Raw genomic sequence first — 115,343 nt, forward strand, 5'->3', positions numbered from 1 at the left:
CCGGGCGTAGGCCAGCGCGACTGCGCGCCCGATGCCGGAGTCTCCCCCCGTCACCAGGGCTTTGCGGTCGGTGAGGAGACCGTGACCTCGGTAGGACTCCTCACCGTGGTCCGGAGGCGGGTCCATCGCTCCGGTCCAGCCGGGAACCGCCTGCTCCTGCTGGGGGAACTCCGGTCGGGGGTGCTTGGTCACCGGGTCGTGCGGCGCCTGCTCGCCGTTCGTCATCGTCCGCCTCCTGCGTCGGGAAAAGAGGCCTTACCTGTTCCCGGAACGGAGCGACCGAATCCGGCGGGTCCTCCCCGTGTGGGCCATCCAGGGAGGTCGAAGTGGAACTGCGCGGCGGTCGTGACCATGTGCGCGGTGCCGGTCCGCCGGGGGCGATACGAGGCTGGTCACGGGGCCTGTACACCCGGCCGGGTGCCCGGCGGGCTGCGGCCTCCCCGGATGCTTGCGAGAGTGGGTGTGCCGGCAAGGGCCGGGTACCGGAGCACTCGCCACCGGGGAGACGGACCCGGGGAGCGTGCACCGGCCGGCCGCAGATCGCTGCGGAGTCGCGCAGGGCAGGGCAGCGCGGCCGGGCGACCCCGGGGCGGCGAGAACACGTGGAGGTAGTGATGCCGGACGCGGTGGTGATCGGCGCGGGGCCCAACGGTCTCGTCGCAGCGAACCTCCTTGCCGCCGAGGGGTGGAGCGTGGAGGTGCTGGAGGCACAGCCGGAGCCGGGTGGGGCGGTCCGCAGCGACCGCGGCGTCCATCCCGACTACGTGAGCGACCTCTTCAGCGCCTTCTACCCGCTGGCAGCGGCCTCGCCGGTCTTCGGCGGGCTGGAGCTCCAGCAGGAGGGGCTCACATGGAGCCGCGCCCCGCGTGTACTGGCGCATCCGCTGCCCGACGGCCGGTGTGCGGTCCTCGAACAGGGGGCGGAGGACACCGCGGCGGGACTGGACACGTTCGCGGCGGGCGACGGGGCCGCGTGGCTCGATCTGTGCGGCACGTGGAACCGGCTGGGCCCCGACATCCTGCGCGCCCTGTTCACCCCCTTCCCGCCGGTGCGCTCCGTCGTGCGACTCGCCGCCAGGCTCCGGACATCCGGCGGTCTTCGGCTGGCGCGGACGATGGTGCTGCCCGTGCGTCGCCTGGGCGAGGAGGATTTCCGCGGCGAGGCAGCCGGGCTCCTGCTGGCGGGCAACGCGCTGCACGCGGACCTCGGCCCCGAAGCGGCGGGGAGCGGGGGCTACGGATGGCTCATGTCCATGCTCGCGCAGACCTACGGCTTCCCGGTGCCGGTGGGCGGAGCCGGTGCGCTCACGGCGGCCCTGGTGCGCCGGCTGGAACGGTACGGTGGCGCGGTCCGCTGCGGAGAGCGTGTGACGGAGATCGTCGTACGCGGCGGACGCGCCGTCGGCGTACGGACCGCGGGGGGCGAGGCCGTACCCGCCGCCCGTGCCGTGCTCGCCGACGTGTCGGCGCCCGCCCTGTACGGCGATCTGGTCGACGCACAGCACCTCCCCGACCAGCTGCTGAGCGACCTGCGCCGCTTCCAGTGGGACTTCGCCACGTTCAAGGTCGACTGGGCACTGAGCGGGGCAGTGCCATGGACCGCCGAGGAGGCGTCCACGGCGGGGACGGTCCACCTGGCCGACGGCGTCGACGGTCTCACCCGGTTCGCCGCGCAGATCGCGACGGGCCTGGTCCCCGACCGCCCCTTCCTCCTCGTCGGACAGATGACGACCGCGGACGCCTCGCGCTCACCGGCCGGTACGGAGTCGGCTTGGGCGTACACCCACGTCCCGCACCGGATCAAGGGGGACGGAGGCGAGGACGGCCTGACAGGACGATGGGACCGTCGGGAGCAGGAAGCCATGGCCGACCGCGTGGAGAACGAGGTCGAACGCTGGGCGCCGGGCTTCCGCTCCCGCATCATCTCCCGCCGCCTTCTCGCACCGCCCACCATCGAATCCATGGACGCCAACCTGTTCGGCGGCGCGATCAACGGCGGAACCGCAGCCGCCCACCAGCAACTCGTGTTCCGTCCGACTCCGGGCACCGGGCGGCCCGAAACGCCGGTGAAGGGCCTGTACCTCGCCTCGTCCTCCGCGCACCCCGGCGGCGGCGTGCACGGAGCCCCCGGCGCCAACGCCGCCCGCGCCGCGCTGCGCGGCGGGGGCGTGCACCGGCTGCGTGCGCCATGCATGCCGTGGGCCGTCCGTGCAGGCCGCAACACCGAGTGAGTGGCCCCGACCACCGGGGGCGTCCCGGGGCGAAGCCGTCGTCGCGCCCCGCTCGGCCGGGAACGATCAGGACGACGGCACCCGCCCCGCGGGCACTCCAGGCCCAGCAGCGCCACGCGCACACCCCGGGCGGCCAACTCCTCGGCGACGGCTCTCCCGAGGCCGCGCGCGGCGCCCGTCACCACGGCCGTACGGCCGTTCAGAATCCGCTTCCGGTCGGTCATGCGACTCCTCGAGGGCCGGGGTGAATGTGGACGACGGGATGCTCGGGAATTCCTGCAGGGGGCCGGAATACACATCGGGAGCGGAACGGGGAATGAGGAGCTCCGCGTCCGGGAGTTCGTCCGTGGCATCACATCCATCAGAAGAAAGAAGGATTTCCTCCTCCTGATGGGTGTGATCCCACCGCACGGAGAACGTGCACGTCGTCGTTGCACGGTGCGGTGCGAAGGGTCCTCCTGCGGCGCGCCGTGGGGCGCCGGAGTGAATGCGTGAAGAGGGCCGGACAGGCCCGGGCCGGCGGCTTTCGCGATATCCGGCGGTGTTGCAGCGCCGGATGGCGCAGCACATGTGTCGCGTGTCGGGGCGGAGGGTACGCGTGGTCAGTCCGCATCGTGCCGAGTGCTGAACGCTCCGCGCCCGGCCCCGCCCGCCCATGGATCGGAATTCAGTGAGCGAGAAGAAGAAGAACCCGGTGTCGGCTGCCGCCGAGAAGGTCGCGGAGAAGGTTCAGGACGCTGTACTCCCGGCACCTGAGATCCCCGGTGCCCCGGGTCCGGAAGCGGCGTCGGCCGAGGAGCCGACGAAAGCGCGCACACCGCTCCCGCCCAAACGCGACCAGCGCGGTCCGGACACGTACAGCCCCACCGGGCAGGAGACCGGGGCCCCGCAGGGCCGCGTCGCCCAGGACGGTGCCCACCTCACGACCGCTCAGGGCGCGCGCCTGTACGACACCGACCACTCCCTGAAGGCCGGACCCCGTGGTCCGGTGCTGCTCCAGGACCACCATCTGCGGGAGAAGATCACCCACTTCGATCACGAGCGCATTCCGGAGCGGGTGGTACACGCCCGCGGCGCGGCCGCGCACGGCGTCTTCCGTGCGTACGGTGCCGCGGCGGGGATCAGCAAAGCGGCCTTCCTCGCCGAAGGTGTCGAGACACCGGTGTTCGTGCGCTTCTCCACCGTCCTGGGCTCGCGCGGCTCGGCCGACACGGTGCGCGACACCCGGGGCTTCGCGACGAAGTTCTACACCCAGGAGGGCGTCTTCGACCTGGTCGGCAACAACATCCCGGTGTTCTTCATCCAGGACGCGATCAAGTTCCCCGACGTGATCCACGCAGGCAAGCCGCACCCGGACCGTGAGATCCCGCAGGCGCAGAGCGCCCACGACACGTTCTGGGACTTCGTCACCCTCCACACCGAGGCGACCCACCACACGCTGTGGAACATGTCGGACCGCGGCATCCCGCGCTCGTACCGGATGATGGAGGGCTTCGGCGTCCACACCTTCCGGCTGGTGAACGCCGAGGGCGCCACCACACTGGTGAAGTTCCACTGGAAGCCGAAGCTGGGTGTGCACTCGCTGGTCTGGGAGGAAGCGCAGATCACCGCGGGCATGGACCCGGACTTCCACCGCCGCGACCTCGCGGACGCGATCGAGGCGGGTGCCTTCCCCCAGTGGGAGCTGGGCGTGCAGACCTTCCCGGACACCGAGGACCAGATGTTCGAGGGCATCGACCTCCTGGACCCGACGAAGATCGTGCCCGAGGAGCTGGCACCGGTCCGTGCGATCGGCCTGATGACCCTCGACGCCAACCCGTCGAACTTCTTCGCCGAGACGGAACAGGTGGCGTTCCACCTCGGCCATCTGGTCCCCGGCATCGACGTCACCGACGACCCGCTGCTGCAGGGGCGTCTCTTCTCCTACCTCGACACACAGATCAGCCGGCTGGGCGGCCCCAACTTCGGTCAGCTGCCGATCAACCGCACGCACGCACCCGTCAACGACATGCTGCGTGACGGCATGCACCAGACCGCGGTGCACCGCGGCGTGGCACCGTACCGGCCCCACTCCCTCGACGGGGGATGCCCGTTCCTCGCGGGTGCGGACACCGGGGCCTACATCGAGGTTCCCGCCGAGGTCCCGGCGGCCCGCAAGGTGCGTGACGCGGCGGCATCCTTCGACGACCACTTCAGCCAGGCCCGGCTGTTCTGGCTCAGCATGACCCCCACGGAGCGCGAGCACATCGCCGCCGCCTACACCTTCGAGCTGGGCAAGTGCTGGGAGAAGGCCATCAAGGAACGGGCACTGAAGGTGCTCGCCAACATCGACCCGGACCTCTGTACGCAGGTCGCGTCCGGTCTGGGCCTTCCCGTACCGGAGGCGAGCGTCCCGTTCGCGGCGGTCGAGCCGAGCCCGGCCCTGTCCCAGCTCGGCGAACAATGGCCGGTGGACGGCCGGATCATCGGCATCGTCACCGACGGCGCGGACGACCTGGACGGTGTGCGCGAAGTACGTCGGGCGGTCCTCGAGGCCGGCATGGTTCCGCTGGTCATCGCCCCGGCAGGCGGCACGCTCGGCCCCGACGGCGATCCCGTCACCGTGCAGCGCACCTTCACCACCGCCCGGTCCGTCGAGTTCGACGCCCTTCTGCTGGCCGGGGCACCGGCCCCGGCGGCGGACGCGTACGGGGCGCGTGACGCCAAGGCCGACGACGGCGCCGCAGCGGCCACCGGTGTGGAACCCCGCCTCCTGCTGATGGTCACCGAGGCGTACCGCCACGGCAAGGCCATCGGCGCCTGGGGCGCAGGGGTCAGCGCTCTGGAAGCGGCCGGGCTGCCTGCGAACTCGGCAGGAGTGGTCACCGACGGGGCCGCCTCCCAGGTCCTGGAGGCGGTGACCGGCCTTCTCGGAGGGCACCGGGCCTGGGACCGTTTCACCCCCGCTCTCTGACAGGTGCGCCGGCCCTTGATCCGAACCATGTGAGCATCTCGGCCGAATCCGTGCCGAGATGCTCACCCCCTACCCTCCGGGAATCCCTGCCGTCCTCCCCGATGAGCTGCTCGACCAGGCCGCGGTGGATCACCTGCGGTCCGGTGTCAGCGGGGGGATGCTCGTCCCCGACGCCGCCGACAGCACCTCGGGGACGATGCGCGTGTCCGTGCACGACGTCGGCGCCGACTGACGGGGTGCCGCGCAGCGGGGGCCGGTGCCGACGGCCGAGCACCTGCCGGTGAGCGAGCCCTCCGGGCGGGCTCACCGGCGTGCCTCCGGCCGGGTACGGTGCGCCGGACCCCTCGCATCCGTGTGCTTCCATGTTCAGGACAGTTGCCTCGGAGGGGACAAGGGGGCGCATCATGCCGATGGTGCGAAGCGTGGTGGCACCCACCGGGCGGGAGTTGCCGCAGGGGCGCCGTCACAGCGTGGTTCTCTCCGACGACCGCCAGGGGGCCGGACACCTCGGCGCCCTCGTCCGCGGCGGGCCGGACAAGGGTGGGCGGGCCCTGTACTTCACGGACACCACCACCGAGGTCTTGGACCGATGACAGCGTACGGACCGGCATCGGCCGGGGCCGGCCGGCAGGCGGCCTTCTACCACCCGGCCCTGTTCTACGGCACCGAGGACGAGTACGCCGACGGGGTCGGGGCGTTCGTCCAGGACGCCCTGGACCACGAGCATTCCGTACTGGTGGCCGTGCCGGGCCGGAGCCTTCCGGTGCTGCAGGACCTCGTCGGAGACAACGGCAAGCACGTCACATGGGTGGACATGCGGCGGGCGGGACGCAACCCGGGGCGCATCCTGTCGATGCTCCAGGAGTTCGCCGACCGAGCAGGGGACTCGGGCAGCAGGGCGTCGATCGTGGGAGAGCCGATCTGGGTCGGGCGTACGCCGGCGGAGGCGCGGGAGGCGACCCGACACGAGGCGCTGATCAACCTCGCGTTCACCGGGCGCCCGGTGAGCATCCTGTGCCCCTACGACACGGCGTTGCCCGAGGACGTCCTGGCACAGGCGTACCGCACCCACCCGGTGGTCGGCGATCCGGGGGCCTACCGTGCCAGCTCCCGCTACGCCGATCCCCACGAGGTCTGCAGGGACTGCGACACTCCGCTGCCCGAGCCGCCGGAGGCCGTCGTCGTCCCGTTCGGCGAGCAGGGGCTGGCGTCCGTGCGCGCCGAGGCCGATCGCTGGGCAGCCGACGCCGCTCTGCCGCCGGTCCGCCGCACGGACTGGCTGCTCGCCATCGGCGAGGCGACCAGCAACTCGGTGCGTCACGGAGGGGGCAGCGGGACTCTGCGCATGTGGCGTGCCGACGGCCGGCTCGTCGCGGAGATCCGTGACCAGGGACTGCTGGCCGATCCCCTGACGGGCCGCCGCCGGCCCGACCCCCGGGCGGCGAACGGCGGCCGAGGTGTGTGGATCATGCATCAGGTGTGCGACCTGGTCGAGTTCCGCACGGTGGAGCAGGGCCTCGTCCTGCGTCTCCACATGGGTCTGGAGTGACCGGGGGAGCCCCTGGGGCGGGCCGGACCGCACCTCGGCCGGCCTTCACCGAGGTTCAGCCGCTCGCCGCAGAGGAACGCGCTCCCAGCTTCTCCAGCACCCGCTGGACGTGGTTGCGGCCCGTGTTGAGTGCGACCCCGAGCTCGGCACTGATCTCCGCGGTGGTGCGGCCTTCTCCCAGCAGATGAAGAGCCTCCCGCTCCCGGGGTGTCAGATTCGTACCGAGCCCCGGCGCCCTGCCGGCCAACCGGTCCAGTACGTCGCCGAGCAGGTCCTGGCTGAACACCACCTCGCCCGCAGCCACGCGACGGACGGCTTCCTCCAGTTCGCGCAGACCGCGGGCCTTCAGGATCAGGCCGGCTCCGCCCGCCGCCGCGACCCGTGCAGCGACCGACCCGCTGCCCTCACCCGCCAGCACCAGGACCCGCACGTTCGGCAGGAGTGCCAGCAGATCGGCGATGGCGGTGATCCCGTCACCGTCCGGCAAGCGGCGGTCCATCAGTACGACATCCGGCTCGCATCGCTTCGCGTCGGCGAGGGCCGACGCCACCGACGCCGCGCGCGCCACTACCTGCAGATCGGATGAGCGCTCCAGGGCGAGGCAGATCGCCTCGGCGACCATGTCGTGGTCCTCGACCAGCATGATCCTGAGAGGTCGACCGTGCGGGGCAGGTGCGGGCATCGGTGCATCCTTGCAGGTGGCGGACCGCGTGATCATGTCAGAAGACCCGGGGGAGCGAATCCGCGGTGGCCGCCGCCGCAGCGTCGGGGCGGGTCGCGGCCGTATCCGCCGCAGCCCAGGCGGTCGGTTCCGCCTGCGGCGGTGTGCTCCTCGCGGTGAAGAGGCCGTCGGCCCCGACGAGGGAGAGCAGCCGCGCCAACTGGGTACCGACTCCCTCCACGACCAGGTCCACGCCTGCCCTAAGAGCGAGAGTCCGAGCCCCTGAACAAGGCGCTCAGGCCCGCGCAGTCGCAGAAGGAAACGCCGGTCAGATCGAGGCAGAGGCTCGTCGGCTGCCTCTCCGGACAAGCCGTCACCGCGTCCTGGACGCGAGGAGCGGTGTCCAGGTCGAGCTCTCCGGCGAACGTCACCCGCGCGATGCCGGAACGAACCACGACGTGCGACGTGAACGGGTAAATGGTCATGGCGTCCCGCACCCTTCGCGCTCACGTGCTGCGCGCATCCGCGCAGAACGGTCCCACGAGCCCTTCCTTTTGAGGGGCCACCTGTCGTCAGCTGTCGCCTCAATACCTCGTGGTGCGAGTACATCAGCGCCGGTCTAGTGAGTCTGCACTAGACGCGGAAGTCAACCCGCGCTGACAGATGTCGCCGCCGACGGGTGGCGTACGAGGCGGGAGGGGCGAGGAGGGGGAGCGCGGAGGGGAAGCCGCGCATCGCTCCGCTTCTTCGGCCGACGAGGCCGCGTCCCGCCTACCGGGGCGGTCGGTGCCGCCCCGGCGCTGTCACGTGAACCTGCGCTGTGCGCCGCGAACCGACGCTCTGCGCCGCGCGGAGTGCCGTGCACAGGCATGGCGTGGGGTCAGCAGGCGGCACCCGATCCGGCCGGTCCGGCGGGACGGGTGCCCGCGTACGCGCTGGAGGGTCAGTGCGCCCGGACCACCGCGCGGACGCTGTCGATGCTCCCGCAGTCGGCCTTCAGGTGCTTCGCCCGGTCGCGGAGGAAGACCTCGCCGAGTTCGGCGCGGCGCTCGTCCGGCACGTTCTCCCGCGCTCCGTTGAGGATCGTGCGCTCCTCCTCGTCGATGTGGTGCGTGATGGCCGTCGCGAGCTCCTCCAGCTTCTCGTCCCACTCGTCGGAGCCGACGTCCTCCACTTCCAGCAGGGCGAGGAGCGCCTCGTTGCCCTCGTGGTGCTCCTCCTCCCCGTGCTCGATCTCCTCGGCGTCCACGTTCTGGAACCGCTTGAGCGCGGGGTAGACCTCAGCCTCCTCGGCCTCGCCGTGAGCGATCAGGAGCGCCGCGAAGTCCTTGCGAGCCGCTCCCCGGTCCTCCTCGACGCTGCGCATCCGCCGCAGCAACTCCTCCATGGTGCGGTGGTCCTCGAGGATCACGGCCACCACGTCACGTGCTTCGGACATCACAAGCTCCTCTCCTCGGCCAGTGCTCCGCTGCTACCCCCGGGAGAAGCGGACAATCGAGCAGAGCCGGGACCGGACCGCACGTCGCCTCAGCTCCACGGGCTATGCCCGTGATCGGCTCGTTCACGGGGGATTCCCTCTGCGGTGCGCGCGCCCGGTACGGGATGTCCGGGCCAGAGGACGGGCCGCCGCGGTGCTCCCGTGTCGCACCGCAGGGGCCGGGTGTCCGGGGTCAGGCCAGCTCCACGCGGTCGATCAGTCCGGCGGTGGTGAAGGCGTCCACGAGCTGCTCGCGGCCCTCGGTGAAGTGGGCCCAGCTGTCGAAGTGGACGGGCACGATGCGGCGGGCGCCCAGGATGCGGGCGGCCTCCGCAGCCTGAGCGCTGTCGAGAGTGAGCAGCGCGCCGTCCAGGACGGGAATGCGGACCGCGCCGGCGAACAGCACGGCGGTGTCCACCGGGCCGAAGCGGTCGGCGATCTCGCGCACCAGGGAGAGCTGGGCGTTGTCGCCGCTGACGTAGACGGTGGGCAGGCCGTCACCGGTCAGGACGAAGCCGACGACCTCGCCGACGACTGGTTCGAGGTCGGCGCGTGCTCCGGGACCGTGCAGGGCCGGGACGCCGGTGACGGTGATCGTGCCGCCGCCGGGGCGGTCCAGCTCGATGGACTCCCAGTCCTTCAGCGGGCGTGCGGTGGGGCCCAGTCGGCCCGCGCCGCTGGGCGTGGTCAGGGTCAGGGGTACGTCGGCGAGCAGGGTGCGGCCCGAGGCGTCGAGGTTGTCGTCGTGCTCGTCGTGCGACAGGAGCACCACATCGATGCGGCCCAGGTCGGCCGGTGCGGCGGAGGCGGGCGCGGTCTTGGCCAGCCCCGAGGGATAGGTGCCGGGGGCGTCGAAGGTCGGGTCGGTCAGGAACCGCAGCCCGCCGTACTCGATGAGTGCGGTCGGACCGCCGAAGACACGGACGGGGACCTGCTCACTGGATGCGCCGGTTGCAGTCATGACGAAATCTCCTCACGGATGGATTGGCTTATATCCGTGACCATAGGGTGTTGTCATGGATGAAGGCAAGCTATAACGTGAGAGGTGTGAGTGAGACTGCAACTGCCGACACTGCCGATCCCGGGCTGCCGCCGGCGCCGGGCGCTGAGGACTACCCCGCGCTCGACCTCGCCAACAGCGCCATCGCCCTGCGCGGCGGCCAGTTCCTCGATGCGTTGGGCACCCCGGCGGGCGCCAACCAGTGGCTGGTCGACCACGGCCTGGCCCCCGCGGACGCCGGTATGCAGGAGATCTGTGCGGCACGCCTGCGCTCCCTGCGCGAACAGGTACGCGCCCTGCTCGCCGCCCAGGTCGGCGGCCATCCGGCTCCCGCCAGCGCGCTGGCCGCCGTCAACGACGCCCTCACCCGGGTCCCCACCGCCTCCCCGCTCGGCTGGGACTCCGTCCGCGGCATGCACCGCACCGCCCCGCACCCCATCGACCAGATCGTCGACCAGGCTCTCGGCATCCTCGCCGCCGACGCCGCCGACCTGCTCACCGGACCCGACGTCGAACGGCTGACGGCCTGCGCCTCCACCCCCTGCAACCGCTACCTGCTCCGTGCCGGCCGCCGCCACTGGTGCTCGGTCCGTTGTGGTGACCGAGCCCGCGCCGCCCGCGCCTACGCCCGCCGCGCCCAAGCCGCCGCCGACTGAGTTCGCGTCCGCCTCCTGCGCGACGGCGGCACGATCGTCGTCCGGTGCTCGCCCGCGATCCGCTACGGCCCGTCGCCCCAACGGTGGGAGACGCCCGGCCTCTCGGATGCAGCGTGCTGAAGCCGGGGGCGGGTCCGGGCGTCTGCGGTCGGCGGTGCTCGAAGGCATGGCAGGCCGCCCACCACGTGCGGCGGCCGGCCGAGCACGGGCGAACTCGGCCGGCAGCGGGGGTGGCTTCGGCCGGGTTCGCGTCGTCAGTCCGTGTCGGGGTCTTGTGGCGTGGTGTGCAGTGCGGTGTGGCCGACCGTGTTGGGGGGCTCGCCGCGGCGGACCGAGCCGGGGGCGCGGGCGATGGGCCGGTGGGTGCCGGTGGCGGAGGACAGCTGCCAGGGGACGCTGGTCACGGTCACGCCGGGGGTGAGGAGCAGACGGCTCTTGAGCCAGAGGGCGGTCTGGTTGTGGAGGAAGTTCTCCCACCAGTGGCCGACGACGTATTCGGGGATGAAGACGGCGACGAGGTCATGGGGGCCGTCGCGGCGGACGGAGCGTACGTAGGCCACCGCCGGTCTGGTGATTTCGCGGTAGGGGGACCGGAGCACTTTGAGCGGCACCTGGATGTCGAAGTCGTTCCACTGCCCGAGCAGTGTGGACAGAGACTCCTGGTCGACGGCGACGGTGAGTGCTTCGAGGTGGTCGGGCCGGAAGGCGCGGGCGTAGTCGAGGGCTCGCAGGGTCGGTTTGTTGAGGGTGGAGACGAGCACGATGGCCAGGACCCGGGTGGGCGGGACGCTGTCCTGCCGTGGGTCGGTCACGGCGAGCTCGGTGGTGGTCCTGTCGTACTGCCGGCGGATGCCCCGCATCATCAGCCACAGCACGGTGGCGGCGACGACGGCCAGCCACGCACCCTGGGTGAATTTGGTGACCAGCACGATGACCAGGACGAGTCCGGTGACGGCGGCGCCGGTGGAGTTGACCGCACGGGCCAGGTGGTGACGGCGGCGCTGAGCGGGGTCGGTCTCGTTGTGCAGCGCCCGGTTCCAGTGCCGGATCATGCCGGTCTGGGAGAGGGTGAAGGAAGTGAACACACCGAGGATGTAGAGGTGGATCAGGCTGGTGACGTTGGCCTTGAAGCCGTACAGGAGGAGCCCGGCCACCACTGCCAGGGCGATGATGCCGTTGCTGAAAACGAGCCGGTCGCCTCGATTGTGCAGCTGGCGCGGAAGGTAGCTGTCCTGGGCGAGGATCGAGGAGAGCAGGGGGAAGCCGTTGAAGGCGGTGTTCGCCGCCAGGATCAGGATCAGGGCCGTGACTGCCTGGAGGTAGAAGAAGCCGAAGCTGTCCGCCCCGCCGAATACAGCCGCGGAAAGCTGCGCGATGACGGTGCGCTGGGTGTGACCGGCGCAGTCGGGCAGTCCGGTCAGTCGGCATGGGTCGTCGGCGATGTGCACCTTGGCGACGATCGCGAGCGTGGTCACACCGACGAACAGGATGACGGCGATGATGCCCATGGCGGCCAGTGTGTTCGCGGCGTTCTGCGACTTGGGCCTGCGGAACGCGGGCACTCCGTTGGAGATGGCCTCCACGCCCGTCAGCGCCGTGCAGCCGCTGGAGAACGCGCGGAGCACCAGCATGACCAGTGCGAGTCCGGCCAGATCCAGGTCGGCCTCCTGGGGTGTGATGCCGTACCGGGAGCTCTCGGCGACCGGGGCATCGCCCAGAAGGTAGCGCAGCAGCCCGGTGCCGATCATGATCAGCATCCCGCCGATGAAGAGATAGGTGGGAGCGGCGAACAACCGGCCGGACTCGCGCAGGCCCCGAAGGTTCAGTGCGGTGAGCAGCGCCACGAAGCACAGCGCCATCAGCACGCGGTAGTCGGCCAGGGAAGGCACGGCGGAGATGATGTTGTCCACTCCGGAGGCCACGGAGACCGCCACGGTCATGACGTAGTCGACCAGCAGGGAGGCCCCGACCACCAGACCTGCGGAGGGGCCGAGATTGGTCGAGACGACGGCGTACGATCCGCCGCCACTCGGGTAGGCGTGGACGACCTGCCGGTAGGAGAGCACCACCACCGTCATCAGCGCGACGACCGCGGCCCCGATCCACGGGGTGAAGTGCAGGTACGCCAGCCCTCCCAGGGTGAGGACCAGCAGGATCTCCTGCGTGGCGTAGGCCACGGAGGAAAGCGGGTCGGACGCGAAGATCGGCAGAGCCAGCCGCTTGGGCAGCAGCGTCTCACCCAGTTCCTCACTCCGCCGGGCACGCCCGATGACCAGGCGCTTGAGGATCTTGATGGCCGTCGGCACGGCGCGAGCGTAAAGCGGCTTCCCCCGCCGACCCCGCTGGCGCGGGCAAGAAGTCGCATCAAAGCCCCGTTTGCAGTGCTCACGCCGCGCAGACGATCGCTGCGGCACCGCAACTGGACGAGCTGGGGGTGGACGTAGCGGCTGATGGGGCCGTTCCGAGGCTGCCCGCACCCCGCGACCACGCGCTCAGCTCCGCGCTGTCGGCGCGGCTACCCGTTCGCGGCGACGTTTCTGCCGGGCCACAAGCTGGTCGTGGAGCTCTCCGACAACGAGCCACTGGCCGACGCGCACAACGCGCTGCTGCCGCCGGACGCCTTCCACCTGCCGGTGGGCCGCCCCGTCACCCACAAGATCTACCGTGACGCGGCCCACCCCTCACGGCTCGTCCTGCCGTTCACGAAGCGCGGGGCGGCGGACAAGGAGTAGCCGGCCCGCGACGCCCGGACGGCGAAGCCGGAGGGCGGGTGTCAGCGCCGGGTGGCAGGCTGAGTCCCATGGGAACCAGCGAAAGGACATCGCCGTGATCACCACTGACTTCGCCCCCGGCTCACCCTGCATGCTCGACCTCGGCACCCTCGACGTCCGGGCCGCGGCCGCCTTCTACGGCGCGGTCCTGGGCTGGGACTACGAGCCCATGGGGGACGACGGGGAGGAGGGGGAAGGCGGGATGTTCAACAAGGACGGCAAGATGGTCGCCGGCCTCGGCAAGATCACCGAGCAGGGCGCCCGCCCGGCCTGGATGATCTACTACAGCGTCGTCGACGCGGATGCCACGACCCGGGCGGTGGAGAGCGCAGGCGGCACGGTGCGGGTGCCGCCGATGGACCTCGAGCAGTGGGGCCGCATGGCGCAGTACAGCGATCCGCTGGGCGGCCAGTTCGCCGTCTGGCAGCCGGGCGAGAGCAAGGGCGTCGGCCTGGTGGACAAGCCGGGCTCGCTCTCCTGGACCGAGCTGTACACGAGCGACGCGGGCGCCGCGAAGGAGTTCTACGGCGGTGTCCTGGGCTGGCGGTTCAGCGACATGGAGATGCCGGGCGGCGAGGGCACGTACACCCTGATCACCCCTTCCGGGCTGCCCGAGGAGCGGATGCACGGCGGCCTGATGGAGGTCGGCAAGGAGGGCCTCGCCCTGGCGGGCGGACGCCCGTACTGGCACCCGGTCTTCAACGTCACCGACTGCGACGCCGCGGTGGCCGCGGTCACCGAGAACGGCGGCAGCGTGCAGATGGGGCCGGAGGACGCGGAGGGCGTCGGCCGCATGGCCGTCTGTCTCGACCCCTTCGACGCGGACTTCGTGGTACTCACCCCGGCCGAGAGCTAGTACCAACGTCGTGTAGTCGGCGGTGGGTGGGCAGTTGACGCTGCGGCTGACGATCACTCAGTGTCGGCGGTCTTCGCGGTGCCAGGGCCGGACCTCGGCCCTCGCCCAGTCGTGGACGCGCGGACCGTGGGCTCCGTTGCCGCAGGAACGGCGCTTCCACATCTGGCGAGGCCCATACATCAAAGGCCCGGCCGACGCGCCCCGCATGCCCGGTGTGCTCTCCGCGCGAGCGGAGGTGGACCGGCCCTTCATCGCCCATGTCCTCGGCTGAACGGACCTGTGAGGAAACGCCTGGGGTGGGGCCGGTGGTCAGCTCCGCTGCAGCCGGATGCCCAGTGCCCACGCGCACAGGGTGGCCGCCGACCACTGCCCGTGGTGCTTCGCGCCCGCCCTGACGCCCGGGGCCGTGCCGTCCGTGGTGGGTTCCAACTGCCAAAGCAGGGAGCCGGGTTCGGTGGGGAGCGCCTCGGCGCCCATGCCGGTCAGGACGTATCCGGACGGGGAGAGCGGCAGAGCTGCGGATGGATGCGGAACTGGACTGCCCTCGCTCTCCGTGAAGTCCGTCCAGGCGCGGACGGTGTACTCCGCGCCGTCGATCACGAAGGAGGACTTCAGGCAGACCGCGAAGGCGTCGATGGTGCAGGGGCTGGGAATCTGGTGGTCCTTGGAGCGCACGGTCCAGGCGCCACCCGCCCGGGGGAAGGAGGCGGTGGCCAGGTTGCCATTGGCGTCACCGCTCGGGGGATCCTGCCAGTTGACGCGGAAGCCCCCGCCGATCAGCGTGTGACCTTGTGGGACCCGGGCGGACACGTAGGGGTGCGCCGCGCGCCGGCTCCGGGTTTGAACAACGGTCAGCAGTTCCTCGACCAGTCGCTGACGGCTGACCCCATCGATCTTCATCCCGATGGCGAAGGCGGTCAGCCGGTGAGGCTGGGGGACGTTGTGGTCCTTGGACGACGCCAGCCAGGCAGAGCCGTCGTCCGCCGGGTACGAGGCAGTGAGCAGTGCGCCGTGTGGTGAGTCGACGGCGCTCGCACCGCCGCCTATCGCCACCATGTCGCTGTCGACCTCGGCGCCGAGGTCGGTGAAATGCTGCTGGTCGTGGTCGGCCCCGTACCGGAAGACGGCGGTGGTGATCAGCCCGGAGGCGTCGCGGCGGCGGAACAGTTCGAGGTCGTGGCGGGGCCTGTCCAGCGCAAGCAGAGCGGTCCCGTGGGGCTGAAGGCTTGACACGACGCTGGTGGTGACCGGTTGGAGGGGGGAGGCGAGACGCGGCCTGGACGGCTCGGCAGCGGCCCCGGGGCCCACTGTGGACAGGTGGCGCACGAGCGGAAGCCTCATCGTGAGCGGGTATTGGGCCGACGCCAGGTCCGGCCCGAGGTCGGTCAGGTCGAGGGCGGGGTTGAGGCCGGCTACAAGCGCGTCGGTCAGCGGCCGGAGGCCGATGAGGTGGCGGACCGCCTCCAGGTCGCAGGGCGTGCCGTAACGCTTCGTGGCGAAGCGGCGGGCCCTCTCAGGAGAGCGGTCGGTCAGGCAGCGGAGCAGGGACGGGGAGGCCCCCGGAGCGGAGTCGTCCGTCGCCCGCCAGGCATCGCTGTCCTTCTCCCTCCAGAGAGCGGCGGCCATCAGCTGCGGGTCCGCCAAGCAGTCGCACCGGACCTCGTGCAGGATCGGCCGTAGTGTCTTGAGGATGTCGTCCGGTACCGCGATCCGCCCCTGCCCCGGCTCCTTGTGCCAGTGCAGCAGCGCCCCGGCCTCGCAGAAGTCGACGCGCAGCCACCGGCCGTCCCGGTGCCGCAGCCACGCCGACTGCGGCCCGTCCTCGGTGACGGCGAAAGCGCAGAACCGGCGAGCAGCCTCCGGCTCGACGATCGCATGCAACACCGCCAGCCCACGGCAGTGGTCACGGAGCACAGCGATGTCTGGCAGCCGCCGGGCGGCATCGTGGAGGTTCATGCCGCCATTGAAGCGCTCGCCACCGACAACGAGGTGGCCTCATGGTTTTCGTCCACGCGTCAGGGTGGGTTGGTGGTCACCAAAGGCGCCGCAGCGGACGGGGACCGGGAATCCGCCGGAGCAGGTCGAGTAGTACGGGTGGCTTTGTTCACGAGTTCCGACAGCAGCCGTCCTTGATCTGTGTCTGCCAGGGGCGTTCTCCGCGTAGTCGCAGAGCAGAAACCGTGGGGGTCCGGTCACGCGGTTGCCGCTGCGGCAGCTTCTACCGTCCTGAACAGGGCCGGAGAGACCGGCTTGGCGACGCGAACGTGAGGGAGGCGGCGATGGACTGGCCGATTGCGGAGGTCGCGCGTATGCCGGGCATGACCGCCCGGACCCTGCGGCTTACGACGAGGTCGGCCTGCTGCCGCCTGCCAGGATCGGGGCCGACGGCCACCGCTACTACGAGGAGCCCCAGCTGCTGCGGCTGCAGCAGATCCTCGTCCTGCGGGCACTGGGCTCAGGGCCCGAGGTCGGCCGGATCCTGGCCGAGCAGATCGACGAGGTGGACGCCCTGTGCGGACACCACCGCCGACTGCTCGCCGAGCGGGACCGGATCGACGCTCTGGCCGGCACCGTCTCCCGCACGATCGCCGAACTGGAGCAGTCCAGGAAGGACGGCACACCCATGACCGCTATCAACCGACCGGAGAACCTGTTCGAGGGCATCCAGCCTTCTCAGTAGCAGGAGACCCTGCGTGACTTCCCCCGGCATGCCGAGGAAGTCGCCCGACGGGTCGCGGTGATGACCCCGCAAGACATCGAGTCCGGGCAGCGCGAGCGCCGAGATCCTCAACTCCCTCGCCGACAGACTTAAGGCCGTCATTTCAGGTGCATGACACTAGTTGTATTGACCACAAGCGTTGTTGACACTTACGGGTCGCCTCAGCTGTGGAGATGGCTACGTTCGCCGTGGTGGTCGAGGATGATCAGGATCTCGGCGGGGCCGCGGTCGCTGCGGAGGGTGTGGGGGGTCATGGTGGAGAACGAGGCGGCCTGGCCGGCCTCGACGCGGATGACGCGTTCGCCGAGGTAGAGGACGACGGTGCCGGACAGCACGGTGAACCAGTCCCTGCCTGGATGGACACCCAGGTCGTCAGAGGTGACGCTGCCCGCCTGGTCGGTGATGCGCATCTTGCCGACGGTCAGCCCCTGGGGGCCGTTGTCCTTGGTGAGGAGCCAGGTGGTCAGGCCGCGGGTCTCGTCGCGGTCCGGCCGGATGACGACATCGGAGTCATCTGAAGACTCGACGAGCTCGTCGAGAGATTTCCCCAGCGCCGCGGAGATGGCAGTGAGCTGGTCGAGGCTGATGCGGCGATGACCGGTCTCAATGCGGCTGAGCTGTGACGGGCTGATGCCCGCACGCGCGGCGAGGTTGTCCAGTGACCAGCCGCGCGCCTTGCGCAGGGACCTGATCCGCATCCTGACGATGGCGTCCAATGTCGATTCTTGCTCCACCGGCAAGAGTCTATGACGCAAGGGCATTGATCGCTTTACCGTCGAAGCATGACCGCACACCATGACACTCACGGCCATATTGGGCACGAGCGGGGCAGCAACTCCGACGTCGCGTTCGCGCAGCTGCTGGAGCTGGACGCGGATGTCCTCGCTTCCTATCTCGCGGAGCTGACCGGCCTGCTCGCCGATCTCATTGACCCCACTCCCGCCCGGGTCCTGGACCTGGGCAGCGGCCCCGGCACCGGCAGCTTCGCCTTGGCCCGCCGGTTCCCGACGGCGCAGGTGACGGCGGTGGACCTCTCTGCGCAGATGCTGCACCGCCTGCGTGAGCAGGCCGCCGTACACGGCGTCACCGACCGGATCAGCACGCTGGAGGCAAACATCGATGAGCCCTGGGATGCGATCGGCGCGAACGGACCGTACGACCTGATCTGGGCCGCCTCCTTTCTGCACCACGTGGCCGACCCCGCCCGCACCCTCGCCCAGACCTTCGAGCAGTTGCGGCCCGGCGGGCTCCTGGCTGTCACCGAGATGGACTTCTTCCCCCTGTACCTGCCCGAGGACGCAGGTGTTGGCCGGCCCGGCCTCGAGGCCCGCCTGCACGCCGCCATGAACACCCAACCGGACCACGAGTGGACTGACCAGCTCGAGAACGCCGGATTCACCGTCGAGAAGCGGCCCTTCGAGATCCGTCTCGACCACGCCCAGGCAGGACCGTCCGTGAACGCCTACGCCCTGGGGTTCTTGGCCAAGCTGCGCTCCCACGCCACCGACCTGCTCAGCGCGGACGACCTGGCGGCTTTGGACATCCTGCTGGACAAAGCACAGCCGAACAGCGTCGCCCACCGTGACGACCTGCGCGTCCACACCACCCGCACCACCTGGATCGCACACCGCCCCTGACCCGCTGGGCGAGCCGCCCCGACGGGCCCCGGCTCGCCCACCCTTGGAAAGGTCGTCGTGCCTCACCGGAATGCACCGCCGGCCGAGACCGGCAGCCTGCGTGTTGCCCCGCTGCGTTGTCGAAGACGGCTCGTCACCGCATCGGGCCGCGGGTGTCCTGTCACGGTAGTGCTGCCATTCCGGCCCCCGGGGCCTCATCCCTGACCGAACGTCGTGCTCCTCGCTCCGGACGACGCCCGGAGTATGTGGCAGTACCTGGCCTGCCGTGACCAGGTACTGCCCATCAGGTCCCATCGCCCGCAGGCGGAGGAAGCCTCGCTCGGCCTGCCGCCCGGAACTTGCGTCGGGTCGGCTTGGGTGCCGGGTACTTCCGGGCTTGTCTCAGCTGCCGAGCCAGGCCAGGGCGGCCACCGTCAGGGTGCTGACGCCGGTGTCCAGGGTCGGCTGGATGACGGGGGCGAAGGCGGCGCTGTGGTTGACCGGGATGTCCTGGGCGACAGTTCCCTTCCTGGCGGCCTCGGCATAGCGTCCCGGATCGATGCCGCCGATCGCCCAATAGGTGAACGGCGCTCCGAATGCCCGGGGAATCTCGCTCATGTCCTCGCTGGCGGTAGGGAGTTCGACGGTGTGGGCGTCGTCGCCGAAGTACGCGGCGAACGCGTCCGCGACGCGCCGGGTCGGCTCCTCGTCGTTGACGGTGGGCGGAAAGGACGAGATCCGCTCGACCTCGGGGGCCCTGGGTGCGTGAGATGCCTGGCACTCGGCGTGGACGATGCGCTCGATCGCGTCCAGGACCTGGGTGCGCGTGGTGTCGTCATAGGTGCGGACGTTGAGCTCGATGACGGCCCGGTCGGGGATGACGTTGGGACCGCTGCCGGCATGAATGCTGCCTACGGTGACCACGGCGGGGGTTGTGGCGGCCAGCTCCCGCGAGACGATGGTCTGCAGGCGCAGGACGATCATGGCGGCCATCACGACGGGATCGACCGCGGCCTGGGGCATGGAGCCGTGCGCCCCTCGGCCGTGCACGGTGATGCGCAGGCTGTCCGCGGCCGACAGAAAGGAACCAGGGCGGGTGCCGACGTAGCCGGCCGGGTAGGGAAGGACGTGCTGGGCCAGCACCACCTCGGGCCGCGGAGACTTCGCGGTCAGACCGTCCTCGATCATGGCGTCGGCGCCGTCGCCGTTCTCCTCCGAAGGCTGGAAGAGCGCCACGAAGGTCCCCTGCCAGGCGTTCCTTCGCCCGGCCAGCAGCTGGGCGCAGCCGATCAGGCAGGTCACGTGCACGTCGTGTCCGCAGGCGTGCATGACCGGTTGCTCGCTGCCTCGGTGGTCGGTGGCCGTCACCGTGGAGGCGTACGGAAGCCCGGTCCGTTCGCGTACCGGGAGGGCGTCCATGTCCGCACGGGCCATGACGACCGGACCGTCGCCGTTTCTGAGAACCCCGATCACGCCCGTGCCTCCCACGCCTTCGGTGACGTCGTAACCGCCGTCCCGCAGCGCGTCCGCCACCTTCCCCGCCGTACGGTGCTCCCGCAGGCCGAGTTCGGGGTGCCTGTGCAGGTCCTGGTAGAGGTCCTCCAGGTCGCCACGGATGGTTTCGAGGTCGGCCAGTACGGTCCGAGCTGGGTCGGCCATGCGGGCGCTCCTTGCGTGGGTGGGACTGGCGTCCGTGCGTACTCCGGCCACGGCACTGATCGGCACCAGGGCGTGGCAAGGCCCTGGTGCACATGAATCCAGCCTAACTACGGCCCCGCCGTAGGCCACCCGGACCGGTGCTGAGCGTGAGGGGGAGGGCGCGGCGGCGCCGCCCACCGTGGCTTGGGCAAAGGATCACATCCCGTTCGGTCGACGGGTGAACCCGGTCGCATTCGGGCTATACGTCGGCTCCGTGTGACTCCTTGCCCCTGCGGGTCTCCGGGGGCTCGGGCGCGTTGAGACCGTAGCGGAGGCCGAGCATTCGGATCAGGAAACAGGCCGCCGCTGCTCCCAGAGCGGCTGGAAGGCCGTAGACGCCCATCTCGACGGTGGCGACGGTCACCGCTGCGCCCACCAGGGCCGGGACGGCATACAGGCCGCTGCGTAGCACCGTCGGGATCTGACGGACGAGCGTGTCGCGGATCGTGCCCCCGCCTACCGCGGTGACCACCCCCAGCAGGATGGCGGGAGCGACGCCCAGCCCGGCGTCCAGTGCCGTGCTCGCGCCGGTGACGGCGAACGTGCTCAACCCGATCGTGTCGAGCACGGTGATCGCCTTCCCGATCCGGCGCAGGTGCCTGCTGAGAGCGAAGGCGATCAACGCACCGAGGGCGGCGAGCGTGTAGTAGCGCCAGTCCAGAAGAGTCGAAGGCGGCAGCGAGCCGATCATGACATCGCGGATGAAGCCGCCGCCCAGCGCGGTGATCATGCCGAGGACGACCACACCGACCACGTCCAGCCGCGCGGCACGCACCGCCAACAGCGCCCCGTTCAGCCCGAACGCGAACGTGCCGGTGAGGTCCAAGGCGAGCAACGGCGTAGGTTCGGAAGTCATACGAGCTGCATACCCCGCGCGGCACACCGGCGTCGCGAAGCGAGAGCCTGTCCCCCACCGGCGGCCGCGGCGTGGCCGGGCCTTGAGAGTGCGATGGGCTGTGGTGGGGGTCGATCACCGTGGGACCGAGCCGGTCGTTGATGCCGGCGCGATGGCGCGTGTGGCTCTTGGCAAGCTCACCGATGGGCCGGCCGCCGGAAGCTTGAGCCATGTCAGGCACGAGTGTGACATGAGAGAACAGGGCCGGTCAGGTGCTGCCCGGCCTCAGCCTGGAGGATCAGTGCGGGCAGGCCGGTGGTTCCAGGGCGAAGTCCACGCCCTCGCCGGTGATCCGCTGGATCTCGGACAGGGCGTCCAGCTCTTTGCCGCTGACCGTGTGCGTCGCCCCGACCTCCAGGGCCAGTTCCGACCGAGAGGGCACCATGTCCACCGCGATGACGGTCGTCGCCCCGGCCACCCGGGCCGCCATCACCGCGCTGAGGCCCACGGTCCCTGCGCCGGTCACGGCGAAGCTGGAGCCGGCGGTGACCTTCAGCGCCCGCAACCCGGTGCCCGCTCCGGTTTGGATCCCGCAGCCGAGCGGGCCGACGAGCTCCAGTGGGGCGTCCTTGCGCACCTTGACCACATTGGACTCGTGGGCGATCGCGTTGCCGGCGAAGGAGGACTGGCCGAAGAAGCGGTCCGAGGGGGCGTCGCCGTCGGACAGGGTGAGGGCATGCGAGCCGTCCTGCCGCCGGCCCGCGAAGTTCATGGCGTTGAAGTTCGCGCAGCTGGCCGAGGAACCGTCCAGGTTGGGGCGGCACCGGCCGCAGGCCAGGAATCTGATGGCCACGTGGTCACCAGGCTGCACCTTCTGCACCGCGGAACCGGCGGCCTCCACGACTCCTGCGCCCTCGTGGCCGAGGACCACGGGCAGCGGCACGAGGTACACCTGACCCCGCGCCACCAGGCAATGGCATCGTGACCGGCGGCCTTACGTAGCCCATCGGGATGACCCCGGGCCGAACGAGCCGCGGCCCTGCCCTCCCGGAGTGCCGGTCCGGCCTAGCGTAAGGAGCCCACTCCCGCGCTGCCCGACGGAGCTCCCCGTGACCATGCCTGCCCTTACCGACCTGACCGGAACGTATGTGCTGGACCCCGTCCACACCCGGATCGGCTTCGTCGCCCGCCACGCGATGATCACCAAGGTACGCGGAGCGTTCCACGAGTTCGAGGGCACTCTCCACCTGGACGGGTCCGACCCGGCCAAGTCGAGAGCGTCGGTCTCCATCCAGGCCGACAGCATCGACACAGGTAACGGCGATCGCGATGGCCACCTGCGTACGAATGACTTCCTGGACGCCCCCAACCACCCCAGGATCACCTTCGCCTCCACCAAGGCCGAGCAGGTGGACGACACCCACTTCAGGCTGACCGGAGACCTGACGATCAAGGGCACCAGCAAGTCGATCAGTATCGACTTCGAGTTCACCGGCGCTGCCCAGGACCCCTTCGGCAACCAGCGGGTGGGCTTCGAGGGTGCCATCACCGTCAGCCGCAAGGACTATGGCCTGACGTGGAACGCCGCTCTTGAAGGCGGCGGTGTTCTGGTCGGGGACAAAGTGGTACTGGAGTTCGACATCTCCGCGATCAAACAGGTCTGACGTACACCGGTGTGAGAGCGGATCAGCTAGTCCCGCTCGGGGGCGGTCGCCTGACGCTCAGACGTACTGTCATGGACGCCCACACGAGCGGCGTCGACCCTCTGCCCGCGACATCGGGCGCGGCGCCTGAACCGCCCGGGCCGTCAGCGAGCTCGGCCTCCTGCCCGGGAACTGGACGCCCGCCCGAAGTGCGGCGGGCATCGCGCTCTGCCGCCCTCCAGTCCACACTGGTACACCGGCGCGCAGGTACGGGATCTGCGAGATATCGCGACCCTGAGGAGTTGAACTGTGCAGATGCGAGAACTCGTCACCCAGGTGGTGGCCGAGCGGGTGAAGGAGTACTTCGCGGATTCGCCGGTGGGTACCAGTCCTCGCCCGGTGATCCGGCCTCCCGCTGAACCCGGGGCGCTGGCAGAACTGGAGCACAGATCCACTCAGTCGCTCGAGGCCGGGTACCGAGAGTTTCTGTTGCTCACGGACGGCTTGGAGGGCTTCCCCCTCCTGCTGCTCGGCTGCCGCGACTGGCAGCCCGGAGGAATGGGCGAGGCCGCTGAGGAATTCCGGAGGACGGTCCTGGACAGCGAGCCGGAGGATGTGGGTGTACCTCCGGGAACACTCCTGTTTCCGGTAGCTGTCAACGGTGACCGCAGCCAGGGCATCTTCCTGATCGATACCGCAGGCCCAGCCGAGGAGCGGTTCTGGTGGACCGGCGAAGGAGACAGCTTCTTTTTTGCGGGGTTTGCCGACGTCCTCGGCTTCCTGACCGACGCGGGTAGCTGCAATCCGAAGCAGTCACTCAGCAGTTGAAGCGGATTCGATAAAGCTGTGCAACCACGTCTGGTCCTGCTCGGGGTGTTCGCTGGTGGTCGGTCGGTCATCACACCAGGGCTCTTGCACAGTCGTCGCGATCTTGTGATGGTGCAGGTCGGTGGGGGTGTGACCGAACATGCCGAAGCCCGGTTGAGGTGAGGGAGATCTCAAGTCCTTTACCAACAACAGGGCTTCGCTGTTTCGTGAGTCTGCCATGCCCGCGCTCGTGCTGTCGTGTTCCGTCACTCCGGACGGTGACGGTGGGATCGAGGCCGTTGACCCGCGTGCCCGTCGGGGGCGACGGTATCCGCTTCTCGCGCTGGTTCGGGCAGCGGTCTGCGCGGTGGCGGCCGGGGCCCGTTCGTATGCGGCGATCGGGCACCGGCTACGGCGGGCGCCGCAGGGCACTCTGGCTCGGCCCGGGTGCCCTGCGGCTTTATGCGGCGCACCGGGGTACGGGTCGAGGTACTTGAGGTACGCCTCCAGGGCCGCCTGGTCGCGGAGGGCGAGGGCAACTGCGGCGGCGCCTATGTGAACGACTGTCACAACTGCCGGGTGGGGCAGCTTGGCTCGCCGCCGATGTCGACAACTTGTCAGCGCCGACGGCCACGCGATACAGCGTTCCGGCGTCGTCTTCCGGCGTTCGGACATCATCCGGGTCGAACTGCACCAGGAGATCGCGGAGGAAGCCCGTCGCCTGGCACTGCGCTACCGGCTGGACTCCCACGACGCGGTTCACCTGGTCACTGCGCTGGACGAGGGATGTGAAAGATTCATCACGCTCGACGAGAACCTGTTCGATCAGCTCGCCGATGTGGACCTGGGGCTGCTGGTCGAGGTTCCTTCCGCTGAGCGGGAAGGGCAGACAAGCCTCCCGATCCCCGGCCAGCAGCGGCTCAGGGTGATCACCGGAGTGGGATCCGGGTAGAACCCGTCCGGTTCGGTGCTACAGGGGTGCATGTGTCATACCGCTCGGCCGCTCTTCCCGGCCGAGCGGTATGACGGCCAACTCGCCCTTACCGCACCGACGCCCCTGGCCTGCTCGGCATCTCAGGTCGCGGCCGCGGGTTCGGTCGGTTGTGCAGTCCTCGTGCCAGTGCTCTCGCCCTTCGTGCCCGCCTCGATGGAGGCGAAGGGCCGCCGTTGAAGCGCATCGCGTTCGACGTCCGGGATCGTCATCGACTCGGCGAGCGCTGCGGCGAGCGCGTCCACCTGCGTGGTGTCGATGTCGGTGTGGAAGATCCACCGGATGTTCTCGTCACGCGTGATGAGATCGATTGCCAAGCGCGCGCTCTTGTCCTGTGTGGTCGCTGCTCGGACGTATCGCACTCGGTCGATCGGGATGTCCTGACGGATTTCGGCCTGCTCAAGGAATGCGCTCGTCTTGGCCGTGATGATGCGGCGATCCGTGACGGCGACCAGTGTCTTCGCCTCGGCCTTGTCCTTCGATGCCACCAACATCTCCATCGCTCCGCCGAAGATCGCGGAAATCGAACCAGGGCCATCGAGCTGGTCGGGGAAGCCGAGGACGCGCAGGGTCTCCTCGTCGTCGAGGAACCATCGCAGGATGCGAAGGTACGGCTTGAGATCCAGCGACTCGGGTGCGCAGACGGCACCCGGAGCCTTGAGTGGAGGGGCCGGCGGATGGAGCACATCGGCAAGAGGCTGGATTGCCTCCAGAAGACGGGCGGAGGTTTGGCGGGCTGCCTTCGCGTCCTTCCGCTTCCCCGTGAGTGACTGTGCCAGTGTGTCGCGTCCGGGGAGCTCGGCCATGCGCAGCTCCCGTGTCAGTGAGTCGACGAGGCGCTTCGTGTCGGCGAGAGCGGAGTCGAACTCCGTGCGTGTGTCGCGCACGATGACGTCGACGAGCCGTGCCTCGCCGGCGTCATCGCGGGCGGCGTCTCTCGCCTTGCCGACTTGGAGCGCTTTGTACCCGGTCCAAGCCTTGAGGGAGTCCAGCAGGGCGAAGGAGTCGAAGAAGATGGCCTCGGCGTTCGTCTGGAGGTACTCACGGCGCCGACGCGCATCGTTCCGATCGATCTTCCCGACGTGACCGCCGACGTTCCGCCGGAACAGGTCGAGCTGCTTACGCAGCGACGCTTCAGTACCCGCGACGCTTTCCCACAACGAGGCTGGGACCGATTCGATCTCTCGCGCCTGGTCAATCGCGCGATCGATCGTGGCGACGAGCCCTGTCAGTTCGGCCCTCTGCTCGTTGCTGATGCTCGTGAGTACCTGGCCCGTCAGCTCGACGTTGGTCCTGACGAGGCCCGTGACCTCACTCAGCTGCATCTGAAGGGCGATCATGGCCAGCGCCGGCCCGATCGAGGCAGCGGTCTTCGCCGCGCTCACCGTCCTGACAGGGATGAGGCGGGCCTGAGCGAAGAAGCGGCCCCCGAACATCACTGCTCCGAGGTTCGCGCCGTCCTTCACCGCGAGCGTCGCGCCGGCATTCAGCAGGGCCTGTGTTGCGTCGCTGATCCTGTAGAGCCCCTGCGCGTCGGCGAGCGCGCTTGCGAGGTTTCCGGCCACGGTCGCCGTGTTTCCGATCGCGGCGAGGACTGCGGAGATCTGCTTGCGGTCGGCGCTCGACACGAGCCCGAAGTCGAGCAGATCGGGATTGAGTTCCGCCGGGACCTTACCGAAGACGACGGCAATTCCCGGCAGTACTTCCGCCAGGACCGTCGACTCCGTCGTCGAGTCGATGCCTGAGTCGGGTGTCGGACCGTCCACGACGGGTGAGTCGGCGGCATCGCTCCGTCCGTTCTCCTCCGGCTCGGCGTTCTCCATCGAGTCCGGAGAATCCTGCATGCGATGTCCTCCCGCGGGGGCCTGCAACGGCCGGACGCCGTCACCGTGCACTGCCGAAGTGTACGGCTCAACGCCTCACGACCGAGGCCGAATTCCCCGGGTGAGGATGAAACGTCCTTCGGGCCCATTGCGATCCAGGTCCGACGAGGCGCTGAAGTGCTCGGATACGATCCGGACAACCTCACCGAACACCAGCGCTCGGTTGTGGAGGAGTCGCTTCAGGACCCGGGACAGAACATCTTCATCGCGTCCGAGTATCTGGCCCAGCTCAAGGCGGAGAGTGAGTTCGTCGACGTGCCCGCGGAGGAGATGACACCCGCCCAGTACCAGGAACTTGCCGCGCGGTACAACGGTGGGCCCTATTGGGAGGGAAGCGACGCTCAGGCATACGGCCGGGGTTTCGACAACGACCTCTCCAACGCAAGGGAGGCGATGCGCTGATGTCCGACCGCATGGAAATCAGGCACGCGACCGAGGATGACGGGTGCCTGCGCTGGGTAATGGCCGTGCCTCTAGGGATTCTGCACCTGCTCGCGGCCGGTCTCTGCTACTCGGCGTGGACGATCCGCCCGTCGGGAGCCTGGGACAAGGACGCATACGGCGCCATCACACTGCTGTGCTTTCTCACCATCGCAGTCAGCGTCATCGCTCTGGTCATCACAGTGGCCCCTCCCACGGTGCGACGCGCGATGGGCCCCTGGTGGCTGGCGCCGTCGCTGATCATCAGCGTGCTTGCAACCGTCCGGTGGATTATGGGGGCCTGAGGGTCGGGTCGTGCCACCTCCGTGCCGAAACTGCGGCTCCCGTGACAGGTACTTCAGCCAGGGCCAGCGCGACTCGTGCCACCTCGGCGCCCCGATGCATCCCGGGGCGTGCCGTAGCTGCCTGGCTTGGGGCGTCCATCGCGCCCACAGCTGGTACTGCTGGAGCTGTTGCTGGTGGGCAACCCCCTATCCGACAGGCCGGATGCATGGTGTGCGGCTTCCACACGACGATCGGCGATGCCGGAATGTGCCGCCTGTACAGCGTGGAAGGACGCCGCGTGAAGGAACCCGGCCGGGCGGTCGGCCTCGCAGCGGTCAGCCGCCACGGCCAACAGCTCTACCTGGCCAACGTGCACCACACCTACTTGCCGCGTGGCAAACGACACCGCTCGCACGGCGGCCGACACCCGGCTGGCCCGGACGTTACGGCGAGTGCTCCCGCGAGGTGGGCGCAGGCTCATCCCGTGACACGGTGCCCGTCGAGGAGGAAGGAGCCGCGCCCGCGTGGTGCGGGTCCTCTTCTGCGTGGCTTGGTGGTCAGCCGGAGGAGTCGGATGCGGCGCCGGACCTCAGGCTGCGTCGCGAGGCTGGAGGCATCGGGCAGATAGCGGTTCGCCTCGCCGACCATACGCGGTCGGCACGACGCGACCGACATCCGACGTTGCGAAGTCGCTTCGACGACAACTCTGCGTGAAGGCTGATGGCTCATCAGGTCTGCCTGACGCCCCGTCAATTATTTAAGATCATCTTGCACGTGCGTTGCACAAGGTGCTGAAAAACAACGGTGCTCAATGGAGAGCTGTAAATGGTAAGTGTTCGCAGTTCAGCTGGCATATTGAGGTGGCGTGCCCCTTGCTCATCAGGGGCACGCCACCCCGCCGGTCAGATGTCCCGGAAGGGACCGCGCAGTGCCATGACCTGCGGCGATACCTGGTTGCAGAGCGTTGACCTGCGTGAATCTTCTTTCAGGTGTCTTCTGCGCGTGCACATTGATGCGGCCGAAAGTCCCAGAAAAGTCCCAGCGGCCCTGCCGCCCGCGACCCGCTCTCCGGGCTACATGCGGGCCTTGGCTCTGAGCCGTCGCTGGGGTCCGCCAAACGAACGTTTGGCGGACCCCCGCTGCGCGTTCGTCATGTCCGGGGTGCAGTGCTGTTTGCGGCCAGGCCAGTCCGGCAGCGTTCCCGTACAGCAGGCATCCTGCAACAACTTCCGGCAGCGATGTCGGACAAGGGGCGTGAGGTGCCCGTGGGGGTGGCAGATGGAACAGGCTCGTTCCCACTCAGCCCTGCGTACGAAGCGATTCGAAGAAATCATCGATCTCCAAAATTTCCGCATCGCTGAGATGGGGGACGCTCCACTGCATCCTCGCACCGTGCTCCATGAATCCAGAAGGGAGCCCCGTCCTGTAGGTCTCCACGTACTCGGCAGTGTCGCGACGCCAGTAGTAGGTGCCGTCACTGTGAAGGGCGGACCCACCCATCACGCCGAACTTTTTGCCCACGACATCCTCCGTATATCCCATGAGGGCGATGATCACGGGAGCTCTTCTCAGGTATTCCGCTACGCGCGAGCAGTCGTGTACGGGCATCTGTCCGGAGAGTTTCTTGATGCCCTCCGCATTAACGCTGAAGCGGGACTGGCTGGAGATACTGCTGAAAAACCCGAGAGGGGTGACCTGGCGCATGTGACGGCTTCCTGAGCAGGACCGCGTGAGGCGGTGATAGGTATACTTATACTGGTGCGTAAGGGTGCGCACGGCTTTCGTTCCGGACGCACCCTTACGGATAATCCGGAGCTGTTTTCGGAGAATTCTACCTCGGGTCGCCCTGGCCCCCCTCAGGCCACTCGCGAACCTTTCCGGTCCGAGGGTGGAGATCTACCTGATGACCGCTCGCGTTTCTCACTTCCACGCCACCCAGAGCCTTGGAGAGTTCACCGGCCGCCTTGCAAGCGCCGTGACAGGTGACCAACTGAATGGGGCCTCCGTTGTAATGCGGATTTTCTCTGACCAGTTCGGCGATCTGCTGCGGGTGGGTTATCTTGCCGTCAACGATGAATTCTCCCTGTTCGTTGCCGTGCACAATGACGTCGTGCCCGTAGTCGCCCTTGGACCGCAGCAGATTCTGAATCGTGTTCGTATCGTCTCCGATTGCCGTGGCGGTCCTTGTGTAGCGGACGCTTCCGCCGGCCCAGGTGAACGACGAGGCAGGTGGAACCCCCATCACGGTGGCTCCAGCCGCACCACGAGGCGATGCCGCCGCCTTGCGCCACCCGGTCAGTCCTCCGAGTCCCGTGACGGCGAGCTGTTGGGTCAGCTCTTCGGCTGCTTCGGCGTAGAGGTCGGCGAGTGCGTCGCAGCCTTGTTGGCGGAGCATGTATTCGGCGCGGTAGAGGCGGTAGGCGGGGCGTACGGGGAGGTACTTGTCGAGGAAGGCGCCGGCGCCGCCGTTCTCGCCGGTGAAGGCGTCCTGCGCGTCACCGAGGAACACGAACGGTGACTTGACGACGTCGACGAAGGCGTCACCGAAGATGCCCAGCACGTCGCCGATGCCGTCGACGCTGTCGTTCGGGTCTTCGGGGGTCCGGCCGCTGGGGTCGGTGAGCAGGGTGGGCTTGTTGTCGGCGTAGGCGTACGGGGACACGTGGGGAGTCGAGGCACTGCGCGCAGCTGGGTCGGTGCTGGTGAAGCGGCCGGTGGCGGGGTTGTACTGGCGGGCGTGGAGGTCGATGTTGCCGGTGGTGGCCTCGTAGCGGGCGCCGGTGTAGGTGGGCGTGCTCGCGGGGGCGCCTCCGGTGACGGTGCCCAGGACGCGGGTGCCGTATGGGTCGTAGGCCCAGCGCTGGTGGAGGGTGCCGGTGCTACTGGTGACGTCGAGCGGGGAGCCCTGGGTGTCGTGGTGGTAGTAGAACACCGCACCCGCGCCGGTCTTGGTGGCTGCGGGCTGGCCGAGGGGGTCGTAGCGGTACGACTGCTTGACGGTCCAGGCGCTGTCGTACTCGGTAGCGAGGATCGGCAGGGGTGCGTTGGGGTCCCACTGGGTCCGGCTGGTGACCGCGCCGTCCTTGAGCGTGGCGACCTGGTTGCCGCTGGCGTCATGGTCGTAGGCGTAGTTGGCACCTGCGACGGTGGCGGCGGAGATCTGTCCGGCCAGGTCGTAGATGAAGGTGTCGGCGCCGGCCTTTGTCTGGTTGCCTTCCGCGTCGTACTCGTACGCGGTGGTGGTGGCCCCGGCGGTGGTGGAGGTGAGCTGGTCGGCGGCATCGTAGGCGTAGCTGGTGGACGTGGCGCCGAGGGTGGAGGTCAGACGGTTGCCGACCTTGTCATAGGTGTAGGACGTGGTGCGGGTCGCGGCGCAGCCGGTGACCCAGGGCTGGGGGTAGCAGCCGGCGGTGATGCGGCCCGCGGTGTCGTAGGTCTGGTCGTAGCCGCCGGTGCCGACTCCGGCCCGCGTGACGTCGACGCGGGTGGGCAGGCCGGCCGCCGAGAGGGTCAGGGCGGTCTTGGTGACTGTCGTGCCCGCCTTGGCGGAGGTGACGGCGGTGACGCGGCCCGCCCGGTCGTAGGTGCGTTCCTCGGTCTCCGTGTTGGGCAGTGCCGTCTTGGTGAGGTTGCCCGCCGCGTCGGAGGTGTAGGTGGTGGTGGCGCCGTCGGCCGTCATCGTGGCGGTGCGGCCGTCGTTGTCGTAGGTGTAGCCGACGGTGTTGCCGTCGGAGTACTTGCGGGTGAGCATCTGCCCGGCGGCGTCGTAGGTGTAGGCGAAGCCGCGGGTCTTGGTGAGGTCGCCGACCGCGTTGTAGACGAAGTCCTCGGAGATCTTCGCGTTGGCGCGGGCGGTCATCTGCCCGGCGTCGTCGTAGCCGAGGGTGACGTCCGGCGTGGAGTCCGAGTAGTCGATCTTGGTGACCAGGCCGCGGACGTCATACGTCCGGGTGGTTGAGCCGCGGGGCGTCGTCACCTTTACCGGATTGCTGTCCGCGTCGTACGCGTACGTCGTCGCCCTGTCCAGGGGGTCGGTGACCGACGTCAGGCGGTGCGCGGCGTCATGACCGTAGGTGGTGACGTGGTTGTTGGCGTCGGTGCGACCGGTCATATTGCCGACCGCGTCGTAGCCGTAGGTGGTGGCCGCGCCGCCGGGGGCGGTGACGGTGGTCAGTTGGTCGAGCTTGTTGTAGCTGTAGGTGGTGGCGCGCTGGTCGGCGTCCGTGCTTCGGGTGACGTTGCCCGCGGCGTCGTACTCGGTTCTGGTCACGTTGCCGAGGGGGTCGGTGACGGTGGTCGGGTTGCCCGACGGGTCGTAGTCGTAGGTGGTGGTGTACTGGGCGGGGGAGGCGCCGGTGACGTTGCCTCGCGGGTCGACGGCGGTGGCCTGGCGGCCGTCGTCGTCGTAGGTCCAGCTTTCCTTGTTGCCCAGGGGCGAGGTGCTGCTGAGCAGGTTCCCGTCGGCGTCGTAGGTGTAGGTGCTGGTCTTGCTCAGCTGGTTGGTGCTGCTGGTCAGCCGATTGTTCTTGTCGTAGACCGAAAGGGTCGTCTTGCCTGCGGCGTCGGTGACCTTGGTGACGTTGTCGTTGGCGTCGTACGTGTAGGCGGTGGTGTGGCCCAGCTGGTTGGTGTTCACCAGCGGCCGGTTGATCGCGTCGTAGGTCGTGGTGGTGAACGCGCCGGTGGGGCCGGTGACCTTGGTGCTGTTGCCTGCGGCGTCGTAGGCGTAGTTGGTGGTGTGGGCGGCCGGGTCGTTGCCTGTGGCGTTGCCGCGCGGGGAGACGCTGGTGAGCAGGCGGCCCACCTTGTCGTAGGTGTAGGTGGTCTTGTTGCCGGCGGCGTCCGTCTCGGAGGCGAGGTGTCCGGCGGCGCTGTAGGTGCGGGTGACGAACTTGCCCGCCGGGTCTGTCGTTCGCGTCAGGTGCCCGACATCGTCGTAGGCGAATGCCGTGGTGTCGCCCTCAGGGTTCTTCGCGGTGAGGAGCTGCTCCGCGCCGTTGTACGTGTAGGCCGTGGTACGGCCCAGTGGGTCGGTGGCCGAGCTGAGTAGACCTCGCCCGTCGTAGGCGTACGTCGTCGTGAAGGCGGCGGGGTCAGCGCCGGTGACGTTGCCGCGCGGGTCCGTCTTGGTCAGGATCCGCCCGGCCGCGTCGTAGGTGAACGTCGCCTTCTCACCCAGGGGCGTGGTCACCGACGTGCGGTTCCCGGCCGTGTCGTAGCCGTAGGTGGTGACCTTGCCCCGTGGCGTCTTTACGGTCTGGATGGCGCCGAGCGTCGTGTACGTGTAGACGGTGGTGCCGCCGAGCGGGTCGGTGGTTGTCGTCAGCTGGTTGGACGTGTTGTACGCGTACGTGGTCTTGTTGCTGCGGCCGTCGGTGTGGCTGGTGATGTTGCCCGACGCGTCGTACGTCCAGATCTCCTTGTAGCCGAGCCCTGAGGGCGAACTGCGCGTCAGCATCCGGCCGGCGCTGTCGTACGTCATCGACGTGGTGTGGCCGCGTTGGTCGGTGATGCCCACGGGCCGCAGATTGCGGTCGTAGTCGTAGGTGATGCTCTTGCCGTACGGGTCGATGGTCGACATGAGGACGTTGCCGGAGTACACGTCGGTCCACACGCCGCCGTCGGGCGCCGTGGTGTGCGACTCGCGACGGCCGTCCCAGGTGAAGGTGGTCGTCTTGGTGTTCTGGTCGGTCTGGGAAGTGATCCGGCCTGCGGTGTCGTAGGTGTTGCTGACCTTGCCGCCTGCGGGGTCGGTGTAGGACGACAGCCGCTTGTTCGCGTCATACGTGTAGGAAGAGGTCTTTCCGGCGGGGTCGGTCACCGAGGTCAGCAGACCACCGGTGTAGCCGTAGGACACCGAGGTCGTGTCCGGCAGGGCCACCTTGGTCAGCAGCCCGTCCGCGCCGACCGTGAGGGTCGTCGTGCGTCCGGCGGCGTCCTTGACGGAGGCGAGCTTGCCGGACACGTACGTCAGGTTCAGCCCCTTCCCTGCCTTGTCCACGACGGAAACGAGCTGACCACCGCTGGTGAAGGTCCGCTTGGTGTGGTCGGGCGTGGTCAGCATGTAGTCGCTGGTGCCTTTGACCAGCTTGGCTGCCGACCCGGCCGGGGCTTTGTACGTCCCGTCGCCGTTCTGCGTGAACACGAACGACGCCCCGTCGTCCGCCCGGTAGGTGACCTTTCCCGTCGCAACCGTGAGCTTCGAGTCGAACGGTGTCGCCCAGCCGCGTCCCAGCAGGCCCGCTGCGGTCGAGTCGGAACGGTACGTGCGTTCCAGGGCGAGGGGCACACCTGGGCCGACCAGGGAGGCGTCGGTGAGCTGTTCGAAGAACATGCCGGTCGCCGTGTTGACCGGGTCGGCACGGTGGGCTTGGGCGTAGCAGGTGCAGATGCCCGCCTGCGCCCCAGGGATGTCGGGCGTGTAGAAGGCTTCCACCAGGGGAGAGGTGGTTCCACCCGGACTCGACGACCCGTCCGTGCCGGTGAGGAAGATCCAGGCGTAGTACTTCTTGCCGTCCTCGAGATGCCCCCCGAGCGTGCTGCCGCTCCACCAGAAGCACTGGTCGGCGGGGTAGGCGTTGCCCGGCCACCATCCGTAGCACCAGGCGCCGTTGTCGAGGTAGCGGCCCGAAGGGTCACCGGTGGAGCGCTTGATCTCCTGCTGGAGGACGAAGTTCCCGGCCTCGTCGCGGACGTAGAGCCACATCCCGGATACCGAGGAAGCCGTCGTGCCCGTTGGTAGCTGCAGTTGCCCGCCGATCGACAACATCGCCGGGTAAGCAGTGGCGTACGCGCTGACCCACGTGGGATTCCCTGTTGCCTGTGCGCCGAACGGAGTTGCCGATCTGTTTGCGGCCGGGCCTCGGTCGGCAGGTTCGGTGGGGCGGGGGTGCGGTGTGCCGGACGGCTTTTCTGCGCGCGGGGCGATGTAGTTGTGCATGGGCGACAGCTCGCCCCGGTCCCGCTTCACCTGCTGGCGTCTCTCGGCCAGCGTCATGGCCTTGGGCGGCTTCGGGAGATCCGAAGCGGTTCTCGCCGCGGCCGTCCGTATGGCAGCCGATGGGGGTATGGAGGTCTGTTGGCCTCCGGGGGATGCCCAGGAGGGGATGACCCCTGCGACAGCCAGGAGAGCCAGAGCCAGGAGTGTCGTGAGGAGTCTTCGCGCTTGTGTGCGCACAGTGCATCACCCGTGAGTAAGTCGTGAACAGAGTCGGGGTGATGCTTGATCCAAAAGCGGATCGAACTAACGCACGGCCGTGGATGGGGCTGGATCCCGACGTGACGCACCGAACGGCGCCTGGAGTGTCCCCTGGTCGCGCGGTCGGCCAGTCGCCTCGGGATGGGCGATTGGCGTGAACACGCCGCCCTGCCCTGGAGGCGGTAGTTGAACACCCGGAGGGCAGTCGGCCAAGCCTTGGTTTCTGTTTGGAGGCCAGCGTGATTGTGGCGACTGTGGGGGAGTGAAGGTGCGCCTCGTTCGCGGACCTTGCTTGCTGTCGACGTGCGGGAGTGGAGCCTTCAGTGGCGCTGTTGGCTTCGCGGACCATGATCGGCCGGGTGCTGGCCACTGTCGTCGGTGACGCCCTCGACCGAGGGTCGGCGCCTACCTCGCGGCCCGGCGGGAGGCGGCCGAGGACAGGGCCGGACCGCACCGAACCATGGCCTTTGACGGCAGGCGCTGAAGGGGTCGGCCTATCTGGCCGCTACCCACAGGCGCCTGCTTTCCGCGGTCACCCACCATCGCGTCGTAACCTCGCCCAGGCGGAGGCCGGGCCGGGAATGGGGTTCTCCCGGTACGGCGCGAAGTCGTTGGCGTCCGTGCCAGAGAAGTTCCTCCGCGCGGGTGCGGAGTGTCGTCGGCCGGCGGGCATGGCCCATGACGTTGTCCGGACAGATGGCGGGGCATGACAGATGAGCTGGCGTCCGGAGCCGACGGGGGCGGACCCGATGGGTGACATGGCTTTGGCAGCCTGTTCGCCGGCTGTCGGCGTTGACGCTCCAGGTAGCCACACGTAGGACGGCGAGCTGAGAAATGGTCTCTGACCTGGGCTTTTCCATCAAGCGCTCAGGCCGACATGTTTGCGATGGCTCATCGCGTGAAGAGCCCGGTGCACGGAGGCCATCGCTCCTGGTTCAAAGTCCCAGAAAAGTCCCAGGGACTCCGTCACACCCCGCCTCGACTCGCATTTGTGCAGGTCAGAAGGGGTGTGGCGGTGCCATTTTTGCAGGCTTTCAGATGTCCCGGAAGATCTCGATCTGCGCCCCCACCGAGTTGAGCCGCTCCGCCAGCTCCTCGTACCCCCGGTTGATCACGTACACGTTGCGCAGTACGGACGTCCCCTCGGCCGCCATCATCGCCAGCAGCACCACCACCGCCGGCCGCAGCGCGGGCGGGCACATCATCTCGGCGGCGCGCCAGCGGGTCGGGCCCTCGACCAGGACCCGGTGCGGGTCCAGGAGTTGCAGTCGGCCGCCGAGACGGTTGAGATCGGTGAGGTAGATGGCACGGTTGTCGTAGACCCAGTCGTGGATCAGGGTCTTGCCGTGCGCGGAGGCCGCGATGGCCGCGAAGAACGGCACGTTGTCGATGTTGAGCCCGGGGAACGGCATCGGGTGGATCTTGTCGATGGGCGCCTCCAGTTTGGAGGGCCGTACGGTCAGGTCCACCAGCCGGGTGCGGCCGTTGTCGGCGGCGTACTCCGCCGTGCGGTCGCAGTCGACGCCCATCTCCTCCAGGACCGCGAGCTCGATCTCCAGGAACTCGATGGGGACCCGGCGGATCGTCAGCTCGGATTCCGTCACAACGGCGGCGGCCAGCAGGCTCATCGCCTCGACCGGGTCCTCCGAGGGGGAGTAGTCGACGTCCACGTCGATCTCCGGCACACCGTGCACGGTGAGGGTCGTCGTGCCGACCCCGTCCACCGTGACGCCGAGTGCCTCCAGGAAGAAGCACAGGTCCTGGACCATGTAGTTGGAGGAGGCGTTGCGGATGACGGTCGTGCCGTCGTGGCGGGCGGCTGCCAGCAGGGCGTTCTCGGTCACGGTGTCGCCGCGCTCGGTCAGGACGATGGGGCGGCCGGGCCGGACCTCGTGGTCGACCTGCGCGTGGTAGAGCCCGTCGGTCGCGGCGATCTCCAGGCCGAAGCGGCGCAGGGCGATCATGTGCGGCTCGATCGTGCGGGTGCCGAGGTCGCAGCCCCCCGCGTACGGCAGGGTGAACCGGTCCAGTCGGTGCAGCAGCGGGCCGAGGAACATGATGATCGACCGGGTCCTGCGCGCGGCGTCGGCGTCGATGGACTCCAGGTCGAGCTCGGCGGGCGGAAGGATTTCCAGGTCGACACCGTCGTTGATCCAACGGGTGCGCACACCGATGGAGTTGAGGACCTCCAGGAGGCGGAAGACCTCCTCGATGCGGGCCACTCGGCGCAGTACGGTGCGGCCCTTGTTGAGCAGCGAGCCGCAGAGCAGGGCGACGCAGGCGTTCTTGCTCGTCTTGACGTCGATGGAGCCGGACAGCCGTCGCCCGCCGACCACCCGCAGGTGCATGGGGCCGGCGTAGCCGATGGATACGATCTCACTGTCGAGGGCCTCGCCGATACGGGCGATCATCTCAAGGCTGATGTTCTGGTTACCGCGCTCGATGCGGTTGACGGCACTCTGACTGGTCGAGAGCGCCTCGGCAAGCTGTGACTGTGTCCAGCCCCGGTGCTGACGGGCGTCACGGATGAGCTTGCCGATACGGGCGAGGTAGTCGTCTTCCATGCCCAAACGCTATCTCAGATATGAGATGAAGGCCGCGCTGGGGTGTGCCGTTCGAGTGATGGTCGGGTGTGGACCGGCGGGAGACCCGGCGGGCGGGCGGTCCTGAGGATCAGCTGCCGGGCGGCCCGGCGCACCGTACGCTTTCGTACGTGACCAGCAGACCCACCGCGGAGCAGCGTCTGAGCGACCTCGTGCGACTGCGTCGGATCCGTGACCGCATCGACCGGGAGTACGCGCAGCCGCTGGACGTCGAGGCGCTCGCCCGGGGCGAGCACATGTCGGCCGGGCACCTCAGCCGTGAGTTCCGCCAAGCGTACGGCGAGTCGCCGTACGGCTATCTGATGACGCGGCGCATCGAGCGCGCGATGACGCTGCTGCGGCGTGGCGACCTCAGCGTGACCGAGGTCTGCTTCGAGGTCGGCTGCTCGTCGCTGGGCACGTTCAGCACCCGGTTCACGGAGCTGGTCGGGATGCCGCCCAGCACCTACCGGCGGGAGGCCGCGGCCGCGACGCAGGGCATGCCGTCATGCCTCGCGAAACAGGTGACGCGACCGATCAGGAATCGAGAAGCGCGGCCATCGGGCCGAAGCTAGCGTGCATCCCATGGACCTCACGATTCACTCCACCTTCCTCCCGCACGACGACGCCGACGCCGCCCTGGCCTTCTACCGCGACACGCTCGGCTTCGAAGTCCGCAACGACGTCGCCTACGGCGGCATGCGCTGGATCACGGTCGGCCCCGTCGGCCGGCCCGACACGTCCATCGTCCTGACACCGCCCGCCGTCGACCCGGGCATCACGGACGACGAGCGCCGCACCGTCGTCGACATGATGGCCAAGGGCACCTATGGACACATCATCCTGGGCACCTCCGACCTCGACGGCACCTTCGAGCGGCTGCGGGCCGGCGGCGCCGACGTCGTCCAGGAGCCGACCGAGCAGCCGTATGGTGTGCGCGACTGCGCGTTCCGCGATCCCGCGGGCAACCTCGTCCGCTTCAACGAGCTCCGCTGAGCCGTCCACCGGCCCCGGTCGTCGCGTGCGGCCGAGGCCACCTCGTCGCGTGCGCCCCGCCCGAGGCCACCGCCACCGGAGCGGCGAGCCGGACCGCAACGGCCGATGCCGCGGTCCTGCGCCACCCCGGAGCCACTGCCGGACCGTTGGGCGACGAGCCGTTGCCGCGACCGTTCCCGTGCGGCAGGAAACGGCGTGGAACGAGACGCGCGCGCGACGAGCGGGCGAGACGCAGACGGACGCAGGAAAGCGGAGGCCGCGGAGGCGGCCCCGCCCCACGGATGGAGACACGAAGAGCATGCCCACGAAGAAGGACGCGCAGTCGCCTGCGCCGCACGCTGCCGACACCCATGACCTGATCCGTGTGCACGGCGCGCGCGTGAACAACCTCAAGGACGTCAGCGTCGAGATCCCGAAGCGTCGGCTGACGGTGTTCACCGGCGTCTCCGGCTCGGGCAAGAGCTCGCTGGTGTTCGGCACGCTCGCCGCGGAGTCGCAGCGGATGATCAACGAGACCTACAGTGCGTTCGTCCAGGGCTTCATGCCGACGCAGGCGCGTCCCGAGGTCGACGTGCTCGAAGGACTGACGACCGCGATCATCGTCGACCAGCAGCGGCTGGGCTCCGACCCCCGTTCCACGGTCGGCACCGCGACCGACGCCAACGCGATGCTGCGCATCCTCTTCAGCCGGCTCGGCAAGCCGCACATCGGCTCGCCCAAGGCGTTCTCGTTCAACGTCGCCTCGATCAGCGGGGCCGGCGCGGTCACCATGGAGCGCGCCGGACGGACCGTGAAGGAGCGCCGCGACTTCCAGATCATCGGCGGTATGTGCCCGCGCTGCGAGGGCCGCGGCACGGTCTCCGACATCGACCTCACACAGCTCTACGACGACTCCAAGTCGCTGGCCGAGGGTGCGTTCACCATTCCCGGCTGGAAGTCGGACAGCTTCTGGACGGTGCGGGTCTACGCCGAGTCGGGCCTGCTCGACCCGGACAAGCCGATCCGCGAGTTCACCAAGAGGGAGATGCAGGACTTCCTCCACAAGGAGCCCGTCAAGGTCAAGGTCGAGGGCGTGAACCTCACCTACGAAGGCCTGATCCCCAAGATCCAGAAGTCCTTCCTGTCCAAGGACCGGGAGGCGATGCAGCCGCACATCCGCGCGTTCGTGGACCGTGCGGTCACCTTCACCACCTGCCCCGAGTGCGACGGCACCCGGCTCGGCGAAGCGGCCCGGTCGTCGAAGATCGCCGGGATCAGCATCGCCGACGCCTGTGCGATGCAGATCAGCGACCTGGCCGAATGGGTCCGCGGCCTCGACGAGCCCTCGGTCGCGCCGCTGCTCACCACGCTCCTCGGGACCCTCGACTCCTTCGTGGAGATCGGGCTCGGCTACCTCTCGCTCGACCGGTCGGCGGGGACGCTCTCCGGAGGCGAGGCGCAGCGCGTCAAGATGATCCGTCACCTCGGCTCCTCGCTCACCGATGTCACCTACGTCTTCGACGAGCCCACCATCGGCCTGCACCCGCACGACATCCAGCGGATGAACGACCTGCTCCTGCGACTCCGGGACAAGGGCAACACGGTGCTCGTCGTGGAGCACAAGCCGGAGACGATCGTGATCGCCGACCACGTCGTCGACCTGGGACCCGGCGCGGGTACGGGCGGTGGCACCGTCTGCTTCGAGGGCACCGTCGAGGGGCTGAGGGCAGGCGACACCGTCACCGGCCGCCATTTCGACGACCGGGCGGCCCCCAAGGAGGAAGTGCGAAAGGCAACCGGCACGCTGGAGATCCGCGGCGCGGCGACGCACAACCTGCGCGACGTGGACGTCGACATCCCGCTGGGGGTGCTCGTCGTCGTCACCGGTGTCGCCGGGTCCGGCAAGAGCTCGCTGGTGCACGGGTCGATCCCCGCGGGCGAGGGTGTCGTGTCGATCGACCAGGCCGCGATCCGCGGTTCGCGGCGGAGCAACCCGGCGACGTACACCGGACTGCTCGACCCCATCCGGAAGGCGTTCGCGAAGGCCAACGGGGTGAAGCCGGCGCTGTTCAGCGCCAACTCCGAGGGTGCCTGTCCCACCTGCAACGGTGCCGGAGTCATCTACACCGACCTGGCGATGATGGCCGGTGTCGCCTCCACCTGCGAGGAGTGCGAGGGAAAGCGGTTCCACGCCTCGGTCCTGGAGCACCACTTCGGCGGCCGCGACATCAGCGAGGTGCTCGCGATGTCGGTGGCCGAGGCCGCCGGGTTCTTCGGCGACGGCGAGGCGCGCACACCGGCCGCGCACCGGATCCTGGAGCGGCTCGCCGACGTCGGGCTCGGCTACCTCAGCCTCGGCCAGCCCCTCACCACCCTGTCCGGCGGCGAGCGGCAGCGGCTCAAGCTGGCGACCCACATGGGCGAGAAGGGCGGCGTCTACATCCTGGACGAGCCCACCACCGGCCTCCACCTCGCCGATGTGGAGCAGCTGCTCGGCCTGCTCGACCGGCTCGTGGACTCCGGCAAGTCGGTCATCGTCGTCGAGCACCACCAGGCGGTCATGGCGCACGCCGACTGGATCGTCGACCTCGGCCCCGGCGCCGGACACGACGGCGGCCGGATCGTCTTCGAGGGCACACCCGCCGACCTCGTCGCCGCCCGCACCACCCTCACCGGCGAGCACCTCGCGGCCTACGTGGGCGCCTGACGAGGGGCGAGGGACCCGCCCTCCGCGAACACCGGGGGACGGGGCCGTCATCCGTACCGGCTCGGCCCCGCCCCCCGGTGACCGCGCCCGCTTCTCCGGCGGGCGCGGCCACGCCGTATCAGGAACGTATACGAACGCAACGCACGGACACGCCGGACGTGATGCGCCCATGGCCCCGCCGCGGCGCGCAAAGCTCCGTCGAGTGCCCCGGGTACCCTCTTCCCCGTGTCCGCCTCGCCCCCGCACCGCGTCGCCGTCCTCGTGCTCGAAGGCGCGAAGCCCCTCGATGTCGGTATCCCCGCGCAGGTGTTCACGACCCGCGCGAGCATGCCGTACGAGGTGCGGGTGTGCGGTGCGGCGCCCGGTCTCGTGACCGGCGGCGACGGCCTGTCGTACGACGTCGCCCACGGCATCGACGCCCTGGCGTGGGCTGACATCGTCTTCGTTCCCGGCTACCGGCACCCGGACCGTGAGGACCCCCCGCAGGCCGTCATCGAGGCGCTGATCGCCGCCCACGACCGGGGTGCGCGGCTCGCGGCCATCTCGACGGGTGCCTTCGCGCTCGCCGCCACGGGACTGCTCGACGGCCGGCGCGCCACGACGCACTGGCACTACACGCGGGCACTGGCGGCGAAGCGTCCGCTCGTACGGGTCGACGCGAACGTCCTGTTCGTGGACGAGGGCAGCGTGCTGACGTCGGCCGGCGCAGCCTCGGGCATCGACCTGTGCCTGCACATCCTGCGCGGTGATCTGGGGGTGTCCGCGTCGAACCATGCGGCGCGGCGCCTGGTGGCGGCCCCCTACCGCAGCGGCGGTCAGGCGCAGTACGTGCCGCGCAGTGTGCCCGAGTCGCTCGGTGAGCGGTTCGCCGCCACCCGGGAGTGGGCGCTGCACCGGCTCGGAGAGCCCCTCACCCTCGACGTGCTCGCCCGGCACGCGGCGGTCTCGCCGCGCACGTTCTCCCGGCGCTTCGTCGAGGACACCGGGTACACGCCGATGCAGTGGGTCATGCGAGCCCGCATCGACGTGGCCCGTGAGCTGCTGGAGCGTTCGCAGCGGGGCATCGAGCAGATCGCCGCCGACGTCGGACTCGGCACCGGGGCGAATCTGCGGCTGCACTTCCAGCGCATCCTCGACACCACGCCGAGCGAGTACCGGCGCACCTTCGCCCAGGGGCAGTAGCCCTGGCGTGATCCTTGCGGACCCTGGCGATCACGCCGCTGTCACCGGCGGACACCGCGCGGGAACCTGGTGGTAACCCGAAGGGACACCACACATGACTCGCATCGCCATCAACGGATTCGGCCGCATCGGACGCAATGTGCTGCGCGCACTGCTCGAACGCGACAGCGACCTCGAGATCGTCGCCGTCAACGACCTCACAGAACCCGCCACCCTCGCGCGGCTGCTGGCCTATGACACGACGGCGGGCCGGCTCGGCCGTCCGGTGACCGTCGACGGGAGCACCCTCGTCGTCGACGGCCGTCGCATCACCGTGCTCGCCGAGCGCGAACCGGCGCAGCTGCCCTGGGCCGAGCTCGGCGTCGACATCGTGCTCGAGGCGACCGGCCGCTTCACGTCGGCCAAGGCCGCCGGCGCCCATCTCGACGCGGGTGCGAAGAAGGTACTCATCAGCGCGCCGGCCGACGGCGCCGACGTCACACTCGCGTTCGGAGTCAACACCGACGCGTACGACCCTGCCGCGCACACGATCATCTCGAACGCCTCGTGCACGACCAACGCGCTCGCGCCGCTGGCCGCGGTGCTCGACGGTCTCGCCGGCATCGAGCACGGCTTCATGACGACGGTGCACGCCTACACGCAGGAGCAGAACCTGCAGGACGGTCCGCACCGCGACGCCCGTCGCGCCCGCGCGGCCGCCGTCAACATCGTGCCGACCACGACCGGTGCCGCCAAGGCGATCGGGCTCGTGCTGCCGAACCTCGACGGCAAGCTGTCGGGCGACTCGATCCGCGTGCCGGTTCCGGTGGGATCGATCGTCGAACTCAACACGACCGTCGCTCGCGACGTGACCCGCGAGGACGTGCTCGAGGCGTACCGCGCCGCGGCGCAGGGTCCGCTGGCGGGCGTGCTCGAGTACTCGGACGACCCGCTCGTGTCGTCCGACATCACGGGTAATCCTGCCTCGTCGATCTTCGACTCGGCTCTCACCCGCGTCGACGGCCGCCATGTGAAGGTGGTCGCCTGGTACGACAACGAGTGGGGCTTCTCGAACCGCGTCATCGACACGCTCGAGCTGCTCGCCGCGGGCTGACCGGAAACCGGCGCGGCCCGCCTGCGGAGGCCGCGCCGCACGTCGCCCTCGTCGGGAGTCCGGCTCGGACGCATCGACGCGGGACCCGCGTACGCCTTCACGGGGCTCTCCGCGCCGGGCGCCCTTGCCGCCTGTAAGCCGCCTTCACGGGCCTTTCCGTCGGGCCCCTTGCTGCCCGTGAGCCGCCGCCGCGGGCCCACCCGCCGGACGCCCCTGCCGCCCGCATCCCGCCACGTCCTGACAGCCGCACTGCCCGGACGTCCCAGGAGCCCGCCGGGCCGAGGGCGGCGAAACATCCGGCGTGAGTGAAGGACCGCTCACACCCGGTGACACGCATCGCCCGAGTCCGGCTTCGACGACAGCGCGCAGCCGTCGACGGCACACCACAAGGGGCGCCCGCGCATGACCGCGCGGCGGCTATGCACTAGAGTTATCTCGACATCGAGATATCTGCCGAGGCGTACCGCAGCCGCCGCCCGGTAAGGGTTACCTAACTAACCCTTACCTTAGCGGATGGTGGGGGCCGCAGGCGGCACCGAGCGGCGCAGGCCGCCATGAGGCGCGGCGCGGTGATACGCGCACATTGAAGAAGGAGACTGTCGTGTCGGCGAACAGCTTCGACGCCCGCAGCACGCTGCGCGTGGGCGACGAGTCGTACGAGATCTTCAAGCTGGACAAGGTCGAGGGCTCCGCGCGCCTCCCTTACAGCCTGAAGGTGCTGCTGGAGAACCTGCTCCGTACCGAGGACGGCGCGAACATCACCGCCGATCACATCCGGGCACTGGGCGGATGGGACTCGCAGGCCCAGCCCAGCCAGGAGATCCAGTTCACGCCGGCCCGCGTGATCATGCAGGACTTCACGGGCGTCCCGTGCGTCGTGGACCTCGCCACCATGCGTGAGGCCGTGAAGGAGCTCGGCGGCGACCCGGCGAAGATCAACCCGCTGGCCCCGGCCGAGCTGGTCATCGACCACTCCGTCATCGCCGACAAGTTCGGCACCAACGACGCGTTCGCCCAGAACGTCGAGCTGGAGTACGGCCGCAACAAGGAGCGCTACCAGTTCCTGCGCTGGGGCCAGACCGCCTTCGACGAGTTCAAGGTCGTCCCCCCGGGCACAGGCATCGTGCACCAGGTGAACATCGAGCACCTGGCCCGCACGGTCATGGTCCGCAACGGCCAGGCGTACCCCGACACCCTCGTCGGCACCGACTCCCACACCACCATGGTCAACGGCCTCGGTGTGCTCGGCTGGGGCGTCGGCGGCATCGAGGCCGAGGCGGCGATGCTCGGCCAGCCGGTCTCCATGCTCATCCCGCGTGTCGTCGGCTTCAAGCTGACCGGCGAGCTCCCGGCCGGCACCACCGCCACCGACCTCGTGCTGACCATCACCGAGATGCTGCGCAAGCACGGCGTCGTCGGTAAGTTCGTCGAGTTCTACGGTGAGGGCGTCGCCGCCACCTCCCTCGCGAACCGCGCCACCATCGGCAACATGTCGCCGGAGTTCGGCTCCACCGCCGCGATCTTCCCGATCGACGACGAGACGCTGAAGTACCTCCGCCTCACCGGCCGTGACGCCCAGCAGGTCGCGCTCGTCGAGGCGTACGCCAAGGAGCAGGGCCTCTGGCTGGACCCGGCCGCCGAGCCGGACTTCTCCGAGAAGCTGGAGCTCGACCTCTCCACGGTCGTCCCCTCCATCGCCGGCCCGAAGCGCCCGCAGGACCGCATCGTCCTGGCGAACGCCAAGGCGAAGTTCGCCGAGGACGTACGCAACTACGTCAGCGACGACATGGAGGCGAGCAAGGAGTCCTTCCCGGCCTCCGACAGCCCGGCCGTGTCCCCCAACGGCGTCCCGTCGAACCCGGTCACGGTCACGGCCCCGGACGGCACGACGTACGAGCTCGACCACGGCGCCGTCACCGTCGCCGCGATCACCTCCTGCACCAACACCTCGAACCCGTACGTCATGGTCGCCGCGGCGCTCGTGGCCAAGAAGGCGGTCGAGAAGGGTCTGACCCGCAAGCCGTGGGTCAAGACCACCCTCGCCCCGGGCTCCAAGGTCGTCACCGACTACTTCGACAAGGCGGGCCTGACCCCGTACCTCGACAAGGTCGGCTTCAACCTCGTCGGCTACGGCTGCACCACCTGCATCGGCAACTCCGGACCGCTGCCGGAAGAGGTCTCCAAGGCCGTCAACGACCACGACCTGGCCGTGACCTCGGTGCTCTCCGGCAACCGCAACTTCGAGGGCCGGATCAACCCCGACGTCAAGATGAACTACCTGGCGTCCCCGCCGCTGGTCGTCGCGTACGCCATCGCCGGTTCGATGAAGGTCGACATCACCAAGGACGCCCTCGGAGTCGACCAGGACGGCAAGCCCGTCTTCCTCCAGGACATCTGGCCCTCCGAGGCCGAGGTCAACGACGTCGTCGCCAACTCCATCGGCGAGGACATGTTCAACAAGTCCTACCAGGACGTCTTCGCGGGCGACGCCCAGTGGCAGGCGCTCTCGATCCCCACCGGCAACACCTTCGAGTGGGACTCCGAGTCCACCTACGTGCGCAAGCCCCCGTACTTCGAGGGCATGACGATGGAGACGACCCCGGTCGACGACATCACCGGCGCCCGCGTCCTGGCCAAGCTCGGCGACTCGGTCACCACCGACCACATCTCCCCGGCCGGTGCCATCAAGGCCGACACCCCGGCCGGCAAGTACCTCACGGAGCACGGCATCGAGCGCCGTGACTTCAACTCCTACGGCTCGCGCCGAGGCAACCACGAGGTCATGATCCGCGGCACGTTCGCCAACATCCGCCTGCGCAACCAGATCGCGCCGGGCACCGAGGGCGGCTTCACCCGGGACTTCACCCAGGCGGACGGCCCCGTGTCGTTCATCTACGACGCCTCGCAGAACTACCAGGCCGCGGGCACCCCGCTCGTCATCCTGGCGGGCAAGGAGTACGGCTCCGGCTCCTCCCGCGACTGGGCGGCCAAGGGCACCGCGCTCCTGGGCGTCAAGGCCGTCATCGCCGAGTCCTACGAGCGCATCCACCGCTCGAACCTCATCGGCATGGGCGTCCTCCCGCTCCAGTTCCCGGAGGGCCACACCGCCGAGTCCCTCGGCCTGACCGGCGAGGAGACCTTCTCCTTCACCGGTGTGACCGAGCTGAACAACGGCACCACGCCGACCACCGTGAAGGTCACCACCGACACCGGAGTGGAGTTCGACGGCGTCGTCCGCATCGACACCCCCGGTGAGGCTGACTACTACCGCAACGGCGGCATCCTGCAGTACGTGCTGCGCAGCCTGATCCGCAACTAGCGGATCCGGAAGGCAACGAGGGCCGTATCCCCCGGGGTACGGCCCTTCGCCGTTAGGCTCACACACCTGATGAAGAACAATCTGACCTCGCTCGCGGCCAAGGCCGGCCACGAGTCCGTGCGGCGCCACAACCTCAGCCTCGTGCTCCGGACCGTACGCGAAGAGGGCGAGGTCACCCGGGCCCGGGTGGCGAACCTCGTCGGGCTCACCAGGGCCGCCGTCTCCTCCCTCGTCGAGGAACTCCTCGCCCTCGGCTGCCTCAGCGAGTCGGGCAAGACCTCCAGCGGATCGGCCGGGCGCCCCGGCACCGTGCTGAAGCTCGCCCGGACGGGTCCGGCGGGGCTCGGCGTGGAGATCAACATCGACTACGTGTCGGTGTGCGCCGTCGACCTCACCGGTACCGACCGGGTCCGCGTCACCGAGCACACCGACCACCGGGGCGTCCCGGCCGCCGAGGTGCTCGCCCACGCGGCCCGGCTCACCAACCGCGTCATCGGGTCCACCCTCGAACAGGAACTGCGCGTCGTCGGCGTCGAGCTGGCCCTGCCCGGCCTGGTCTCCGGCGGCGTCGTCCGCCAGGCACCCAACCTCGGCTGGAACAGGGTCGCGGCCGAGGGCATCTTCGGGCAGGCGCTCAGCACCCTGCGCCCGGCCGGCCGGGCACTGGCGGTCGGCTCCGACAACGAGGCCAATCTGGCGGCCCTGGCCGAGCTCTGGTTCGGCGGACTCGGGGGCGTACGCACCTTCCTCTACCTCACGGGTGAGATCGGCGTCGGCGGGGCGCTCGTGCTGAACGGCGAGATGCTGCGCGGAGCGCACGGCTTCGCCGGCGAGATCGGCCACATGGTCGTCGACCCGCAGGGCCCGCTCTGCCGCTGCGGTGCGCGCGGCTGCCTGGAGCAGTACGCGGGACGGGCCGCGCTGCTGGAAGCCGCCGGGATCGACCCCGCGACGGGAGTCCGGGGGATCGGCGAGCTGGAACAGCGGGCCGCAGCCGGAGAGGCACGGGCCGTGGAGGCGCTGCGGGAGGCGGGGGACCGGCTGGGCGTGGTCCTGGCCGGCGCGGTGAACCTCTTCGACCCGGAGGCGGTCGTCCTCGGCGGGATATACCGCAATCTGATGCCGTGGCTGGAGGCGTCCGCGGACGCCCAGCTCACCGCGCGCGTGGTGTCCGGCCGCTGGCACGAGAAAGGCAGCCGGCTCCGGGCCTCGTCCCTCTCGGGAGACGCGGCCCGGGGCGCGGCCGCCCGGGTGGTGCACGACGTACTGGCGAACCCGGGGGCGTACGCGCTGCGGTGAGTGCGTACGCCCCCGGGGCGGTGATCAGGCCCGGTGCGCCGCGATCAGCTGCTGATACCAGCGGTAGCTGTCCTTCGGCGTGCGCTCCAGGGTGTCGTAGTCGACCCGGATGATCCCGAACCGCTTCGCGTAGCCCAGCGCCCACTCGAAGTTGTCCAGCAGCGACCACACGTAGTAGCCGCGTACGTCGACACCGGCGTCCATGGCCGCACGCAGAGCCGCCAGGTGCGTGTGGAGGTACTCCACCCGGTCCGCGTCGTGCACGGAGCCGTCCGCGTCCACGCTGTCGTACTCCGCCGAGCCGTTCTCCGTGATGTGCACCGGCGGCAGGGCGTCGCCGTACGTCTGCTTCAGCACGGTCAGCAGGTCGGTGAAGGACTCCGGGACGACCGGCCAGTTCATCGCCGTCTTGCGGACGTCGGGGTAGTTCCCCTCCGCGTACCGGTTGTCCGTGGCGACGCGCAGCGCCGGGTCCGCCTCGCGGTGCGGGGCGGCGGCGATCACGATCGGCCGGTAGTAGTTGATGCCCAGGAAGTCCATCGGCTGCGAGATCAGCTTCAGGTCGCCCTCGCGACGGAAGTCCTGACCGGTGATCAGCTCGCCCCAGGTCTCCTCCTCGGTGGCCGGGTAGCGGCCCGCGAGCAGCGGCTCGGTCCACACGAGGTTGTGCTGGGTGTCGGCGCGGACGACGGCGGCGAGGTCGGCGTCCGACTCGGTGGCCGGGACGTTGCGGTCCAGGTTCAGGGTGATGCCCGCCTCGCGGACACCCGCCGCGCGCAGCGCGTCCATCGCGTGGCCGTGGCCGACCAGCAGGTGGTGCGCGGCTGCCAGCGCCCCACGCCCTTCCTGCGCGCCCGGTGCGTGCCGGCCGACGGAGTAGCCCAGGAACGCGCTGCACCACGGCTCGTTGAGGGTGATCCAGCGCGGCACCCGGTCACCCAGGTGCTCGGCCATGATCGCGGTGTACTCGCCGAACCGCTCCGCCGTCTCCCGTACCCGCCAGCCGCCCCTGTCCTCCAGGGCTTGGGGGAGGTCCCAGTGGTAGAGGGTGGCGGCCGGCTCGATGCCCGCCTCCAGGAGCGAGTCCACGAGCCGGGAGTAGAAGTCGAGACCCTTGGGGTTCACCGCTCCACTGCCCTCGGCCTGGATGCGGGACCAGGCGATGGAGAAGCGGTACGAGTCCACACCCAGGTCGCGGAGCAGCGCCACGTCCTCCGGGTAGCGGTGGTAGTGGTCGCAGGCCACGTCGCCCGTGTCGCCGCCGTCCGTCCTGCCGGGCGTGTGGCTGTAGGTGTCCCAGATGGACGGTCCGCGGCCGTCCTCCCGCACGGCTCCTTCGATCTGGTACGAGGCCGTGGCCGCGCCGAACACGAAGCCGGGCGGGAAGACCGGGAAGTCACTCATGGGGAACCCTTACTTGACCGAGCCACCGGTGATACCGGCGGCGATGTACTTCTGGGACAGGACGAGCAGGACCGCCGCCGGCACCGCGGAGAGCACGGACGCGGCCATGACCGAGCCCCAGTCGCCGACGTGGGCCCCGATGTACTGGTAGATGCCCAGCGTGATCGGCTTGACGTCGTCCGTCGTGTTCAGCGTGAGCGCGAACATGAAGTCGCTCCACGCGTACAGGAAGGAGAACAGTCCGGCGGTGATCAGCGAGTTGCGGCTCATCGGCAGGACGACCTGGACGAACGTGCGGATGCGGCCCGCGCCGTCGACCTCGGCGGCCTCGATGACCTCGCGCGGGATGGAGACCATGAAGGAGCGCATCAGCACGATCGCGAACGGTATGCCCAGCGAGGCGTCCGCCAGCATCAGCCCGAAGTAGGAGTTGACCAGGCCGAGGTCCACGTACGCGCTGTACAGGGCGTTGGCGATGACGATGCCCGGCACCATCTGGGTGATGAGCGTGCCGAAGACGATCGTCCTGCTGCCGGGCAGCTTGAACTGCGCCAGGCCGTAGGCCGCCGGGGCGGAGATCGCCAGACAGATGGCCACGGCGCCGAGCGCCACGGCCAGCGAGGTCAGCAGGTTCGCGCCCTGGTCGGTGATGGCCGAGGTGAAGCCGGAGAAGTCGATGCTCGTCGGCACCGGTCCGACGTCCACCAGGCTGGCGTCCGGCTGCAGGGCGGTGTTGATCATCCAGTACAGCGGGAACAGCATGACGGCGAGGACGACGACGCCGAAGACGGTCGCTCCCCAGCGGCGCTTCGGCCGGTGGGTGGCGGCGGGAGCCGGGGCGGCGGGGATCTGGGTGGTGGTCGCCATGCCGGTCACTTCCCCTCGTTGCGGTTGACCCGCAGGTAGAACACCGCGAAGACGGCGGAGATCAGGATCAGGATGTTGCCGACCACGGCACCGGCCCCGAAGTCCATCTGGACGAAGGAGTTCTGGTAGGTGAGCGTGCCGAGCGTCTGCGTGGAGTCGGCGGGGCCGCCGTCGGTGAGGGCGAGGACCAGGTCGAGGATCTTGACCGTCGACATGAAGCCGAGCACCAGCACCACCGTGATGACGGGCTTGAGCATCGGCAGGGTCACCGAGCGGAACGTGCGCCAGGCGGAGGCGCCGTCGAGCGCGGCCGCCTCGTGCAGTTCCTTGGGGACCTCCTGGAGGCCGCCGTAGAGGATCACCATGTTGAACGGGATGCCGATCCAGATGTTCACCAGGATCACGGAGACCAGCGCCATGCTCGTGCTGGTCAGCCAGGGCGTGTCGCCGCTGAAACCGATGGTTCCCAGGAAGGAGTTGAGGACACCGGTGTCCTGGTCGAAGATGCGCCGCCAGACGATGCCGGAGACGACCATCGGGACCAGCCACGGCAGCAGGATCAGCGAGCGCAGGATCCCGTTCAGCGGGAAGCGGCGGCTGAAGAAGACGGCGAGGGCGAGACCGATGCAGAACTGGCCGACGAGCGATCCGACGGTGAAGAGGATCGTCTGCCACAGGGCCTTGCCGAACAGCCCGTCGTTGAAGACGTTGCTCCAGTTGTCCGTGCCGTTGAACGGCGCCTCGCCGGTGAAGAAGGTGGACGGCGAGTAGTCCTGGAAGCTCATCACGACGTTGCGGACGAGCGGGTAGCCGAAGAACAGGGCCATGAAGATCACGGCGGGGGCGATGAAGCCCCACTGGGCGAGCTGCCTGCGGCGCTTGGCGCGCTGCGGGCTCACCGGCTTCCCGGCCGCGCCGGCCGCCTTGACGTTCCCGCCCGCGGGCGGCGCGGTGGCGGAGGCTGTGGTGGATGACATGGTTCGGTACCTCAGTTCCCGCTCGTGACCTGCTGCTGGGCACGCTTCAGAGCGGCCTCGCTGGACTCGCCGGTGAGGGCGGACTGGAAGGCGCTCTGCAGGGCGAGCGACACGGACGACCACTGCGCGCCGACCTTGGCGGTGCGGGAGCGGGCCGTCGAGACCTGGCCGGCCAGGGCCGCCAGCTCCGGGGCCTTCGTACGCCAGACTGCGGCGGCCTTGCTGTTCGCCGGGACCATCCAGCTGTTCAGGGCGTAGGTGATCTGCTCCTGCTCACCCGCCATACAGCCGATGATCTTGGCGGCGGTCTTCTCGCGCTCGCTGTCACCGGTGTTGGGCACGGTCAGCACGCCGCCGCCCAGCGGACCGACGGAGTCGTCGCCCGCCTTCGGCACCGGGATCTCGGCGATGCCCCAGTTGAGCCCCTTCTTGGCGTTCAGGGTCTCGACCTGCCAGGGGCCGTTGATCATCATGGCCGCGTTGCCGGCCATGAACTGGTCGTTCACGTCGGCCTGGGTCCAGTTGACCGTGGACTTGGAGAGCGAGCCGTCCTTCAGCAGGCCCTTCCAGTAGTCGAGCGCACCGGCTACCTCGGGGCTGTCGAGCTTCGTCTCGTCGCCGCCGTTGGACCACATGAACGGGGTGAACTGGAAGACGCCGTCCTCCGCGCCGCCCGCGCTCAGCGCCAGGCCGTACCGCTTGCCCTGGGTCAGCTCCTTGGCGGTCGACTGCATCTCGGCCCATGTGGTGGGCACCTCGAGCCCGGCCTTGTCGAGGGTGTCCTTGTTGTAGAACAGCGCCAGCGTGTTCACCGTGCGCGCGGCCCCGTAGTACTTCCCGTCGAACGAGCCGAAGTCGACGATGCCCTCGGGGATGTCGGTCGTGGACAGCCCGAGGTCCTTGAGCGGGATCAGCCCGCCGGCCTCGGCGAACGTCGGCATCTCGGAGGCGTCCAGCTGGAGGACGTCCGGCAGCGACTTCGAGGACGCCATGCGCAGCGCCTTCGTCATCAGCTGCGAAGCCGGCACGCTCTGCTGCTCGATGGTGACACCGAGCTGCTTGCTGCACCGCGCGAGCGTGTCTCCGTCCCAGCGGTGGTACGACTCGTCGGTCGAGGAGTTCATGACGGTGTAGACGTCCTCGTCCCGCTGCTGGCCGCACCCGGACAGAACGGTGCCGGCGACGATCGCGGAGACGACGGTGAGGGGGACGGCGATCCGCCTGGTGAGGCGGCTGCGGCGTCGGACCAGGCCGTCCGGGGAAGGTTCTGTCACGGTGGTGCCCTTGCGTCAGAGGGTGGCCGACTCATGGGAACGCTCCCACAAGGTGCTCGTCAAGACCGGGCGCGGGTTCGGCGAGGCCGCGCGCGGAGAATGCGGGTGCCCGGCGGCGGACCGCCGGACACCCGGTACGTCAGCGGACGCCGAGGAGGTGGTCCATCGCGAGCTGGTCCAGGGCCTCGAAGGCCATGGAGCGCCCGGCGGCGGCGTCCACGTCGAACTCCTCGAACGCGGAGCGGTCGGCGAGCAGGCTCTTGAGGCCGTCGGCGGCGGTCGGCAGGGCCAGCTGGTCCAGGCGGGAGGCGAGCAGCGCCTCCTGCACGGCCGGGTCGGCGCGGAAGGCCGCGGCGCGCTCCTTGAGGATCAGGTAGTTCCGCATGCAGTTCTTCGCGGACTCCCAGACACCGTCGATGCCGTCGGTGCGGACCGGCTTGAAGTCGAAGTGGCGGGGGCCCTCGTAGCCGCCCTGCTCCAACAGGTCGACGAGCCAGAAGGCCTGGCGCAGGTCTCCGGCGCCGAAGCGGAAGTCCTGGTCGTACTTGATGCCGGACTGGCCGTTGAGGTCGATGTGGAAGAGCTTGCCGGCCCACATGGCCTGGGCGATGCCGTGCGGGAAGTTCAGGCCGGCCATCTGCTCGTGGCCGGTCTCGGGGTTGACGCCGACGAGCTCCGGGCGCTCCAGGCGCTCGATGAACGCCAGGGCGTGGCCGATCGTGGGCAGGAGGATGTCGCCGCGCGGCTCGTTCGGCTTGGGCTCGATCGCGAAGCGGAGGTCGTAGCCCTTCTCGACGACGTAGTCGCCCAGCAGGTCGAAGGCCTCCTTCATGCGGTCCAGGGCCACGGGCACGTCCTTGGCCCCGCCGGACTCGGCACCCTCGCGGCCGCCCCACGCCACATACGTCTCGGCGCCCAGCTCGGCGGCGAGATCGATGTTGCGGATGGTCTTGCGCAGCGCGTAGCGGCGGACGTCGCGGTCGTTGGAGGTGAAGCCGCCGTCCTTGAACACAGGGTGCGTGAACAGGTTCGTGGTCGCCATCGGGACCTTCATCCCGGTGCGCTCCAGCGCCTCCTTGAAGCGCGCGATGTGCGTGGCGCGCTCGCCCTCGGAGGAGCCGAAGGGGATCAGGTCGTCGTCGTGGAACGTCACGCCGTGGGCGCCGAGCTCGGCCAGACGCTCGACGGACTCGACCGGGTCGAGGGCGGGGCGGGTGGCGTCACCGAAGGGGTCGTTGCCGCGCCAGCCGACAGTCCAGAGACCGAAGGTGAACTTGTCCGCGGAGGTGGGAGTGAAGCGGTCCGACATTGATCAGCCTCTTGTCGACGAAACTCACGGACGGCTGCGCGCCGACCGACCAATTTGTTTGCTTGCAGTACTAATACTCCATCCCGCCGTTGGTTTCTAGACCGTTTCCGTGATGTTTCGTTCACTCGGTGTCAATGTTGCCGATCCGGCGGCCCTGACGGGGGTTCGGATTATCGGGCAATCCGGTGGTTCCTGTCGTGTACGCGCCCGCTCGCTCACATTTGTTTTGTGTACGATCAAAATCGAGAGGACCCGTCGCCGCGCTCGTCGCAGGCGTCCTGACGTCCCGCACCACCGACTTCCGAGACGGCTAAGGACCACCCCCATGAAGTTCACCGACGGCTTCTGGCAGTTGCGCAGCGGTGTGCACGCCTCATACGCCACCGAAGTCCGCGACGTCCGCCTCGACGAGGGCCGTCTCGCCGCCTACGCCGCCGTCAAGCGCGTCGAGCGGCGCGGCGACACACTCAACGCGCCGCTGATCACCGTCGAGGCCCACGCGCCCGCCGAAGGCGTCATCGCGGTACGCCTGACCCACCACGCCGGGAAGCGTCCCAAGGGCCCCGACTTCGAACTGCCGGGCGCCTCGGCGCGGTCCGCGGCCACCGTCCGCACCGAGGGTGCCACCGCCGAGCTGACCAGCGGCCCGCTCACGCTCCGGCTGCCCACCGAGGGCGTCTTCGGACTCGAGTTCCTCGACGGCGACGGCCGGATCCTGACCTCGGCCGGACGCAAGGGAAGCGCGTTCGCGACCGTCGCCGACGGCAGTCACCACATGTTCGCCCAGCTCGCCCTGGGCGTCGGCGAGACCGTCCACGGCCTCGGTGAGCGTTTCACCCCGTACGTGAAGAACGGCCAGACCGTCGACATGTGGCAGGCCGACGGCGGCACCAGCAGCGAGCAGGCGTACAAGAACATCCCGTTCTACCTCTCCTCGCGCGGCTACGGCGTCTTCGTCAACCACCCCGGCAAGGTCTCCTTCGAAGTCGGCTCCGAGGCCGTCGGCCAGGTGCAGTTCAGCGTCGAGGACCAGACCCTCGAGTACTTCGTCGTCGCCGGCCCCACGCCCAAGGACGTCCTGGCCCGCTACGCCTCCCTCACCGGCCTCCCGGCGCTCCCGCCGGCCTGGTCGTTCGGCCTCTGGCTGACCACCTCCTTCACCACCTCGTACGACGAGGCGACGGTGACCTCCTTCGTCGACGGCATGGCCGAGCGCGGCATCCCGCTCAGCGTCTTCCACTTCGACTGCTTCTGGATGCGCGAGTACCAGTGGTGCGACTTCGAGTGGGACCCGGCCGTCTTCCCCGACCCCGAGGGCATGCTCGCCCGGCTCAAGGCCAAGGGCCTGAGGATCTGCGTCTGGATCAACCCGTACATCGGGCAGAAGAGCGCCCTGTACGCGGAGGGCGTGGAGAAGGGCTACTTCGTCCGGACGCCCGACGGCGACATCTGGCAGTGGGACAAGTGGCAGGCCGGCATGGCGCTGGTCGACTTCACCGACCCCGAGGCCACCGCCTGGTTCCAGGGCAAGCTGAAGGGCCTCCTCGACCAGGGCGTCGACGGCTTCAAGACCGACTTCGGCGAGCGCATCCCGACGGACGTCGTCTGGCACGACGGCTCCGACGCGGAGCGCATGCACAACTACTACACGCACCTGTACAACAAGGCCGTCTTCGAGGTCCTGGAGGAGGAGCGCGGCCAGGGCGAGGCCGTGCTCTTCGCCCGCTCGGCCACCGCGGGCGGCCAGCAGTACCCGGTCCACTGGGGCGGCGACTGCTGGTCCTCCTTCGAGGCCATGGCGGAGTCGCTGCGCGGCGGCCTGTCCCTGTCGCTGTCCGGCTTCGGCTTCTGGAGCCACGACATCGGCGGCTTCGAGGGCACCCCCGACCCGGCGGTCTTCAAGCGCTGGCTCGCCTTCGGCCTGCTCTCCTCGCACAGCCGGCTGCACGGCTCCTCGTCGTACCGCGTGCCGTGGGAGTTCGGCGACGAGGCCGTCGACGTGGCCCGGCAGTTCACCCGGCTCAAGCACCGCCTCATGCCGTACCTGTACGGCGTGGCCGTGGAGGCCCACCGCACGGGCGTCCCGATGATGCGTCCGCTGCTGCTGGAGTTCCCCGAGGACCCGACCGCCCGCGCGGCGGACCGCGAGTACCTGCTGGGCCCGGACGTCCTCGTGGCGCCCGTGTTCACCGAGGACGGCCAGGTCGAGTACTACGTCCCCGAGGGCACCTGGACCCACCTGCTCACCGGCGACACGGTCACCGGCCCCACCTGGCGCAGGGAGACCCACGGCTTCGACAGCCTGCCCCTGCTGGTCCGCCAGGGCGCTGTCCTGGCGCTGGGCGCGGACGAGTCCCGCCCGGACGGCGCATGGCTCGACGACCTGGAACTGCGCGTGTTCACCCCGGCCGGAACGGGCGACTTCACCCGCACGGTGACCGTCCCCGACCACACGGGCCAGGTGGCCGCGACGTACGAGGTGGTCCGCGAGAACGGCGAGGTCCGCGTCACGACGGACACGGACCGCCCGTACACGGTGACGGTCGTGGGCGAGCGGGCCTGACCTGCCCGCGGCGGCCCGGAGCGCGGAGGCGCTGCGGGCCGCCCGCCCGTTCCCGGCGCGAGGGGGGAACCGGGGCCGCCCTGCGAGCCGCCCCCGTGCCCGGCCGGGCGGAATGCGATCGTGGGCCGGCGGGTTGGCACGAGCGGCACATACGGCGAGTACGGCGCACAGAGCGGAAGCACCCATGGGCGAGTTGATCCTGATCCGGCACGGCGAGACCGAGTGGTCCCGGTCCGGGCAGCACACGAGCTACACCGACCTGCCCCTGACCGGGCTCGGCGAGCGGCAGGCCCGCGCCCTCGTGCCGCTGCTCGCGGATCGGGAGATCGGGCTCACCCTGGTCAGCCCCTACCTCCGTGCTCTCCGCACCGCCGAGCTGGCCGGCCTGCCGGCGCCCCGTGAGACACCCGATCTGCGGGAGTGGGACTACGGGGCGTACGAGGGCGTGACCACCGTCGACATCCGCCGCACCCGCCCCGACTGGAACCTCTGGACCGACGGCGTCGCCCCCGGCCCGGAGGAGCACCCGGGGGAGAGTCCGGCGGAGGTGGGCGCCCGCGCGGACCGCATCCTGGCGGAGGTCGCGGCGGCGGCGTCACACCTCGGAGGCGCGGACATCGCCCTGGTGGCCCACTCGCACTTCCTACGCGTGCTCACCGCGCGCTACCTGCGGCTGACACCCGCGAGCGGCGAGCTGTTCCAGCTGGCCACGGGCGCGGTCTCCCGCCTCGGCACGGAACACGGCAAGCCGGTCGTGACGGCGCTCAACATGGCCCTGCCGGAGCGGTTGTTCAACGCCATCGGCTGACGGGTGCCGGAGTGCGCCGGCCCCGAGCACGTCGACGGAGTACGTCCGGTGGCCGTTGCCGGAGGCGGGTGTGCCGAACCGCCGGGGGGCATGCCCTCGCGTACGGGGAGGAGGCCGGTGAGGCCGTCGGCCCGGGGACCTTCTGCCGCCCTGCGGACCGCCCCAGCCGTTCCCCATGACGTCCGGTCCGCAGCAGTTCGCCGAATCCCCGGGACGGGCCCACCCGAGGACGCGGGCTCGCCCCGACAGCCGGACCCGCGTGCCCGAGTGGATCACCCGCTCCCCGGCCGACTCCGCCAAAGCCCAGCTGGGCACCGGAGGAGGCGCGCGGGTTCCCGTACCGGGGCGGGCGGTGTCCGTGAGTGGCGCGGCCGGGACCCGGCGGTTACCCCGCCCCCGTATACCGCGCTTCCGGCGAAACCGCCCGGCGGGACGGCTGACCCGTTCTGCGCAAGGCGTTTACACGGTTTCCGGTCGGCGCTAGCCTCCGCAAGTGGGAGCGCTCCCAAGTTCGCACCGCACCCCGGCCCCACCCGGCGCCGCAGCGAAGGGACGTACATCGTGATCCAGCTGACGAGACATCGATTACTGGCGGGCACCCGCCGCAGGGCTCTACTCCTCACCCTGCTCGCAATCCTCACGACCATCCCCGCCCTCGGGCTCGTCGTCACCGCCGGCGAACAGGCCGAGGCGCACGGCACACCCATGAAGCCCGCCAGCCGTACCTTCCTGTGCTGGCAGGACGGGCTGACCGAAACCGGCGAGATCAAACCGGTGAACCCCGCGTGCAAGGCCGCCGCGCAGCAGAGCGGGACCACCCCCTTCTACAACTGGTTCTCCGTGCTGCGCTCCGACGGCGCGGGCCGCACCCGCGGCTTCGTGCCGGACGGTCAGCTGTGCAGTGGTGGCAACACCAACTTCACCGGCTTCAACCAGCCCAGCACCGACTGGCCGGTGACCCATCTGACCGAGGGCTCGACGATCGACTTCTCGTACAACGCCTGGGCGGCGCACCCGGGTTGGTTCTACGTCTACATCACCAAGGACGGCTACGACCCGACGCAGCCGCTCGCCTGGGCCGACATGGAGGAGACCCCCTTCATCTCCGTGGACCACCCGCCCCTCAACGGCAGCCCGGGTACCGTCGAGGCCGACTACAAGTGGACCGGCGCGCTGCCCGACAACAAGGACGGCCGCCACGTCATCTATGTGGTCTGGCAGCGTTCCGACAGCCAGGAGACCTTCTACTCCTGCTCCGACGTGGTCTTCGACGGGGGCAACGGCGAGGTGACCGGGGTCAAGGACGGCTCCACCACCACCCCGACCGAGCCGCCGCCGGGCACCTGCACCGCCACGCGGAGCACCACCGGCAGCTGGAACGGCGGTTACCAGTCGGAGGTCAAGGTCACCAACTCCGGCGACGTGCCGATGCTCGGCTGGATGGTGGAGTGGACACAGCCCGCCGGGCAGAGCATCGCCAGCCTCTGGAGCGGAGCGATGACCACGCAGGGGCAGGAGGTGATGGTCCACAACGCGGGCTGGAACGGCTCGTTGGACCCCGGTCAATCCACGACCTTCGGTTACGTCACCCAGGGCGGCACCCCGGATCCGGCACTGAGACTCGGCTGCCGGGTCGGCTAGGCCCTTCCCTCCGGATCAAGTGGTCGTCGGTCGACGCGTGTCGTCGACCGACGCCCGTTGGGCACGCGCCGAGCCGTTGCTGCAGGATCGGACTCCGGGGCGGGGAGGGCGTGGCGGGATCACCGGCGGGTGATCGACGCGACCGCGTTCACATACCGCACCGGGACACCGTGGAGGGACCTGGCCGAGCGCGCCGGTATGCCGCCCGCGGAAGTGGTCCGCCGGCGGCGCCGGGGCAGAAGGTCCTCACCGCTCGGCTCACCCTGGCCGAGACCGAAGGCGACCTCGACCGGTTCGTCGCGGTCGAGGGCGCCGCTGCCCGTGCCCACCGGCACGCCGCCGGGGCCCGTCGAACGGCCCCGGCGGCGAGCCGGCCGATCAGGCCACGAGGGTGTGGTCGTAGGCCTCGCCGGCGGGCCCGGGCCCTGCGTACGCCTACGTGTCCGCGTCGATCCGCGGCTCTTCCAGAAGCGCCCTCAGGGCCAGGCGGAGCAAGGGGGCCAGTTCCCGGGGTCCTGCGTCACCGAGGGGCTGGACGGCGACTGTTGAGCGGAGCACGGCCATCCCCACGCCCAGTGCGACGACGAGCTGGGAGCGTAGTTCCCGCTCCGTCGTGCCGACATCGGGAAGCGGGTCGACGGAGGCGAGGACGTGGCGGGCGAAGTCCTGAAGCGCGGCGCGCCGCAAGTCGCCCAGGTCGCCTTCGTCCGGGGTGCGCAGCAGCATCAGCACCGGATGTTCGCCGAACTCGGGCCATGCGTCCGCGGAGAACTGGCTCGCGAGCGCGTCGGCCAGCCCCGCGACACCGCTCGGAACATGCCCGTCCGGGTCCAGGAACCGTGGATTGGCGGCGAGCGCGGCCTTGAACAGCCCTTCCTTGGAGCCGAAGTACCGCTTGACGAGAGCGATGTTGACTCCTGCGTCACCGGCCACATCGCGCAGAGTGGTCCGTTCGTAGCCGAGCCGGATGAAGCGCCCGTGTGCGGCACGCAGCAGCGCTGCGCGCGTGGCGGCGGAGTTCCTGCGCTGTCCCGCGCCTTCGGCACTCACCGTTTCCTCGTCCATGACCCCAACCTACTGCGTGGCCACGGCTGCGCAGGAGGCGCGTACCGACCCGTGTAATCACTTGTTGACATGTGGTCGACGGCGTTCTACCGTCCCATGTAATCACTTGTTGACATCACGGTCGGCAGGTGCTGTCGCGACAGAAGGTACGCAATGCCGCAGAGCGCCCTCTTGGTCATGGATGTGCAGAACATCATCGTCGAGCGGTATGCCGACCAGGCGTACGTGAGCCGGCTCCGCGAGGCTGTCGAGGCCGCGAGGGCGGCCGATCACCCGGTGGTTCACGTGACCGTCGGCTTCCGGCCGGGCCGCGCCGAGATCCACCCGCGCAACAAGATGTTCGGTGCTCTCGCCGGGAGAGCGGCCTCGCCGCAGGAGGAATGGGCCAACGCGATCCACCCCGAGGTGACGCCGCTGCCGCTGGAGCCCGTCGTCGTCAAGCGCCGCGTGAGCGCTTTCGCGGGCAGCGACCTGGACATGGTGCTGCGCTCGCAGGGCGTCGATCACCTGGTGCTCGCGGGAATCGCCACCAGTGGGGTCGTGCTGTCCACGGTGCGGCAGGCGGCCGACCTCGACTACGGCCTGACCGTCCTCTCCGACGCGTGCGCGGATGCCGATCCCGAGGTGCATCGCGTGCTGATGGAAAGGGTCTTCCCGCAGCAGGCCGCGGTCACCACGGCGCACGAGTGGGTGGCCGGGTTGCAGCGGTGACGCGCGCGGGGGACGCGTAGGCCCTGCCCACCGGAGCCGTCCGGTGCGGAGGTGGGCCGGCCGGCCCGCCGGGGCGCCCTCGCGCGGGTCCGGCCCCGGTGAACGCGGGTGTGTCACCTGCCGGTCCCGGCGTGGTGACGGAGGCAGGCGGGCGGTTTCGGCGGCGAGTCGTCACGTGCGCCGGCGGTGAAGGTCTTCTCGCAGGTCCGGTCGGCAACCCGCTCGCGCGGACGGTCGTGGGCGCCTTCCCCCGCCCCTCCGTGCTCCGGCAGGTCCGTCCACGCGAACGGCCGGTACCCCGCCCCCGAGGTACCGGCCCGTTCCGCGTGGTGTGCCCGAGTCAGACGGTCTTCTTCCTCAGTGACGTCAGGTGGGCGAAGACGACGACGTTGGCCGAGTAGCCGGCCTTCTTGTCGAAACGTCCACCGCACGTCAGGAGCCTGAGCTCCGGACGGCCGGTGGCCCCGTACACCTTGTCGTCCGGGAACTCGTCCTTCGTGTACGTCTTCACCTTGTCGACGGTGAAGACCGCGGTCCTCCTGTCCGCCCGCGTGATCTGCACGGTGTCACCGCGGTGCAGGACGTTGAGGTTGAGGAAGATGGCCGGTCCCGTCGCCGTGTCCCGATGCCCCACGAGCAGCGACGTTCCCGCCTCTCCGGGGGACGGGCCCTTGCTGAACCACCCCACCAGCTTGGGCCTGTTCAGGGGCGGGGTGCCGAGCCGGCCCTTCTTGTCGAGGGCCAGACCGATGACCGGGGCCTCGATGAAGATCGCGGGGATGGCGACCTTCACCGGTCGGGAGTGCACCAGCGGCGCGTGCGAGGCCGGCACCTTCTTCTGCTCCGTGTGCGGTGCCCTCCGGAAAGGGGGCGACCCGCCGCCCGCGGCGTCGCTGCCGCGGGCGGCGGTGACCGACGGGGTGTCCTCGGAGGAGTCGGAACCCGCCCACACGACACCGGCCACCAGCGAGAAGGTCACGCTCAGGGTCATCGTGAGCCGGCATGCGCGACTCGGTCCCCGTCGTCGCCGTCGGCCGCGCGCGTCATGCCTCGTTGCGGGCACGGCGGCGTGCGGATCGGCGCACCATGATCAGCCCGGCGATTCCGGCCGCGCCGGCCACCAGCGCGGCCGAGGTCCCGATACCCGACTCGCTCTCGGAGCTGACGCCCTCCATGTCCGGGACGCCGCCGCCGCCCGCGAGGACCGCGCCCGACGGCTTGTCGTAGATCTCGGCGGCGCTCTTCCCGGTGCTCCTCCCGGCGTCCGACGCGGACGACGAGCCCTGTCGCCCGCCGTCCGGGCGCCCGCCGTTCGGGCCGCCCTGGCCGCGCTGGGAGCAGTCGACCGAGAAGCTCTTGTTCTTCAGGGGGATTCCCCCGACCGGCCACTCCAGCTTGTACGTGCCCTCGGGAAGGAGGTACTCCTGGCTGCGGGCCTTGCCGTTGACGAGCGGGAGAGTGGCGGAAAGGGTGTTCGGGGGAATGGACCTGGGCTTCTCGGTGATGAGCCAGGTGACGGACTCCAGGGTCTCGAAGTTGCTGGCCACGAGCACGAACTTGCAGACCTCGACGCCGTCGCGGTCGCCGGTGGAGTGCCAGCTGACCGAGCGGACGTCGATGTCGCCGCTCTCGCCGATGGCGAGCGCGGAGGGTGCCCCGGCCAGAGTGACGCCGGCGGCTGCGACTGCGACTGCGGCCATGGTGCTCGTACGGGCCGTGCGGGAGCGGGCGGAAGAGGAGAGGTGCATGCTGGACTCCTTCGAGCCGAGATGATTGTCGTACTGATCACCTGATCGCCTAAGAGATGGCACGGATCGTCGGAAGAGTGGGCCGGGACACCGTGAAAGCGCGGAAAAGTACCCTGACTAGCCGATAGCGGGCACATTGCTGCCGGGGTGGGTACCTCCGGACGGGGGAGATGAGCCGGGCGAGGCCGGGGGTGCCGGGCGGCTCGTCGCGTCGCAGGCTCGTTCAGCGTGTTCCAGCCCGGTGTCCGACGGCGTCGCCGACAGACGTCCGCCGGAACCGGGGCCGGCCCCGCACGCGTTGTGACCGCGGCCCGGGGCGGGGCGTGGACGGAGGAAGGCGCGGAGGGACGGCCTAAGGCGTGGCGCGGGCTGCCGCGAGCCCGCTGATCGGTATCCGTGGGGAGGGCTGCCGCGCTCCCGCTGATCGGTATCCGTGGCGCGGGCTGCCGCGAGCCCGCTGATCGGTGTCCGCCGGACATGTGGCGCATGGCCGGTATCCGTGGGGACACCTGGCGCAGCACTACACCGGGGGCGGCCACCCGCACGTGCGGGTGGCCGCCCCCGGCCCGATGACTCCGCTCAGGCGACGGTCAGGAGATCAGCTCGATCTCCGCCAGCGTCGCCGCCGCCGAGCTCACCAGCCGGTACTTCGCGTACGAGCCCGGCGCGTCCACCGAGAACGCCCGGGTCTGCTTGTCCCAGGCGAACGTCTGGCCGGACCGCTTGTCGAGGTCCTTCCAGGTCGTACCGTCCGAGGAGCCCTGGAGCACCCAGCCCGTCGGCGCCTTCGCCGCCGCGGACGACGTCAGCGTGTACTGGACGGCCTTCGTGGCCGAGGCCACCGGCAGGTCCACCGACTCGACCGGGGCTGAGGTGGCCGAGGTGTTGTCGTACAGCGCGCCGTCGCCCTTGAGCACGTCGCCCCTGGGGGCGGGCGTCTTGTCGTCGTCGGTGATGGACACCGGGGCCGCGTTCTTGCCCGTGCCCCATGCCGAGGGCCTGGAGCCCATGTCGAACTCCAGCACGCCGCCCTTGGCCAGCAGGTCGTGCGGCAGAGCGGTGGACGTCCACTTCTTGCCGTTGACCTTCAGGCCCTGGACGTAGATGTTCTTCGCGCTGTTCTTCGGAGCCTTGACGACCAGCTCGCGGCCGTTCTCCAGGTGCACCGTCGTCTTGGTGAAGAGCGGCGAGCCGATCGCGTACTCACCACTGCCCATGACCAGCGGGTAGAAGCCGAGCGAGGAGAAGAGGAACCAGGCCGACTGCTCGCCGTTGTCCTCGTCGCCGTGGTAGCCCTGGCCGATCTCGCTGCCCGTGTACAGCCGGCCGAGGACCTCGCGGACCTTCTCCTGGGTCTTCCAGGGCTGCGAGGCGGCGTTGTACATGTACGTGGCGTGGTGCGCGACCTGGTTGCTGTGGCCGTACTGGCCCATCCGCACGTCACGCGCCTCCGTCATCTCGTGGATGACTCCGCCGTACGACCCGACGAACTCGGGTCCGGCGGTCTCGGGGGTCGAGAAGTACGTGTCCAGCTTCTCGGCGAGCCCGCCGCGGCCGCCGTACAGGTTGGCCAGGCCCCGGCTGTCCTGCGGGGCGGTGAAGGCGTAACCCCAGCCGTTGGTCTCGGTGTAGTCGTAGCCCCAGACCCGCGGGTCGTACTGGTCCGAGGGCAGGCGCCAGTCGCCGTTGGCCTTCTTGCCCTGGAAGAAGCCGGCCTTGTCGTCGAAGAGCTTGACGTAGTTCTGCGCGCGGTTCAGGAAGTACGCGGACTCCTCCTTGTAGCGCTGCTTCTTCGTCTTCTTGTAGAGCGCCTCGCCCATCTGCGCGATGCCGTAGTCGTTGAGGTAGCCCTCCAGCGACCAGGAGAGTCCCTCATGGGTCGAGGTGTTGGCGTAGCCGGTGAACACCGAGGTGTCCATCCCCTTGCGCCCGACTCCCGAGGACGGCGGGACCACCGTGGCGTTCTTGACCGCCGCGTCGTACGCCGCCTCGGCGTCGAAGTCGACGCCCTTGACGTAGGCGTCGGCGAAGGCCACGTCGGAGCTGGTGCCGGTCATCAGGTCGGAGTAGCCGGGGGAGGACCAGCGGGAGATCCAGCCGCCGTCCTTGTACTGCTGGACGAAGCCGTCGACCATCTTCCCGGCCTGCTTCGGGGTGAGGAAGGAGTACGCCGGCCAGGTCGTCCGGTAGGTGTCCCAGAAGCCGTTGTTGACGTACACCTCACCCTTGACGATCTTGGACCCGGTGTGGGTCGGGGTGTCGGTCCCGGTCTGCGGCGAGAACGGGCTCGCGTAGGTGCTCTTCCCGTCGACCTGCTCGAAGCCCGAGTTCGGGTAGAGGTAGAGCCGGTACAGGCTGGAGTAGAGCGTGGTCAGCTGGTCGGCGTTGGCGCCCTCGACCTCGACCTTGCCCAGGATCTTGTCCCAGGCCTTCTGCGCGTTCTTCCTCACCTTGTCGAAGGAGGCCTTCTCCGGCAGCTCCATGGCGAGGTTGTCCTTCGCCTGGTCGACGCTGATCAGTGAGGTGGCCAGGCGGAGGTTGACCGTGCGGTCCTTGCCCGCGTCGAAGCGGAAGAAGCCGGTCACGTTGTCACCGCCGCCGCCCTTCAGCTTTCCGCTGTCGGTGACGGGCGAGTCGAAGACGCCGTACACGAAGAGCCGGGTGGCGCCGGTGGAGCCGCCGCTCTTCACGTCGGAGTAGCCGGTGAAGGAACCCGTCTCCGCGTCGAGGGTGAGACCGCCCCGGTTGTCGACGTTGTCGAAGACCAGGCTCGCGTCGTCACCGGGGTAGGTGAACCTCATCCGCGCCGCGTGGTCGGTGGGTGTCATCTCGGCCTTCAGGCCGTTCTCGAACGTCACCCCGTAGTAGTGCGGGGTCGCCGTCTCGTTCTCGTGGCGGAACGGCAGCCCGCGGGCCGTGCGGGAGGCGTCGGGGGTCCCGGAGGCCGCCGACGGCATCATCTGGAAGGTCTGGCGGTCCCCCATCCAGGGGCTCGGCTCATGGCTGGCGCTGAAGGCCTGCAGCGTCGGCAGGTTGTCCGCGTTGTTGCCGCGCGAGTAGTCGTACAGCCAGCTCGTGGAGCCGGCGTTGGTGACCGGTGTCCAGAAGTTGAAGCCGTGCGGGACCGCGGTCGCGGGGAAGTTGTTGCCGCGCGAGAAGCCGCCGCTGGAGTTGGTGCCGCGGACCGTCGAGGCGTAGTCCGAGAGGTGCGCCTTGCGCTTCTCCGGGGCCTTCGGGGCGATCGTGATGTCGTCGATCCAGCCCTGGAACTTCGAGGGGCCCTTGGGGGAGTCGTACGCCACCAGGATCCGGTCGACGGTCTTGCCGGCCGCGACCGTGCCGATGCGTGAGGCGACGCTGTTCCACTGGTTCACGTACAGCCGCTTGGCGTCGGCCTGGCCCTGCGGGGTCAGCAGCCCGCCGTGGCTGTCGGTGGCCTTCAGCCCGCTCAGGTACGTGCCGTCGGTGAAGGCCAGGTCCACGGCGATGTGCGTCGCCGGGTAGCTGAGGTCCGTCTCGGTCATCTGGGGGTAGACCAGATAGGAGAGCTGGGTGTCCTTGGTGACGGCGGTGTCGACGTCGAAGACCTTGTTGTACGAGTACGCGTGGCCGTCCGGCTTGTGCGTGCCCGCGTAGCGCAGGGCCTTCTTTCCGGTGAAGCCCGCACCCGACTTGGCGGTGGGAGAGCCGGACGGGCCGCGGTCGACGAGGCTGCGCATGTCGGCGGGCGCCGGGGCCGTGGTGTCGCCGTCGGAGAACTGGACGTCGGCGAGCTGGAGCGCGTCCGACGACCCGTTGTTCTTCGTGATCTCCAGCCGGAAATGCTGGTAGGCGGTATCGGTCGTGAAATCGTACGACTTGGTCTGGAAGCGCTCGGAGAAGGTCTGACCGGTCCGGGTGTCCAGATCCGTCCAGGTCTTTCCGTCGGTGGAACCCTTCAGGGTCCAGTCCCTGGGGTCGCGCTCCGCGTGGTCATTGGCGGAAGTGAGCGCGTACGTCACGACCTTGACGGGCTCGGCAAGATCGAATTCGGCCCAGCCGGAGGAAGCGAAAGCCAGCCACTTGGTGCCTGATTCGACGTCGGCCAGGTTTTCCTTCACCTCGCCGCCGCCGGCGTTCTCGCCGCTGGCGCGCACCTCGGTGACCTGATCGGTGACATTGCCCGGTATTCCGGCGGAGAAGCCGCCATCGACACCCGATGCCCTTTTCTTTCCGTCCGGCCCTTCTTCAACGGTATTGCGCCAGTCCGGAAGCTTTTCGTCGTCCTCGAAGGAGGAGCTGAACGACGCTTTCCCGGAGGGCTTCTGCGTGGCTCCGGACGGTTGCGCGAAGGCCGCGGTGGGGACTGCCGCGACGAGGACGAGAGAAGCCGCGATCACCGCGGCGGAGTGGCTTTGTCTCTTTCGAGAGCCTTGCTGAAGACCACGTAGGGGCTGCATACGGAGCCGTTCCTCCCGGGGGCGGTGCATGGACAACGTTGTCATTACGGGATACGTGTTCCAGTAGGGAGCCAAGTGGCCGGATGTGTCAAGGGTGTTGCGCGGGGTCGCCCGGGCGAATCGACCGTAATCCGGAAATGAGCGTTCCGGTACGAGGGCGCACGGTGCCGAGGAGCCGGTGAGGTCTCAACTCGGGAAAGACTGCCGCTCAAACCTGCATTCGATCTTGCTGAGTTGGCGGCAAGTGGACTATACCTGTCGGCGTCTGCACAGGCCGTTCCGTACGGTCCGCGGACGCGGGGGAGGGGGAACGGTTGCGGGGTGCCCGAGGCATCCCGCTGTACGGTCTCCCGGAACTCTCCGCTGCACCTGGAAATCCGGCAATCTGCACGACCCAAGCGCAACTGAACGCGGTGGCGGGGCCCTTCGCCTGAGGCGAATTCACGACGGGTGACCGGTACACCGCCTGAGTCCTGGAGAAGGCGAGGACTTGAGCATGGGATCCACCTCCGCCCACAACAATGAGGGCCTTGGCCGTCGCAGTCTGATCAAGCGGTCTGCCGCACTCGGCCTGATCGCTGTTCCGACGATGAGCTTCCTTTCCGCCTGCGCGAGCGGCGACAGCGGGAGCGACGAAAAGGTCACCAAGGGCAAGACGACCGCGAAGAACCCGCTCGGTGTCAATGAGACCGCGGCTCTCGAGGTCGTCATCTTCAACGGCGGCTTCGGCGAGCAGTACGCCATCGACGCGGAGAAGAAGTACAACGAGGCCTTCCCCAAGGCTCCGAAGGTCAAGCACGCCGCGACCCAGAAGATCCAGTCGCAGCTGCAGCCGCGCTTCAACGGCGGCACGCCGCCGGACCTGATCGACAACTCGGGCGCCGAGCAGATGGACATGGGTGTCCTCGTCGGGAAGAAGCAACTGCTCGACCTGACGCCGCTGATGGACGCCCCGTCCTACGACGACCCGGCCAAGAAGGTCCGCGACACGCTGCGTCCCGGTGTGCTGGAGATGGGCCAGTTCGACGGCGACCCGGTCTGGATCATGTACTACGCGTACACGGTCTACGGCGTCTGGTACTCCCAGACCAACCTCGAGAAGCTCGACTCCGCGTACCCGGAGACCTGGGACGACATGCTCGCCCTCTGCGCGAAGGCGAAGAAGAAGGGCATCGCCGGCTGGACGTACCCCGGCAAGTACCCGTACTACCTGCCGTTCTCGCTCTACCCCTTCATCGGCAAGATCGGCGGCCGCGAGGTCCTCGACAAGATCGACAACCTGGAGCCGAACGCCTGGAAGGACCCGGCCGTCAAGGCCGCGTTCGAGGCGTACTACGAGCTCTTCCAGAAGGGCTACATCCTCAAGGGCACCCCGGGTCTGACGCACATCGAGTCGCAGACCCAGTGGACCAAGGGCAAGGCCCTCTTCATCCCGAACGGTTCGTGGGTGGAGAACGAGGCCGCGCCGACCACGCCCGAGGACTTCAAGATGATGGTGGGGGCGCCGTCCAGCCTGGACGCGTCCGACGCGCTGCCCTACGGCACCATCTGGGCCTCCGGCGGTGAGCCCTTCATCGTCCCGTCGAAGGCGAAGAACCCCGAGGGTGCGATGGAGCAGCTGCGCATCATGCTCTCCGAGGAGTCCTCCAAGAACTTCACGCAGCAGGTGAAGTCGCTCAGTGCCTTCAACGGCGGCACCGACGGACTGACCCTGTCCACCGCCATGCAGTCCGGTGTCGACGTGCTGAAGAAGGCCGGCGACAACGTGGTCAACCCGCGGCTGCAGGACTGGTACGTCAAGCTGCAGAAGGAGCAGATCGGTATCGCCGGGATCGGCGAGATGATGGCCGGCCGCGCGACCCCGGCGGAGACCATCAAGAAGATCCAGGGCTTCGCGGACGCCGCGGCCAAGGACCAGTCCATCAAGCACTACAAGCACCAGTGAGCAACCGTCACCAGCGGCGGCACCCGCTCAGAGATCGGGGTCGGTAAAAGATGCAGCACGGCAAGTACCGGTTCATCGTGGGGTTCCTGGTAGCCCCGCTGGCGTTGTACGCCATCTTCGTCATCTGGCCCTTCGCCCAGTCCATCTACTACTCGTTCACGGACTGGACCGGGCTGAGTCCGGACTTCAAGATGGTCGGCTTCGACAACTACAGCCGGATGCTCGACGACGAGATCTTCTGGAAGTCGCTGCAGCACAGTGTGCTGCTCGTGCTGCTGCTGCCGCTGGTGACGCTGGGCCTGGCGCTCTTCTTCGCCTTCATGCTCAACGTCGGCGGTCGACGGCGCAAGAACGCCGCGATCGCCGGCGTGCGGGGCTCCTCGTTCTACAAGATCGCGTACTTCTTCCCGCAGGTCCTGTCGATCGTGATCGTGGCCCTGCTCTTCCAGTTCGCGTTCAACCCGACCTCGGGCATGCTGAACTCGACGCTGAAGGCGGTCGGCCTCAACAGCCTCCAGCCGGACTGGCTCGGCGACCCCGACCTCGCGCTCTACTGCGTGATGGTGGTGCTGATCTGGTCGACGGTGGGATTCTTCGTCGTCCTCTTCTCCGCCGGGATGGCGTCCATCCCGAAGGACTTCTACGAGGCGGCCCTGCTCGACGGGGCCAGCCGCATCACGACGTTCTTCAAGATCACGCTGCCGCTGCTCTGGGACACCGTGCAGTCCGGCTGGGTCTACATGGGCATCCTGGCGCTCGGGGTGGAGGCGTTCACCGCCGTACAGGTCATGACGGTGGGGCCGGGCGGTCCTGACTACTCCACCACCGTCCTGCCGCTGTACGTCTACCAGACGGCCTTCCGCGACGCCCAGGCCGGCTACGCGACCACCATCGGTGTCGGGCTGCTGATCGTGACGATGCTCTTCGCGGCCGTCGTGATGCGGCTCGGCCGGCGCGAGCGGCTGGAGTACTGATGACGGTCGTTGCGGGGTACGACGACCGGGATACCGGCGGCACGCACAACAGTTCGGTCCCGGTGGCCGGCTCGACAGCTGTACGAGGTGAGCACACGTGAAGGTCACTGAGACTCCTCCCGCCGTTCCGGCTCAGCGCTCGCCGGTGGCGAAGACGGACGGCCCGGGCGGCGAGCCGGCGAAGAGCAGCGAGGGCAAGGTCCTCAACGTCTTCTCGCACGGTGTGCTGGTCATCTGGGCGGTGCTCGTCGTCATGCCGCTGCTCTGGGCGGTGATGGCCTCCTTCAAGACCGACGACTCGATCCTGTCGACGCCGTGGGCGCTGCCGGACAAGCTGCACTTCGAGAACTGGTCACGGGCCTGGACCCAGGCCCACATGAGCGACTACTTCTTCAACACCATCCTGGTGGTGGGCGGATCGCTCATCGGCACCCTGCTGCTCGGCTCGATGGCGGCGTACGTGCTGGCGCGGTTCGAATTCCCCGGGAACCGCTTCATCTACTTCCTCTTCATCGGCGGGATGAGCTTCCCGATCATCCTGGCGCTGGTCCCGCTGTTCTTCGTCATGAACAACATGGGCCTGCTCAACTCGGTGCACGGGCTGATCCTGGTCTACATCGCGTACTCCCTGCCGTTCACCGTCTTCTTCCTCACCTCGTTCTTCCGGACCCTGCCGACCTCGATCGCGGAAGCGGCGATGCTCGACGGGGCCTCGCACACCCGGACGTTCTTCCAGGTGATGCTGCCGATGGCCAAGCCCGGTCTGATCAGCGTCGGCATCTTCAACTTCCTCGGCCAGTGGAACCAGTACATGCTTCCGACGGTGCTCAACACCGATCCGGACGGCAAGGTGCTCTCCCAGGGCCTGGTCGAACTGGCCACCAGCCAGGGGTACAAGGGGGACTGGTCCGGCCTCTTCGCCGGGCTGGTCATGGCGATGCTGCCGGTCCTGGTGGCGTACATCGTCTTCCAGCGGCAGGTGGTCGCGGGTCTGACGGCGGGGGCGCTCAAGTAGCCCTCGGAAGTCCGCCGGCCGGACGGCCGCGGAAGACGGCGCCCGCACGGGCGCGGTCCTCCGCCGCCGTCCGGCCGGCGCACGTGTGTACGGCCCTTTGCCCGCGGGCCGGGCGCATCCGCCGCCCGGCGCCGGCCCGGAGAGGCGTCACTCCGTCGTCCGAGAGTCCGGAGTCCCCCTGATCACCGCATCCGACCCCTGGCAGGGGCACGACGTCGGAGTCCTGCTCGTCGTGCTGCTCACCGGTGCGCCGGCCATGCTCGGCCTCACCGCGTACCTGTGCTCACGCCTCTCCCCGCGGGCCCGCCGGCGGTACACCCCGCCCGCCCGGTGGCGGGACCTCTCTCTCGCGGCGGCCGCCGCGGCGCTGGCCCTCTATCTGTGGGGGTGCCTCCACGTCCTGTTCCTCGAAGACCAGGAGCAGGCGATGGAGTGCGAGCGGAACCGCCCCGGGGGAACACCGCGCCTCGTCGGCCGCAGGGGCGACTTCGTCCCCCTGCGGCTCGTGTGCGAGACGTCGGACGGGAGCGACTTCTCCGTCGTGATCCCCGGTTGCATCAACCCGGCCCTCGCCGTCCTGCTGCTGCTCACGCTCGGTTGCGGCCTCGTCTCCGTCCTCCTCCACCGCAAGCGGCGCACGGCGGCGGGGGAGCCGGGCTGAGCCGCCGGCGCCCCGTGTCCCACTCCCGCAGGGCCGGAGGAGGGCGGCGCCACGTTGTGGCCCGCGGGCCCCGGGAACCCGCCCACTGCCGCCGGTGCGGAACACGGAAGGCCGTGCCCGGACCGGGCACGGCCTTCCGCGTCAGGAGCCGTCGTCTCAGGCCTGCTGGGCCGCCAGCCGCTCGGCGGCCCTGCGCCGCTGCGACTGCAGCGGGTCCACCGGAGCCCCGGCGCCCAGCCCCGGAGTGTGGTTCCAGCCGCGGATCCGGGCCGCGGTCTCCTTCAGGCGCTCGTCACCCGGCGGTACGTCGAGGGAGAAGAGCGACTCGTCCGGCTTGCGGTCGTCACCACCCCAGCGCACCACACCCCCGCACTCGGCGAGGATGTCGCGGACCACCAGCTCCTCCAGGGGGAAGAAGCCCCCGCGCGCGCCGGAGGGATAGGACCCGGGCCGGATCCGCACCGCCGTGCCGGAGGCCAGATTGGACTCGGAGAGGCCCTTGCGCACGGAACCCGGTGCCTGCCAGCCGGTCACCTCGCCCGCGCGCAGGGAGCCGATCTCGTAGTGGAACCGGGTGATCACATGGACGAGGACCGTCTCGACGTCCCCCATGCGCATCCTCACACCTTCGAGAGGCGTCCCCGGAACGGGTCTGGTGTAGACGCTGCCGCGGTCGTCGGCGAGCTTCTCCATCTCCCAGCCGTTCTTCGACGGGACGCCGCTCAGCACCCGTTTGTTGCGCTCCTGCGCCTTCGCTGCCTCCCTGCGTACGGTCTCCGGGTCCGGTGCGCGGTCCGCCGCGCGGGCGGGAGCGGACAGCACCTGCGAGCCGACGGCGGCGGCCGCCGCCACGAACGCCGCACGCCTCAGAGCGGTCCGGCGGGAAATGTTCACGGTCACTTCTTCGTCTCCTTGAGCCAGTTCTTCGGGCGTGCGGCGTAGGTCAGTGCGACGGCGGTGACGCCGAAGAGCCCCGCCGCGGGATTCACGTATCCGGGTACGACGGCGTCGTACGTCTGCCCGCCGGTGAGGCGGCACCTGAACTCCAGGGGCAGGAACGCGTACTCGTACCCGTCGACGGACCGGGCCTGCTCCGTCCCGAGCCGTTCCTGACAGGCCTGTGCCTGACGGCTCTCGTCCAGGGTCACGAAATGCAGCAGGCCCCACGTGTAGAAGCCGAACGTGCAGGCCCACGCTGCGGCTGCGGCGCCCCTGACGACGGTGTGCGCGTCGCGCCCGCCGCGTCTTGCGAGCAGCAGCCGCAGACCGCGGACGGCCATCCACAGGGTGAGGCCGATGCCCAGCGGGGTCAGCAGGAACACGAGACCGATGTAGAGGTCGTCGGAGGAGTCTGTCACCAGCATGCGACGGAGCCTTGTCAGTTGTTCCGGGAGATGGAGTTGTACTTCTCCATGATCTGGTAGAGCGCCATCCGCTGCCGGGCGTGCTCGATGGCCTCGGCGTTGGTGCCCTGGTACCTCCGGAGGATCTGGAAGATCTCCGACTCCGTGTAGTTCAGGCGCATCGAGCGCAGCGGCGTCTCCTCGGGATTCGCCCCCGGTGCCCCGTCGGCGTTCCACAGGTGGATCAGCGGCACGGTCGACATGGAGAACTGGTCGTCGTGGCGGCAGTCGGCCCAGATGTTGTACTTGTCCTCGTCGTTGCCGACGTCGCGGATGGTGCCCTCCGCATAGCCCTTCCGGATGGCGTTGTTCCAGGCCAGGACCGCTGTCTTGCCGAATATCTGGCCGATGCCGGTGGAGCTGTCACGGAAGCTCCTGGTCGTGAGGAACTCGAGGGCGACCTCCGCGTCGACGGACAGGTCGACCGGGTCGATGTGCCGCATCTCCCAGTACGCGGTCGTCTGGACCAGCGCCTTGCGCATGTTGTAGCGGTAGGCGAGCAGGGTGGTGACGCTGTCGTACTCCAGGACCACGCGGCGGAAGCACTCCTCGTGGGTGTGGGACCGCAGGCCTCCGTCGTTGGGGAAGCCTATGGACTCCATGTACTTGCCGACATCGGTCCGCATGGCCGCGATGAGGTCGGAGTCCAGCGAGGTGTCGGGGAGCTGACCGCGCGGGGCGTTGAACGAGCCCTGGCCGCTGTCCCGGCCCGAGGCGATGTTGATGTCGATGTTGATCGACCCGGCCCCGCTGCCCACGGTGCGGGTGACGATCTGGTCGTAGGCCCAGTTCGCCGGCAGCGGGTAGCCGAAGTTGCCGGAGAAGCCCGACGACATGTCGGATACGAACGACGCGGTGGCGTGGCCCGCCTCCCCGACCCGGGTGCAGACGTTGCGCGGTCCGTAGACGCCGATGCCGAAGCGGTCGCCGTCGTCGGCTATCGCGTCCTGGATGCCCTTGAAGTGCGGGAGGACGTTACGGGTGACGTCCTCGTCCAGGGCGTCGAAGTCCACCGCGAAGAAGATCCGGCTGCCCGTCTTGAAACCGTGGTCGAGCGCCGCGTTGATCCCCGCCTGTCCCGCCGCGCGCCCCTGCGGATAGCTGAAGTTCGCGGCGGAGCGGCCGAAGGTCTGGTAGATCGGGAAGCAGCGCAGGCCGTTGTCGGCGATGGTCTGCAGCTCTCCGGGCTGGATCTCCTTCTCCGGGAGATCCGGGTCGTCCGGGATCGGGTTGGTGAGGTAGCGGCCTATGTAGGTGATGCCCTGGGCCTTCAGGGTGGCGGCACGCGCCGCGGTGATCTTCGTGACCCCGTCGCAGGCCTCTCCGCTGCGCTCCTGGTCGCCGTAGGACACCAGGAGCGAGGCCCACGTCGAGAAGTTGCCGGTACCCGTGACGGGCAGCTTCACGAACGACTGGAAGGAGGACACGGCCGAGGCCAGGGAGCTGGTGAAGGTGCCCGCGAAGGCCACGCCCGGACGCTGGTTGAGCACCATGCCGGCCGAGAACAGCTGCACCCAGGGGCCGGAGTCGCCGGTGGCCACGGTGTGGCCCTTGAGTCCGCTCTGGGTGCCCGGCCCGAAGACGCCGTTGGCCGTGCCGTCGGCCATGCCGAGCTCGTACTGGACGGCGAAGAGCATCGACTTCGCGACATCGCGCGAGTGGTTGCCGTCGGCCGGGATGACGTAGAAGTCCCGGCGGGTCACGTACGAGCCGTTGAGCCACCGCTGTACCGCCCGCACGGTCTCCGTACCGCCGTTCGCGGTGACATAGGCGTCCATGTTGAGGAGGCCCTTGAACACCTTCGGCACGAGGTTGCCGCCGGGGTAGACGAAGTCCACCCCCATGTTCTGCTTCAGGCGGGCCATCGACGACGCCACACGGGAGTTGTACGTGCCGTCGATGTCACCGCCGTCGTAGCCCTTGCAGTACAGGCCCGCCTGGATGATCTTCGTGAAGTTCTCCGAGGGCACCGTGGCCCCATTGAGCACCGGATACTTCGAGGTGAGGGTGTTCAGTGTGGTGGGACCGAACGCGTCGGACAGGCTGGTGATGCCCAGTTCGTACTGCAGGGCGCGGGTCAGGGCGAACATGGTCGACCAGCCGGTCTCCCCGGTCTCCGGCAGGCGGTCGATGCCGAGCTTTCCTCCATACACGCCATTGATGAACTGCTGCGCCTTGCGCACCATCTCGTCGGCCACGACGGGCTCTCCTTCGATCACGCTGGGAGGGACGTTGCGGACGCCTGAGGGGGAAGAGGGCGCAGAGGCGCACGGATTGCGCGAAGTCGGCCGTTTCCGGCATGGTTGAGACACCCCCGTGACGCTCGCCCCCGCTCGTACGTCGCCACACGCCGAGGCTCCTCGGAGGCTGCGGCGTGTCTTGGTCAACTTAGTTGTCACGCACACGCCATGGCCAAGCAAAAAAGACGGGACGGCCTTGTGTCTGTCTCGAAAAAATCCATGGACGCGAAGAGTTGTCCGTGAATCGCCCCCGGCAGCGCTGCCGTCGAGGCCCGGTGGTGCGAAAATCCGCGGTGCCCGGCTCGGGGAATGGCTGATTCGCAGCCTTGTGCGGGCCTTGTGCGGGCCTTGTGGGCCGTCGCGCCCGTGCGTGCCGCGCACTCGTTCGAGAGTTTCAGGCAAGGGCCGGGGCTTCGGCCGCGATCCGGCCGAGAAGCGGACCGCGGTGCTCATCGGAGGCTCCGACTGCTCAAGGTCTTGACGGGGGGCACCCCAAAACGCTCAGCTTAGGGTTCACATGTTAGAGAAAACGGCAGGAGTGAGAGAGTCGATGGAGACTCCGGGGTCGCAGACATCTCTGCATAGGGCCAACCTTGAGCGGGTCGTACGTGCGGTGAGGATGGCGGGGTCACTGACCCAGGCCGAGATCGCCAGAAGCACCGGCCTCTCCGCGGCCACTGTCTCCAACATCGTTCGCGAACTGAAGGACGGCGGCACGGTCGAGGTGACCCCCACCTCGGCGGGCGGACGCCGTGCCCGGAGCGTCTCCCTGAGTGGAGACGCGGGCATCGTCATAGGGGTTGATTTCGGACATACGCACCTTCGGGTGGCCGTCGGGAACCTGGCCCACCAGGTGCTGGCCGAGGAATCGGAGCCGCTGGACGTCGACGCCTCGTCGGCCCAGGGCTTCGGCCGGGCGGAGCAGCTGGTCAACCGCCTGATCGAGACCACCGGGATAAGTCCCGAGAAGGTGATCGGCGTGGGCCTGGGTGTGCCGGGGCCGATCGACGTCGAGTCCGGCACGCTGGGCTCCACCTCGATCCTGCCGGGCTGGACGGGCATCAATCCCAGCCAGGAGCTCGCGGGGCGCCTGGGTGTGCCGGTGTACGTCGACAACGACGCCAACCTCGGGGCGCTGGGTGAGCTCGTCTGGGGCAGCGGCCGCGGGGTCAGGGACCTCGCCTACATCAAGGTCGCCAGCGGCGTCGGCGCCGGTCTGGTGATCGAGGGGAACATCTACCGCGGGCCGGGCGGTACGGCGGGCGAGATCGGGCACATCACGCTCGACGAGTCGGGCCCCGTGTGCCGCTGCGGCAACCGCGGCTGCCTGGAGACCTTCACCGCCGCCCGGTACGTCCTGCCCCTGCTGCAGCCCAGCCACGGGCCCGATCTCACGATGGAGCGGGTCGTCCAGCTGGCCCGCGAGGGCGACCCGGGCTGCCGCCGGGTCATCGGCGACGTGGGCCGGCACATCGGCAGCGGGGTGGCCAACCTCTGCAATCTCCTCAACCCGAGCAGGGTCGTTCTCGGCGGGTCCCTCGCGGAGGCCGGGGAGTTGGTGCTCGGACCCATCCGGGACTCCGTCTCGCGGTACGCCATCCCCAGTGCGGCGCGACAGCTCTCGGTGCTGCCCGGCGCGCTCGGCGCCAGGGCCGAGGTGCTGGGTGCGCTGGCCCTCGTCCTCAGCGAGATGGGGGATTCAACCCTTTTGGAAAGCACGCTCCCCGCTGCGACGCCTGCCTTCACTTAGATAACGAATGGCACCGTTGTCATCTCGTTAAGGATTTACTCCTTGACGCTGGCGTTGCAGCCGAGTTGACTTCCAGCCACCTCGGCCGCAACGTCGCGGCCTCGTCAGGGAGGTTCGAAAGATGAACATGCGTATGCGTCGTGCCGCCGTTGCCGTTGCCGCCACCACCATGGCCGTTTCGCTCGCCGCTTGCGGCAGTGCCAAGGAATCGGGCGACAAGGCCACCACCGACTCGGGCAAGAAGGGCGACGACCTCAAGATCGGTCTGCTCCTTCCCGAGAACGTGACCGCCCGGTACGAGAAGTTCGACAAGCCGATCATCGAGAAGAAGGTCGGCGAGCTGACCGGCGGCAAGGCCGAGGTCGTCTACGCCAACGCCAAGCAGGACGCCACGCTGCAGGCGCAGCAGGTCGACACCATGATCACGAACAAGGTCGACGCGCTCATCGTCGACGCGGTCGACGCCAAGGCGATCGAGAACAGCGTGAAGAAGGCCAAGGACGCGGGCATCCCCGTCGTCGCCTTCGACCGCCTCGCCGAGGGCCCGATCGACGCCTACACCTCCTTCGACAACGAAGAGGTCGGCCGTGTGCAGGGCAAGGCACTGCTGGAGGCCCTGGGCGACGCCGCCAAGCCGACCATCGTGATGATGAACGGCTCGATCACCGACCCGAACGCCGCGCTCTTCAAGAAGGGCGCCAAGTCGGTCCTCGACGGCAAGGTCACGTACGGCAAGGAGTACGACACCAAGGAGTGGAAGCCGGAGAACGCCAACTCCAACATGGAGGGCGCGATCACGGCCCTGGGCAAGGACAAGATCGTCGGCGTCTACTCCGCCAACGACGGCATGGCCGGCGGCATCATCCAGGCCCTCAAGTCCGCCGGGCTCAGCAAGCTCCCGCCGGTCACCGGCCAGGACGCCGAACTCGCCGGTGTGCAGCGCATCGTCACCGGTGAGCAGTTCATGAGCGTCTACAAGCCGTACCCGCAGGAGGGCATCGTCGCCGCGGAGATGGCCGTCGCGCTCGCCAAGGGCGAGAAGCTCGACACCATCGCCACGTCCAAGGTCGACAACGCCGGTACGAAGGGCATCGCCACCGTGCTCGTCCCGGTCGTCTCGCTGACCAAGGAGAACATCAACGACACCGTCATCAAGGACGGTATCTACACGATCGACGAGATCTGCACGGCCAAGTACAAGGCCGCTTGCGACGCCGCGGGCCTGAAGTAGGCCCCACCGCCCGACCGGCCCGCACGGCCGGAAGGGCGGACCCGAAGCCTGTCCGGCGCCCCGCCCACCAACTGTCCCGCTACCGGGCGGGGCGCCGGACGGAACGCTTCTGCTCTTTCTCACTCTTCTGCTCAACCACCGCGCCTCCCCCCAGGCGCGGTATCCCCGCCGGGTCAGGCGGCGAAGGAGATGGTTCACGTGTCCGCTACGCCCGTGTTGGCGTTGCGAGGGGTCTCCAAGCGATTCGGTGCCGTCCAGGCGCTCACCGATGTCGAGCTCGAGGTCCACGCCGGTGAGGTGGTCGCCCTGGTGGGTGACAACGGAGCCGGTAAATCAACGCTGGTCAAGACGATCGCAGGGGTCCACCCCATCGATGACGGAGTCATCGAGTGGGACGGCCGGCCGGTCCAGATCAACAAGCCCCACGACGCCCAGAACCTGGGGATCGCGACCGTCTACCAGGACCTCGCGCTCTGCGACAACATCGACGTCGTCGGCAATCTCTACCTCGGCAGGGAGCTCCGCAAGTTCGGGATCCTGGACGAGGTCGAGATGGAGCGGCGCTCCCGCGAGCTCCTCAGCACGCTGTCGATCCGCATTCCGAGCGTCCGCATCCCGATCGCGTCGCTCTCCGGCGGTCAGCGCCAGACCGTCGCCATCGCCCGCTCGATGCTGGGCGAGCCCAAGCTCGTCATCCTCGACGAGCCCACCGCCGCGCTCGGCGTCGAGCAGACCGCGCAGGTCCTCGACCTCGTCGAGCGGCTGCGCGAGCGAGGCCACGCGGTCATCCTCATCAGCCACAACATGGCCGATGTGAAGGCCGTCGCCGACAAGGTCGCCGTGCTCCGGCTGGGCCGGAACAACGGGGTCTTCGACGTGAAGACCACCTCGCAGGAAGAGATCATCTCCGCCATCACGGGTGCCACGGAGAACGCCGTGACCCGTCGTGCGGCGCGCAACGCGGAGGCCCAGAAGTGACAACCGACAAGACGTCCACCGCAGTGGTCAACCCGGAGGCTGCCAAGGGCGCCGACATCGCGGTCGACCCCCGGCTCCTCGTGCGCGAGCAGGGCCTCGGCGGCTACCTCACCGAGTTCAAGCGCAAGATGCGCGGTGGTGACCTCGGCTCGATCCCCGTGATCGTCGGCCTGCTCATCATCTGCGTGGTCTTCCAGAGCCTGAACTCCGAGTTCCTCTCGGCGAAGAACGTCAGCGACATCGCCGTGACGATGGTGGCCACCGGCATGATGGCCGTCGGCATCATCTTCGTGCTGCTGCTCGGCGAGATCGACCTCTCGGTCGGCTCGGTCAGCGGTGTCTCGGGCGCCGTCGTCGCGGTGCTCAGCGTCACGCACGGCATGAACGAGTGGCTCGCCGTCCTCATCGCGATCGCCAGCGGCGCGGTCATCGGCGCCATCCACGGCTTCTTCTTCGCACGGATAGGCGCCCCGGCGTTCGCCGTCACCCTGGCCGGTCTGCTGTTCTGGCTGGGCTTCATGCTCCAGCTGCTCGGTGACACGGGCACGATCAACCTGGACAGCGACGGCGTCGTCGGCAAGCTGACCACGTACTACTTCGCGGACGTCGCCGCCGCCTACGGCCTCGCCGCCGTCGCGGTGATCGGGTACTTCCTCTCCGCGTTCCTGGACACCCGCCGCCGCGAGGCCGCCGGCGTCCCGTCGCGGCCGATCATCGACATCGCGATCCGCACCGCGGTCCTCGCGGTGTTCGGCTTCGGTGCGGCGTTCATGTTCAACCAGTACCGCGGTCTCCCGCTGGCCCTGGTCCTCTTCCTCGTCGTCCTGGTCGGTACGGACTTCGTCCTGCGCCGCACCTCCTACGGGCGGAAGATCTTCGCGCTCGGCGGCAGCGTCGAGGCGTCCCGCCGCGCGGGCATCAACGTCACCGCGATCCGTGTCTCGGTCTTCGCCATCGCAGGCACCTTCGCGGCGATCGGCGGCCTGTTCTGGGCCTCCAAGATCGCGGCGGCCAACCAGGGCTCCGGCGGCGGCGACCTCCTGATGAACGTCATCGCCGCGGCCGTCATCGGCGGAACCAGCCTCTTCGGTGGCCGGGGCCGCACCTGGAACGCGCTGCTCGGTGTCATGGTGATCGTCTCGATCCAGTACGGCCTCGCGCTGGAGGGCATCGCCACTCCGATCAACTACATGATCACCGGTGCTGTTCTTCTCGTCACGGTCGTCATCGACTCCATCACCCGCAAGACGCAGAAGACGGCCGGTCGCGCCTGACCGTCCCACCTGCGCGCCTGTGCCCGGCATCCCCGTGATGCCGGGCACAGGCGCGTCGGGCGCGACCCGGCGCGGAGCGGAGCAATACGCCGCCCGATGACCGCGGCCGCCGACGGAACATTAGACTCATCGGATCGACACGCTCGACCAGCTCACACGCAAGGAGGCACGGGTGGATCTGCTGACCCGCATCAGGGGACCGCGCGACCTGGACCGGCTCAGCCTTGAGCAGCTGGACCAGCTCGCCGAGGAGATCCGTACCTTCCTCGTCGACGCCGTGTCCAAGACCGGCGGCCACCTCGGCCCGAACCTGGGCGTGGTCGAGCTGACCATCGCCCTGCACCGGGTGTTCGAGTCGCCGCAGGACAAGGTCCTCTTCGACACCGGCCACCAGAGCTACGTGCACAAGCTGCTCACCGGCCGGCAGGACTTCTCGAAGCTCAAGAGCAAGGGCGGTCTCTCCGGATACCCGTCCCGCGCCGAGTCCGAGCACGACGTCATCGAGAATTCGCACGCCTCGACGGTGCTGGGCTGGGCCGACGGCCTCGCCAAGGCCAACGAGGTCCTGAGGAAGGACGACCACGTCGTCGCCGTCATCGGTGACGGCGCGCTCACCGGCGGTATGGCCTGGGAGGCGCTGAACAACATCGCCGCCGCCAAGGACCGCCCCCTCGTCATCGTCGTCAACGACAACGAGCGCTCGTACGCCCCGACCATCGGCGGCCTCGCGAACCACCTGGCCACCCTGCGCACGACCGACGGGTACGAGCGGTTCCTGGCCCGCGGCAAGGACCTCCTGGAGCGCACGCCCGTCGTCGGCAGGCCGCTGTACGAGACCCTGCACGGCGCGAAGAAGGGCCTCAAGGACTTCATCGCCCCCCAGGGCATGTTCGAGGACCTCGGCCTGAAGTACGTCGGCCCCATCGACGGCCACGACATCGAGGCACTGGAATCCGCCCTCCAGCGCGCCAAGCGCTTCGGTGGCCCGGTCATCGTGCACTGCCTCACCGAGAAGGGCCGCGGCTACACCCCCGCCCTCCAGGACGAGGCGGACCGCTTCCACGCGGTCGGCAAGATCCACCCGGACACCGGGCTGCCCATCTCCACCTCCGGCCTGGACTGGACCTCGGTCTTCGGCGAGGAGATGGTCAAGCTCGGCCACGAGCGCGAGGACATCGTCGCCATCACCGCGGCCATGCTCCAGCCCGTCGGCCTCGGCAAGTTCGAGGAGGCGTTCCCGGACCGGATCTACGACGTCGGGATCGCCGAGCAGCACGGCGCGGTCTCCGCGGCGGGCCTCGCCACCGGCGGACTGCACCCCGTCTTCGCGGTGTACGCCACCTTCCTCAACCGGGCCTTCGACCAGGTCCTGATGGACGTCGCCCTGCACAGGTGCGGGGTCACCTTCGTCCTGGACCGGGCCGGGGTCACCGGCACGGACGGCGCCTCGCACAACGGCATGTGGGACATGTCGATCCTGCAGTGCGTACCGACGCTCCGCATCGCCGCCCCGCGCGACGCCGACCAGGTCCGCGCCCAGCTGCGCGAGGCCGTCGCCGTCGACGACGCCCCCACCGTCGTCCGCTTCTCCAAGGGCGCCGTCGGCCCCTCGGTCAAGGCCGTCGGCACCGTCGGCGGCATGGACGTCCTGCGCAGCGCGGACACGGACGCGCCGGACGTCCTCCTGGTCTCCGTCGGCGCGCTCGCCCCGATGTGCCTGGAGATCGCCGCACTGCTGGACGCCCAGGGCATCTCCACGACGGTGGTCGACCCGCGCTGGGTCAAGCCCGTCGACGAGGCACTCGCCCCGCTCGCCGCCCAGCACCGGGTCGTCGTCACCGTCGAGGACAACAGCAGGGCGGGTGGCGTCGGCTCCGCCGTCGCCCAGGCGCTGCGCGACGCAGGGGTCGACGTACCGCTGCGCGACTTCGGGATCCCGCCGGTCTTCCTCGACCACGCCTCCCGCAACGAGGTCATGGCCGAGATCGGGCTGACCGCGCCGGACATCGCCCGTCAGGTCACCGGTCTGGTCGCCAAGCTCGACGGCGGCTACGAGAGCCGCGAGGTGGAGCCGGCCCGCGACTGATCCGGAACACCGTGCCGCCGGGCACACCGCACCGCGCCCCCGCCGTCCCCGGACGGCGGGGGCGCGGTGCCATGTGCGCCACCTGCCCCGGAGCCGTTACTCCGTTCGGCCGCCCGGCTTTCCCTCTCCCGGGCCCCATCGGGTGAATCGCGCCGTCCTGCCGCCCCTGGGCCGCGCGCCGTCTCGATCATGACCGTGATTCGGGTAACGCGAGGACGCGGCGACGGACATCACGGAGGCAGACCGGTGAACACACTGTTTCGGACGAAGACGGTCGAACAGTCGATCAGGGACACGGAGGAGCCGGAACACTCGCTCAAGAAGTCCCTCTCCGCGCTGGACCTCACGGTCTTCGGAGTGGGCGTCATCATCGGCACCGGCATCTTCGTCCTCACGGGCAAGGTCGCCAAGGAGACCGCGGGCCCCGCCACGGCCCTCGCCTTCGTGGTCGCCGGCGTCGTCTGCGCCCTCGCTGCCCTCTGCTACGCCGAATTCGCCTCCACCGTCCCCGTGGCGGGATCGGCGTACACCTTCTCGTACGCCTCCCTGGGCGAGCTGGTCGCCTGGATCATCGGCTGGGACCTGGTGCTGGAGTTCGCGCTGGGTACGGCGGTGGTGGCCGTCGGCTGGTCCGGCTACGTGCGCTCGCTCATGGACAACGTGGGCTGGACGATGCCCGAGGGGCTCTCCGGCCCGGACGTGGCCAGCGGATTCGGCTTCGACATCCTGGCCTTCGCCCTGGTGCTGGTCCTGACCGTCATCCTGGTGCTCGGGATGAAGCTCTCCGCGCGGGTGACCACGGTCGTGGTCGCCATCAAGCTGGCGGTCGTCGGGATCGTCATCGTCGCCGGCCTGTTCTTCATCAAGGCGTCCAACTACTCGCCGTTCATCCCCGAGGCCGAACCCCAGGAAGGCGGTTCGGGCCTCGACGCCCCGCTGGTGCAGCTGATCTTCGGCTACGAACCGACGAACTTCGGCGTCATGGGCATCTTCACCGCCGCCTCCGTCGTCTTCTTCGCCTTCATCGGCTTCGACGTCGTGGCCACCGCGGCCGAGGAGACGAAGATCCCGCAGCGGGACATGCCGCGCGGCATCCTGGCCTCGCTCCTCATCTGCACCCTGCTCTACGTCGCCGTGTCGATCGTGGTCACCGGCATGCAGAACTACTCGGAGCTCTCGGTCAGCGCCCCGCTGGCCGACGCCTTCAAGGCGGTCGGGCACCCCTTCTACGCGGGAGTCATCAGCTTCGGCGCGGCGGTCGGCCTCACCACGGTCTGCATGATCCTGCTCCTCGGACAGACCCGCGTGTTCTTCGCGATGAGCCGCGACGGCCTGCTCCCGCGGTTCTTCTCGGTCACGCATCCGCGGTTCGGTACCCCGTACCGGCCGACCATCCTGCTCGGCGGGGTCATCGCGATCGTGGCCGGCTTCACGAGCATCAACGAGCTGGCCACCCTGGTGAACATCGGCACGCTGTTCGCCTTCGTGGTCGTCGCCCTCGGCGTCATCGTCCTGCGCCGCACCCGCCCCGACCTGCACCGCGCCTTCCGCACACCGTGGGTGCCGCTGCTCCCGATCGTCTCGGTGGCCGCCTCGGTCTGGCTGATGCTGAACCTGCCGGCGGAGACCTGGCTGCGGTTCGGGATCTGGATGGTGATCGGCGTGATCATCTACTTCGTGTACGGACGCAGGCACAGCCGCATGGCGACGACGGCTCAGTGACGGAAGCGGTCCCGCTCCGGTGGGGGCGGCAGCGGGCGTACCGTGCGCGGGCCCGCGCACCGCGCCCCGTGAGCCTCCGCCCGCTGCCGCAGCCCCCGGTCCGCCGTGACGACGAGGCAGTCGCGCTCCGCGGCCGGCCCGGAGGCCCAGCCGGCGACCAGCTCGACGATCCGGTCGTCGCCCGAGCCGGTCGCGGCCTCCACCCGTACGCCCGGGACGGACGCCACGCCCCGGGCCGCGCCCTCGACGACCAGGACGAGCTCGACGGGGCCCGGGTGCCCGGGCAGGCCGTCGGCGGCGTACGGCACCAGCGAGTCCCGCAGCCGCTCCGCCGCACCGCGCCGGTCCCGCCACCAGCCGTCCGGCACCGACCCCACCACATTGGCGGCGTCGACGATCACCAGGGCGTGTCCGTTCGTCATGCCGTCAGAGTGACACGCGCTCAGCCGCCGGTCGCGGGGGACTTCTTCGCCGACTCCGGGATCGTCGCGTCCGTGCGGATCGCCTTCCAGAGGTCACCGGCCTGCGGCTCCGCCGCCACCACGCGGTTCGGGTCCTGTGTGTCGTACGCCACCGGGAGCATGACCGTCTCCATGGAGGAGGGGTCGACACCGTTCATCGAGCGGGCGAACTCGGTGAGCGAGGACAGCGAGGCCAGGCCCTCGTCCGTGGTGAGCGACTTGGTCGCCGAGCCGGCGATCCTGTAGGCCGTCGCCGGACTGCCCAGCAGATCCTTCGACTTGACCTCGGTCAGCAGGGCGAACAGGAACTGCTGCTGCAGACCGATCCGCCCCAGGTCGCTGCCGTCACCGACACCGTGCCGGGTCCGGACGTAGGCGAGGGACTCGGTGCCGTCGAGCTTGTGCGAACCGGCGGCCAGGTCGAGCCCCGAGGCCTTGTCGTGGATCGGCTCGTCGACCTCGATGGTGACGCCGCCTATGGCGTCGACGAGATCCTTGAACCCGGCGAAGTTGATCTCCATGTAGTGGTCGATGCGGACGCCGGACATCTTCTCCACGGTCTTGACCACACAGGCCGGGCCGATCTCGGAGTACACGGAGTTGAACATCCTGCGTTCCGCCGACGGCACCTTCGTGCCGTCGGCCTTCGTGCACTCCGGCCGGGTCACCAGGGTGTCCCGCGGAATGGACACGGCGACGGCCTCGGTCCGTCCGTCGGGTATGTGCACCACCAACGCGGTGTCGGAGCGCGCCCCGCCGACGTCGCCGCCGCCGCCCAGCTCCTTGTTCTCCGCTCCCGCGCGGGAGTCGGACCCGAGGACGAGGAGGTTCTGGCCGGCGGTGGGCAGCTTCTCGGGACGGTCCTCACCGAGCGCCCTGTCGATGTCGACACCCTTGATGTTGCTGTCGAGGCTGCTGTACATCCAGTACACGCTGCCGCTGCCGGCGAGCAGGAGGGCGATGAGCACCCCGAGCGTGATCTTGAGGCCGCGGCGGCGCCCGCGTTCCTTCTTCCGTCTCCGGCTCGACGGCTCTGCCGGCGGTGCTGCGGGCCGGCCCGGTGGGATGGCGTCCTGGCTCATCGGGTCCCTTGGTCTCGCTGCCCCGAGGTGGTGGGGCAAGTCCGGGACTCGGGTGGGGCCGGTCCACTCAGGTGGGGGAGGCTGTGTGTGGACTCTAGACCCATTTTCGAATCTCGTACACGTGTTCACGCACCCTTCGGCGCGGTCTCCCGGACCGCTCGGCATCAGGTGAGGGGAGCCGTCGCCTCCGGCGGGCGCACAGCCAGGCAGGGCGCGCCGGTCCGGAGGCGGGCGGGGATCCTATGATGGGCGTGTTCGGTCTGCCGCGCGGCGGGACGCAGGGCGTCCCCGGCGGGGCCGGGAAGCCCGGGGAAAGGACAACCTCACGCCATGCCGGTCGGATCCAGGCGCGCCGCCCAGGGGAGGGCCCCGGCCCTCGGGGCCGGAAGCCCCGGCACCCGCGCGCATCACGTGGCGCGAGAGGCGGCGGGCGGCCGCTGGCTCGTCCTGGGCAAGGACGGCCGGCTCAGCGCGTACGCCCTGGGCGACGGAGGAATGCTCCGCTGGACGCAGGAGCGCCCCGGAGGCACCGCGTGGGCGGGCCCCGAACTCGTTCCCGTGCCGGGCCTGAACTCCCTGTCGGTGGCTCAGGGGCCCGATGGTTTCGTGCACTTCGTGGGCCGTCGCGCCGTGCACAAGGACGAAGGCCCGCCGGTCGTCGACCTGATGAGCGCCACGCAGTTCCAGACGGGACGCCCCGTCACCCAGTGGCGCACCCTGGGCAACCCGCACAGCGAGCGGCCGAAGGCGGCCCTCCTCGGCGTACCGGCCGCGGCGGTGAGCGGGCAGGGGACGGTGCACGTCTTCGTGCGGAACGCCGACGGCGACCTGCTCCTCAGGTGCGAGAAGACGGGCGGCAAGTGGGAGGCCTGGCACGATTCGAAGGTCCGGCGGGCCCAGGACGGTACCGCGACGGTGACCACCGTGTCCGGCCGGGTGGAGGTGCTGGCCCCGGGGACGGACGTGACGCTGCGACTGAGCCGGCACGAGCCCGACGGCGCCTATCAGCGGGATCAGGACATCCCCCACGCACACGCTCCCGGCAGCGCCGTCGCCCTGGAGACCGCACGGGACAGGATCACGTACTACTGGGCGGACGGCTCGCACGGAGGCGTCACCGCGCACCGCCCCGGTACCCCGCCCATCCCGCTGGGCGGCGCCCCGTGCACGGGCCCGGTCGCCGCGCTGCGGACCGCGCTCGACGGCTACGACTGCACGGTGCTCGCCCACGGCACGCCCGACGGCCGGGTCATGCTCACCGCCTGCGGTACGGAGAACGAGGCCGACGGCGTGTGGTGGTCGCCCACGGGCGATCACTGCACGGGCGGCCCGGCGCTCGCGTGCGACGCAGCCGGACGGGTGGTGCTCGCGCTCATCGGGACGGACGGGGCGCTGCGCATCGCACGCCAGAACGGTGAGCCCGGTCTGGCCCTGGGCCCCTCGGCGCAGGTCTGAGACAGGAGGGGACACCGGCGAGGGCACCGTGGCCCCCCGTGTCCGGTCCGACATGCCGTCACCACCGCGCCGGGTCCGGGCGACCCGGACACGCGACCCGGACACGACGAAGGGGTACGGACCGCTGTCCGGTCCGTACCCCTCCACGCGCGTCGGCAGGTACTACGCCGGGACGCTCGCCACGCCCTGCGCCAGGAAACGCTTCCCGTTGACGCGCTCGGAGACGCCCTCGCGGTCCAGGTACGGCGTGATGCCGCCCAGGTGGAAGGGCCATCCCGCGCCGGTGATCAGGCAGAGGTCGATGTCCTGGGCCTCGGCGACGACGCCCTCGTCCAGCATCAGGCCGATCTCCTGCGCCACCGCGTCCAGGACGCGGTCGCGGACCTGCTCCTCGGTCAGGACGGTGTCGCCCTGCTTGAGGAGCGCGGCGACCTCCGGGTCCAGCTCCGGCTTGCCGGAGTCGTAGACGTAGAAGCCGCGCTTGCCGGCCTTGACGACGGCCGCGAGGTTCTCGGAGACGGTGAAGCGGTCCGGGAAGGCGCGGTTCAGGGTCTCGGAGACGTGCAGACCGATCGCCGGGCCGACCAGTTCCAGGAGCACCAGCGGGGACATCGGCAGGCCGAGGGGCTCGATGGCCTTCTCCGCCGTCCCGACCGGGGTGCCCTCGTCGATGATGTTCTGGATCTCGCCCATGAAGCGGGTGAGGATGCGGTTGACGACGAACGCCGGGGCGTCCTTCACCAGGACCGCGGTCTTCTTCAGCTTGCGGGCGACACCGAAGGCCGTGGCCAGCGAGGCGTCGTCGGTCTGCTCGCCGCGGACGATCTCCAGGAGCGGGAGGATCGCGACCGGGTTGAAGAAGTGGAAGCCGACGACCCGCTCCGGGTTCTTCAGCTTCGACGCCATCTCGGTGACCGAGAGGGACGAGGTGTTGGTGGCGAGGATCGCGTGCGCCGGGGCGACCGCCTCGACCTCCGCGAACACCTGCTGCTTGACGCCGATCTCCTCGAAGACGGCCTCGATGATGAAGTCGGCGTCGGAGAAGCCCTCCGCCTTGTCCAGCACACCGGAGACCAGGGCCTTGAGGCGGTTGGCCTTGTCCTGGTTGATCCGGCCCTTGCCGAGCAGCTTGTCGATCTCGGCCCGGACGTAGCCCACACCCTTGTCGACGCGCTCCTGGTCGATGTCCGTGAGGACGACCGGGACCTCCAGGCGGCGCAGGAACAGCAGGGCGAGCTGCGAGGCCATCAGGCCCGCACCCACCACGCCGACCTTGGTCACCGGGCGGGCCAGGGCCTTGTCCGGGGCACCGGCCGGGCGCTTGGCGCGCTTCTGGACCAGGTTGAAGGAGTAGATCCCGGAGCGCAGCTCGCCCCCCATGATCAGGTCCGCGAGCGCCTGGTCCTCGGCGTCGAAGCCGGCGCTCAGGTCGCCGTCCTTGGCCGCGGCGATGATCTGCAGCGCGCGGTACGCGGCCGGGGCCGCGCCGTGCACCTTGGAGTCGGCGACGGCCCTGCCGCGGGCGACGGCCTGGTCCCAGGCGTCACCGCGGTCGACCTGGGGGCGCTCCACCGCGATCTCGCCCTTGAGGACGGCCGCGGTCCAGATCAGGGACTGCTCCAGGAAGTCCGCGCCCTCGAAGATCGCGTCGGCGATCCCGAGCTCGAAGACCTGCTTGCCCTTGAGCTGGCGGTTCTGGTTCAGCGAGTTCTCGATGATCACCGAGACGGCGCGGTCGGCACCGATCAGGTTGGGGAGCAGCGCACAGCCGCCCCAGCCCGGGACCAGGCCGAGGAAGACCTCGGGCAGCGAGAACGCGGGGATCGCCGTGGAGACGGTGCGGTACGAGCAGTGCAGACCGATCTCGACACCGCCGCCCATGGCCGCGCCGTTGTAGTACGCGAACGTGGGGACCGCGAGGCCGGACAGACGGCGGAAGACGTCGTGGCCGCCCTTGCCGATGGCCAGCGCGTCCTCGTGCTTCTTCAGCAGCTCGACGCCCTTGAGGTCGGCGCCGACCGCGAAGATGAACGGCTTGCCGGTGATCCCGACACCGGAGATCGCGCCCTCGGCGGCCTCCTTCTCGACCTGGTCGACGGCGGCGTTCAGATTCGCCAGCGACTGCGGTCCGACGGTGGTCGGCTTGGTGTGGTCGAGGCCGTTGTCCAGCGTGATGAGGGCGAACCGCCCCGCACCGCCGGGAAGGTCGAGGTGGCGTACGTGCGCCTGCGTGACGACCTCGCCGGGGAACAGCTCGGCCGCACCCTTCAGAAGCTCAGTGGTGGTGGTGCTCACTTGTTGCCTCCGTCGAAATTCGGGTTCTCCCAGACGACCGTGGCGCCCATGCCGAAGCCGACGCACATCGTCGTCAGGCCGTAGCGGACCTCCGGCTGCTCCTCGAACTGGCGGGCCAGCTGAGTCATCAGGCGGACGCCGGAGGAGGCCAGCGGGTGGCCGTAGGCGATCGCGCCGCCGTACTGGTTGACGCGCGCGTCGTCGTCGGCGATGCCGTAGTGCTCCAGGAAGGCGAGCACCTGCACGGCGAAGGCCTCGTTGATCTCGAAGAGACCGATGTCGGAGATGGAGAGGCCGGCCTTGGACAGGGCCTTCTCCGTCGCCGGGATCGGGCCGTAGCCCATGACCTCCGGCTCGACGCCCGCGAAGGCGTACGACACGAGGCGCATCTTGACCGGGAGGCCCAGCTCGCGGGCGACGTCCTCGGCGGCGAGCAGCGAGGCGGTGGCGCCGTCGTTGAGACCCGCCGCGTTACCGGCCGTCACGCGGCCGTGGGCGCGGAACGGGGTCTTCAGACCGGCCAGGGACTCCATCGTGGTGCCCGGACGCATCGGCTCGTCGGCGGTGACCAGGCCCCAGCCCGTCTCCCCGGCCTCCGCGTTGGTGCGGCGCACGGAGACCGGCACCAGGTCCTGCTGGATCTTGCCGTTGGCGTACGCCTTCGCGGCTTTCTCCTGCGAACGCACCGCGTACTCGTCGGCGCGCTGCTTGGTGATCGTGGGGTACCTGTCGTGCAGGTTCTCCGCGGTCATGCCCATGAACAGGGCGGACTCGTCGACCAGCTTCTCCGACACGAAGCGCGGGTTCGGGTCCACGCCCTCGCCCATCGGGTGGCGGCCCATGTGCTCGACACCACCGGCGACGACGACGTCGTACGCGCCGAACGCGATGGAGCCGGCCGTCGCCGTGACGGCGGTCAGGGCGCCCGCGCACATGCGGTCGATGGAGTAGCCGGGGACCGACTGCGGCAGACCGGCCAGGATTCCGGCGGTGCGGCCGAGCGTGAGGCCCTGGTCGCCGATCTGCGTGGTCGCGGCGATGGCGACCTCGTCGATCTTGGCGGGGTCCAGGTCCGGGTTGCGGCGCAGCAGCTCCCGGATGGCCTTCACGACGAGATCGTCGGCGCGGGTCTCGTGGTAGATGCCCTTCGGGCCCGCTTTGCCGAACGGGGTGCGGACGCCGTCGACGAAGACGACGTCCCGGATGGTACGAGGCACGGTGGCTCTCCTCCAGGGTGCGGGATGGCACTGCTGCGGGGCGCGCCCGGGAGCGCGCCGCCCCCCACATGCTACTTGCGGGTAACCAGACTGCCCACCCCCTGTGGGCGGAGCGGCGAAGGTCACACGTCACAGACTGCCCGCACGGGCCCGTCCCGCACCCTGTCCGCGGCGATCGGGTGCGCGGACCGGACCACCTCGTCGGTGAACCGGCGCCGCCCCGCTTTCGGCCGCCCCGCGGTGCCGGACCGCGCTCGCGCGCGGCGACGGGGGCCACGGGCGCCGCGTCGACGGACAGCGGACGTCCGTCTCCGGGGACCTGGGCGACAGCCGCGAGAGCCGTGCGGACGGTCGCCCGCCGCCCCCGTCCGCGGGCGGCGGCAGTGCGCACAACCTGGCGCGATTTCGCTCCTCGCCGACGGACGGACCAACCGTCGTCGAGTGGGGAGACCTCCGGACCGTCCGCCTCGGGGGTGGCGCCGGCACTGCTCCGTCCTCACCCGCTTGGAGGCGCCGCGCGCCGCGCCGGACCGGCGGACACGGGGTGCCGCTCCGGTCGCGGATCCTCCGCAGGGCACGGGAGGCCCGTACCGGCCACCGCTCCCGGCATCCGCGTGCGGTCAGGCGCCGGTGGTGTCCAGGGCCCGCAGGAGCAGCGGGCCGACCTGCTCGATCTGCCAGCGGCGGGCGCCGTATCCGGCGAGCGCGCTCTCGACCCCGTCCGGCGTCAGGATCCGCGGCGGCTCCCAGCAGAGCCGGCGCACGGTGTCCGGGGTGATCAGGTTCTCCTGAGGCATGCGCAGCCTCTCCGCGAGCTCCGACACCGCGGTACGGGCCGCCGACAGGCGGGCCGCGGCGGCCGGGTCCTTGTCCGCCCACGAGCGCGGCGGAGGCGGTCCGGCGGGCTGCTGCCCCGGCTGCGGGAGCTCCGATTCGGGAAGCTCCTTGGCCCGGTCGACGGCCGCCTGCCACTGCTCCAGCTGACGGCGCCCCATCCGGTGGCCGAAGCCGGGCAGCGCGGTGAGGGCCTGCACGTTCACCGGGAGGGCCAGGGCGGCCTCGATGATCGCGGCGTCGCCGAGCACCTTGCCGGGCGAGATGTCACGGCGCTGTGCGACCTGGTCGCGGGCGGTCCACAGCTCCCGCACGACAGCGATCTGACGGCGGCGGCGCACCTTGTGCATGCCCGATGTGCGGCGCCAGGGGTCCTTGCGCGGAGGGGCGGGCGGTGCCGAGGCGATCGCGTCGAACTCCTCCAGAGCCCACTCCAGCTTGCCCTGCCGGTCGAGCTCCTCCTCCAGGGCGTTGCGCAGGTCGACCAGCAGTTCGACGTCGAGCGCGGCGTAGCGCAGCCAGGGCTCGGGGAGCGGACGGGTGGACCAGTCGACTGCGGAATGGCCCTTCTCCAGGGCGTATCCGAGGACGTTCTCCACTATGGCGCCGAGGCCGACCCGCGGGAATCCCGCCAGCCGTCCGGCGAGCTCCGTGTCGAAGAGCGAGGTCGGGATCATGCCTATGTCGCGCAGACAGGGCAGGTCCTGGGTGGCGGCGTGCAGGATCCACTCGCTGCCGGTGAGGGCCTCGCCCAGTCCCGAGAGGTCCGGGCAGCCGACCGGGTCGATCAGTGCACTGCCCGCGCCCTCGCGGCGCAGCTGCACGAGGTAGGCGCGCTGCCCGTAGCGATAGCCGGACGCGCGCTCGGCGTCGACGGCGACGGGGCCGGTGCCCGCGGCGAAGGCCGCGATCACCTGGGCCAGCGCGTCGTCGGTCGCCACCACCGGGGGAATGCCCTCGCGCGGTTCGAGCAAGGGGATCGGCGCCGGGGCGACGTCGTCCGGGGGAGCGCCCCCGGTGGTTCGCAGTGAGGTGTCTGCTGCGGTCTCTTGGGCGTCGGTCACATGCCAAGGGTATCTGTGTATGTGCGGCACCCGTCGACGGAACGTTCCGTCGACGGGTGCCGATGCACGTAAACCGGCCGGGTACGCATCGCTGCACGTACCGGCGGGGGAGTGGCGGTCAGTGGATGATGCCCGTCCGCAGGGCCACGGCGACCATGCCGGCGCGGTCTCCGGTGCCGAGCTTGCGGGCGATGCGGGCGAGGTGGCTCTTGACGGTGAGTGCGGAGAGGCCCATCGAGACGCCGATGGCCTTGTTGGACTGGCCTTCGGCGACCAGGCGGAGCACCTCCACCTCACGGCCGGACAGTTCGCGGTAGCCGCCCGGGTGGCTCGGGGAACCGGGAGGCCTGCGGTGCATACGGGCCGCGTTGGCGCCGATGGGGGCGACGCCGGGGCGGGAGGGGTGGCCGATGTTGGTACGGGTGCCGGTGACCACATAGCCCTTCACGCCGCCCGCGAGGGCGTTGCGAACCGCGCCGATGTCATCGGCGGCGGAGAGGGCGAGGCCGTTCGGCCAGCCGGCGGCTCGGGTCTCGGACAGAAGGGTCAGCCCGGAACCGTCGGGCAGGTGGACGTCGGCTACGCAGATGTCGCGCGGGTTGCCGACGCGGGGACGGGCCTCCGCGATGGACGACGCCTCGATGACGTCACGAACTCCGAGTGCCCACAGATGGCGGGTGACGGTGGAACGGACGCGCGGGTCGGCCACGACGACCATGGCCGTCGGCTTGTTCGGGCGGTAGGCGACCAGGCTTGCGGGCTGCTCGAGGAGAACGGACACCAGGCCTCCTGGGGGAGTGGCGGTACGGGCCGGCTCGGGGATGAAGCCGGGGCGAACCGTGCTTGAAGGGTCATTGACCTCTTCGGCAGCAGGCGCGTCCTCCTTTAGGGGAAGATCACGATTTAGTGAGTAACAATTCGGGCAAATAGGACGCGCGATCGATTGTACGAAAAGAGAGCCGGTGCGTGTGCGACCGGCTCTCTCCCGAAGGTGACGCAGCGTCAGGGCTTCTGGGGGCCGCGCCGCTGGGGCAGTGACACGACCGCCGCGTCGGCCGTGTCCGACGGCGGCAGACCGGCGAGCTGGCAGAGCAGGTCGCCCCACGCCGCCAGGTGCGCCGCCGTGTCCGGCGCTCCTCCGCGCCCCTCGCGCGGCGTCCAGGAGGCCCGGATCTCGATCTGCGTCGCCGGACGCCGCTCGGCCAGCGCGCCGAAGTAGTGCGACCCGGCGCGCGTCACCGTGCCGCCCGCCTCCCCGTACGACAGTCCCCGCGCGTCCAGCGCGCCCGTCAGCCAGGACCAGCACACCTCGGGCAGCAGCGGGTCGGCCGCCATCTCCGGTTCCAGTTCGGCCCGGACCAGCGTCACGAGGCGGAAGCTGCCCTGCCAGGCCTCGTGCCCGGACGGGTCGTGCAGGAGCACGAGGCGGCCGTCGGCGAGGTCCTCCTCGCCGTCCACGACCGCGGCCTCCAGGGCGTACGCGTGCGGAGCGAGACGCTGGGGCGGCCGTGTGGACTCGACCTCCAGTTCGGGGCGCAGGTGGGCGGAGCGCAGCGCGTCGACCGCCGACCGGAAGGCGGGCGGGACCGGATCGTCCCCACCGCCCCCTTCGGTGTCGGCGCCATCGGAGTGATCGGAGAATTGTCCCTGAGCCGGAGCCATGCCGGGAAGAGTAGGCGGAACCGGAGCCTCGCGCAGGGAGGGACACCCAGGCGGGGTCCGGCTCGTTCCGCATGCGTGCGAAGATTCCGTGTGTGAGTGCCAACGACAGCCCCTCGGGCCTGCAGACGACATCCGCCCCCCACGAGTCGGCCTTCCTCAAGGCGTGCCGGCGTGAGCCCGTGCCGCACACCCCGGTGTGGTTCATGCGTCAGGCGGGGCGCTCACTCCCCGAGTACCTGAAGGTCCGCGAAGGCATCGCGATGCTCGACTCCTGCATGATGCCGGAGCTCGTCACCGAGATCACCCTGCAGCCCGTACGCCGCCACAAGGTCGACGCCGCGATCTACTTCAGCGACATCGTCGTGCCGCTCAAGGCCATCGGTATCGACCTCGACATCAAGCCCGGCATCGGCCCGGTGATCGCCGAGCCGATCCGCACCCGCGCCGACCTCGCCCGGCTGCGCGACCTCACGCCCGAGGACGTCCCGTACGTCACCGAGGCCATGGGCATGCTCACCGCCGAGCTGGGTGCCACCCCGCTGATCGGTTTCGCCGGGGCGCCGTTCACTCTCGCGAGTTACCTGGTCGAGGGCGGTCCGTCCCGCAACCACGAGCGCACGAAGGCCATGATGTACGGCGACCCGGAGCTCTGGGCCGACCTGCTCGACCGGCTCGCGGCGATCACCGGGGCGTTCCTGAAGGTCCAGATCGAGGCGGGCGCCTCGGCGGTCCAGCTCTTCGACTCCTGGGTGGGCGCACTGGCCCCCGCCGACTACCGCCGCTCCGTGATGCCCGCCTCCGTGAAGGTGTTCGACGCCGTCGCGTCGTACGGCGTCCCGCGCATCCACTTCGGCACCGGCACCGGCGAGCTGCTCGGCCTCATGGGCGAGGCCGGCGCGGACGTCGTCGGCGTCGACTGGCGGGTCCCGATGGACGAGGGCGCCCGCCGGGTCGGCCCCGGCAAGGCGGTCCAGGGCAACCTCGACCCGGCGGTGCTGTTCGCACCCACGGAGGCGGTGGAGGCCAAGGCCCGCGAGGTGCTGGACGCGGCCGCCGGTCTCGAGGGCCACATCTTCAACCTGGGCCACGGGGTCATGCCCACGACGGACCCGGACGCGCTGACCCGGCTCGTGGAGTACGTCCACGAGCAGACGGCGCGCTGAGCGGGCGCGGTGCCGCGGCGGGTTCCCGACCCGGGCGCGGCACCGGCGCACACCGGACCGACGGCGGCCCACGAGGGGCCGCGGCCGGGCCCGTCCGCGGATCAGGCCGTGCCCGCCTCCCGCACCGCTGCCACCGTCTTGCGGGCCGCCACCAGGACCGGGTCCCAGACCGGGGAGAACGGCGGGGCGTAGCCGAGGTCGAGCGCGGTCATCGCCTCCACCGTCATCCCGGCGGTGAGGGCCACCGCCGCGACGTCCACGCGCTTGGCCGCCCCGTCGCGGCCCACGATCTGCACGCCGAGGAGCCGGCCCGTGCGGTACTCGGCGATCATCTTCACCGTCATCGGCTGCGCTCCCGGGTAGTAGCCGGCCCGTCCGGTGGACTCGATCGTCGCCGTGACGTACCGCAGACCGACCGCCCGCGCGTCCTTCTCGCGCAGCCCGGTCCTGGCGATCTCCAGGTCGCAGACCTTGCTCACCGCCGTACCGACCACGCCCGGGAAGGTGCCGTAGCCGCCGCCCACGTTGGCCCCGATGATCTGGCCGTGCTTGTTGGCGTGGGTGCCCAGCGCGATGTGGCGGGTGCGGCCCGCCACGAGGTCCAGGACCTCGACGCAGTCGCCGCCCGCCCAGATGTTGCCGTGGCCCACGACCCGCATCGACAGATCGGTCAGCAGCCCGCCGTGCGGGCCGAGCGGCAGGCCGGCCGCCCGGGCCAGGGCGGTCTCCGGCTCGACACCGATACCGAGCACCACCACGTCCGCCGGGTGGCTCCCGTCGTCCGTGGCGACCCCGGTGACCCGGCCGTCCGGGCCGGTGTGGATGCGGGTGACCGCGGCGCCGTTCACCGTGGTGATGCCCAGCCCGTCCATCGCGTCGTGGACGAGGCGGCCCATGTCCGGGTCGAGCGTCGCCATGGGCTGGGCCCCGCGGTTCAGGACCGTCACCTCGAAGCCGCGCTTCAGCATCGCCTCGGCCATCTCGACGCCGATGTAGCCCGCGCCGACCACCACCGCCCGGCGCCCCTCCGCCCGGTCCAGCGAGTCCAGGAGTGCCTGGCCGTCGCCCAGCGTCTGCACCCCGTGCACCCCGGGGGCGTCCATCCCGGGCAGTCCGGGCCGGACCGGACGGGCCCCCGTGGCGATCACCAGCTTGTCGAAGCCAGTCCAGTACGTCTCGCCGCTGTCCCGGTCCAGCGCCCGCACCCGCTGCCCGGCGACATCGATCTCCGTCACCTCGGTGCGGGTGCGCAGGTCGATGGAACGGGCCCGGTGCTCCTGGGGCGTACGGGCGATCAGGTCGTCGCGCTTCTCGACGTCGCCGCTCACCCAGTACGGGATGCCGCAGGCGGAGTACGAGGTGAAGTGGCCGCGCTCGAAGGCGACGATCTCCAGCTCGGCCGGCCCCTTGAGCCTGCGGGCCTGCGACGCGGCGGACATTCCCGCCGCGTCGCCCCCGATGACCACCAGTCGTTCCGCCGCCATGCCGGGTCCCTTCGCCGCAGTGTCAGGGAGACCACGCTACGACGCTCACGGGGCGGGCGGGGCCTCCGGGGCCGGTGCCGGGGCCGCGGTGGGCGGTGCCGGACGGTGACGTCGCTGCAGACGGCCTCGCAGGAGACGCCGGAGGGCCAGCAGCACCACCGCCGTTGCCAGGAAGGGAGCCGCGGCACCGATCGCCACCGCGATCCACCGGAGCATCGTCACGAACGCGTCCCAGCCGCCGGCCAGCGCGTCCAGGAACCCGGTGTCCTCGTCCTCGGGTTCCTCCCCGTCCTCGTACGGCTCGCTGAGGTCGAGCGTGATCGTCGCCAGTGAGGTGCGGTCCTTCAGGGACGCCTGCTGGGCGAGCAGCGACTCCAGGTCGGCCTGACGCCTGCTCAGTTCACCTTCCAGCGTCACCACATCGGTGAGTTTCTCCGCCTTGTCCATCAGGTCCCGGACCCGGACGACACTCGCCCGCTGGGTGGCGATGCGGCTCTCCACGTCGACGACCTGACCCGTCACGTCCTTCGCGTTCGACGTGCGGGACTGCAGTTTTCCGGTCCCCGCGAGCTCGCGCAGCACCGCGTCGTACCGGTCCTGGGGCACGCGCAGCACGAGATGCGACATCTCATGGGTGTCGTCGACGCGTTCCGTGGTCTCCTCCGAGACGAGGCCGCCGGCCCTCTCCGCAGCGCCACGGGCGGCGGCGACCGCCTTCGGCACGCTCCTGACCTCGACGTCCAGGGTCGCGGTGCGGATGACGTGGACCGCGGCGGCCCCCGGCTTCGGCGCGGCCGGGGAGCCGGCCGCGGACTTGCCGGCGGCCGGCTTGCTGTCCGACTCCGCGCTGCCGCCCTCCGCGCCGGATGCCGGGCCCCGTCGGTCGGAGGCCGCGACACCCTTCTCGCTCGACGAGCTGTCGAAGGAGTCCGAGGCACCGCAGGCGCCGGTGCCCAGCAGGACGACGAGCAGCCCGGCGGCCAGGACCGCGCGAGAACGGTGCGCGGGGCGCAGGGGCGGGCCTACGGGTGGATGACGGTCGGTGTGGCGGTCGATCTGCATAGCGAGTCCCCCAGGGCCGTTGCTCTTGATGCCGGTTCGACGCACGGGGCCCCTGTGCGGGTTTCGCCCCAGGGGTTTCGAAGCGGTCACGTTCGGGACTCGGAAGGGGGTTTGAGAGAGTGGACCCATGCAGTCTCCTCTTCAGCGCGACACCACGCGTACGGGCCACGTCGTCGTCATCGGCGGTGGCATCGCCGGACTCGCCGCCGCCCACCGGCTGCTCTCCACCGGTCTCCGGGTCACCGTCCTCGAGGCGACCGAGCGGCTCGGCGGCAAGCTGATGACCGGCGAGATCGCGGGAACCCGCGTCGACCTCGGTGCCGAGTCGATGCTCGCCCGCCGCCCCGAGGCGGTGGAGCTGGCCACCGCGGTGGGCCTCGGCGGGCGGCTGCAGCCGCCCGCCACCGCCACCGCGTCGGTGTGGACCAGGGACGCCCTGCGCCCCATGCCCAAGGGGCACGTGATGGGTGTGCCCGGCGACCCGGCGGCGCTCAGCGGTGTGCTCTCCCCGGAAGGGCTGGCCCGGATCGCCCAGGAACGCGACCTCACCCCGACCGCCGTCGGCGACGACGTCGCGGTCGGCGCGTACGTCGCCGACCGGCTCGGCCGCGAGGTCGTCGACCGGCTCGTGGAGCCGCTGCTCGGCGGGGTGTACGCGGGTGACGCCTACCGCATCTCGATGCGCGCAGCGGTACCGCAGCTCTTCGAGGCCGTGAAGGAGGGCGGCTCGCTCCTCGACGGCGTCCGGCGCGTCCAGGAGCGGGCCGCCGCCCGGCAGCAGACCGGACCGGTGTTCCAGGGCATCGACGGCGGCATCGGCACCCTGCCGGACGCCGTGGCCGACGCCGTGCGCGCCGGGGGAGCGGAGATCCTCCTGGCCACCCCCGTGCTCGGGCTGACCCGGACCGTGCGGGGCTGGGACGTACGCACCGACACCCGGGTGATCGACGCCGACGGCATCGTCCTGGCCACCCCGGCCTGGTCGGCGTCCACGCTGCTCGCCGCCGAGAGCCCGGCCGCCTCCGTGGAACTGGCCGCCGTGGAGTACGCCTCGATGGCCCTGGTCACCCTGGCCTTCCGGCGTTCCGACATCGCTGGGACGCAGGCGCTGCACGGCCGTTCGGGTTTCCTCGTCCCGCCCGTCGACGGACGCACGATCAAGGCGTCGACCTTCTCCAGCCACAAGTGGCAGTGGGTCGCGGACGCCGCCCCGGACCTCTTCGTGCTGCGCACCTCCGTCGGCCGGTACGGCGAGGAGGAGCACCTGCACCGCGAGGACTCCGAGCTCGTGGACGTCTCGCTGAGCGACCTGGCCGCAGCCACCGGGCTGGCGGCACGGCCGGTCGACACCGAGGTGACCCGGTGGATCGGCGGCCTGCCGCAGTACCCCGTGGGGCATCTGACGCGGGTCGCCCGGATCCGTGACGAGGTCGCCAGGCTGCCGGGGCTCCGGGTCTGCGGAGCGGTGTACGACGGGGTCGGCATCCCCGCCTGCATCGCCAGCGCCCGACGGGCCGCGGACGAGATCACCCGGGACCTGACGGGGGCGGACGGGGGCGGGAACGCGCGGAAGATCGCAGAGGAGATCATCGCCACGCCGACCCGGGTTCAGGGCACCCGGAGCGAGGCGGGACAATAGCCGTATGAGTGCGCCAGAGAAGCTTCCGAACGCAGGCAAGAAGGCCAAGGACCTCAACGAGGTCATTCGCTACACCCTGTGGTCCGTGTTCAAGCTGCGAGATGTGCTTCCCGCGGACCGCGCCGGTTACGCCGACGAGGTCCAGGAGCTCTTCGACCAGCTCGCGGCCAAGGACGTCGTCGTCCGCGGCACCTACGACGTGTCCGGTCTGCGGGCCGACGCCGATCTGATGATCTGGTGGCACGCCGAGACCTCCGACGCCCTCCAGGAGGCGTACAACCTCTTCCGGCGCACCGCTCTGGGCCGCGCTCTGAAGCCGGTCTGGTCGAACATGGCGCTGCACCGCCCCGCCGAGTTCAACAAGTCGCACGTGCCGGCCTTCCTGGCCGACGAGGAGCCGCGCGGCTACGTCAGCGTGTACCCCTTCGTGCGCAGCTACGACTGGTACCTGCTCCCGGACGAGGACCGCCGCCGTATGCTCGCGGACCACGGCAAGATGGCCCGCGGCTTCCCCGACGTGCGCGCCAACACCGTGCCCTCCTTCTCGCTCGGCGACTACGAGTGGGTCCTGGCGTTCGAGGCCGACGAGCTGTACCGCATCGTGGACCTCATGCGTCACCTGCGGGCCTCCGAGGCACGGCTGCACGTCCGTGAAGAGGTCCCGTTCTACACGGGGCGCAGGAAGTCCGTCGCAGACTTGGTGTCCGGTCTCGCATAACCAGCGTTTCCGGTCACCCCGACCCGGAAGATCAGTTGGCGGGCTACGGCGCGTGTGACGCCGCCCGTCGTTCCAACGACACCGGGTCCGGCTCCGGGCACATCGGCCCAGCGCCGGCGAACTGCGGTGGTCTGCGGGGGAGTCAGCCATTCCTCCCCGCAGGCCCTCGCTCCTCGCCGCGTGCGGCCGATGTGCCCCGGGCCGAACAGGCACCGCATCGGGGCCGCTCCCGTCGAGGGGGCGGCCCTTTCGCCGTCCCGGCCCGTCAATGGCTCGAAAGTGCCGAGCGACCGCTGCGCAGGGCCGCCCGCAATTCCGGGTCCTCCACGGCCGCCACGCCCCGTACGGCCACCGCCGCCAGCAGGTCGCGGTCCGCGCCGTGTTCCGGCGCCGGGAGCGAGTCCAGCCACCGCTGCCCGGACGGCGAGGCCCAGGGGCTGCAGGGATGGGCCTCCACCCGCGCGATGGCCAGGCATCCCAGCGTCAGTACCAGCGGCAGCCCGAACCAGGCCACCACCGGCCCCGCGTACGCGGGGTCCTGACCCGGCAGCAGCACGGCGGCGACGGCCAGCGCCACCACGAGCACGGCCGCGCCCCGTACCGCCCGCACGGCCGACGCCAGGGTCGTCCGGGTGCCGTGCGGTACGGCGAGGCCCGCGGCCACGAGCCGGTCGGCGAGGGTGCGCACGGCGTCCGCCGCAGCCGCGGACGCCCGGATCGGCGCTATGCGGGACTGCCCCTCCGGGCCGATCGCTCGGATCACGGTGCGCTCGACCTCGTCCCGGCCCTCCGGGTCGACGACCGTCGCCCAGCCCGTGTGGGCGAGCAGCAGCCGGCGGCGCAGGTGCATGGAGAGCAGCGCCAGGTCGGCGACCCGGTGCGGGCCGCCGGCCAGGAAGGCCGTCTCGTACAGGTTGAGTTCGTGGAGCACGGGTTCGCGGGCGGCCTCGGCCGGCCACCGGGCCGCGCCCGCGGTGACGAGGCAGAGACGGATGCAGGAGACGGCCGCGGCGCCCCACGCGACCAGAAGAAGCACGACCCAGAGCATGGCGGATTTGTATGCGAGATGAGTGGGGGGCGCCACTGTCTGTTCACGATATGGACGAAGTGTGGTCACGCGCGGTCATCGGTGGCTGAATCCGCATGCTCGGCAGCTGTCGCCGCCCGCGACCCGGATCCGTACGTTCAGGAGCTGCTGCCGCAGCTGGAACCACCCCCGCAGCTCGACCCGCTGCTACTGCCGCAGCTCGACCCGCTGCTGCTCCCGCAGCTCGACCCGCCGCCCGATCCCCCGCCGCAGCTCGATCCGGAACTGCAGGAGGAGCCCGTTCCGTGGCCGCCGCCGCCGTCGGAACTCCCGCAACTGCCGTTCCCGGGGCCCGCACCGGCGCACCACATCACCGGCAGGACCACGCCGCCGGCGTACGAGTCGGCCGACGGGGAGTGCGACGGCGAGGGGAGCCGGGCGGAGGGATGACGTGCGGCTGCCAGCAACTGCCCCCGGAGCTCGGGGTCGACGAGTGCACGCAGCCCCGCGGTGGCCACCAGGTGGGCCGGGTCCGCCACATGGGCGTGGGCGGCCCGGTATCCGTGGGCGGCCCGGCGCCCGGCCCCGGTGACCCGGGCCCTGGCCGACGCGGCGGTGAGGAAGCCCACGATGCTCCCGGCCACGAGTGCCGGAAGTACCTTCACGATGAACGGGAACGGCATGTCCGCGTAGCCCTCGTGCAGGGCGTACTGGACGAAGGTCAGCACCAGGCTGACCGGGAGGGCCACCGTGCACCCCACGCCCTGGACGAGCGCCCACCGGCGGCGGTTCCGGCTCTCGCCCGGTGCGACCATCAGGCCGCGGGCCGCGAGACCGTCACCGATCTCCTGCACCGTCGGGTGCACCATCACGGCCTGCCGGAGCGTGTGCAGGGCCCCGCTCGGGGCGGCGGCCAGCTCCTGGAGCACGGCACGCTCCACCGGGTCCCGGGCCTCGGCCCGCTGCAGGACCACGATGCCGGGGCCACCGATGACCAGGCGCCCGTCCGTGTGCAGGGCGGTGAGCGCGGTGTCCACGACCCGGGCAGGGCCGCCGTTGAGGAACGCCGCCTCGGAACGGTCGTGCACGTACCCGTCGGCACCGCCGCGACGGCCGGCGCTCTGGGCCGCCACGATCAGGAGCGTCGAGGAGACCGCCACGGCGAGGGTCATCAGAAGGGCGAGGGCGTTCATCGGGGTCACCTTCCCATCAGGGCGGCACGGGCCGCCCGGGCGATCCTGGTGGTCCGGCGCGGCGGACGCGGAGCCGCCCGGTCCTGCCACCAGTGGGTCAGCCTCAGCCGGGCCGCGTCGTCGGCCGGACGGCCGACGACGAGGAGCTGTTCGGCGAAGTCCAGGGCGTCACGGCGGTACCCGGCGGACATGGGCCGGGACCCGGCGTAGCCGAGGAACGCCGTGCGGTAGCCGTCGCCGAGGATCTCCGGCAGCTCCGGGGCCACCTTGGCGACGACATCGGCCCGTTTCGCGGCCAGGGCGCGGCTCTGCACCCCGAGCCGCCGGTGGTCGAAGCCCTCCGGGGCGGGCGTGCCGGCGACCAGTGAGGAGAGCAGCGCGGCCTGGGCCGTGCCGACCCGCAGACGTGCACCGGCGGTCCGGCCGGCCGGCTCCGACGGCCGGGCCGGCCGCCGCCGCGCGGGCGCCGGGGTGCCGGCCGCTGTGGCCAGGGTGGCGCGGATCGCGGTCAGTTCGCCGGCCAGCTCGGCGGCCGGCGGGAAGTCGTCGTCGCGCTCCAGCAGGACGCCCGGGGGGTCGACCCGGGAGCGGAGCTCGGCCAGCACGTCCAGGACGGGGCGGGTCACGGGGTGGGCGTGCGTGTCGTGCCAGACCCCGTCCTTCTCGACGCCGCCCGCCACATGCACGTACGCGATGGCCTCGACCGGCAGTTCGTCGAGGGCCGTCGCGGGGTCCTCGCCCCGGTTCACGTGGTTGGTGTGCAGATTGGCCACGTCGATCAGCAGCCGGACCCCCGTCCGCTCGACCAGTTCCGCGAGGAACTGCCCCTCGGTCAGCTCCTCGCCGGGCCAGGAGACCAGCGCGGCGATGTTCTCCAGCGCCAGCGGTACGGGCAGCGCGTCCTGCGCGATCCGGACGTTCTCGCAGAGCACCTCCAGCGCGTCCCAGGTCCGGGGCACGGGCAGCAGGTGGCCCGCCTCCAGCCCCGGCGACGCGGTGAGCGGCCCCCCGGCCCGTACGAACGCGATGTGCTCCGTCACCAGCGGTGTCCCCAGCAGCACGGCCCGCGCCGCCAGGTCGGCGAGGCGGCCCGCGTCGGGGCGGTCGGCCCCGCCGAGGCCCAGCGAGACGCCGTGCGGGACCACGGTGACGCCGCGCTCCCTGAGCCGTTCGAGCGACGCGGGGAGGTGGTCGGTGCAGATGTTCTCCGCGACCGCCTCGACCCAGTCGATCCCGGGCAGCGCCTCGACGGCGTCCTCGATCTCCGGCCGCCAGCCGATTCCCGTTCCCAGCTTCATCCCGTCCCCCTCATCGGCTCCGCCGCTTCGTACGGGGGTGATGGCCCCGCCGGGCGGTGGTGAATCCGAAACAGGGGACGTTCAGAGCTGGATCTGAGGTTCCCGGCGTCACGATGCCGTGATCAGGGCTGTGGCAAGGGCTCCATCGTGGGCGGCACGGGGCGTGAGGTGAACGACTGGTCGCCGCTCGGAGTCACCGGCACCGGGACCTGCGGGACGTTGCCGCCCGAGGACATGGGCGGGCCCGAGGGGCTGGCCGTCGAGCTGCCGGCCGCCTCACGGGCCAGGCCGTCGAAGTCGACGAAGCCGGTGCGCTCCAGCATCGTGATGTGGTCCAGGACGGTCTGGTTGGCATCCGAGGCCAGCTGCCGGATGAGCGCGTTGCGCGTGGTGTGCCTGACCTCGGCGATCAGTGCGAAGACCTTGCCGTGCGCGGCCCGCAGCAGATTGGAGAACTTGCGCTCGTACTCCTCGCCGCTCGCCGCCGTGAGCTCGCGCAACCAGCCCTGCTGCACCTCCGTCGGCTGGTTCGGCAGCTCCACCCCGAGCTTGGCGGCCACGTCCCTGGCCCGCCGGTCCAGGTCGGTGTGGCCGACCACCAGGTGGTCGCCCGCCGCCTTCATCGCCTCGCTCGGTGCCCGCTCGATCGCCTGCTGCCCCGCGGGCAGTTCCCACAGCCCCGCGAGGCGCACCTTGACCAGGAAGTCGCGGTCCGTCGCCGAGAGCGGGCCCCACTGGGTGGCGACGCTGGAGGCGTTCAGATTGGCCTCTCCGGTGCCCGAGCGGTCCGAGTAGGACCACACGGGATAGGCGAGTGCGCCGAGCGTGGCGACCAGTGCCGCGATGATGAGGGCCGTTCCGTTGATGCGTCGCAACACGTATGTCTCCCGGGCCGATGTGTGACAGCTCTGAATCAACCGCCAACTGACTCGGCGTTCAACCTACTTGGCGGTAATGCCGGTGCGGCAGTACCGGGAGATACGTACATCGGCGCAGGGATGTTCAACAGCACCGGCGGATCTTCCGCCGGGAGGCCGCACCGGCTCGGACGCGCGGCCCCACGCCCGCCCCGGGGCCCCGCGTTCAGCGGCGCAGCGCCGGATGGTCCGCGACCACCGTGCAGGAACCCGGCGCGATCTCGGTGAAGCCGGCGTCCCGCACCACCGGCAGCCCGCTCACGGTGAGCTCCCGCCAGAGGTCCGGGTCCGGGGTGGCGACGGAGAGCGGGAATCCGGCCTCCCGCCAGGCCTTGCGCTCCGTGTCCGACAGCTCCCACCAGGCGAGCTGTGCGCCGTGCCCGGCCTGGGCCATGGCCTTGCCCGCCGACATGCCGACCTCGGGATTCATCCACAGCACCGGAGCGTCCCGATCGGGCGCGGCCGGGGGCTCGGGGTCGTCCAGGTCCGTGCCCGACACCTGGAGCTTGGCCAGTTCCCTGGGCCAGGCGTCCAGGGGCACCGGCGGGAACACCCGTACCTCCGCGTGCTCGCCCGCGACCGTGATCCCGGGCAGCGCGGACGCCTTGCGCCACTCCGCACCCCGGGCACGCCGCACCACCTTGCGGATCCGGGCGTCCTGCCACTCCCGCATGACCTGCGCCCACTCGCCCCCGCCGAGCGCACGCTCGTCGGAGAGCATCGTGAGCACCGCGCGCGCCGCGGTCCGCAGCGCGTCGGTGCGCGCCGGCGGATCCGTCTTCTCGATGTGCACCACCAGCGGCAGCACGAACTGCGGCGCCTCGTCGCGGGAGGTCGGCTCCGTACGGAACGGGCTGTCCGCGGGATCCGCCGGAACGGACTCCCGGTCGGCCCCGGGAGGGGACTCCGGGGTGGGCACGGTAAAGGGCTCGGGACGGTCTTCGCTGCTCACGGGCTCCAGTCTGCCAGGCCCGCGGAAACCGGTCCTTGCTGGAACGAAGGGGTCCGGGTGAGGATGCGGGGCATGAAGAGCGACCTCTTTTCCAGCGAGCACATGGCCCAGCAGGCCACCGCCCCCGGTATGACCCTGCAGAACTCCAAGTCCATCAAGTACGCCGTCAACGGTGAGATGCACGCGCGTCAGGGGTCGATGATCGCGTTCCGCGGCGATCTGCAGTTCGAACGCAAGGGCCAGGGCATCGGCGGCATGCTCAAGCGCGCGGTCACCGGCGAGGGCCTGCCGCTCATGGCGGTCCGCGGCCAGGGGGAGGCGTGGTTCGCCCACGAGGCGGCCAACTGCTTCATCGTGGAGATGGAACAGGGCGACGTCCTGACCGTCAACGGGCGCAACGTCCTCTGTTTCGACGCGAGCCTCGCGTACGAGATCAAGACGGTGAAGGGTGCCGGAATGACCGGCGGCGGTCTCTTCAACAGTGTCTTCAGCGGCCACGGCAACCTCGGCCTGATATGCGACGGCCAGCCCATCGTGATCCCCGTCACGGCCCAGCAGCCCGTGTACGTCGACACGGACGCGGTCGTCGGCTGGAGCGCCCGGCTCTCCACCACGCTGCACCGTTCGCAGAGCTTCGGCTCGATGGTGCGCGGCGGCTCCGGCGAGGCCGTCCAGCTGATGCTGCAGGGCGAGGGATTCGTGATCGTCCGCCCCAGCGAGCTCAAGCCGGAGAAGGCGTCGGCCAACTGAGCCCGCGCGGGTGAGTACGCTCGGACGCATGGACGACTCGTACTGCGCGACGCCCGCTCCGGCCCCCGTACCCGCGGACGCGGGCCCGCCGTACGCCGCATGCGTGCTGTGCCGGAAGCCGACCGAGTTCCCGGAGTCGACGAAGGGCAGCACCCTCTGCCCGGTCTGCGCCTGGCAGGAGGCGGGCCGCACGGCCTGCTCCGGGTGACGCGGGCGGGCGGCGTGCGCGGCGGGTCCGCCGTGTGTGCTCAGCCCCGCGTCAGCTCGGAGACCTTGACGAAGCGGTAGCCCCGCTCGCGCAGCTCCGGGACCACCCGCTCCAGCGCCTCTTCGGTGACGGGTGCGGCGCTGCGGGTGCAGTGCATGACCACGAGGGATCCGGGCTTCACCCCGCTCAGCACCTGCTCGGCCACCGCCTCCGGGTCCGTGGCGAACGCGTCCCCGCTGACCACGTCCCACTGCACCGCCGTGACCCCGGTCGGCGCCAGGGCCTTCAGCGACGCGTCGTCGTAGCAGCCGCCGGGGAAGCGGAAGTACGGCACGACGTTGCGTGCCCCCGTCTTCCGGATCGCGGCGAAGGCCCGCTCCACATCGCTGCGCATATCGGCCTTCGCGACGGCCGGCAGCCCGTAGCAGGGCGAGGAGAAGGCGTAGTGGCTGTACGAGTGGTTGGCGATCTCGAACAGCGGATCGGTGCCGATCGAGCGGGCCTGGGCGGGGTACTCCTGGGCCCACCGCCCGGTCATGAAGACCGTCGAGGGCACCTTCAGCCGGCGCAGCAGCGCGATGAGGCCCGGGTTGTCGAAGTGTTCGCCCGCCGAGGCGCGTGGCCCCTGATCCGCCGTCATGTCCGCGTCGAAGGTGAGCGCCACGGTCTTGTCGGCCCCGGGGGCGCCGTCGCGGGAGCCGGCGGCCCGGCGCTCGAAGACCGGGGTCAGGCCCTCCGGCCCGGGAGCCATGGTGGGCGGCCCCTGTCGCGCCTCGACCGTCGCGCCGGGGCCGGGGCTGGGGCTTGCCGGGGGCGCGAGGGCCGCCGTGCGCGAGTCCTCCCGGCCGCCGCAGCCGGTGAGGACCGCACCCAGCACCATCAGTGCTGTCATCGTACGAACGGATTTGATCACCGGGAGACGTTAGCTGATGAGGCATCAGAATCCGGTCGCGGCACTCCGGGCCTCCACGTCCCGCACCACCGGCGGCCCCTCGCCGCGAGCTCCCGCCCGCGGCGTCACGGTGCCGGGAACCACCGCGGGGCCGGGCAGCCACCGCTGCCCGGCCCCGCGGCCCGTTACCCGGCCGCTCAGCGCCAGGGGCCCGTCACGGCGAACGTCGTGCCCGGCGTGTAGCAGTTCACGAACATCGTTCCGCCGTCCGGCGAGAACGTGACCCCCGCGAATTCGCCCCACTCCGGGTCATCGGCCGTCCCGGTGTTCTGCCGCCCCCGCGCCATCGGATAGACCTCTCCGCGCCGCGTCACCCCGAGCACGTGCTGTGCGCCGCCGCCGTCCTCGCACACCATCAGCCCGCCGTCGGCGGCGAGGCAGATGTTGTCCGGGGACTCGCCGGGCAGCTGGATGTCCGTGTCCGGGCCGAAGACGACCACCAGCGTGAGCCGGCGCCGCTTGGGCTCGTACCGCCAGACCTGGCCGAAGTGGTCGGCGGCCGACCCCTCCGAGCTGTGAGCGAAGCTGGAGACGAAGTAGACGGACGAGCCGCCCCAGTAGCAGCCCTCCAGCTTCTGGGCGTGCGTGACGCCCCTGGGCCCGAAGTCCTGCAGCCGGATCGGTGTCTCGGTGGCCTGCGGATCGGGCACCGGGACCCACTCGACCCGGTCGAAGCTCGCACCGGTCTCCTGGACCACGGACAGGTCGGGCAGTCCGGGGACCCTCATGGCTTCGAGCGCGCCCCCGGCCCGCAGCGAGCCCGTGCCGCCGAGCGGCTTCTCGGGCAGGAAACGGTAGAAGAGCCCGAACGGCCGGTCGAACGCGTCCTCCGTCTCGTACACGACCCCGTTCTTCGGGTCGACCGCGATCGCCTCGTGCTGGAAACGGCCCATCGCGGTCAGGGGGACGGCCCCGGTGCGGCGCGGATCGGCACCGTCCACCTCGAAGATGAAGCCGTGGTCCTTCGTGTAGCCGTTGGTACCGGCCTTGTCCTCGGTCTCCTCGCAGGTCAGCCAGGTGTTCCACGGGGTGGGCCCGCCCGCGCAGTTGACCGCCGTACCGGCGATCGCGACCCTCTCGCCGAGCACGTTGCCCCGGCTGTCGAGCTCCAGGGCCGTACAACCGCCCTTGCCCATCGGGTCGTACGTGAGGCCCTCGACCGTCGGGACGCCGATCCTGCCGGTGACCCGGTTCTCGTGGTTGCGCACCAGATGGACCCGGCCGCGGCGGCCCGCGAAGGCGGCCATGCCGTCGTGATTGCTGGGGACCGGGCCCTCGCCCGAGCGGAGCGGGTCGCCCTCGCGGGAGAGGACCCGGTAGCGGAAACCTTTCGGCAGATCGAGCAGGCCTTCGGGATCCGGCACGAGGGGCCCGTAGCCGCTGTGGCCCCGTGCGGCGGCCGTGCCGGCGAAGAGTTCGGTGAAAGCCCCGGCGAAGGCGATCGAGGCAGCGGTCGCGCCGCTGCCGGCCAGGACCTGTCGTCGTGTTGCGAGTCGTCGTGGTGCGGATGACATGAGGCAACTCCCTGTTGGCGGACAGGTGTAGTGACCCGCATGTGTGTACCACGCGTCGTGTCGCGCGGGAACCATGCGGGCCACCGTGCCTCCCTGTGCCCCTGGGGCGGAAGTGCCCTCAGAGGCCCGTGGGATCAGGCCAGCGACGCGGTGAGCGTGATGGTCGTGCCCGTGAGCGCCTGGCTGACCGGGCAGTTCGCCTTGGCGTCCTCTGCCGCCTTCACGAAGCCCGCCTCGTCCAGGCCGGGAACCGTGCCCTCCACCGTGAGGTGGATTCCGGTGATGCCGGTGCCGGGCTGGAACGTGACCTCGGCCCGGGTGTTCAGCTGGGTGGGCGGGGTGCCCGCCGTGGCGAGGCCGTTGGAGAGTGCCATCGAGAAGCAGCTGGAGTGCGCGGCCGCGATGAGCTCCTCCGGGCTGGTCTTCCCGTTCGCCTTCTCCGCGCGGGACGGCCAGGAGACCTGGAACTCCCCGACCCCGGAGGAGTCGAGGGTGACGACGCCCTTGCCCTCGAGCAGGTTGCCTTCCCAGACCGTGTGCGCCTGACGCGTGGTAGCCATGCTGGATCCCTTCAAACGGTGTGCGCGGTCAACGGCGCGTACGAGGCCCTCGGGGGCACCTCGCACGCGGTACGCCCCCGAACCTACTGCGCCACCAGTCCCTTTGCGTCACGCGCCAGTGCCGTCAGCCGGGAGATCGCCCGGAAGTACTTCTTCCGGTACCCGCCGTTCAGCATCTCCTCGCTGAACAGCCGGTCGAACGGAAGACCGGATGCGAGCACCGGGACCTCGCGGTCGTAGAGCCGGTCCGCGAGCACCACCAGACGCAGCGCCGTCGACTGGTCGGGCACCGGCCGCACATCGGTGAGGCAGACCGCCGTGAGCCCGTCCGTCAGCGCCCCGTAGCGGCTCGGGTGGACCCGGGCGAGATGGTCGAGCAGCGAGGGGAAGTCGTCCAGGGACGCGCCGGCGGTGGCGTACGCGGCCCTGGTGACCTGCTCGTCGGAGTACGGCGGCGGGGCTTCGGGCAGTCCGCGGTGGCGGTAGTCCTCGCCGTCGATCCGCAGCGGCCGGAAGTGGGCGGAGAGCCCCTGGATCTCGCGCAGGAAGTCGGCGGACGCGAAACGGCCCTCGCCGAGCTTGCCGGGCAGGGTGTTCGAGGTGGCGGCCAGCGCGACCCCCGCCTCCACGAGCCTGCTGAGCAGGGACGACACCAGGACGGTGTCACCCGGGTCGTCCAGTTCGAATTCGTCGATGCAGAGGAGCCGGTGGCCGCCCAGGGTCTGCACGGTCTGCTGGAAGCCCAGCGCGCCGACCAGATTCGTCAGCTCGACGAACGTGCCGAAGGCCTTGAGCTCGGGTGCGGCCGGGGTGGCGTGCCAGAGTGAGGCGAGCAGGTGGGTCTTGCCGACGCCGTAGCCGCCGTCTAGGTAGACGCCCCGCGGGCCGGTGGGTGCGGCGGCCTTCCTGCCGAACCGCCCGCCCGTCGCCCGCCACCAGCCCTCGCCGGAGGCGTTCCGCGCCCGCCCCTTCCTGCCCGCCCCGCTGGCGTGCGCCCCGCCGAGCCCGCCGGCGAAGTCGCTGAGCACCTTGACGGCCTCGGTCTGGCTGGGCTGACCCGGGTCGGGTTCGTACGTATCGAAACGCACCGAGTCGAAGCGCGGCGGCGGCACCATCTCCGCGACCAGGCGGTCGGCGGGGACGCGCGGCTCGAGGGCGCACAGGGACTGCGGGGCCGTTTCGGCTATGGGGCTCTGCCCCGGCACGGCGGTGGAGGACGACACAACTCTCCACCTTAAGGGCCGTGCCAGACTGCGGAGCATGCGACGCCTGCTCCCTGTGACGGACCTGACACCCACGCCCGCCGGAACCACCCCGGTCACGGATCGGGAGTGGACCCTCGACGAACTGGCCGACGCCTACGCGTACCCCGCGGGCGACGGCGCCTGGCTGCGCGCCAACATGGTGACCACCCTGGACGGCGCGGCCCACCACGACGGGCGCTCCCAGGGCATCTCCTCCCCGGCCGACATGCGCGTCTTCGGCACCCTGCGGGGACTGGCCGACGCGGTCGTCGTGGGTGCCGAGACGGTGCGCAAGGAGGGTTACCGGCCGGCCAGGGCACGGGACGCCTTCGCCGCGCGGCGTGCTGCCGCCGGGCAGGGACCCGCCCCCGCGATCGCCGTCGTGAGCGCGAGCCTGGACCTGGACCTCTCGCTGCCGCTCTTCGTGTCGCCCCTGGTCCCCACCCTGGTGGTCACCGGGGCCGGGGCGCCGGCCGACCGGGTCCGCGCGGCCCGGGAAGCGGGCGCCGAGGTGCTGATCGCGGGCGACGGCGCCGCGGTCGAGCCGGCGCGCGCGGTGGCGGAGCTCGCGGCGCGCGGGCACACCCGTCTGCTCACGGAGGGCGGGCCTCGGCTGCTCGGTCAGTTCGTGGCGTCCGGGGTGCTGGACGAGCTCTGCCTGACCCTGTCCCCGACGCTCGTCGCCGGGAACGCGCAACGGATCGCGGGCGGCCCGCCGGTGACCGTGCCGGAACGTTTCTCCCTCGTGTCGCTGCTGGAGGAGGCAGGATTCCTCTTCAGCCGGTACGGGAAGATCCGACACTGAGCGGAATTTTCCGTTCCGGTTAGCTCCCGATGGGCACACTTAGTCCTGCAACCCCGTGCAATTGCGGGGAAGGATGGTTTCAGCAGCAGTGGCCGTCCAGGGCCGACGAGATGAAACGGAAGGGCGCCTGCCGTGTTCAGAAGCGTATTGATGATCGAGAAGCCCCTCACTCCCGAGGACGTGGACTTCGTCACGACCCTCCACGGCGAGGAGCAGATCTCGTTCGTCGTACTGATGCAGCCACGCGGTGACCAGGCCGACGTCCTGCTCCGGGCGATCGACGACGTGGCGCTCGGTGAACTGAGAGAAGCGGTCCGCGAGGGTGAGGAACCGGAGGGCAGGGCGGCGCAGGAGCCCGCCGCGGTCGCGCTGGAGTACTCGCTCCAGGAGCTGCGCAAGGCGGGCTCCGAGGCTGTCGGACAGGTGGTCGAGGACCATCCCCTGGACAAGCTGAAGTCCGTGGTCGAGGACTCGGGGGCCGACGAGGTCATCGTGCTGACCGCACCGCACTACGTGGAGGAGTTCTTCCACCGCGACTGGGCCTCCCGGGCCCGGCACAAGGTCGGCGTACCGGTGCTCAAGCTCTTCGCGCACAGCGAATAGGCTGGGGCGGACCTCACCCACCTCGCATCTTCGGGAGACACACGCATGGCACCCGGTATTCCTGCCGCCCTGGAACGGCCGCACTTCATCGGCATCGGCGGCGCCGGAATGTCGGGCATCGCCAAGATCCTCGCCCAGCGGGGGGCGAAGGTGGCGGGCAGCGACGCCAAGGAGTCCGCCACCGCGGAGGCCCTGCGCGCGCTGGGGGCGACCGTCCACATCGGGCACGCCGCCGGTCATCTGGCGGACGACGCGTCCTGCGTGGTCGTCTCCAGCGCCATCCGCCCGGACAACCCCGAGCTGGCCCGCGCCGCGGAGCTGTCCGTCCCGGTCGTGCACCGCTCCGACGCGCTCGCCGCCCTGATGGAGGGCCTGCGCGCCATCGCGGTCGCCGGCACGCACGGCAAGACCACGACCACGTCGATGCTCGCCGTCGCCCTGTCGGAGCTGGCCCTCGACCCCTCGTACGCCATCGGCGGCGACCTGGCGGGGCCCGGCACGAACGCCGCGCACGGCGGCGGCGACATCTTCGTCGCCGAGGCCGACGAGAGCGACCGCAGCTTCCAGAAGTACGACCCCCAGGTCGCGATCGTCCTCAACGTCGAGCTGGACCACCACGCGAACTACGCCTCGATGGAAGAGATCTACGACTCCTTCGAGACGTTCGTCGGCAAGGTCGTCCCGGGCGGCACACTCGTCGTCTCCGCCGACCAGCCCGGCGCGGTGGAGCTGACCCGCAGGGTCCGCGACATCGCGTCCCTCGACGTCGTCACCTACGGCGAGTCCGAGCACGCCGACGTACGCGTCCACAAGGTCACCCCGCGCGGCCTGACCAGCGAGGTCACGGTCGTCCTCAACGGCAGGTACCTCACCTTCACGGTCTCCGTGCCCGGCAGTCACTACGCGCACAACGCGGTCGCCGCCCTCGCCGCCGGTGTCGCCCTCGGCATCCCGGCCCACAACCTGGCCTCCGCGCTCGGCAAGTACACCGGAGTCAAGCGCCGCCTCCAGCTCAAGGGCGAGGCGGCCGGCGTCCAGGTCGTCGACTCGTACGCGCACCACCCCACCGAGATGGCCGCGGACCTGGCGGCCATGCGCGGCGCGGCCACCGATGCCCGCCTGCTCGTGGTCTTCCAGCCCCACCTGTTCTCCCGCACCCAGGAGCTCGGCACCGAGATGGGCCAGGCGCTCGCCCTCGCGGACGCCTCCGTGGTGCTGGACGTCTACCCGGCCCGTGAGGACCCGATTCCGGGCATCACCAGCGCCCTGATCATCGACGCCGCGAAGGCGGCCGGGGCCGACGTCACGGCCGTCCACGACCAGGCGGAGGTACCCGCCGTCGTCGCGGGAATGGCGAAGCCGGGCGATCTGGTTCTCACCATGGGAGCGGGCGACGTCACCGACCTCGGCCCGCAGATCCTGGACCACCTGTCGAGCTGAGGGAGCCACCGTGTCGTACGACGTCGAGAAGCCGGACGAGCAATGGCGGGCGGAGCTGAGCCCCGCCGAGTACGCGGTGCTGCGCAAGGCCGGCACCGAGCCCGCGTTCGTGGGCGAGTACACCGACACCAGGACCGCGGGCGTCTACTCCTGCCGGGCCTGCGGGGCGGAGCTGTTCCGCTCCGACACCAAATTCGAGTCGCACTGCGGCTGGCCGTCCTTCTACGACCCGAAGGACACCGAAGCGGTCGAGCTGATCCAGGACACCAGCCTCGGCATGACCCGCACCGAGGTGCGCTGTTCCCGCTGCGGCTCGCACCTGGGCCACGTCTTCGAGGGCGAGGGCTACCCCACGCCCACGGACCAGCGGTACTGCATCAACTCGATCTCGCTGACGCTGGCGCCGGACGAGGGCTGACCCCGCCGGGCCGGGCGTGCTCCGGTGCCGAGTCGTGCGGAACGGCCCGCCGGGGTTCCCGGCGGGCCGTTCCGTGTGGCGGGGTGCTCCCGGCGCCCATCCGTGGGCGAGGGGCCCCACGGGCCGTCCCGGGTGGGCCGACCCTCGCTTCCGTCGGTCCGGACGCGCGGGCGCGGTCAGGTCTTCACGAGCTCGGACTCCTGCTGCGGCACCGGGATCCGGCGCTGCAGCTGCTCGCCCTCGATGTCGAGGTCCGGCAGGACCCGGTCGACCGCCCGCGGCAGCCACCAGGCGGCTCGGCCCATGAGGTGCATGACGGCCGGCACCAGGGCCATCCGTACGACGAACGCGTCGATGAGGACACCGATCGCCAGGGCGAAGCCCATGGACTTGATCACGGGGTCGTGCATGAAGATGAACCCGCCGAAGACGGCGGTCATGATCACCGCAGCGGCGGTGACGACGCGGGCGTTGTGGCCCACACCGCTGACGACGGCCTCGCGGGCGTCCGCGCCGTGGACGAAGTCCTCCCGCATCCGTGAGACGAGGAAGACCTCGTAGTCCATGGCCAGCCCGAAGAGGATGCCGATCAGGAGGATGGGCAGGAAGCTGACCAGCGGTCCGGGTGTGTCGAGGCCGACCAGCTCCGCCAGATGGCCCTCCTGGAAGATGGCGACGGTGATGCCGAAGGTGGCGCCGATGGTCAGCAGGAAGCCCAGTGCGGCCTTGACGGGTACCAGGATCGACCGGAAGACGAGCATCAGCAGCAGGATGGACAGCCCGACCACCAGCAGGAGGTAGACCGGCAGGGCTGCGGCGAGCTTCTCGGAGACGTCGATGCCGATGGCGGTGGCACCGGTCAACGCGATGGCGGCGCCCTTCACGTCCTCCACCCGGTCCCGGACCGCATGGACGGTGTCCTCGGTCGCGGCGTCCGTGGGGCCCGTCTCGGGGATCACGGCCAGCAGGGCGGTGGTGCCGTTCTCGTTCATCTGCGGTGCGGCGACGGCGAGTACGCCGTCGGTGTCCGTGATGAGCGCGGCGGCCTCCTTGACCGCGGCGCCGGTCGCCTGCGCGCTGTCGCCGGACACGACGGCGATCAGCCGGCCGTTGAATCCCTCACCGAATCCTTCGGTGGTCAGGTCGTAGGCCTCGCGGTTGGGCGACCCCACCGCCTCGGTGCTCGCGTCGGGCAGCGAGAGCCGCATGTCCTGCACGGGCAGGGCGAGAGCGCCGAGCCCGACCACTCCGAGCACGAGGACGGGGACGCGGAGGGAGGCCACGATCCGGCCCCAGCGGAAGCCGAAGGCGGTCCCGGCCTCGACGGGGGCGGGGGCGGCTGCGGGGTCCCGCGTCCGGAGCTTGCGGGGCAGGACGCGTGCGCCCGCGAAGCCGAGGGCGGCGGGCAGCAGTGTGAGGGACACCAGCACGGCGAGGGCGACCGTGGCGGCGGCCGCCAGTCCCATGACCGTAAGGAAGGGCACACCGGCGACGGCGAGCCCCGCCAGGGCGATGACGACCGTGGCACCCGCGAACACGACGGCCGAGCCGGCGGTGCCGGTCGCCCGTCCTGCCGCTTCCTCCCCCTCCATGCCCTCCGCGAGGTACTGGCGATAGCGGGAGGTGATGAAGAGCGCGTAGTCGATACCGACGGCCAGGCCCAGCATGAGCGCCAGGATGGGTGCGGTGCTGGTCAGTTCCACGGTGCTGCTGAGGGCGAACAGTCCGGCCATGCCGGCCGCGACGCCCACCAGGGCGTTCAGCAGGGTCATACCGGCCGCCACCAGCGAGCCGAAGGTGAGGACCAGGACGAGGGCGGCGACCGCCACACCGAT

Annotated in this window: 93 protein-coding genes and 2 pseudogenes (2 of these 95 cut by a window edge); 46 read left to right on the forward strand and 49 right to left on the reverse strand. The window is 70.1% G+C overall.

Features of this window, described 5'->3' with window-relative positions; all coding sequences use genetic code 11:
• On the reverse strand, window positions 1–225 hold the beginning of the coding sequence (locus tag OG927_RS25890) for an SDR family oxidoreductase (RefSeq protein WP_330320863.1). 666 nt of this gene lie to the left of the window's left edge; the window shows 225 of its 891 coding nt (coding positions 1–225); its start codon is at window positions 223–225; its stop codon lies beyond the left edge, outside the window.
• Window positions 226–614: 389 nt separating this feature from the next.
• Between OG927_RS25890 and OG927_RS25895 the strand changes: the two genes are divergently transcribed.
• Entirely contained in the window at window positions 615–2,231 is a 1,617-nt protein-coding gene (locus OG927_RS25895; protein ID WP_056789729.1) for a phytoene desaturase family protein, read from the forward strand.
• A gap of 95 nt (window positions 2,232–2,326) precedes the next feature.
• On the opposite strand, the pseudogene OG927_RS36030 reads toward OG927_RS25895, so the two are convergent.
• Window positions 2,327–2,455 (reverse strand): annotated as a pseudogene (locus OG927_RS36030) (SDR family NAD(P)-dependent oxidoreductase); the annotation flags it as partial.
• A gap of 446 nt (window positions 2,456–2,901) precedes the next feature.
• On the opposite strand from OG927_RS36030, the gene OG927_RS25900 reads away from it, so the two are divergent.
• The 4 genes from OG927_RS25900 to OG927_RS25915 all read left to right on the forward strand — a co-directional run bounded on the left by OG927_RS25900 (window position 2,902) and on the right by OG927_RS25915 (window position 6,733).
• The gene (locus OG927_RS25900) at window positions 2,902–5,184 is read left to right on the forward strand and encodes a catalase (protein WP_277922355.1); all 2,283 of its coding nucleotides are present in this window, start codon (window positions 2,902–2,904) and stop codon (window positions 5,182–5,184) included.
• A 46-nt stretch (window positions 5,185–5,230) separates the two neighbouring features.
• Window positions 5,231–5,416 carry an Orn/Lys/Arg family decarboxylase gene (locus OG927_RS25905; protein ID WP_277426307.1) on the forward strand — a complete coding sequence of 62 codons (186 nt, stop codon included), beginning with the start codon at window positions 5,231–5,233 and terminating at the stop codon, window positions 5,414–5,416.
• 172 nt (window positions 5,417–5,588) lie between these two features.
• The gene (locus OG927_RS25910; RefSeq protein WP_124280875.1) at window positions 5,589–5,777 is read left to right on the forward strand and encodes a hypothetical protein; all 189 of its coding nucleotides are present in this window, start codon (window positions 5,589–5,591) and stop codon (window positions 5,775–5,777) included.
• Window positions 5,774–6,733: a sensor histidine kinase gene (locus OG927_RS25915; protein ID WP_056789740.1), complete on the forward strand. Its 960-nt coding sequence runs from the start codon at window positions 5,774–5,776 to the stop codon at window positions 6,731–6,733. The genes OG927_RS25910 and OG927_RS25915 overlap by 4 nt, the downstream gene beginning before the upstream one ends.
• Before the next feature lie 55 nt (window positions 6,734–6,788).
• Here OG927_RS25915 and OG927_RS25920 read toward each other — a convergent pair whose 3' ends face one another.
• The 5 genes from OG927_RS25920 to OG927_RS25935 form a co-directional block, all read right to left on the reverse strand.
• Complete coding sequence (locus OG927_RS25920) at window positions 6,789–7,415, reverse strand: response regulator transcription factor (RefSeq protein WP_330320864.1); 627 nt, start codon at window positions 7,413–7,415, stop codon at window positions 6,789–6,791.
• Between the two features lie 37 nt (window positions 7,416–7,452).
• Entirely contained in the window at window positions 7,453–7,635 is a 183-nt protein-coding gene (locus OG927_RS25925) for a hypothetical protein (RefSeq protein ID WP_319103542.1), read from the reverse strand.
• 19 nt (window positions 7,636–7,654) lie between these two features.
• Window positions 7,655–7,879, reverse strand: a complete 225-nt coding sequence (locus OG927_RS36035) for an STAS domain-containing protein (RefSeq protein ID WP_356088883.1) — start codon at window positions 7,877–7,879, stop codon at window positions 7,655–7,657.
• A gap of 458 nt (window positions 7,880–8,337) precedes the next feature.
• Complete coding sequence (locus OG927_RS25930; RefSeq protein ID WP_209469511.1) at window positions 8,338–8,832, reverse strand: hemerythrin domain-containing protein; 495 nt, start codon at window positions 8,830–8,832, stop codon at window positions 8,338–8,340.
• Window positions 8,833–9,064: 232 nt separating this feature from the next.
• Window positions 9,065–9,832, reverse strand: coding sequence for an MBL fold metallo-hydrolase (locus tag OG927_RS25935; protein ID WP_056789754.1), 768 nt, complete (start codon window positions 9,830–9,832; stop codon window positions 9,065–9,067).
• An 86-nt stretch (window positions 9,833–9,918) separates the two neighbouring features.
• Between OG927_RS25935 and OG927_RS25940 the strand changes: the two genes are divergently transcribed.
• Window positions 9,919–10,527, forward strand: coding sequence for a CGNR zinc finger domain-containing protein (locus OG927_RS25940; protein WP_330320865.1), 609 nt, complete (start codon window positions 9,919–9,921; stop codon window positions 10,525–10,527).
• 254 nt (window positions 10,528–10,781) lie between these two features.
• Here the strand turns inward: OG927_RS25940 and OG927_RS25945 are convergent, their stop codons facing one another.
• Complete coding sequence (locus OG927_RS25945) at window positions 10,782–12,833, reverse strand: APC family permease (RefSeq protein WP_241191720.1); 2,052 nt, start codon at window positions 12,831–12,833, stop codon at window positions 10,782–10,784.
• A gap of 252 nt (window positions 12,834–13,085) precedes the next feature.
• Here OG927_RS25945 and OG927_RS25950 point away from each other — a divergent pair, with 252 nt between their 5' ends.
• Together OG927_RS25950 and OG927_RS25955 are read left to right on the forward strand one after the other, a co-directional pair.
• Entirely contained in the window at window positions 13,086–13,259 is a 174-nt protein-coding gene (locus OG927_RS25950) for a hypothetical protein (RefSeq protein ID WP_242424409.1), read from the forward strand.
• A 94-nt stretch (window positions 13,260–13,353) separates the two neighbouring features.
• Complete coding sequence (locus OG927_RS25955; protein ID WP_056789764.1) at window positions 13,354–14,154, forward strand: VOC family protein; 801 nt, start codon at window positions 13,354–13,356, stop codon at window positions 14,152–14,154.
• Window positions 14,155–14,463: 309 nt separating this feature from the next.
• Here OG927_RS25955 and OG927_RS25960 read toward each other — a convergent pair whose 3' ends face one another.
• Window positions 14,464–16,110, reverse strand: a complete 1,647-nt coding sequence (locus OG927_RS25960) for a hypothetical protein (RefSeq protein ID WP_330320866.1) — start codon at window positions 16,108–16,110, stop codon at window positions 14,464–14,466.
• Between the two features lie 323 nt (window positions 16,111–16,433).
• Between OG927_RS25960 and OG927_RS25965 the strand changes: the two are divergent.
• Window positions 16,434–16,933, forward strand: a pseudogene (locus OG927_RS25965) (MerR family transcriptional regulator); the annotation flags it as partial.
• Between the two features lie 101 nt (window positions 16,934–17,034).
• On the opposite strand, the gene OG927_RS25970 reads toward OG927_RS25965, so the two are convergent.
• Window positions 17,035–17,571 (reverse strand): helix-turn-helix domain-containing protein, encoded by a 537-nt coding sequence (locus OG927_RS25970; protein ID WP_124281629.1) that lies wholly within the window; start codon window positions 17,569–17,571, stop codon window positions 17,035–17,037.
• An 84-nt stretch (window positions 17,572–17,655) separates the two neighbouring features.
• On the opposite strand from OG927_RS25970, the gene OG927_RS25975 reads away from it, so the two are divergent.
• A complete protein-coding gene (locus tag OG927_RS25975; RefSeq protein WP_330320867.1) occupies window positions 17,656–18,510 on the forward strand; it encodes a class I SAM-dependent methyltransferase in 855 nt (284 codons plus the stop codon).
• Window positions 18,511–18,891: 381 nt separating this feature from the next.
• Here OG927_RS25975 and OG927_RS25980 read toward each other — a convergent pair whose 3' ends face one another.
• The 3 genes from OG927_RS25980 to OG927_RS25990 form a co-directional block, all read right to left on the reverse strand.
• The gene (locus OG927_RS25980; protein WP_330320868.1) at window positions 18,892–20,148 is read right to left on the reverse strand and encodes a M20 family metallopeptidase; all 1,257 of its coding nucleotides are present in this window, start codon (window positions 20,146–20,148) and stop codon (window positions 18,892–18,894) included.
• 238 nt (window positions 20,149–20,386) lie between these two features.
• Complete coding sequence (locus OG927_RS25985) at window positions 20,387–21,043, reverse strand: trimeric intracellular cation channel family protein (protein ID WP_056789775.1); 657 nt, start codon at window positions 21,041–21,043, stop codon at window positions 20,387–20,389.
• A gap of 277 nt (window positions 21,044–21,320) precedes the next feature.
• On the reverse strand, window positions 21,321–21,989 hold the full coding sequence (locus tag OG927_RS25990) for an alcohol dehydrogenase catalytic domain-containing protein (protein WP_330320869.1): 669 nt from the start codon (window positions 21,987–21,989) through the stop codon (window positions 21,321–21,323).
• Between the two features lie 148 nt (window positions 21,990–22,137).
• Between OG927_RS25990 and OG927_RS25995 the strand changes: the two genes are divergently transcribed.
• The 3 genes from OG927_RS25995 to OG927_RS26005 all read left to right on the forward strand — a co-directional run bounded on the left by OG927_RS25995 (window position 22,138) and on the right by OG927_RS26005 (window position 24,424).
• Entirely contained in the window at window positions 22,138–22,686 is a 549-nt protein-coding gene (locus OG927_RS25995; protein WP_056789843.1) for a YceI family protein, read from the forward strand.
• A 288-nt stretch (window positions 22,687–22,974) separates the two neighbouring features.
• Window positions 22,975–23,493 (forward strand): SMI1/KNR4 family protein, encoded by a 519-nt coding sequence (locus OG927_RS26000; protein WP_330320870.1) that lies wholly within the window; start codon window positions 22,975–22,977, stop codon window positions 23,491–23,493.
• Window positions 23,494–24,061: 568 nt separating this feature from the next.
• Window positions 24,062–24,424, forward strand: coding sequence for a type II toxin-antitoxin system VapC family toxin (locus OG927_RS26005; protein WP_330320871.1), 363 nt, complete (start codon window positions 24,062–24,064; stop codon window positions 24,422–24,424).
• A gap of 122 nt (window positions 24,425–24,546) precedes the next feature.
• Here OG927_RS26005 and OG927_RS26010 read toward each other — a convergent pair whose 3' ends face one another.
• On the reverse strand, window positions 24,547–26,307 hold the full coding sequence (locus OG927_RS26010; protein ID WP_330320872.1) for a hypothetical protein: 1,761 nt from the start codon (window positions 26,305–26,307) through the stop codon (window positions 24,547–24,549).
• Window positions 26,308–26,463: 156 nt separating this feature from the next.
• On the opposite strand from OG927_RS26010, the gene OG927_RS26015 reads away from it, so the two are divergent.
• Complete coding sequence (locus tag OG927_RS26015) at window positions 26,464–26,748, forward strand: hypothetical protein (RefSeq protein ID WP_245376677.1); 285 nt, start codon at window positions 26,464–26,466, stop codon at window positions 26,746–26,748.
• Window positions 26,748–27,071, forward strand: a complete 324-nt coding sequence (locus tag OG927_RS26020) for a hypothetical protein (protein ID WP_241191714.1) — start codon at window positions 26,748–26,750, stop codon at window positions 27,069–27,071. Before OG927_RS26015 ends, OG927_RS26020 begins: the two co-directional genes overlap by 1 nt.
• 1,279 nt (window positions 27,072–28,350) lie before the next feature.
• Here OG927_RS26020 and OG927_RS26025 read toward each other — a convergent pair.
• From OG927_RS26025 to OG927_RS26035, 3 genes are all read right to left on the reverse strand, one after another.
• The gene (locus OG927_RS26025) at window positions 28,351–28,755 is read right to left on the reverse strand and encodes a hypothetical protein (RefSeq protein ID WP_056791702.1); all 405 of its coding nucleotides are present in this window, start codon (window positions 28,753–28,755) and stop codon (window positions 28,351–28,353) included.
• 127 nt (window positions 28,756–28,882) lie between these two features.
• On the reverse strand, window positions 28,883–34,048 hold the full coding sequence (locus OG927_RS26030) for a DUF6531 domain-containing protein (RefSeq protein ID WP_319712941.1): 5,166 nt from the start codon (window positions 34,046–34,048) through the stop codon (window positions 28,883–28,885).
• Between the two features lie 1,235 nt (window positions 34,049–35,283).
• A complete protein-coding gene (locus tag OG927_RS26035; protein ID WP_056791715.1) occupies window positions 35,284–36,813 on the reverse strand; it encodes a helix-turn-helix domain-containing protein in 1,530 nt (509 codons plus the stop codon).
• 149 nt (window positions 36,814–36,962) lie between these two features.
• Here OG927_RS26035 and OG927_RS26040 point away from each other — a divergent pair, with 149 nt between their 5' ends.
• The 7 genes from OG927_RS26040 (at window position 36,963) to OG927_RS26070 (ending at window position 47,406) form a co-directional block, all read left to right on the forward strand.
• Window positions 36,963–37,406, forward strand: coding sequence for a helix-turn-helix transcriptional regulator (locus tag OG927_RS26040; protein WP_056792482.1), 444 nt, complete (start codon window positions 36,963–36,965; stop codon window positions 37,404–37,406).
• Window positions 37,407–37,416: 10 nt separating this feature from the next.
• Complete coding sequence (locus tag OG927_RS26045) at window positions 37,417–37,827, forward strand: VOC family protein (RefSeq protein WP_056792483.1); 411 nt, start codon at window positions 37,417–37,419, stop codon at window positions 37,825–37,827.
• A 298-nt stretch (window positions 37,828–38,125) separates the two neighbouring features.
• On the forward strand, window positions 38,126–40,513 hold the full coding sequence (locus OG927_RS26050) for an excinuclease ABC subunit UvrA (protein ID WP_319100118.1): 2,388 nt from the start codon (window positions 38,126–38,128) through the stop codon (window positions 40,511–40,513).
• Between the two features lie 225 nt (window positions 40,514–40,738).
• Entirely contained in the window at window positions 40,739–41,695 is a 957-nt protein-coding gene (locus OG927_RS26055; protein WP_319100116.1) for a GlxA family transcriptional regulator, read from the forward strand.
• A 94-nt stretch (window positions 41,696–41,789) separates the two neighbouring features.
• Window positions 41,790–42,788, forward strand: a complete 999-nt coding sequence (gene gap, locus OG927_RS26060) for a type I glyceraldehyde-3-phosphate dehydrogenase (protein WP_056791725.1) — start codon at window positions 41,790–41,792, stop codon at window positions 42,786–42,788.
• Window positions 42,789–43,389: 601 nt separating this feature from the next.
• Window positions 43,390–46,107 (forward strand): aconitate hydratase AcnA, encoded by a 2,718-nt coding sequence (acnA, locus tag OG927_RS26065; protein WP_056791727.1) that lies wholly within the window; start codon window positions 43,390–43,392, stop codon window positions 46,105–46,107.
• Between the two features lie 69 nt (window positions 46,108–46,176).
• Window positions 46,177–47,406, forward strand: a complete 1,230-nt coding sequence (locus tag OG927_RS26070) for an ROK family protein (protein WP_056791729.1) — start codon at window positions 46,177–46,179, stop codon at window positions 47,404–47,406.
• 24 nt (window positions 47,407–47,430) lie between these two features.
• On the opposite strand, the gene OG927_RS26075 is transcribed toward OG927_RS26070, so the two are convergent.
• The 5 genes from OG927_RS26075 to xylA form a co-directional block, all read right to left on the reverse strand.
• Window positions 47,431–48,810, reverse strand: a complete 1,380-nt coding sequence (locus tag OG927_RS26075) for a GH1 family beta-glucosidase (protein WP_056791731.1) — start codon at window positions 48,808–48,810, stop codon at window positions 47,431–47,433.
• Between the two features lie 9 nt (window positions 48,811–48,819).
• Window positions 48,820–49,677, reverse strand: a complete 858-nt coding sequence (locus OG927_RS26080; protein WP_056792484.1) for a carbohydrate ABC transporter permease — start codon at window positions 49,675–49,677, stop codon at window positions 48,820–48,822.
• 5 nt (window positions 49,678–49,682) lie between these two features.
• Window positions 49,683–50,654, reverse strand: a complete 972-nt coding sequence (locus tag OG927_RS26085; RefSeq protein ID WP_056791732.1) for a carbohydrate ABC transporter permease — start codon at window positions 50,652–50,654, stop codon at window positions 49,683–49,685.
• A gap of 11 nt (window positions 50,655–50,665) precedes the next feature.
• A complete protein-coding gene (locus OG927_RS26090) occupies window positions 50,666–51,928 on the reverse strand; it encodes an ABC transporter substrate-binding protein (RefSeq protein ID WP_056791734.1) in 1,263 nt (420 codons plus the stop codon).
• Window positions 51,929–52,067: 139 nt separating this feature from the next.
• A complete protein-coding gene (gene xylA / locus OG927_RS26095) occupies window positions 52,068–53,237 on the reverse strand; it encodes a xylose isomerase (protein WP_056791737.1) in 1,170 nt (389 codons plus the stop codon).
• A 325-nt stretch (window positions 53,238–53,562) separates the two neighbouring features.
• Between xylA and yicI the strand changes: the two genes are divergently transcribed.
• The 3 genes from yicI (at window position 53,563) to OG927_RS26110 (ending at window position 58,249) form a co-directional block, all read left to right on the forward strand.
• Entirely contained in the window at window positions 53,563–55,800 is a 2,238-nt protein-coding gene (gene yicI / locus OG927_RS26100) for an alpha-xylosidase (protein WP_319100110.1), read from the forward strand.
• Window positions 55,801–55,984: 184 nt separating this feature from the next.
• Entirely contained in the window at window positions 55,985–56,608 is a 624-nt protein-coding gene (locus OG927_RS26105) for a histidine phosphatase family protein (protein ID WP_056791742.1), read from the forward strand.
• A 561-nt stretch (window positions 56,609–57,169) separates the two neighbouring features.
• A complete protein-coding gene (locus OG927_RS26110) occupies window positions 57,170–58,249 on the forward strand; it encodes a lytic polysaccharide monooxygenase auxiliary activity family 9 protein (RefSeq protein ID WP_209469497.1) in 1,080 nt (359 codons plus the stop codon).
• A 119-nt stretch (window positions 58,250–58,368) separates the two neighbouring features.
• Here OG927_RS26110 and OG927_RS36040 read toward each other — a convergent pair whose 3' ends face one another.
• Window positions 58,369–58,578: a hypothetical protein gene (locus OG927_RS36040; RefSeq protein ID WP_408058099.1), complete on the reverse strand. Its 210-nt coding sequence runs from the start codon at window positions 58,576–58,578 to the stop codon at window positions 58,369–58,371.
• 106 nt (window positions 58,579–58,684) lie between these two features.
• A complete protein-coding gene (locus OG927_RS26120; RefSeq protein ID WP_056791749.1) occupies window positions 58,685–59,314 on the reverse strand; it encodes a TetR/AcrR family transcriptional regulator in 630 nt (209 codons plus the stop codon).
• A 153-nt stretch (window positions 59,315–59,467) separates the two neighbouring features.
• Here OG927_RS26120 and OG927_RS26125 point away from each other — a divergent pair, with 153 nt between their 5' ends.
• A complete protein-coding gene (locus tag OG927_RS26125; RefSeq protein WP_209469495.1) occupies window positions 59,468–60,025 on the forward strand; it encodes a cysteine hydrolase family protein in 558 nt (185 codons plus the stop codon).
• A 340-nt stretch (window positions 60,026–60,365) separates the two neighbouring features.
• On the opposite strand, the gene OG927_RS26130 is transcribed toward OG927_RS26125, so the two are convergent.
• The 3 genes from OG927_RS26130 to OG927_RS26140 all read right to left on the reverse strand — a co-directional run bounded on the left by OG927_RS26130 (window position 60,366) and on the right by OG927_RS26140 (window position 66,212).
• Window positions 60,366–61,016: a class F sortase gene (locus OG927_RS26130; protein ID WP_319100101.1), complete on the reverse strand. Its 651-nt coding sequence runs from the start codon at window positions 61,014–61,016 to the stop codon at window positions 60,366–60,368.
• Window positions 61,017–61,068: 52 nt separating this feature from the next.
• The gene (locus OG927_RS26135) at window positions 61,069–61,773 is read right to left on the reverse strand and encodes a hypothetical protein (RefSeq protein WP_124280801.1); all 705 of its coding nucleotides are present in this window, start codon (window positions 61,771–61,773) and stop codon (window positions 61,069–61,071) included.
• A 590-nt stretch (window positions 61,774–62,363) separates the two neighbouring features.
• Window positions 62,364–66,212: a GH92 family glycosyl hydrolase gene (locus tag OG927_RS26140; RefSeq protein ID WP_056791769.1), complete on the reverse strand. Its 3,849-nt coding sequence runs from the start codon at window positions 66,210–66,212 to the stop codon at window positions 62,364–62,366.
• A 496-nt stretch (window positions 66,213–66,708) separates the two neighbouring features.
• Between OG927_RS26140 and ngcE the strand changes: the two genes are divergently transcribed.
• The 4 genes from ngcE to OG927_RS26160 all read left to right on the forward strand — a co-directional run bounded on the left by ngcE (window position 66,709) and on the right by OG927_RS26160 (window position 70,807).
• Entirely contained in the window at window positions 66,709–68,157 is a 1,449-nt protein-coding gene (gene ngcE / locus OG927_RS26145; RefSeq protein ID WP_056791771.1) for an N-acetylglucosamine/diacetylchitobiose ABC transporter substrate-binding protein, read from the forward strand.
• Window positions 68,158–68,207: 50 nt separating this feature from the next.
• Complete coding sequence (locus OG927_RS26150; protein WP_056791773.1) at window positions 68,208–69,131, forward strand: carbohydrate ABC transporter permease; 924 nt, start codon at window positions 68,208–68,210, stop codon at window positions 69,129–69,131.
• A 97-nt stretch (window positions 69,132–69,228) separates the two neighbouring features.
• Window positions 69,229–70,146: a carbohydrate ABC transporter permease gene (locus OG927_RS26155; RefSeq protein WP_056791775.1), complete on the forward strand. Its 918-nt coding sequence runs from the start codon at window positions 69,229–69,231 to the stop codon at window positions 70,144–70,146.
• A gap of 85 nt (window positions 70,147–70,231) precedes the next feature.
• Entirely contained in the window at window positions 70,232–70,807 is a 576-nt protein-coding gene (locus tag OG927_RS26160) for a hypothetical protein (RefSeq protein ID WP_330320873.1), read from the forward strand.
• Window positions 70,808–70,963: 156 nt separating this feature from the next.
• Here OG927_RS26160 and OG927_RS26165 read toward each other — a convergent pair whose 3' ends face one another.
• Genes OG927_RS26165 through OG927_RS26175 form a run of 3 tightly spaced genes read right to left on the reverse strand, consistent with a single transcriptional unit; the run spans window position 70,964 to window position 74,408 of the window.
• Window positions 70,964–71,707, reverse strand: coding sequence for a hypothetical protein (locus OG927_RS26165; RefSeq protein WP_330320874.1), 744 nt, complete (start codon window positions 71,705–71,707; stop codon window positions 70,964–70,966).
• Window positions 71,704–72,171: a hypothetical protein gene (locus OG927_RS26170; RefSeq protein ID WP_056791779.1), complete on the reverse strand. Its 468-nt coding sequence runs from the start codon at window positions 72,169–72,171 to the stop codon at window positions 71,704–71,706. Before OG927_RS26170 ends, OG927_RS26165 begins: the two co-directional genes overlap by 4 nt.
• Window positions 72,172–72,185: 14 nt before the next feature.
• A complete protein-coding gene (locus OG927_RS26175; protein ID WP_124280797.1) occupies window positions 72,186–74,408 on the reverse strand; it encodes a glycoside hydrolase domain-containing protein in 2,223 nt (740 codons plus the stop codon).
• Between the two features lie 592 nt (window positions 74,409–75,000).
• Here OG927_RS26175 and OG927_RS26180 point away from each other — a divergent pair.
• From OG927_RS26180 to OG927_RS26205, 6 genes are all read left to right on the forward strand, one after another.
• A complete protein-coding gene (locus OG927_RS26180; RefSeq protein ID WP_319100093.1) occupies window positions 75,001–76,200 on the forward strand; it encodes an ROK family transcriptional regulator in 1,200 nt (399 codons plus the stop codon).
• 121 nt (window positions 76,201–76,321) lie between these two features.
• Entirely contained in the window at window positions 76,322–77,431 is a 1,110-nt protein-coding gene (locus OG927_RS26185) for a sugar ABC transporter substrate-binding protein (protein WP_056791784.1), read from the forward strand.
• A 189-nt stretch (window positions 77,432–77,620) separates the two neighbouring features.
• The gene (locus tag OG927_RS26190; RefSeq protein WP_056791786.1) at window positions 77,621–78,409 is read left to right on the forward strand and encodes an ATP-binding cassette domain-containing protein; all 789 of its coding nucleotides are present in this window, start codon (window positions 77,621–77,623) and stop codon (window positions 78,407–78,409) included.
• Window positions 78,406–79,683, forward strand: coding sequence for a sugar ABC transporter permease (locus OG927_RS26195; RefSeq protein WP_056791788.1), 1,278 nt, complete (start codon window positions 78,406–78,408; stop codon window positions 79,681–79,683). Before OG927_RS26190 ends, OG927_RS26195 begins: the two co-directional genes overlap by 4 nt.
• A gap of 172 nt (window positions 79,684–79,855) precedes the next feature.
• Entirely contained in the window at window positions 79,856–81,769 is a 1,914-nt protein-coding gene (gene dxs, locus OG927_RS26200; RefSeq protein WP_056791789.1) for a 1-deoxy-D-xylulose-5-phosphate synthase, read from the forward strand.
• Between the two features lie 255 nt (window positions 81,770–82,024).
• Window positions 82,025–83,491 carry an amino acid permease gene (locus OG927_RS26205; RefSeq protein WP_199862766.1) on the forward strand — a complete coding sequence of 489 codons (1,467 nt, stop codon included), beginning with the start codon at window positions 82,025–82,027 and terminating at the stop codon, window positions 83,489–83,491.
• Here OG927_RS26205 and OG927_RS26210 read toward each other — a convergent pair.
• Both OG927_RS26210 and OG927_RS26215 read right to left on the reverse strand, forming a co-directional pair.
• Complete coding sequence (locus OG927_RS26210; RefSeq protein WP_056791793.1) at window positions 83,485–83,913, reverse strand: PIN domain-containing protein; 429 nt, start codon at window positions 83,911–83,913, stop codon at window positions 83,485–83,487. The two genes, OG927_RS26205 and OG927_RS26210, sit on opposite strands and share 7 nt — an antisense overlap.
• Window positions 83,914–83,933: 20 nt before the next feature.
• Window positions 83,934–85,034, reverse strand: coding sequence for an LCP family protein (locus tag OG927_RS26215; protein ID WP_209469484.1), 1,101 nt, complete (start codon window positions 85,032–85,034; stop codon window positions 83,934–83,936).
• A gap of 330 nt (window positions 85,035–85,364) precedes the next feature.
• On the opposite strand from OG927_RS26215, the gene OG927_RS26220 reads away from it, so the two are divergent.
• A complete protein-coding gene (locus OG927_RS26220) occupies window positions 85,365–86,489 on the forward strand; it encodes a hypothetical protein (RefSeq protein ID WP_330320875.1) in 1,125 nt (374 codons plus the stop codon).
• A 162-nt stretch (window positions 86,490–86,651) separates the two neighbouring features.
• Here OG927_RS26220 and OG927_RS26225 read toward each other — a convergent pair whose 3' ends face one another.
• The 5 genes from OG927_RS26225 to OG927_RS26245 all read right to left on the reverse strand — a co-directional run bounded on the left by OG927_RS26225 (window position 86,652) and on the right by OG927_RS26245 (window position 93,561).
• The gene (locus tag OG927_RS26225) at window positions 86,652–88,784 is read right to left on the reverse strand and encodes a 3-hydroxyacyl-CoA dehydrogenase NAD-binding domain-containing protein (protein WP_056791798.1); all 2,133 of its coding nucleotides are present in this window, start codon (window positions 88,782–88,784) and stop codon (window positions 86,652–86,654) included.
• Entirely contained in the window at window positions 88,781–90,001 is a 1,221-nt protein-coding gene (locus tag OG927_RS26230) for a thiolase family protein (protein ID WP_056791800.1), read from the reverse strand. Before OG927_RS26230 ends, OG927_RS26225 begins: the two co-directional genes overlap by 4 nt.
• Before the next feature lie 620 nt (window positions 90,002–90,621).
• The gene (locus OG927_RS26235) at window positions 90,622–91,899 is read right to left on the reverse strand and encodes an HRDC domain-containing protein (RefSeq protein WP_124280794.1); all 1,278 of its coding nucleotides are present in this window, start codon (window positions 91,897–91,899) and stop codon (window positions 90,622–90,624) included.
• Window positions 91,900–92,017: 118 nt separating this feature from the next.
• The gene (locus OG927_RS26240) at window positions 92,018–92,680 is read right to left on the reverse strand and encodes a helix-turn-helix transcriptional regulator (protein ID WP_056791805.1); all 663 of its coding nucleotides are present in this window, start codon (window positions 92,678–92,680) and stop codon (window positions 92,018–92,020) included.
• Window positions 92,681–92,901: 221 nt separating this feature from the next.
• Window positions 92,902–93,561: a DUF3000 domain-containing protein gene (locus OG927_RS26245; protein ID WP_056791807.1), complete on the reverse strand. Its 660-nt coding sequence runs from the start codon at window positions 93,559–93,561 to the stop codon at window positions 92,902–92,904.
• A gap of 92 nt (window positions 93,562–93,653) precedes the next feature.
• Between OG927_RS26245 and hemE the strand changes: the two genes are divergently transcribed.
• Window positions 93,654–94,724 carry a uroporphyrinogen decarboxylase gene (gene hemE / locus OG927_RS26250; protein WP_056792486.1) on the forward strand — a complete coding sequence of 357 codons (1,071 nt, stop codon included), beginning with the start codon at window positions 93,654–93,656 and terminating at the stop codon, window positions 94,722–94,724.
• Between the two features lie 101 nt (window positions 94,725–94,825).
• On the opposite strand, the gene OG927_RS26255 is transcribed toward hemE, so the two are convergent.
• Together OG927_RS26255 and OG927_RS26260 are read right to left on the reverse strand one after the other, a co-directional pair.
• Window positions 94,826–96,208 (reverse strand): FAD-dependent oxidoreductase, encoded by a 1,383-nt coding sequence (locus OG927_RS26255; protein ID WP_209469482.1) that lies wholly within the window; start codon window positions 96,206–96,208, stop codon window positions 94,826–94,828.
• A gap of 45 nt (window positions 96,209–96,253) precedes the next feature.
• Window positions 96,254–97,270, reverse strand: coding sequence for a DUF4349 domain-containing protein (locus OG927_RS26260; protein WP_330320876.1), 1,017 nt, complete (start codon window positions 97,268–97,270; stop codon window positions 96,254–96,256).
• A 127-nt stretch (window positions 97,271–97,397) separates the two neighbouring features.
• On the opposite strand from OG927_RS26260, the gene hemG reads away from it, so the two are divergent.
• A complete protein-coding gene (gene hemG / locus OG927_RS26265; RefSeq protein WP_330320877.1) occupies window positions 97,398–98,909 on the forward strand; it encodes a protoporphyrinogen oxidase in 1,512 nt (503 codons plus the stop codon).
• Window positions 98,910–98,913: 4 nt separating this feature from the next.
• A complete protein-coding gene (gene hemQ, locus OG927_RS26270) occupies window positions 98,914–99,627 on the forward strand; it encodes a hydrogen peroxide-dependent heme synthase (protein ID WP_056791817.1) in 714 nt (237 codons plus the stop codon).
• Window positions 99,628–99,892: 265 nt separating this feature from the next.
• On the opposite strand, the gene OG927_RS26275 is transcribed toward hemQ, so the two are convergent.
• The 5 genes from OG927_RS26275 to OG927_RS26295 form a co-directional block, all read right to left on the reverse strand.
• On the reverse strand, window positions 99,893–100,675 hold the full coding sequence (locus OG927_RS26275; RefSeq protein ID WP_056791819.1) for a TIGR04222 domain-containing membrane protein: 783 nt from the start codon (window positions 100,673–100,675) through the stop codon (window positions 99,893–99,895).
• Between the two features lie 137 nt (window positions 100,676–100,812).
• Window positions 100,813–101,847 carry a TIGR04222 domain-containing membrane protein gene (locus OG927_RS26280; protein ID WP_330320878.1) on the reverse strand — a complete coding sequence of 345 codons (1,035 nt, stop codon included), beginning with the start codon at window positions 101,845–101,847 and terminating at the stop codon, window positions 100,813–100,815.
• A gap of 5 nt (window positions 101,848–101,852) precedes the next feature.
• Entirely contained in the window at window positions 101,853–103,145 is a 1,293-nt protein-coding gene (locus OG927_RS26285) for a DUF692 domain-containing protein (protein WP_330320879.1), read from the reverse strand.
• 122 nt (window positions 103,146–103,267) lie between these two features.
• Window positions 103,268–104,020 (reverse strand): DUF4142 domain-containing protein, encoded by a 753-nt coding sequence (locus OG927_RS26290; RefSeq protein WP_199862765.1) that lies wholly within the window; start codon window positions 104,018–104,020, stop codon window positions 103,268–103,270.
• Between the two features lie 208 nt (window positions 104,021–104,228).
• Entirely contained in the window at window positions 104,229–104,981 is a 753-nt protein-coding gene (locus tag OG927_RS26295; protein WP_330321357.1) for a peptidyl-tRNA hydrolase, read from the reverse strand.
• A 105-nt stretch (window positions 104,982–105,086) separates the two neighbouring features.
• Here OG927_RS26295 and OG927_RS26300 point away from each other — a divergent pair, with 105 nt between their 5' ends.
• Both OG927_RS26300 and OG927_RS26305 read left to right on the forward strand, forming a co-directional pair.
• Window positions 105,087–105,764: an AIM24 family protein gene (locus OG927_RS26300; RefSeq protein WP_056791831.1), complete on the forward strand. Its 678-nt coding sequence runs from the start codon at window positions 105,087–105,089 to the stop codon at window positions 105,762–105,764.
• Between the two features lie 28 nt (window positions 105,765–105,792).
• Window positions 105,793–105,972, forward strand: a complete 180-nt coding sequence (locus OG927_RS26305; protein WP_056791832.1) for a hypothetical protein — start codon at window positions 105,793–105,795, stop codon at window positions 105,970–105,972.
• Between the two features lie 40 nt (window positions 105,973–106,012).
• Here the strand turns inward: OG927_RS26305 and OG927_RS26310 are convergent, their stop codons facing one another.
• The 4 genes from OG927_RS26310 to zapE all read right to left on the reverse strand — a co-directional run bounded on the left by OG927_RS26310 (window position 106,013) and on the right by zapE (window position 110,221).
• Complete coding sequence (locus OG927_RS26310) at window positions 106,013–106,864, reverse strand: polysaccharide deacetylase family protein (RefSeq protein ID WP_330321358.1); 852 nt, start codon at window positions 106,862–106,864, stop codon at window positions 106,013–106,015.
• Between the two features lie 197 nt (window positions 106,865–107,061).
• The gene (locus OG927_RS26315) at window positions 107,062–108,438 is read right to left on the reverse strand and encodes an alkaline phosphatase PhoX (RefSeq protein ID WP_124280789.1); all 1,377 of its coding nucleotides are present in this window, start codon (window positions 108,436–108,438) and stop codon (window positions 107,062–107,064) included.
• Window positions 108,439–108,572: 134 nt separating this feature from the next.
• Window positions 108,573–108,998: an OsmC family protein gene (locus OG927_RS26320; RefSeq protein ID WP_056791839.1), complete on the reverse strand. Its 426-nt coding sequence runs from the start codon at window positions 108,996–108,998 to the stop codon at window positions 108,573–108,575.
• Between the two features lie 83 nt (window positions 108,999–109,081).
• Window positions 109,082–110,221, reverse strand: coding sequence for a cell division protein ZapE (gene zapE / locus OG927_RS26325; RefSeq protein WP_199862759.1), 1,140 nt, complete (start codon window positions 110,219–110,221; stop codon window positions 109,082–109,084).
• 37 nt (window positions 110,222–110,258) lie between these two features.
• Here zapE and OG927_RS26330 point away from each other — a divergent pair, with 37 nt between their 5' ends.
• The 4 genes from OG927_RS26330 to msrB all read left to right on the forward strand — a co-directional run bounded on the left by OG927_RS26330 (window position 110,259) and on the right by msrB (window position 113,508).
• Entirely contained in the window at window positions 110,259–111,047 is a 789-nt protein-coding gene (locus OG927_RS26330) for a pyrimidine reductase family protein (RefSeq protein WP_241191699.1), read from the forward strand.
• A 150-nt stretch (window positions 111,048–111,197) separates the two neighbouring features.
• Window positions 111,198–111,650 (forward strand): indole-3-glycerol phosphate synthase, encoded by a 453-nt coding sequence (locus OG927_RS26335; RefSeq protein WP_199862758.1) that lies wholly within the window; start codon window positions 111,198–111,200, stop codon window positions 111,648–111,650.
• Between the two features lie 45 nt (window positions 111,651–111,695).
• Window positions 111,696–113,090, forward strand: a complete 1,395-nt coding sequence (gene murC / locus OG927_RS26340) for a UDP-N-acetylmuramate--L-alanine ligase (RefSeq protein ID WP_056791848.1) — start codon at window positions 111,696–111,698, stop codon at window positions 113,088–113,090.
• 10 nt (window positions 113,091–113,100) lie between these two features.
• Window positions 113,101–113,508, forward strand: coding sequence for a peptide-methionine (R)-S-oxide reductase MsrB (gene msrB / locus OG927_RS26345; RefSeq protein ID WP_056791850.1), 408 nt, complete (start codon window positions 113,101–113,103; stop codon window positions 113,506–113,508).
• 176 nt (window positions 113,509–113,684) lie between these two features.
• Here msrB and OG927_RS26350 read toward each other — a convergent pair whose 3' ends face one another.
• On the reverse strand, window positions 113,685–115,343 hold the 3' portion of the coding sequence (locus tag OG927_RS26350; protein WP_330320880.1) for an MMPL family transporter. It continues 513 nt past the right edge of the window; 1,659 of the gene's 2,172 nt are visible here — the last part of the coding sequence; the start codon falls outside the window, past its right edge; the stop codon is at window positions 113,685–113,687.

Source organism: Streptomyces clavifer (assembly GCF_036345975.1).
GTDB lineage: Bacteria > Actinomycetota > Actinomycetes > Streptomycetales > Streptomycetaceae > Streptomyces > Streptomyces clavifer.

Bases quoted from the DNA above. Each gene is read 5' to 3' on its own strand.
- hemG (WP_330320877.1), top strand. From the start codon at position 97,398: ATGCAGTCTCCTCTTCAGCGCGACACCACGCGTACGGGCCACGTCGTC.
- xylA (WP_056791737.1), bottom strand. From the start codon at position 53,237: ATGTCGGACCGCTTCACTCCCACCTCCGCGGACAAGTTCACCTTCGGT.
- murC (WP_056791848.1), top strand. From the start codon at position 111,696: ATGGCACCCGGTATTCCTGCCGCCCTGGAACGGCCGCACTTCATCGGC.
- OG927_RS26180 (WP_319100093.1), top strand. From the start codon at position 75,001: ATGGAGACTCCGGGGTCGCAGACATCTCTGCATAGGGCCAACCTTGAG.
- OG927_RS26245 (WP_056791807.1), bottom strand. From the start codon at position 93,561: ATGGCTCCGGCTCAGGGACAATTCTCCGATCACTCCGATGGCGCCGAC.
- OG927_RS26215 (WP_209469484.1), bottom strand. From the start codon at position 85,034: ATGAGCCAGGACGCCATCCCACCGGGCCGGCCCGCAGCACCGCCGGCA.
- OG927_RS25895 (WP_056789729.1), top strand. From the start codon at position 615: ATGCCGGACGCGGTGGTGATCGGCGCGGGGCCCAACGGTCTCGTCGCA.
- OG927_RS26025 (WP_056791702.1), bottom strand. From the start codon at position 28,755: ATGCGCCAGGTCACCCCTCTCGGGTTTTTCAGCAGTATCTCCAGCCAG.
- OG927_RS26085 (WP_056791732.1), bottom strand. From the start codon at position 50,654: ATGTCATCCACCACAGCCTCCGCCACCGCGCCGCCCGCGGGCGGGAAC.
- OG927_RS26320 (WP_056791839.1), bottom strand. From the start codon at position 108,998: ATGGCTACCACGCGTCAGGCGCACACGGTCTGGGAAGGCAACCTGCTC.
- OG927_RS26135 (WP_124280801.1), bottom strand. From the start codon at position 61,773: ATGCACCTCTCCTCTTCCGCCCGCTCCCGCACGGCCCGTACGAGCACC.
- OG927_RS25915 (WP_056789740.1), top strand. From the start codon at position 5,774: ATGACAGCGTACGGACCGGCATCGGCCGGGGCCGGCCGGCAGGCGGCC.
- OG927_RS25975 (WP_330320867.1), top strand. From the start codon at position 17,656: ATGACCGCACACCATGACACTCACGGCCATATTGGGCACGAGCGGGGC.
- OG927_RS26130 (WP_319100101.1), bottom strand. From the start codon at position 61,016: ATGACCCTGAGCGTGACCTTCTCGCTGGTGGCCGGTGTCGTGTGGGCG.
- OG927_RS26170 (WP_056791779.1), bottom strand. From the start codon at position 72,171: ATGCTGGTGACAGACTCCTCCGACGACCTCTACATCGGTCTCGTGTTC.
- OG927_RS26070 (WP_056791729.1), top strand. From the start codon at position 46,177: ATGAAGAACAATCTGACCTCGCTCGCGGCCAAGGCCGGCCACGAGTCC.
- OG927_RS25930 (WP_209469511.1), bottom strand. From the start codon at position 8,832: ATGTCCGAAGCACGTGACGTGGTGGCCGTGATCCTCGAGGACCACCGC.
- OG927_RS26185 (WP_056791784.1), top strand. From the start codon at position 76,322: ATGAACATGCGTATGCGTCGTGCCGCCGTTGCCGTTGCCGCCACCACC.
- OG927_RS26030 (WP_319712941.1), bottom strand. From the start codon at position 34,048: ATGACGCTGGCCGAGAGACGCCAGCAGGTGAAGCGGGACCGGGGCGAG.
- OG927_RS26035 (WP_056791715.1), bottom strand. From the start codon at position 36,813: ATGGAAGACGACTACCTCGCCCGTATCGGCAAGCTCATCCGTGACGCC.
- OG927_RS25970 (WP_124281629.1), bottom strand. From the start codon at position 17,571: ATGCGGATCAGGTCCCTGCGCAAGGCGCGCGGCTGGTCACTGGACAAC.
- OG927_RS26300 (WP_056791831.1), top strand. From the start codon at position 105,087: ATGAAGAGCGACCTCTTTTCCAGCGAGCACATGGCCCAGCAGGCCACC.
- OG927_RS25980 (WP_330320868.1), bottom strand. From the start codon at position 20,148: ATGGCCGACCCAGCTCGGACCGTACTGGCCGACCTCGAAACCATCCGT.
- OG927_RS26310 (WP_330321358.1), bottom strand. From the start codon at position 106,864: ATGACAGCACTGATGGTGCTGGGTGCGGTCCTCACCGGCTGCGGCGGC.
- OG927_RS25920 (WP_330320864.1), bottom strand. From the start codon at position 7,415: ATGCCCGCACCTGCCCCGCACGGTCGACCTCTCAGGATCATGCTGGTC.
- OG927_RS25935 (WP_056789754.1), bottom strand. From the start codon at position 9,832: ATGACTGCAACCGGCGCATCCAGTGAGCAGGTCCCCGTCCGTGTCTTC.
- OG927_RS26220 (WP_330320875.1), top strand. From the start codon at position 85,365: ATGCCGGTCGGATCCAGGCGCGCCGCCCAGGGGAGGGCCCCGGCCCTC.
- OG927_RS26330 (WP_241191699.1), top strand. From the start codon at position 110,259: ATGCGACGCCTGCTCCCTGTGACGGACCTGACACCCACGCCCGCCGGA.
- OG927_RS25985 (WP_056789775.1), bottom strand. From the start codon at position 21,043: ATGACTTCCGAACCTACGCCGTTGCTCGCCTTGGACCTCACCGGCACG.
- OG927_RS26280 (WP_330320878.1), bottom strand. From the start codon at position 101,847: ATGAACGCCCTCGCCCTTCTGATGACCCTCGCCGTGGCGGTCTCCTCG.
- OG927_RS26140 (WP_056791769.1), bottom strand. From the start codon at position 66,212: ATGCAGCCCCTACGTGGTCTTCAGCAAGGCTCTCGAAAGAGACAAAGC.
- OG927_RS26210 (WP_056791793.1), bottom strand. From the start codon at position 83,913: ATGACGAACGGACACGCCCTGGTGATCGTCGACGCCGCCAATGTGGTG.
- OG927_RS26120 (WP_056791749.1), bottom strand. From the start codon at position 59,314: ATGGACGAGGAAACGGTGAGTGCCGAAGGCGCGGGACAGCGCAGGAAC.
- OG927_RS26315 (WP_124280789.1), bottom strand. From the start codon at position 108,438: ATGTCATCCGCACCACGACGACTCGCAACACGACGACAGGTCCTGGCC.
- OG927_RS26045 (WP_056792483.1), top strand. From the start codon at position 37,417: ATGGACCTCACGATTCACTCCACCTTCCTCCCGCACGACGACGCCGAC.
- OG927_RS25995 (WP_056789843.1), top strand. From the start codon at position 22,138: ATGCCTGCCCTTACCGACCTGACCGGAACGTATGTGCTGGACCCCGTC.
- OG927_RS26020 (WP_241191714.1), top strand. From the start codon at position 26,748: ATGTCCGACCGCATGGAAATCAGGCACGCGACCGAGGATGACGGGTGC.
- OG927_RS26275 (WP_056791819.1), bottom strand. From the start codon at position 100,675: ATGCTCTGGGTCGTGCTTCTTCTGGTCGCGTGGGGCGCCGCGGCCGTC.
- OG927_RS26190 (WP_056791786.1), top strand. From the start codon at position 77,621: ATGGTTCACGTGTCCGCTACGCCCGTGTTGGCGTTGCGAGGGGTCTCC.
- OG927_RS26125 (WP_209469495.1), top strand. From the start codon at position 59,468: ATGCCGCAGAGCGCCCTCTTGGTCATGGATGTGCAGAACATCATCGTC.
- OG927_RS26075 (WP_056791731.1), bottom strand. From the start codon at position 48,810: ATGAGTGACTTCCCGGTCTTCCCGCCCGGCTTCGTGTTCGGCGCGGCC.
- gap (WP_056791725.1), top strand. From the start codon at position 41,790: ATGACTCGCATCGCCATCAACGGATTCGGCCGCATCGGACGCAATGTG.
- ngcE (WP_056791771.1), top strand. From the start codon at position 66,709: ATGGGATCCACCTCCGCCCACAACAATGAGGGCCTTGGCCGTCGCAGT.
- OG927_RS26255 (WP_209469482.1), bottom strand. From the start codon at position 96,208: ATGGCGGCGGAACGACTGGTGGTCATCGGGGGCGACGCGGCGGGAATG.
- OG927_RS25910 (WP_124280875.1), top strand. From the start codon at position 5,589: ATGCCGATGGTGCGAAGCGTGGTGGCACCCACCGGGCGGGAGTTGCCG.
- OG927_RS26305 (WP_056791832.1), top strand. From the start codon at position 105,793: ATGGACGACTCGTACTGCGCGACGCCCGCTCCGGCCCCCGTACCCGCG.
- OG927_RS36035 (WP_356088883.1), bottom strand. From the start codon at position 7,879: ATGACCATTTACCCGTTCACGTCGCACGTCGTGGTTCGTTCCGGCATC.
- OG927_RS26105 (WP_056791742.1), top strand. From the start codon at position 55,985: ATGGGCGAGTTGATCCTGATCCGGCACGGCGAGACCGAGTGGTCCCGG.
- OG927_RS26010 (WP_330320872.1), bottom strand. From the start codon at position 26,307: ATGCAGGATTCTCCGGACTCGATGGAGAACGCCGAGCCGGAGGAGAAC.
- OG927_RS26260 (WP_330320876.1), bottom strand. From the start codon at position 97,270: ATGCAGATCGACCGCCACACCGACCGTCATCCACCCGTAGGCCCGCCC.
- OG927_RS26050 (WP_319100118.1), top strand. From the start codon at position 38,126: ATGCCCACGAAGAAGGACGCGCAGTCGCCTGCGCCGCACGCTGCCGAC.
- OG927_RS26080 (WP_056792484.1), bottom strand. From the start codon at position 49,677: ATGGCGACCACCACCCAGATCCCCGCCGCCCCGGCTCCCGCCGCCACC.
- OG927_RS26285 (WP_330320879.1), bottom strand. From the start codon at position 103,145: ATGAAGCTGGGAACGGGAATCGGCTGGCGGCCGGAGATCGAGGACGCC.
- OG927_RS26150 (WP_056791773.1), top strand. From the start codon at position 68,208: ATGCAGCACGGCAAGTACCGGTTCATCGTGGGGTTCCTGGTAGCCCCG.
- yicI (WP_319100110.1), top strand. From the start codon at position 53,563: ATGAAGTTCACCGACGGCTTCTGGCAGTTGCGCAGCGGTGTGCACGCC.
- OG927_RS26335 (WP_199862758.1), top strand. From the start codon at position 111,198: ATGATCGAGAAGCCCCTCACTCCCGAGGACGTGGACTTCGTCACGACC.
- hemQ (WP_056791817.1), top strand. From the start codon at position 98,914: ATGAGTGCGCCAGAGAAGCTTCCGAACGCAGGCAAGAAGGCCAAGGAC.
- OG927_RS25960 (WP_330320866.1), bottom strand. From the start codon at position 16,110: ATGAACCTCCACGATGCCGCCCGGCGGCTGCCAGACATCGCTGTGCTC.